Source organism: Billgrantia ethanolica (assembly GCF_021404305.1).
Lineage (GTDB): Bacteria > Pseudomonadota > Gammaproteobacteria > Pseudomonadales > Halomonadaceae > Halomonas > Halomonas ethanolica.
This window is the reverse complement of record NZ_JABFTX010000002.1, coordinates 1-110,762: the sequence shown is the minus strand read 5'-3', so window position 1 is coordinate 110,762 and position 110,762 is coordinate 1. Positions and strand designations below refer to the sequence as shown.

At 64.2% G+C, this 110,762-nt stretch carries 111 protein-coding genes, 5 tRNA genes and 2 rRNA genes; 33 read left to right on the top strand and 85 right to left on the bottom strand.

From position 1 onward, the window contains the following. Positions 1-175 precede the first annotated feature (175 nt). From HOP53_RS09350 to HOP53_RS09320, 7 genes are all read left to right on the top strand, one after another. Positions 176-3,037, top strand: coding sequence for a valine--tRNA ligase (locus HOP53_RS09350; protein ID WP_234269793.1), 2,862 nt, complete (start codon positions 176-178; stop codon positions 3,035-3,037). A gap of 80 nt (positions 3,038-3,117) precedes the next feature. Next, a complete protein-coding gene (locus HOP53_RS09345; RefSeq protein WP_234269792.1) occupies positions 3,118-4,530 on the top strand; it encodes a sigma-54 interaction domain-containing protein in 1,413 nt (470 codons plus the stop codon). 265 nt (positions 4,531-4,795) lie between these two features. After that, complete coding sequence (locus HOP53_RS09340) at positions 4,796-5,902, top strand: TRAP transporter substrate-binding protein (RefSeq protein WP_234269791.1); 1,107 nt, start codon at positions 4,796-4,798, stop codon at positions 5,900-5,902. Positions 5,903-6,032: 130 nt separating this feature from the next. After that, entirely contained in the window at positions 6,033-6,626 is a 594-nt protein-coding gene (locus HOP53_RS09335; RefSeq protein WP_234269790.1) for a TRAP transporter small permease subunit, read from the top strand. Positions 6,627-6,674: 48 nt separating this feature from the next. After that, complete coding sequence (locus HOP53_RS09330; protein WP_234269789.1) at positions 6,675-8,045, top strand: TRAP transporter large permease; 1,371 nt, start codon at positions 6,675-6,677, stop codon at positions 8,043-8,045. Between the two features lie 21 nt (positions 8,046-8,066). After that, positions 8,067-8,849: a 3-hydroxybutyrate dehydrogenase gene (locus HOP53_RS09325; protein ID WP_234269788.1), complete on the top strand. Its 783-nt coding sequence runs from the start codon at positions 8,067-8,069 to the stop codon at positions 8,847-8,849. Positions 8,850-9,096: 247 nt separating this feature from the next. Further along, positions 9,097-9,831, top strand: coding sequence for a phosphatase PAP2 family protein (locus tag HOP53_RS09320; RefSeq protein ID WP_234269787.1), 735 nt, complete (start codon positions 9,097-9,099; stop codon positions 9,829-9,831). 56 nt (positions 9,832-9,887) lie between these two features. Here HOP53_RS09320 and HOP53_RS09315 read toward each other — a convergent pair whose 3' ends face one another. From HOP53_RS09315 to HOP53_RS09305, 3 genes are all read right to left on the bottom strand, one after another. Beyond that, positions 9,888-10,343 (bottom strand): META domain-containing protein, encoded by a 456-nt coding sequence (locus tag HOP53_RS09315; protein WP_234269786.1) that lies wholly within the window; start codon positions 10,341-10,343, stop codon positions 9,888-9,890. A 194-nt stretch (positions 10,344-10,537) separates the two neighbouring features. Beyond that, complete coding sequence (gene gloA, locus HOP53_RS09310; protein WP_103969080.1) at positions 10,538-10,978, bottom strand: lactoylglutathione lyase; 441 nt, start codon at positions 10,976-10,978, stop codon at positions 10,538-10,540. Between the two features lie 207 nt (positions 10,979-11,185). After that, entirely contained in the window at positions 11,186-11,677 is a 492-nt protein-coding gene (locus HOP53_RS09305) for a DUF411 domain-containing protein (protein WP_234269785.1), read from the bottom strand. Between the two features lie 93 nt (positions 11,678-11,770). On the opposite strand from HOP53_RS09305, the gene HOP53_RS09300 reads away from it, so the two are divergent. Both HOP53_RS09300 and HOP53_RS09295 read left to right on the top strand, forming a co-directional pair. Next, positions 11,771-12,325 (top strand): DNA-3-methyladenine glycosylase I, encoded by a 555-nt coding sequence (locus HOP53_RS09300; RefSeq protein ID WP_234269784.1) that lies wholly within the window; start codon positions 11,771-11,773, stop codon positions 12,323-12,325. Between the two features lie 29 nt (positions 12,326-12,354). Further along, positions 12,355-13,422, top strand: coding sequence for a metal-dependent hydrolase (locus HOP53_RS09295; protein ID WP_234269783.1), 1,068 nt, complete (start codon positions 12,355-12,357; stop codon positions 13,420-13,422). Positions 13,423-13,425: 3 nt separating this feature from the next. Here the strand turns inward: HOP53_RS09295 and HOP53_RS09290 are convergent, their stop codons facing one another. Further along, positions 13,426-14,034, bottom strand: a complete 609-nt coding sequence (locus HOP53_RS09290) for an FMN-dependent NADH-azoreductase (protein WP_234269782.1) — start codon at positions 14,032-14,034, stop codon at positions 13,426-13,428. A 199-nt stretch (positions 14,035-14,233) separates the two neighbouring features. Then, a complete protein-coding gene (locus HOP53_RS09285) occupies positions 14,234-14,815 on the bottom strand; it encodes a superoxide dismutase (protein WP_086508049.1) in 582 nt (193 codons plus the stop codon). A gap of 133 nt (positions 14,816-14,948) precedes the next feature. Here HOP53_RS09285 and HOP53_RS09280 point away from each other — a divergent pair, with 133 nt between their 5' ends. Continuing rightward, positions 14,949-15,608 carry a helix-turn-helix transcriptional regulator gene (locus tag HOP53_RS09280; protein WP_234269781.1) on the top strand — a complete coding sequence of 220 codons (660 nt, stop codon included), beginning with the start codon at positions 14,949-14,951 and terminating at the stop codon, positions 15,606-15,608. On the opposite strand, the gene HOP53_RS09275 is transcribed toward HOP53_RS09280, so the two are convergent. Together HOP53_RS09275 and metE are read right to left on the bottom strand one after the other, a co-directional pair. Beyond that, the gene (locus HOP53_RS09275) at positions 15,605-16,333 is read right to left on the bottom strand and encodes an MliC family protein (protein WP_234269780.1); all 729 of its coding nucleotides are present in this window, start codon (positions 16,331-16,333) and stop codon (positions 15,605-15,607) included. The two genes, HOP53_RS09280 and HOP53_RS09275, sit on opposite strands and share 4 nt — an antisense overlap. Before the next feature lie 103 nt (positions 16,334-16,436). Beyond that, entirely contained in the window at positions 16,437-18,734 is a 2,298-nt protein-coding gene (gene metE / locus HOP53_RS09270) for a 5-methyltetrahydropteroyltriglutamate--homocysteine S-methyltransferase (RefSeq protein WP_234269779.1), read from the bottom strand. Between the two features lie 97 nt (positions 18,735-18,831). Here metE and HOP53_RS09265 point away from each other — a divergent pair, with 97 nt between their 5' ends. Further along, positions 18,832-19,746, top strand: coding sequence for a LysR family transcriptional regulator (locus tag HOP53_RS09265; protein ID WP_234269778.1), 915 nt, complete (start codon positions 18,832-18,834; stop codon positions 19,744-19,746). On the opposite strand, the gene HOP53_RS09260 is transcribed toward HOP53_RS09265, so the two are convergent. Both HOP53_RS09260 and HOP53_RS09255 read right to left on the bottom strand, forming a co-directional pair. Beyond that, positions 19,733-21,373, bottom strand: a complete 1,641-nt coding sequence (locus HOP53_RS09260) for an ATP-binding protein (RefSeq protein WP_234269777.1) — start codon at positions 21,371-21,373, stop codon at positions 19,733-19,735. The two genes, HOP53_RS09265 and HOP53_RS09260, sit on opposite strands and share 14 nt — an antisense overlap. A gap of 3 nt (positions 21,374-21,376) precedes the next feature. Continuing rightward, a complete protein-coding gene (locus HOP53_RS09255) occupies positions 21,377-22,090 on the bottom strand; it encodes a winged helix-turn-helix domain-containing protein (RefSeq protein ID WP_010626540.1) in 714 nt (237 codons plus the stop codon). A 346-nt stretch (positions 22,091-22,436) separates the two neighbouring features. On the opposite strand from HOP53_RS09255, the gene HOP53_RS09250 reads away from it, so the two are divergent. The 5 genes from HOP53_RS09250 to HOP53_RS09230 all read left to right on the top strand — a co-directional run bounded on the left by HOP53_RS09250 (position 22,437) and on the right by HOP53_RS09230 (position 30,176). Beyond that, the gene (locus tag HOP53_RS09250; RefSeq protein WP_234269776.1) at positions 22,437-25,346 is read left to right on the top strand and encodes a ribonucleoside-diphosphate reductase subunit alpha; all 2,910 of its coding nucleotides are present in this window, start codon (positions 22,437-22,439) and stop codon (positions 25,344-25,346) included. Between the two features lie 187 nt (positions 25,347-25,533). After that, positions 25,534-26,775 (top strand): ribonucleotide-diphosphate reductase subunit beta, encoded by a 1,242-nt coding sequence (locus HOP53_RS09245; RefSeq protein WP_234269775.1) that lies wholly within the window; start codon positions 25,534-25,536, stop codon positions 26,773-26,775. A gap of 117 nt (positions 26,776-26,892) precedes the next feature. Continuing rightward, positions 26,893-27,222, top strand: a complete 330-nt coding sequence (locus HOP53_RS09240; RefSeq protein WP_234269774.1) for a hypothetical protein — start codon at positions 26,893-26,895, stop codon at positions 27,220-27,222. A gap of 113 nt (positions 27,223-27,335) precedes the next feature. Beyond that, entirely contained in the window at positions 27,336-28,469 is a 1,134-nt protein-coding gene (locus HOP53_RS09235; protein WP_234269773.1) for a phospholipase D-like domain-containing protein, read from the top strand. A 57-nt stretch (positions 28,470-28,526) separates the two neighbouring features. Then, positions 28,527-30,176, top strand: a complete 1,650-nt coding sequence (locus HOP53_RS09230) for an alpha/beta hydrolase (protein WP_234269772.1) — start codon at positions 28,527-28,529, stop codon at positions 30,174-30,176. Here the strand turns inward: HOP53_RS09230 and HOP53_RS09225 are convergent. After that, positions 30,173-31,402, bottom strand: a complete 1,230-nt coding sequence (locus tag HOP53_RS09225; protein ID WP_234269771.1) for a cation:proton antiporter domain-containing protein — start codon at positions 31,400-31,402, stop codon at positions 30,173-30,175. The two genes, HOP53_RS09230 and HOP53_RS09225, sit on opposite strands and share 4 nt — an antisense overlap. Before the next feature lie 146 nt (positions 31,403-31,548). On the opposite strand from HOP53_RS09225, the gene HOP53_RS21570 reads away from it, so the two are divergent. Then, positions 31,549-31,671: a hypothetical protein gene (locus HOP53_RS21570; protein ID WP_267955317.1), complete on the top strand. Its 123-nt coding sequence runs from the start codon at positions 31,549-31,551 to the stop codon at positions 31,669-31,671. Between the two features lie 27 nt (positions 31,672-31,698). Here the strand turns inward: HOP53_RS21570 and HOP53_RS09220 are convergent, their stop codons facing one another. The 17 genes from HOP53_RS09220 to rplU all read right to left on the bottom strand — a co-directional run bounded on the left by HOP53_RS09220 (position 31,699) and on the right by rplU (position 47,900). Then, positions 31,699-32,862: a hypothetical protein gene (locus HOP53_RS09220; RefSeq protein ID WP_234269770.1), complete on the bottom strand. Its 1,164-nt coding sequence runs from the start codon at positions 32,860-32,862 to the stop codon at positions 31,699-31,701. A gap of 141 nt (positions 32,863-33,003) precedes the next feature. Beyond that, the gene (locus tag HOP53_RS09215; RefSeq protein WP_234269769.1) at positions 33,004-34,407 is read right to left on the bottom strand and encodes a pilus assembly PilX family protein; all 1,404 of its coding nucleotides are present in this window, start codon (positions 34,405-34,407) and stop codon (positions 33,004-33,006) included. Between the two features lie 29 nt (positions 34,408-34,436). Continuing rightward, the gene (locus tag HOP53_RS09210; RefSeq protein WP_234269768.1) at positions 34,437-35,015 is read right to left on the bottom strand and encodes a PilW family protein; all 579 of its coding nucleotides are present in this window, start codon (positions 35,013-35,015) and stop codon (positions 34,437-34,439) included. Between the two features lie 8 nt (positions 35,016-35,023). Beyond that, entirely contained in the window at positions 35,024-35,425 is a 402-nt protein-coding gene (locus HOP53_RS09205; RefSeq protein WP_234269767.1) for a type IV pilus modification PilV family protein, read from the bottom strand. A gap of 8 nt (positions 35,426-35,433) precedes the next feature. Next, positions 35,434-35,874: a GspH/FimT family pseudopilin gene (locus tag HOP53_RS09200; RefSeq protein WP_234269766.1), complete on the bottom strand. Its 441-nt coding sequence runs from the start codon at positions 35,872-35,874 to the stop codon at positions 35,434-35,436. Positions 35,875-35,879: 5 nt separating this feature from the next. Continuing rightward, positions 35,880-36,293: a type IV pilin protein gene (locus HOP53_RS09195; RefSeq protein ID WP_338073298.1), complete on the bottom strand. Its 414-nt coding sequence runs from the start codon at positions 36,291-36,293 to the stop codon at positions 35,880-35,882. 163 nt (positions 36,294-36,456) lie between these two features. Then, complete coding sequence (gene ispH / locus HOP53_RS09190) at positions 36,457-37,434, bottom strand: 4-hydroxy-3-methylbut-2-enyl diphosphate reductase (RefSeq protein WP_234269765.1); 978 nt, start codon at positions 37,432-37,434, stop codon at positions 36,457-36,459. 80 nt (positions 37,435-37,514) lie between these two features. Further along, on the bottom strand, positions 37,515-37,961 hold the full coding sequence (fkpB, locus tag HOP53_RS09185) for an FKBP-type peptidyl-prolyl cis-trans isomerase (RefSeq protein WP_086508028.1): 447 nt from the start codon (positions 37,959-37,961) through the stop codon (positions 37,515-37,517). 80 nt (positions 37,962-38,041) lie between these two features. After that, complete coding sequence (gene lspA / locus HOP53_RS09180; protein WP_234270417.1) at positions 38,042-38,572, bottom strand: signal peptidase II; 531 nt, start codon at positions 38,570-38,572, stop codon at positions 38,042-38,044. Beyond that, positions 38,565-41,408, bottom strand: a complete 2,844-nt coding sequence (ileS, locus tag HOP53_RS09175) for an isoleucine--tRNA ligase (protein ID WP_234269764.1) — start codon at positions 41,406-41,408, stop codon at positions 38,565-38,567. Before ileS ends, lspA begins: the two co-directional genes overlap by 8 nt. Positions 41,409-41,418: 10 nt before the next feature. Next, the gene (ribF, locus tag HOP53_RS09170) at positions 41,419-42,498 is read right to left on the bottom strand and encodes a bifunctional riboflavin kinase/FAD synthetase (RefSeq protein WP_234269763.1); all 1,080 of its coding nucleotides are present in this window, start codon (positions 42,496-42,498) and stop codon (positions 41,419-41,421) included. Between the two features lie 124 nt (positions 42,499-42,622). Then, positions 42,623-44,242 (bottom strand): murein biosynthesis integral membrane protein MurJ, encoded by a 1,620-nt coding sequence (murJ, locus tag HOP53_RS09165; RefSeq protein WP_234269762.1) that lies wholly within the window; start codon positions 44,240-44,242, stop codon positions 42,623-42,625. Between the two features lie 129 nt (positions 44,243-44,371). Continuing rightward, complete coding sequence (rpsT, locus tag HOP53_RS09160; protein WP_010626521.1) at positions 44,372-44,638, bottom strand: 30S ribosomal protein S20; 267 nt, start codon at positions 44,636-44,638, stop codon at positions 44,372-44,374. Positions 44,639-44,835: 197 nt separating this feature from the next. Beyond that, positions 44,836-45,990, bottom strand: coding sequence for a glutamate 5-kinase (proB, locus tag HOP53_RS09155; protein WP_234269761.1), 1,155 nt, complete (start codon positions 45,988-45,990; stop codon positions 44,836-44,838). 33 nt (positions 45,991-46,023) lie between these two features. Beyond that, entirely contained in the window at positions 46,024-47,214 is a 1,191-nt protein-coding gene (gene cgtA / locus HOP53_RS09150; protein ID WP_234269760.1) for an Obg family GTPase CgtA, read from the bottom strand. 84 nt (positions 47,215-47,298) lie between these two features. After that, positions 47,299-47,556 (bottom strand): 50S ribosomal protein L27, encoded by a 258-nt coding sequence (gene rpmA / locus HOP53_RS09145; RefSeq protein WP_104204424.1) that lies wholly within the window; start codon positions 47,554-47,556, stop codon positions 47,299-47,301. A gap of 32 nt (positions 47,557-47,588) precedes the next feature. Next, positions 47,589-47,900, bottom strand: coding sequence for a 50S ribosomal protein L21 (gene rplU / locus HOP53_RS09140; protein ID WP_086508020.1), 312 nt, complete (start codon positions 47,898-47,900; stop codon positions 47,589-47,591). 279 nt (positions 47,901-48,179) lie between these two features. On the opposite strand from rplU, the gene ispB reads away from it, so the two are divergent. From ispB to HOP53_RS09125, 3 genes are all read left to right on the top strand, one after another. Further along, the gene (gene ispB / locus HOP53_RS09135) at positions 48,180-49,190 is read left to right on the top strand and encodes an octaprenyl diphosphate synthase (protein WP_234269759.1); all 1,011 of its coding nucleotides are present in this window, start codon (positions 48,180-48,182) and stop codon (positions 49,188-49,190) included. Between the two features lie 121 nt (positions 49,191-49,311). After that, positions 49,312-49,388, top strand: a tRNA-Pro gene (locus HOP53_RS09130). A 246-nt stretch (positions 49,389-49,634) separates the two neighbouring features. Continuing rightward, positions 49,635-50,966: a sensor domain-containing diguanylate cyclase gene (locus HOP53_RS09125; RefSeq protein ID WP_234269758.1), complete on the top strand. Its 1,332-nt coding sequence runs from the start codon at positions 49,635-49,637 to the stop codon at positions 50,964-50,966. A gap of 9 nt (positions 50,967-50,975) precedes the next feature. On the opposite strand, the gene HOP53_RS09120 is transcribed toward HOP53_RS09125, so the two are convergent. The 4 genes from HOP53_RS09120 to HOP53_RS09105 form a co-directional block, all read right to left on the bottom strand. After that, positions 50,976-51,425 carry a universal stress protein gene (locus tag HOP53_RS09120; RefSeq protein ID WP_234269757.1) on the bottom strand — a complete coding sequence of 150 codons (450 nt, stop codon included), beginning with the start codon at positions 51,423-51,425 and terminating at the stop codon, positions 50,976-50,978. Positions 51,426-51,496: 71 nt separating this feature from the next. Beyond that, positions 51,497-51,727 (bottom strand): anion permease, encoded by a 231-nt coding sequence (locus HOP53_RS09115; protein ID WP_234269756.1) that lies wholly within the window; start codon positions 51,725-51,727, stop codon positions 51,497-51,499. Between the two features lie 44 nt (positions 51,728-51,771). After that, entirely contained in the window at positions 51,772-53,352 is a 1,581-nt protein-coding gene (locus HOP53_RS09110; RefSeq protein WP_234269755.1) for a phospholipase D family protein, read from the bottom strand. After that, positions 53,339-53,581, bottom strand: coding sequence for a hypothetical protein (locus tag HOP53_RS09105; RefSeq protein WP_234269754.1), 243 nt, complete (start codon positions 53,579-53,581; stop codon positions 53,339-53,341). The genes HOP53_RS09110 and HOP53_RS09105 overlap by 14 nt, the downstream gene beginning before the upstream one ends. A 131-nt stretch (positions 53,582-53,712) precedes the next feature. On the opposite strand from HOP53_RS09105, the gene HOP53_RS09100 reads away from it, so the two are divergent. Together HOP53_RS09100 and rapA are read left to right on the top strand one after the other, a co-directional pair. Then, entirely contained in the window at positions 53,713-54,513 is an 801-nt protein-coding gene (locus HOP53_RS09100; protein WP_234269753.1) for a TlpA family protein disulfide reductase, read from the top strand. 153 nt (positions 54,514-54,666) lie between these two features. Beyond that, positions 54,667-57,618 carry an RNA polymerase-associated protein RapA gene (gene rapA, locus HOP53_RS09095; protein WP_234269752.1) on the top strand — a complete coding sequence of 984 codons (2,952 nt, stop codon included), beginning with the start codon at positions 54,667-54,669 and terminating at the stop codon, positions 57,616-57,618. An 18-nt stretch (positions 57,619-57,636) separates the two neighbouring features. Here rapA and HOP53_RS09090 read toward each other — a convergent pair whose 3' ends face one another. Continuing rightward, positions 57,637-58,548, bottom strand: coding sequence for a TIGR01777 family oxidoreductase (locus HOP53_RS09090; RefSeq protein ID WP_234269751.1), 912 nt, complete (start codon positions 58,546-58,548; stop codon positions 57,637-57,639). Positions 58,549-58,682: 134 nt separating this feature from the next. Between HOP53_RS09090 and HOP53_RS09085 the strand changes: the two genes are divergently transcribed. From HOP53_RS09085 to HOP53_RS09050, 8 genes are all read left to right on the top strand, one after another. Further along, positions 58,683-59,063, top strand: a complete 381-nt coding sequence (locus HOP53_RS09085; protein ID WP_234269750.1) for a sirohydrochlorin chelatase — start codon at positions 58,683-58,685, stop codon at positions 59,061-59,063. Between the two features lie 132 nt (positions 59,064-59,195). Then, positions 59,196-60,110, top strand: coding sequence for a MerR family transcriptional regulator (locus tag HOP53_RS09080; RefSeq protein ID WP_267955316.1), 915 nt, complete (start codon positions 59,196-59,198; stop codon positions 60,108-60,110). 19 nt (positions 60,111-60,129) lie between these two features. Next, on the top strand, positions 60,130-61,545 hold the full coding sequence (gene phrB, locus HOP53_RS09075; RefSeq protein WP_234269749.1) for a deoxyribodipyrimidine photo-lyase: 1,416 nt from the start codon (positions 60,130-60,132) through the stop codon (positions 61,543-61,545). Positions 61,546-61,581: 36 nt separating this feature from the next. After that, positions 61,582-62,022, top strand: a complete 441-nt coding sequence (locus HOP53_RS09070; protein WP_234269748.1) for a nuclear transport factor 2 family protein — start codon at positions 61,582-61,584, stop codon at positions 62,020-62,022. A 27-nt stretch (positions 62,023-62,049) separates the two neighbouring features. Beyond that, a complete protein-coding gene (locus HOP53_RS09065; RefSeq protein WP_234269747.1) occupies positions 62,050-62,835 on the top strand; it encodes an SDR family NAD(P)-dependent oxidoreductase in 786 nt (261 codons plus the stop codon). Between the two features lie 4 nt (positions 62,836-62,839). Then, on the top strand, positions 62,840-64,186 hold the full coding sequence (locus HOP53_RS09060; protein WP_234269746.1) for an NAD(P)/FAD-dependent oxidoreductase: 1,347 nt from the start codon (positions 62,840-62,842) through the stop codon (positions 64,184-64,186). Beyond that, positions 64,183-64,956 (top strand): DUF1365 domain-containing protein, encoded by a 774-nt coding sequence (locus tag HOP53_RS09055; RefSeq protein WP_234269745.1) that lies wholly within the window; start codon positions 64,183-64,185, stop codon positions 64,954-64,956. The genes HOP53_RS09060 and HOP53_RS09055 overlap by 4 nt, the downstream gene beginning before the upstream one ends. Positions 64,957-64,958: 2 nt before the next feature. Continuing rightward, a complete protein-coding gene (locus tag HOP53_RS09050) occupies positions 64,959-66,212 on the top strand; it encodes an SAM-dependent methyltransferase (RefSeq protein WP_234270415.1) in 1,254 nt (417 codons plus the stop codon). A 5-nt stretch (positions 66,213-66,217) separates the two neighbouring features. Here HOP53_RS09050 and HOP53_RS09045 read toward each other — a convergent pair whose 3' ends face one another. After that, entirely contained in the window at positions 66,218-68,080 is a 1,863-nt protein-coding gene (locus tag HOP53_RS09045) for a putative bifunctional diguanylate cyclase/phosphodiesterase (protein ID WP_234269744.1), read from the bottom strand. 245 nt (positions 68,081-68,325) lie between these two features. Here HOP53_RS09045 and fabA point away from each other — a divergent pair, with 245 nt between their 5' ends. Together fabA and fabB are read left to right on the top strand one after the other, a co-directional pair. Beyond that, positions 68,326-68,841 (top strand): 3-hydroxyacyl-[acyl-carrier-protein] dehydratase FabA, encoded by a 516-nt coding sequence (gene fabA / locus HOP53_RS09040; protein ID WP_234269743.1) that lies wholly within the window; start codon positions 68,326-68,328, stop codon positions 68,839-68,841. A gap of 14 nt (positions 68,842-68,855) precedes the next feature. Next, positions 68,856-70,073 (top strand): beta-ketoacyl-ACP synthase I, encoded by a 1,218-nt coding sequence (fabB, locus tag HOP53_RS09035; RefSeq protein WP_234269742.1) that lies wholly within the window; start codon positions 68,856-68,858, stop codon positions 70,071-70,073. 70 nt (positions 70,074-70,143) lie between these two features. Here the strand turns inward: fabB and HOP53_RS09030 are convergent, their stop codons facing one another. From HOP53_RS09030 to HOP53_RS09015, 4 genes are all read right to left on the bottom strand, one after another. Next, a complete protein-coding gene (locus tag HOP53_RS09030) occupies positions 70,144-70,902 on the bottom strand; it encodes a lysophospholipid acyltransferase family protein (protein ID WP_234269741.1) in 759 nt (252 codons plus the stop codon). Further along, the gene (locus HOP53_RS09025) at positions 70,899-71,789 is read right to left on the bottom strand and encodes a sugar nucleotide-binding protein (RefSeq protein ID WP_234269740.1); all 891 of its coding nucleotides are present in this window, start codon (positions 71,787-71,789) and stop codon (positions 70,899-70,901) included. The genes HOP53_RS09030 and HOP53_RS09025 overlap by 4 nt, the downstream gene beginning before the upstream one ends. Before the next feature lie 31 nt (positions 71,790-71,820). Then, complete coding sequence (locus tag HOP53_RS09020) at positions 71,821-72,462, bottom strand: single-stranded DNA-binding protein (RefSeq protein ID WP_234269739.1); 642 nt, start codon at positions 72,460-72,462, stop codon at positions 71,821-71,823. A 74-nt stretch (positions 72,463-72,536) separates the two neighbouring features. Next, positions 72,537-73,925 carry an MFS transporter gene (locus tag HOP53_RS09015; protein ID WP_234269738.1) on the bottom strand — a complete coding sequence of 463 codons (1,389 nt, stop codon included), beginning with the start codon at positions 73,923-73,925 and terminating at the stop codon, positions 72,537-72,539. A 165-nt stretch (positions 73,926-74,090) separates the two neighbouring features. On the opposite strand from HOP53_RS09015, the gene uvrA reads away from it, so the two are divergent. Next, on the top strand, positions 74,091-76,952 hold the full coding sequence (gene uvrA, locus HOP53_RS09010) for an excinuclease ABC subunit UvrA (RefSeq protein ID WP_234269737.1): 2,862 nt from the start codon (positions 74,091-74,093) through the stop codon (positions 76,950-76,952). Between the two features lie 95 nt (positions 76,953-77,047). Here uvrA and rplQ read toward each other — a convergent pair whose 3' ends face one another. The 48 genes from rplQ to HOP53_RS08770 all read right to left on the bottom strand — a co-directional run. Then, positions 77,048-77,443: a 50S ribosomal protein L17 gene (gene rplQ, locus HOP53_RS09005; RefSeq protein ID WP_234269736.1), complete on the bottom strand. Its 396-nt coding sequence runs from the start codon at positions 77,441-77,443 to the stop codon at positions 77,048-77,050. Positions 77,444-77,482: 39 nt separating this feature from the next. Next, the gene (locus HOP53_RS09000) at positions 77,483-78,481 is read right to left on the bottom strand and encodes a DNA-directed RNA polymerase subunit alpha (RefSeq protein ID WP_010626490.1); all 999 of its coding nucleotides are present in this window, start codon (positions 78,479-78,481) and stop codon (positions 77,483-77,485) included. A gap of 82 nt (positions 78,482-78,563) precedes the next feature. Next, entirely contained in the window at positions 78,564-79,184 is a 621-nt protein-coding gene (gene rpsD, locus HOP53_RS08995; protein WP_010626489.1) for a 30S ribosomal protein S4, read from the bottom strand. A gap of 12 nt (positions 79,185-79,196) precedes the next feature. Continuing rightward, positions 79,197-79,583: a 30S ribosomal protein S11 gene (gene rpsK, locus HOP53_RS08990; protein WP_010626488.1), complete on the bottom strand. Its 387-nt coding sequence runs from the start codon at positions 79,581-79,583 to the stop codon at positions 79,197-79,199. 39 nt (positions 79,584-79,622) lie between these two features. After that, positions 79,623-79,979, bottom strand: a complete 357-nt coding sequence (gene rpsM / locus HOP53_RS08985; RefSeq protein WP_010626487.1) for a 30S ribosomal protein S13 — start codon at positions 79,977-79,979, stop codon at positions 79,623-79,625. Between the two features lie 122 nt (positions 79,980-80,101). Next, a complete protein-coding gene (gene rpmJ / locus HOP53_RS08980) occupies positions 80,102-80,215 on the bottom strand; it encodes a 50S ribosomal protein L36 (protein WP_009099023.1) in 114 nt (37 codons plus the stop codon). Between the two features lie 50 nt (positions 80,216-80,265). After that, positions 80,266-81,597, bottom strand: coding sequence for a preprotein translocase subunit SecY (secY, locus tag HOP53_RS08975; RefSeq protein ID WP_026037871.1), 1,332 nt, complete (start codon positions 81,595-81,597; stop codon positions 80,266-80,268). Continuing rightward, positions 81,598-82,032, bottom strand: coding sequence for a 50S ribosomal protein L15 (gene rplO, locus HOP53_RS08970; RefSeq protein WP_234269735.1), 435 nt, complete (start codon positions 82,030-82,032; stop codon positions 81,598-81,600). 3 nt (positions 82,033-82,035) lie between these two features. Further along, positions 82,036-82,218, bottom strand: coding sequence for a 50S ribosomal protein L30 (gene rpmD / locus HOP53_RS08965; RefSeq protein ID WP_010626484.1), 183 nt, complete (start codon positions 82,216-82,218; stop codon positions 82,036-82,038). Between the two features lie 5 nt (positions 82,219-82,223). Continuing rightward, on the bottom strand, positions 82,224-82,724 hold the full coding sequence (rpsE, locus tag HOP53_RS08960; protein WP_010626483.1) for a 30S ribosomal protein S5: 501 nt from the start codon (positions 82,722-82,724) through the stop codon (positions 82,224-82,226). Positions 82,725-82,735: 11 nt separating this feature from the next. Next, complete coding sequence (gene rplR / locus HOP53_RS08955) at positions 82,736-83,086, bottom strand: 50S ribosomal protein L18 (protein ID WP_086507998.1); 351 nt, start codon at positions 83,084-83,086, stop codon at positions 82,736-82,738. Positions 83,087-83,095: 9 nt separating this feature from the next. Continuing rightward, entirely contained in the window at positions 83,096-83,626 is a 531-nt protein-coding gene (rplF, locus tag HOP53_RS08950) for a 50S ribosomal protein L6 (RefSeq protein WP_010626481.1), read from the bottom strand. A 9-nt stretch (positions 83,627-83,635) separates the two neighbouring features. Next, positions 83,636-84,028: a 30S ribosomal protein S8 gene (rpsH, locus tag HOP53_RS08945; protein WP_010626480.1), complete on the bottom strand. Its 393-nt coding sequence runs from the start codon at positions 84,026-84,028 to the stop codon at positions 83,636-83,638. A 32-nt stretch (positions 84,029-84,060) separates the two neighbouring features. Next, positions 84,061-84,366, bottom strand: coding sequence for a 30S ribosomal protein S14 (gene rpsN, locus HOP53_RS08940; RefSeq protein WP_010626479.1), 306 nt, complete (start codon positions 84,364-84,366; stop codon positions 84,061-84,063). Positions 84,367-84,376: 10 nt separating this feature from the next. Then, positions 84,377-84,916, bottom strand: coding sequence for a 50S ribosomal protein L5 (gene rplE, locus HOP53_RS08935; RefSeq protein WP_010626478.1), 540 nt, complete (start codon positions 84,914-84,916; stop codon positions 84,377-84,379). A gap of 18 nt (positions 84,917-84,934) precedes the next feature. Next, complete coding sequence (gene rplX / locus HOP53_RS08930; RefSeq protein WP_086507996.1) at positions 84,935-85,252, bottom strand: 50S ribosomal protein L24; 318 nt, start codon at positions 85,250-85,252, stop codon at positions 84,935-84,937. A 14-nt stretch (positions 85,253-85,266) separates the two neighbouring features. Beyond that, the gene (rplN, locus tag HOP53_RS08925; protein ID WP_010626476.1) at positions 85,267-85,638 is read right to left on the bottom strand and encodes a 50S ribosomal protein L14; all 372 of its coding nucleotides are present in this window, start codon (positions 85,636-85,638) and stop codon (positions 85,267-85,269) included. A gap of 39 nt (positions 85,639-85,677) precedes the next feature. Further along, positions 85,678-85,938 carry a 30S ribosomal protein S17 gene (rpsQ, locus tag HOP53_RS08920; RefSeq protein ID WP_010626475.1) on the bottom strand — a complete coding sequence of 87 codons (261 nt, stop codon included), beginning with the start codon at positions 85,936-85,938 and terminating at the stop codon, positions 85,678-85,680. Position 85,939: 1 nt separating this feature from the next. Next, positions 85,940-86,131: a 50S ribosomal protein L29 gene (gene rpmC / locus HOP53_RS08915; protein WP_010626474.1), complete on the bottom strand. Its 192-nt coding sequence runs from the start codon at positions 86,129-86,131 to the stop codon at positions 85,940-85,942. Further along, the gene (gene rplP / locus HOP53_RS08910; protein ID WP_010626473.1) at positions 86,131-86,544 is read right to left on the bottom strand and encodes a 50S ribosomal protein L16; all 414 of its coding nucleotides are present in this window, start codon (positions 86,542-86,544) and stop codon (positions 86,131-86,133) included. The genes rpmC and rplP overlap by 1 nt, the downstream gene beginning before the upstream one ends. Positions 86,545-86,559: 15 nt before the next feature. Beyond that, positions 86,560-87,261 (bottom strand): 30S ribosomal protein S3, encoded by a 702-nt coding sequence (rpsC, locus tag HOP53_RS08905; protein WP_086507995.1) that lies wholly within the window; start codon positions 87,259-87,261, stop codon positions 86,560-86,562. A gap of 11 nt (positions 87,262-87,272) precedes the next feature. Further along, a complete protein-coding gene (rplV, locus tag HOP53_RS08900) occupies positions 87,273-87,605 on the bottom strand; it encodes a 50S ribosomal protein L22 (protein WP_010626471.1) in 333 nt (110 codons plus the stop codon). Positions 87,606-87,623: 18 nt separating this feature from the next. Then, the gene (gene rpsS / locus HOP53_RS08895) at positions 87,624-87,899 is read right to left on the bottom strand and encodes a 30S ribosomal protein S19 (RefSeq protein WP_009098993.1); all 276 of its coding nucleotides are present in this window, start codon (positions 87,897-87,899) and stop codon (positions 87,624-87,626) included. 22 nt (positions 87,900-87,921) lie between these two features. After that, positions 87,922-88,749 carry a 50S ribosomal protein L2 gene (gene rplB / locus HOP53_RS08890; RefSeq protein WP_234269734.1) on the bottom strand — a complete coding sequence of 276 codons (828 nt, stop codon included), beginning with the start codon at positions 88,747-88,749 and terminating at the stop codon, positions 87,922-87,924. A 17-nt stretch (positions 88,750-88,766) separates the two neighbouring features. After that, complete coding sequence (gene rplW, locus HOP53_RS08885) at positions 88,767-89,063, bottom strand: 50S ribosomal protein L23 (protein ID WP_010626469.1); 297 nt, start codon at positions 89,061-89,063, stop codon at positions 88,767-88,769. Further along, on the bottom strand, positions 89,060-89,665 hold the full coding sequence (gene rplD, locus HOP53_RS08880) for a 50S ribosomal protein L4 (protein WP_086507993.1): 606 nt from the start codon (positions 89,663-89,665) through the stop codon (positions 89,060-89,062). Before rplD ends, rplW begins: the two co-directional genes overlap by 4 nt. A 14-nt stretch (positions 89,666-89,679) precedes the next feature. Then, the gene (gene rplC, locus HOP53_RS08875) at positions 89,680-90,318 is read right to left on the bottom strand and encodes a 50S ribosomal protein L3 (protein WP_234269733.1); all 639 of its coding nucleotides are present in this window, start codon (positions 90,316-90,318) and stop codon (positions 89,680-89,682) included. 150 nt (positions 90,319-90,468) lie between these two features. Further along, positions 90,469-90,780, bottom strand: a complete 312-nt coding sequence (gene rpsJ / locus HOP53_RS08870) for a 30S ribosomal protein S10 (protein WP_010626466.1) — start codon at positions 90,778-90,780, stop codon at positions 90,469-90,471. 164 nt (positions 90,781-90,944) lie between these two features. Then, positions 90,945-92,138, bottom strand: coding sequence for an elongation factor Tu (gene tuf, locus HOP53_RS08865; RefSeq protein ID WP_234269732.1), 1,194 nt, complete (start codon positions 92,136-92,138; stop codon positions 90,945-90,947). 30 nt (positions 92,139-92,168) lie between these two features. Continuing rightward, a complete protein-coding gene (gene fusA / locus HOP53_RS08860; protein ID WP_234269731.1) occupies positions 92,169-94,289 on the bottom strand; it encodes an elongation factor G in 2,121 nt (706 codons plus the stop codon). A gap of 45 nt (positions 94,290-94,334) precedes the next feature. Continuing rightward, positions 94,335-94,805, bottom strand: coding sequence for a 30S ribosomal protein S7 (gene rpsG, locus HOP53_RS08855; RefSeq protein ID WP_234269730.1), 471 nt, complete (start codon positions 94,803-94,805; stop codon positions 94,335-94,337). Between the two features lie 125 nt (positions 94,806-94,930). Then, the gene (rpsL, locus tag HOP53_RS08850) at positions 94,931-95,305 is read right to left on the bottom strand and encodes a 30S ribosomal protein S12 (protein WP_010626462.1); all 375 of its coding nucleotides are present in this window, start codon (positions 95,303-95,305) and stop codon (positions 94,931-94,933) included. Positions 95,306-95,450: 145 nt separating this feature from the next. Further along, entirely contained in the window at positions 95,451-99,671 is a 4,221-nt protein-coding gene (gene rpoC, locus HOP53_RS08845) for a DNA-directed RNA polymerase subunit beta' (RefSeq protein WP_234269729.1), read from the bottom strand. An 11-nt stretch (positions 99,672-99,682) separates the two neighbouring features. Then, a complete protein-coding gene (gene rpoB, locus HOP53_RS08840; RefSeq protein WP_234269728.1) occupies positions 99,683-103,762 on the bottom strand; it encodes a DNA-directed RNA polymerase subunit beta in 4,080 nt (1,359 codons plus the stop codon). A 235-nt stretch (positions 103,763-103,997) separates the two neighbouring features. Beyond that, positions 103,998-104,369: a 50S ribosomal protein L7/L12 gene (gene rplL / locus HOP53_RS08835; RefSeq protein WP_010626459.1), complete on the bottom strand. Its 372-nt coding sequence runs from the start codon at positions 104,367-104,369 to the stop codon at positions 103,998-104,000. Positions 104,370-104,455: 86 nt separating this feature from the next. Next, a complete protein-coding gene (gene rplJ, locus HOP53_RS08830; protein ID WP_010626458.1) occupies positions 104,456-104,959 on the bottom strand; it encodes a 50S ribosomal protein L10 in 504 nt (167 codons plus the stop codon). A 265-nt stretch (positions 104,960-105,224) separates the two neighbouring features. Then, a complete protein-coding gene (gene rplA / locus HOP53_RS08825; RefSeq protein WP_234269727.1) occupies positions 105,225-105,917 on the bottom strand; it encodes a 50S ribosomal protein L1 in 693 nt (230 codons plus the stop codon). 2 nt (positions 105,918-105,919) lie between these two features. After that, positions 105,920-106,351 carry a 50S ribosomal protein L11 gene (gene rplK / locus HOP53_RS08820; RefSeq protein WP_043514686.1) on the bottom strand — a complete coding sequence of 144 codons (432 nt, stop codon included), beginning with the start codon at positions 106,349-106,351 and terminating at the stop codon, positions 105,920-105,922. 89 nt (positions 106,352-106,440) lie between these two features. Continuing rightward, the gene (gene nusG / locus HOP53_RS08815; RefSeq protein ID WP_010626455.1) at positions 106,441-106,974 is read right to left on the bottom strand and encodes a transcription termination/antitermination protein NusG; all 534 of its coding nucleotides are present in this window, start codon (positions 106,972-106,974) and stop codon (positions 106,441-106,443) included. Between the two features lie 8 nt (positions 106,975-106,982). Next, on the bottom strand, positions 106,983-107,351 hold the full coding sequence (gene secE, locus HOP53_RS08810) for a preprotein translocase subunit SecE (RefSeq protein ID WP_234269726.1): 369 nt from the start codon (positions 107,349-107,351) through the stop codon (positions 106,983-106,985). A gap of 67 nt (positions 107,352-107,418) precedes the next feature. Next, positions 107,419-107,494, bottom strand: a tRNA-Trp gene (locus HOP53_RS08805). Positions 107,495-107,636: 142 nt separating this feature from the next. Next, positions 107,637-107,711 (bottom strand) — tRNA-Thr (locus HOP53_RS08800). A gap of 37 nt (positions 107,712-107,748) precedes the next feature. Beyond that, positions 107,749-107,822, bottom strand: a tRNA-Gly gene (locus HOP53_RS08795). A gap of 44 nt (positions 107,823-107,866) precedes the next feature. Beyond that, positions 107,867-107,950: transfer RNA gene (locus HOP53_RS08790), tRNA-Tyr, on the bottom strand. A 116-nt stretch (positions 107,951-108,066) separates the two neighbouring features. After that, positions 108,067-108,906, bottom strand: coding sequence for a type III pantothenate kinase (locus HOP53_RS08785; RefSeq protein WP_234269725.1), 840 nt, complete (start codon positions 108,904-108,906; stop codon positions 108,067-108,069). Beyond that, positions 108,903-109,886, bottom strand: a complete 984-nt coding sequence (locus HOP53_RS08780) for a biotin--[acetyl-CoA-carboxylase] ligase (RefSeq protein ID WP_234269724.1) — start codon at positions 109,884-109,886, stop codon at positions 108,903-108,905. Before HOP53_RS08780 ends, HOP53_RS08785 begins: the two co-directional genes overlap by 4 nt. Before the next feature lie 419 nt (positions 109,887-110,305). After that, positions 110,306-110,421: ribosomal RNA gene (gene rrf / locus HOP53_RS08775) — 5S ribosomal RNA — on the bottom strand. 105 nt (positions 110,422-110,526) lie between these two features. Then, a 23S ribosomal RNA gene (locus HOP53_RS08770) occupies positions 110,527-110,762 on the bottom strand; the annotation flags it as partial.

Genomic DNA, 110,762 nt, shown 5'->3' with positions numbered 1-110,762 from the left:
CCCGTTGACACCCCCGGCGCCCCCTGCCCTATTGCCGGATCAGCCCCGAGCGGCAAGGCTGACGTCAAGCGCCCCATCGCGCTATAATCGAGCCCATTTTTCGCACGCTTTCGACGACTTCCCGCCGCCCGGCCCCACGACCCGGCGGCGATCATTTCTGGACCCGGAACGCCCCATGGACAAGACCTACCAACCCGAGCAGATCGAATCCCGCTGGTACGAGCGCTGGGAGGCCGACGGCCGCTTCGCCCCCTCGGGCGAGGGCGAACCCTACTCGATCATGATCCCGCCGCCCAACGTCACCGGCAGCCTGCACATGGGCCACGCGTTCCAGGACACCATCATGGACACGCTGATCCGCTGGCGCCGCATGCAGGGTAACAACACCCTGTGGCAGGTGGGCACCGACCACGCCGGCATCGCCACCCAGATGCTGGTCGAGCGCAAGGTCGCCGCCGAAGAGGGCAAGAGCCGACACGACCTGGGCCGCGAGGCGTTCATCGACAGGGTGTGGGAGTGGAAGCACGAATCCGGCGGCCACATCACTCGCCAACTGCGCCGTATGGGCGCCAGCGTCGACTGGAGCCGTGAGCGCTTCACCATGGACGATGGCTTCTACAAGGCGGTGCAGGAAGTCTTCGTGCGGCTCTATGAAGAGGACCTGATCTATCGCGGCAAGCGCCTGGTCAACTGGGACCCCACCCTGCATACCGCCATCTCCGACCTCGAGGTCGAGAACCGCGAGCAGCAGGGCCAGTTCTGGCACTTCCGCTATCCGCTGGCCGACGGCGTGACGACCGATGCCGGCCTCGGCTACCTGGTGGTCGCCACCACCCGCCCCGAGACCCTGCTCGGCGATACCGGCGTGGCGGTCAACCCCGAAGATCCGCGCTACGCCTCGCTGATCGGCAAGTTCGTCGAGCTGCCCTTGGTCGGCCGCCGCATTCCCATCGTCGCCGACGAACACGCCGACATGGAGAAGGGCTCCGGCTGCGTGAAGATCACCCCGGCCCACGACTTCAACGACTACGAAGTGGGTCGCCGCCACGGCCTGCCGCTGATCAACGTCTTCACCCAGGACGCGGCGATCCTGCCCCAGGCCGAGGCCTTCGACATCCAGGGCCGCCCACTACCCGAGATCGACCCCAGCCTGCCCCAGGCCTACGCCGGCCTCGACCGCTTCGAGGCGCGCAAGCGCATCGTCGCCGACATGGAAGCCGCCGGGCTGCTCGAGCAGATCGAGACGGTCAACAACACCCTGCCCTACGGCGACCGCTCCGGCGACGTCATCGAACCGCTGCTCACGGACCAGTGGTTCGTCGCCGTGGAGAGCCTGGCCAAGCCCGCCATTGCCGCGGTGGAGAACGGCGACATCCAGTTCGTGCCCAAGAACTACGAGAACATGTACTTCTCGTGGATGCGCGACCTGCAGGACTGGTGCATCTCGCGCCAGCTGTGGTGGGGCCACCGCATTCCCGCCTGGTACGACGCCGATGGCAACGTCTATGTCGCCCGCACCGAGGCCGAGGCGCGCGAGAAGCACGGCCTTCCTGCCGACGTCGCCCTGACCCAGGACGAAGACGTGCTCGACACCTGGTTCAGCTCGGGCCTGTGGACCTTCGGCACCCTGGGCTGGCCGGAGCAGACCCCGGAGCTCGAGACCTTCCACCCCTCCAGCGTGCTGGTCACCGGCTTCGACATCATCTTCTTCTGGGTCGCGCGGATGATCATGCTGACCCTCAAGTTCACCGGCGAGGTGCCGTTCAAGACCGTCTACGTGCACGGCCTGGTGCGCGACGGCCAGGGCCAGAAGATGTCCAAGTCGAAGGGGAATGTGCTCGACCCCATCGACCTGATCGACGGCATCACTCTGGACGAGCTGCTCGAGAAGCGTACCGGCAACATGATGCAGCCGCAGAAGGCCAAGGCCATCGCCAAGGCCACCCGCGACGAGTTCCCCGAGGGCATCGAGCCCCACGGTACCGACGCGCTGCGCTTCACCTTCCTCTCCCAGGCCACCACCGGACGCGACATCAAGTTCGACATGGGCCGCCTCGACGGCTACCGCAACTTCTGCAACAAGTTGTGGAACGCTTCGCGCTACGTGCTGATGAACGCCGAGGGCCAGGATTGCGGAGCCTCTCTCGAAGGTCAGGGCGGCGAGGTCGAGCTGTCGCTGGCCGATCGCTGGATCGTCTCGCGGCTGCAGCAGACTGAGGCCCAGGTGACCAAGGCGATGGAGGAGTTCCGCTTCGACCACGCCTCCCAGGCGCTTTACGAGTTCGTCTGGAACGAATACTGCGACTGGTACCTGGAGCTCTCCAAGCCGGTACTGTGGGACGATAACGCCAGCGAAGCGGCCAAGCGCGGCACCCGCCGCACCCTGGTGCGGGTGCTGGAGGCGATCCTGCGCCTGGCCCACCCGATGATGCCCTACATCTCCGAGGAGATCTGGCAGCGCGTGGCGCCGCTGGCAGGCAAGGTCACCGAAAACGGCAGCGAGTCGATCATGGCGCAGCCTTGGCCGATGGCCGAGCAGGAGAAGATCGACGAGCAGGCGACCCGCGACATCGAGTGGCTCAAGGGTGTGATCGTGGCGGTGCGCAACGTGCGCGCCGAGATGAACATCGCCCCGGGCAAGCCGCTCGAGGTACTGCTGACCAAGGGCTCGCAGGCGGATCGCGAGCGCCTCGAGGCCAACCGCCTGTTCCTTGCCAAACTGGCCAAGCTGGCCAGCGCCACCTGGCTCGACGACCCGAGCGAGGCGCCGCTTTCGGCCACGCAGCTGGTCGGCGACATGGAAGTGCTGGTACCCATGGCTGACCTGATCGACAAGGACGCCGAGCTCACCCGCCTGGCCAAGGAGATCGACAAGCAGGATGCGCTGATCGGCGGCATCGAGAAGAAGCTGGGCAACGAGAGCTTCGTCGCCAAGGCGCCGGAAGCGGTGGTCGAGAAGGAGCGCGGCAAGCTCAAGGAGTACCAGGCGGCCCGTGCCGTGCTGCTCGAACAGCGCGACAAGATCGCCGCGCTGTGACTTTTCAGCGGCCCGAAACCGCCGCGCGGTGACTTTTCAGCGGCCCGGAGATGACACGAATGCCTCGGGAGGACAACAGCATGGCCAGCCAGAGCCAAGGCTTGACCCTCGAGGCGATACGTCCGCTGTTTCCGCTGCTCGAGCGCAACAGCGCCGGGGCGATTCTGGTCGACGAGGCGAGCCGCCTCATCTGGATCAACGACTGCTACTGCAGGCTGCTGGGCATCGACGACCCGGCCAGCGTGATCGGCCGTCCCGTGGGCGAGGTGATCCCGCACACCCGCATGCCCGAGGTGGTACGCAGCGGTCGGCCCATCCTGCTCGATATCATGGAGTACCAGGCGCGTCAGTTGGTGGTCACTCGGTTGCCGCTGCACGACCCGGTCAGTGGCCGGGTCAACGGTGCGGTGGCCTTCATCGTGTTCGACGACCTGGAGCCGCTGACCCCACTGATCGGCAAGTACCGTCGCCTGCAGCATGACCTGGCGGTGGCACGCCGCGCCCTGGCACGCCGTGGTTCGCGCTATGCCCTGGCTGATTTCGTCGGCGCCAGCCCTGCGGTGCTCGAGGTCAAGCGTCGTGCCCGCCTGGCCGCCGCACGAGCCACACCGGTGCTGCTGCTGGGCGAGACCGGCACCGGCAAGGAGGTGCTTGCCCAAGCCATCCACGGCGATTCACCGCGGGGGGCCAGTCCCTTCGTTGCCGTCAATGTCGCCGCAGTGCCCGAGAACCTGCTCGAGGCAGAGTTCTTCGGCGTCGCGCCGGGCGCCTACACCGGCGCCGACAAACGCACCCGCCAGGGCAAGTTCCAGCTCGCCGACGGCGGGACCCTGTTCCTCGACGAAGTCGGCGACATGCCCTTGGCGCTGCAGGCCAAGCTGCTGCGCGCCCTGCAGGAGGGAGAAGTGGAGCCGCTGGGCTCCAACGAGATCAAGCGTGTCGACGTACGCGTGATTGCCGCCACCAGCCGCGACCTGGAAGCCATGGTCGAAGAGGGCAGCTTCCGCTCCGACCTTTATTATCGCCTCAACGTGCTGCGCATTCTGGTGCCGCCACTGCGCGAGCGCCTTGCCGATCTCGGCATCCTGTGCGAGACCCTGCTCGGCCGCATCGCCGCGGAAAGCGGCGAGCCGCGCGCCGAGATCACCTCGGAGGCGGTGGCACTGCTGCAGCGCCACATCTGGCCCGGCAACATTCGTGAGCTGCGCAACGTGCTGGAACAGACCCTGGCGCTGAACGAGGCCTGCAGCGTGATCGACGTGCCGGAGCTGCGCGCCGCCCTGCCCCACACCACCATGACAAACCCTCAGCTCCCGCCTATCTCCGCGGTACGCCCGCTTGCCGAAGTGGTGCTCGCCGCCGAGCGGGATGCCCTGCACAACGCCTTGGCCGCCTGCGCTGGCAACAAGTCACGGGCGGCGCGAATGCTGGGCATTCCACGCTCAGTGCTGTACGACAAGCTCTCGCGAATGTCCGAAAAAACGGACACCTGACCGGATTTCCAGACAGAATCACTTTGCACCAAGGTCTAATATTGTCCGGTCATCCGGACATCCTCGCCATTCCACCTCCTCCGGACAACACCTAATCCATTGAAATTAAATGTTTTATCCGAAGTGGCATGAAGCGTGCAATGACGTCGTCACGCGTCATACCTTGACGCGACGTCGCGGCCAGCCGCGACACATCGAGTCACATGGCTGCAACGACAGCGCCAATCTAAAGCGCTGCGCCGACAACAAAGCACAAGGAGCCAACATGTCGTTCACGTCTCTCGCCACTCGCCTTCGCCCGCTCACTCTCGGCGTTGCCACCGCCAGCCTGATGATCGGTGCCACCGCCGCCAGCACAGCCGAAGCCCAGGAGCGGGTGCGCTGGCAAGTCCCCCTTGCCTTCCCCTCGCACCTGGTTGGCCTTAGTACCCCGATGCGCTTCCTCAGCGAATCGCTGGAGCAGGCTTCCGGAGGCAACATCAACCTGCGTTACTACGAGCCGGGCGAGCTGATCCCGCCATTCGAGATCCTCGATGCCGTCTCCGAGGGCCGCTACGACGCCGGCTTCACCTGGGTAGGCTACGACCAGGGCAGCATACCCGCCCTGCCGCTGTTTGCCGGCGCTCCTTTCGGTATGGAGCCGCCCGCCTATCTGGCATGGCACTACTTCGGTGGCGGAGCCGAGCTGCTCGAGGAGATCTACGAGGAGTACAACGTCAAGCCGCTGCTGTGCAGCATGATCGGTCCGGAAGCGGCTGGCTGGTTCGCCGAGCCGCTGGAGGATCTCGATCAGATCGACGGTCTGCGTATCCGCTTCGCCGGTATCGGTGGACGCGTACTGGAACGCCTGGGCGCTTCCGTGACCATGATCCCAGGCGGCGAACTCTACCAGGCCATGGAGCGCGGCACTATCGACGCCATGGAGTTCTCCGCGCCGGCGGTGGACCGCATCCTGGGCATGCAGGAAATCGTGCAGAACTACGTGCTGCCGGGCTGGCACCAGACCTTCACCACCGCTCACCTGCTGGTCAACAATGACAGCTGGGACGCACTCGAGCCGCAGACCCAGGCACTGATCGACATGGGTTGCCGCGCCGCCACGCTCTACGGCTACTCCGAGAGCGAAATCGAAAACCCCAAGGCGCTGCGTGACTTCGAGGAAGAAGGCGTCAACGCCCAGGTGCTTCCCGACGAGATCCTTGGCGAACTTCGCCGCGTAACCAACGAGGTGCAGGCCGAGATTGCCGGGGAGAACGAGATGTTCGCTCGCGTGCTCGAGAGCCAGCAGGAGTTCATGAAGCTGCACGGCAACTGGCACGTCAAGGGCCACCTGCCGCGCTCCTACTACGCGCCGGAAAATATCGAGGACTGAGAGCAGACCAATCGAAGCGGTGAGCCTGCCGCTCACCGCTTCGGGCGGTTCTCGATGCCTCCTGGCACCCCAGCACCGGTCGCCGCCAGCAAGCGGCGGCCGTCTGACTTCCTGACCCCCGGAGTTACCCATGAGCATCCATGACTCGGCGACCCCGGCGCCGGAGGGCCACTCCACGCCGTCGGAGCTACCCACCAACCGTCTCAGCTATCGCCTTGACATGGCCATCCTGCTGTTCGGCCGGGCCATCTCCTGGCTGTGGCTGGCCACCCTGGCGGTGGTGCTGACCAACGTGGTCAACCGTTTCATCCTCGGCCGCGGCTCCATCGCCGTCGAAGAGCTCTCCTGGCACCTGTTCGGCGCCACCATGATCCTGACCCTGGCCTATGCCGTGGTCAGCGACGATCACGTGCGGGTCGACGTGATCCGTGAAAAATTCTCGCTGCGAACCCAGGCCTGGATCGAACTGCTGGCCATCGTGCTGCTGGCCCTGCCGGTCCTCTATCTGATGGTGGAGCAGCTGTACCAGTACGGTTACCGCTCCTGGCTGCGTGGAGAGCGCTCCCAGGCCCCCAGCGGCCTGCCCTATCGCTTCATCATCAAGACCCTGATTCCCATCGGCCTGACGCTGGTGGCGGTGGCGCTGTTCTCGCGCGTGTTGCGCTGCAGCACACTGCTGTTCGGCTTCCCCCGGCGCATCCACAAGACGACTCCGCGGCAATAGCCGCCGCGCCGAGCTGAAAGACGCCACGTTCACCAGAAGAGATCGACTATGGGACTGGAACAACTTCTCGTGCTGGCGATGTTCGCCAGCTTCATGAGCCTGCTGCTGCTGGGCTTCCCGGTGGCCTGGTCACTGGCCGGCGTGGGCTTCGCCTTTGCCGTGATCGGTCATGTGCTGGTGGAGCACGTGGCCGCCGACCTGTGGTTCTCCTGGGGCGGCACCATCGGTGTACTCGACCGTCGCATCTACGGCATCGTCGCCAACGAGCTGATGGTGGCACTACCGCTGTTCATCTTCATGGGCATCATGCTCGACCGCTCGGGCATTGCCGAGCGACTGATGAACTCGCTGGTGAGGGTCCTCGGCGGGCTGCGCGGCGGCTATGCCGTCACGGTGGTCATCGTCGGTGTATTGCTGGCCGCCTCCACCGGTATCGTCGGGGCCTCGGTAGTGCTGCTGGGCATGCTCTCACTGGGGCCGATGATGCGCGCCCAGTACAACAAGTCGTTGGCGGTAGGCACCGCCTGCTCGGTGGGCACCCTCGGTATCCTGGTGCCTCCCAGCATCATGCTGGTGCTGATGGCCGACCGCATGGGCACCTCCGACGCCTCAGTAGGGCGCCTGTTCATGGCCGCACTGGTTCCCGGCGTGATGCTGGGGGTGATGTACATCGCCTTCATCCTGATCGCCGCCTACCTGAAGAAGGACCTGGCGCCCGCGCCCAAGGATCGCCAGCCGCTCGATGCCCGGGCGTTCCTGCAGGTGTTCATCGCCGTGCTACCGCCACTGGGGCTGATACTCGCCGTACTCGGTTCGATCTTCACCGGCTTCGCCACCACCACCGAGGCCTCGGCGGTGGGCGCGCTGGGCGCCATGCTGCTGGCGCTGTTCAATCGCAGGCTGAATCTGGCAACCCTGCGTCATGCGCTCTACCAGACCAGCCGCACAACCGCCTTCATCTTCGCCATCTTCATCGGTGCCACGGTGTTTGCCGCCGTACTGCGGGGCCTGGGTGGCGACGACGTGGTGCGCCTGGCTCTCACCGGGCTGCCTTTCAGCGAAACCGGCATCGTGCTGACCATCCTGCTGGTGGTGTTCCTGCTGGGCTTCTTCCTCGACTGGGTGGAGATCACACTGATCATCCTGCCGCTGGTCGCTCCGGTGGTGTTCAGCCTGGGGGTCGACCCGCTGTGGTTCGCCATGCTGTTCGCCATCTGCCTACAGACCTCGTTCCTGACGCCGCCGGTGGGCTTCGCGCTGTTCTACATCAAGGGGGTCTGTCCGCCAGGCATCACCACCCGTGACATCTACCTGGGCGTGGCGCCTTTCGTGGCCATCCAGTTGATCGGGCTATTACTGGTGTTCTTCTTCGCCCCGCTGGCAACCTGGCTGCCCAACGAGATCTATGGCGGTCGCTGACATTTCGACAAGGAGAAAGACATGCAACTGACCGACAAGACGGCCCTGATCACCGGGGCGGCAGGCGGCATAGGACGCGCCATTGCCGAACGCTATGCCGGCGAAGGGGCGAGAGTGGCAGTGGCCGATCTCGACCTGGCCGCCGCCGAAGCCACGGTGGCAGAGATCCGCGCCAGCGGCGGTCAGGCAATGGCGCTGACCATGGACGTGACCGACGAGGCAGCGGTCAATGCCGGCGTCGAGCGAATCGTCGCCGAGTGGGGTGGCCTGGACATCGTCATTGCCAACGCCGGCATCCAGCATATCGCCCCGCTGCATAGCCTGACCTTCGCCGACTGGCGCAAGGTGCTGGCGGTGCATCTGGACGGCGCCTTCCTGGTCACCAGCGCGGCCCTGCGTCAGATGTACCGCCAGGAGCGCGGCGGCTGCCTGATCTACATGGGCTCGGTGCACAGCAAGCTCGCCTCGCCGCTGAAGGCGCCCTACGTGGCGGCCAAGCATGGCTTGCTGGGGCTTTGCCGCACCGTGGCCAAGGAAGGGGCGAAACATCGGGTACGGGCCAACATGATTTGCCCCGGCTTCGTGCGCACGCCCTTGGTGGAGCGACAGATTCCCGAGCAGGCGGAAGCACTGGGCATTTCCGAAGAGGCGGTGATACGCGACGTGATGCTCAAGGACACCGTCGACGGAGAATTCACCACCCTGGAGGATATCGCCGAGCTGGCGCTGCACCTGGCGGCCTTCCCCAGTGCGGCGCTGACCGGGCAGTCGGTGGTGGCCAGCCACGGCTGGTACATGCAATAGGGAAACACAGCACAAATACCTGCGCGAGCGAATCGCTGCGTTGCGCGGTGCCGAAGCGTCGGACCGTCGGAATCCTCACATATACCCCATATGCTCCGGTTCCTGTGCTCCGTGCGCCTTGCGCTTCATCTCGCTCGTCAATTTGTGCAGCATTTCCTCAAATACCGTGAGCATTAGGGAACGCTGTTCTGCAACGCAGCTTTCCCCTAGAATGGGGGCATCGACCATCAACCGTGCCGATGCCCTCATGCCTCATACCGAACCGACCTTCGCGCCTGGCCGCATTCTCGTCTTCAACTTGCTGGGCGCCCTGCTGGTGTGGTCCTGGCTGTCCCCCGGCCTGATGTTCTGGACCGAGCTGGACGATGCAGTATTCTTCGCTACCAACGCCTGGCTGACCGAGGACAACGAGACCTGGGTGCTGTTCGTGGCGGCGGTGAACAACCGTCTGTTCGACGTGGTCAGCTTGATGATCCTGCTGGCAATTTACCTGTGGGCCATCAGCCGCGACCCCGACCCCACCCATCGCATGCTGCGCTGGGGCGGCATCGGTATCACCATGCTGTTGACCGCGGTGTTCATCGCCCAGGGCTTCCGCATGGTGGTGCCCTACACGCACCCCAGCCCCACGGTGGTTTACGATAACGTGAACCTGATCACGGAGATGGTCGACTTCTCGACCAAGGACAGCTCGGGCAGCAGCTTTCCCGGCGACCATGGCGTGAACCTGTTCCTCTTCACCGCCTTCATGTGGCGCTTCGCCGGCCTCAGGGTGATGCTGGTCAGCGCCGTTTTTGCCGTGCTGCTCAGCGCCCCGCGCATTCTCAGCGGCGCCCACTGGTTCAGCGACGTCTTCTTCGCGGCGCTGATGATCAACCTGATCGTCGCGCCCTGGATACTGCTGACGCCGGTTGCACCTGGGCTTTCCCGTGCCATCACCGCCGGACTGGTGAAGGCCCGCAACGCTCTCCCAAGCCGTTAACCAATCTGTGTTCGACCCACGAAAAAGCGCGGCCTTGGCCGCGCTTTTTCATTGCCTCAGTTCGCCTTGCGCCAGCCACCCAGTACCCGCTGGTCGCGACCGAAGAACACCAGCCGGTCGTGGTCGATGAGGAAGCGGTAGGCGCTCTCCATCATCTCGGTGACGCGCTGGGCGTCGTCGAGCTGAGGGCAGCCGCGACGCGTCGTGCCCAGCTCAGCGAACTGGATGCGGTTGCCCCCGTCTAGATTCACCCGCCCATTGATCTGGTTGCAGCCATCGCTGCCGGTGACGCGGCCGTCGGGCGAAACGACGAAATAGGGCGTCTCGGGCATGGAGAGGCGTTCGTTGGTACCGATCAGCAGCAGGTTCCAGCGCTGCCCCACCACCGGATGGTCACTGGAGACGCGGGGCTGGTCTTGTCGAGCGGGCTCGGTGGGCTTGCCGCCGCACGCGGCCAGGGACATGGCCACGAGCGCCAGCAGCAGCGCTCGGCCAGGCAGAGTCTTGATCATCGAAAAATTCGTTCCTTATTGCTTTAACAATCTTGGGAAGCGCTGCACAAATAGACGAGCGAGATGAAGCGCAAGGCGCACGGAGCACAGGAACCGGAGCATATGGGGTATATGTGAGGATTCCGACGGTCCGACGCTTCGGCACCGAGCAACGCAGCGATTCGCTCGCGCAGGCATTTGGGGAGTGTTTCCCCTTACCAGGAGCCGGTATTCGGCATCGAGGCCCAGGGCTCCTTGGCCGGCAGCGCATCGCCCTTCTGCAGCAGCTCGATGGAGATGCCGTCGGGGCTGCGCACGAATGCCATGTGGCCGTCGCGGGGCGGACGATTGATGGTCACGCCGGCATTCTGCAACCGCTCGCACAGGGCGTAGATATCGTCGACCCGATAGGCCAGATGACCGAAGTTGCGCCCGCCGCCGTACTCTTCCGGGTCCCAGTTGTAGGTTAGCTCCAGCTCCGGCGCCTTGAGTTCGGCGGAGCGCGACTCGTCCTCGGGAGCCGCCAGGAACACTAGCGTGAAGCGCCCCTTCTCGTTCTCCTTGCGCCGCACCTCCTTCAACCCCAGCAGGTCGCAGTAGAAGCGTAACGACGCATCCAGGTCGCTGACTCGAACCATGGTGTGCAGGTACTGCATGAGCCCTCCTACGCTTTGCCTGAAAACTGTCTGCGCTCGGTCATACGGCGTTAAAACTCGGCTCAAAGTACTCATTTACACCGCGTAAACTCCGTCTTTTCGCCGATTTTTGCCTTGTCTGACCGTCGCTCGACGACTTTTCGGACAAAGCTTAGCCAACGTTCAGCAAAGAAATCAGGAAATACTGAACGAGTCGGTATTTCCTGCTCAGTGAGTATACTCGCTGAAGATGGCTGGCGTCCGGTCCTCGTGGCGCCAGGTCAGCACGGCATAGTCGTCGTAGCGGCCGGTTTCCATGCCGGGGGAGCCGTGGGGCATGCCGGGCACCGTCAGCCCTACTACGTCAGGGCGCTCCTCGAGCAGCCGCTTGATGTCGGCGGCCGGTACGTGGCCTTCGATCACGTAGCCGTCGATCAGCGCCGTGTGGCAGGAGGCCAGCTCAGGCGTGACGCCATGCTCTATCTTGATCGAGCGCATGTCGCGGGTCTTGTGCTGACGCACCTCGAAACCCTCTTCTCTGAGGTGATCGGCCCAGTCGGTGCAGCAGCCGCAGTTGGGATCCTGATACATCTCCACCACCGAGCCGGCCTGGGTGCTGGTGCCGGGAGTGAAGGCCAGGTAGAGGGCCAGGGCACCGCCGCCCAGCAGGGAGAGCGCGGTCACCTTTTTCGTCTTGCGGTTCATGGGTAGGCTTTTCATGCTGGGTGGCTCCTGAAGCGTTGACGCCGGATAATCGAATCGTGACAAGCCCCCGATGGCTTGCCAATACCCACTAAGGGAAAGAGAGCGGAAATGTCGCACTATTGTGATCTGGCACCGGGTCATCCATGGCATGGCCCCTACCACGAGAAGGAGTATGGCTTTCCCGTCAGCGACGACACGGCGCTGTTCGAACGCCTGGTACTGGAGATCAACCAGGCCGGCCTGTCGTGGCTGACGGTACTCAAGAAGCGCGAAGCGTTTCGTCATGCCTTCGACAACTTCGACATTGCCAAGGTTGCCGCCTACGGCAGCGGTGAACGCGAACGCCTGCTCGGCGACGCCGGCATCATTCGCAATCGACTCAAGGTGGAGGCGGCGATACACAACGCCGGCGTCATCCTGGCGCTGCGCGATGCCCACGGCAGCTTTGCGGCATGGCTCGACCATCACCATCCGCTGACGAAAGCGGAGTGGGTCAAGCTGTTCCGCCGCACCTTTCGCTTCACCGGCCCCGAGATCGTCGGCGAGTTCCTGATGAGCACCGGCTACCTGCCGGGAGCCCATCATGACGAGTGCCCGGTGCATCGCCGCATCCTGGCCTGCGGCCCGGCTTGGTACACGCGCCAACAGCCAGGCCTAGGCTAGATTCAAGGAAAGACGAGGAGTCCAAGCGGATGGATACCCTGACGCAGGCCGCACTGGGCGCGGCCGTAGGCGGCGCCGTACTGGGACGCCGGTTGGGTCGCAAGGCAGTACTGATCGGCGCGGCGCTGGGCACCCTGCCAGATTTCGATGTGTTCCTGGACTATGGCGATGCCGTGCTCAACGTCACCGAGCACCGTGGCTTCACCCACTCCCTGTTCGTGTTGACGGGCTTCGGCACCCTGTTGGCACTGCTTGCCCGGCGTTTCGCTCCGGCCCGCGACATCACGCTCGGACGCTGGTGGGCTTTCTTCGTGCTGTGCCTGGTCACCCATCCGCTGCTCGACGCGCTGACCACCTACGGCACGCAGCTGTGGTGGCCACTCGACATGCGCCCCAGCGCCTGGCCGGTGGTCTTCATCATCGACCCGCTCTACACCCTGCCGCTGCTGGTGGGCATCGGTTTCGCCATGGCCACCGGCAACGGTTTTCGGGGCCCCGCCTGGGGGTTGTCCCTTTCCTGTGCCTACCTGGCCTTTGCCATGCTCGCCAAGGGGGTCGTGGAGCACCGGCTCGAGCCGCTACTCGCCGAATACGGGATCGAGGATGCGCCGCGGCTGGTGCAGCCTACCCCGTTCAACACCCTGCTGTGGCGGGCAACGATCATCGACGGCGACGACCACTACGAAACCCTGGTGGGACTGTTCGACGGTACCGAGCCACCTCTACTTGAGGTCTTTCACCGGGGTGCCGAGCTGGAGGCGGACGCCCTGGCCCTGGAGAAGGGAGCGCGTCTGGACTGGTTCGCCGGCCCCTACCTGCGCTATGAGGTGCGCCGGCGCGACGGCCGGGAAACCCTGGTGGCTACCGACGTACGCCTGGGTTTCCCGGGATTCTATGCCTTCAGCTACGCCCTGGCGACGCGCGAGGGCGAGGCGTGGCAACCGCTGGAACCGACCGAGATGGTGACCCCCGATACCCGGGCTGACAGGGACGCGCTGGGTCAGCTGGCCGCGCGTGTTTTCTCTCCCGAGGCCAGGCTCTGCACCAGCGATTTCGTCACCGACCGCTGGGTGGCGGACGTGCCCGAGGCGTGCTGAGCGTTACAGTCTCTCGACCAGCGAGTCGATGGCCTGACGGGCCTCCTTGAGCGCGGCATTGCGCAGACCGTCGCCCATGGCGAGGCCTTCGGCATAGATCGTCGAGACGTCGGTGATACCGATCATGCCCAGCATCGCCTTGAGATGCGGTGTCTGGGTATCGTTCTCGGTGCCGGCGTACTGCCCGCCGCGGGCGGCCAGGATCACGGCGCGCTTGCCTTTCACCAGGCCCACCGGCCCCTGCTCGGTATAGCGGAAGGTGGTGCCGGCGCGCATCACCCGGTCGAACCAGGCCTTGAGCTGGGACGGAATGCCGAAGTTGTACATCGGCACGGCCAGCACCAGCACGTCGTGGGCCTGCAGCTCATCGATCAGGCCATCGGAACGCTGGGCCAGCACCTGCTGCTCGGCAGAGCGCTCGTCGGCCGCCACCTGCCAGCTGGAGAGTTCCTCGAACCCCAGATGAGGCAGCGAGTCGACGGCCAGATCGCGATGGGTGATGGCGAGTTCGTCGCGCCCAGCGGCGCGCTCACGAAGGTAGGCGGCCAAAGCATTGGACTGGCCGTGCTCACCGAGGATAGATGAAGTAACGAGAAGAATACGGGTAGCCATGACGATCTCCCAGGTTGGGGTGGTGTTGACCGTCATGTTACGTGCAATTTTTGCCATTAAAAGCGCATAGTTTTGCGCTTATCATTCGATAAAAACGAAAATTTATTGCAGCAAAAGGCCCTGCCTATCGGCAGGGCCATACTCAGCTCACACTCAGCCCAAATGAATCGTCGAGCGGGAGCTTATTCCGATTCCACGCTCAGGAGCTGAAGTTCTGGGCAACGAAGTCCCAATTCAGCACGTTCCACACGTTCTCGAGATACTTCGGACGCGCGTTGCGGTAATCGATGTAGTAGGCATGCTCCCACACGTCGATGGTCATCAGCGGGGTCTGACCGTGAGCGATGGGAGTGTCGGCATTGCTGGTGTTGACGATGTCGACGCCGCCGTCAGCGGTCTTGATCAGCCAGGTCCAGCCGGAGCCGAAGTTGGCCACGGCGTTGGCGTTGAAGGTTTCCTTGAACTTGGCGAAGGAGCCGAACTTGGCGTTGATCGCCTCGGCCAGCGCGCCGCTCGGCTCGCCGCCGCCGTTGGGCGAGAGGCAGTGCCAGTAGAAGGTGTGGTTCCACACCTGGGCTGCCTGGTTGAACAGACCGCCGGAAGAGGACTTGATGATCTCCTCGAGAGACTTGTTGGCGTCGTCGGTGCCGTCGGTCAGCTCGTTGAGCTTGGTGACGTAGGCCTGGTGGTGCTTGCCGTAGTGATACTCCAGGGTCTCGGCGGAGATGTGCGGCTCGAGGGCGTTCTTCTCGTAGGGCAGTGCCGGCAGTTCGAATGCCATTATTGTGGCTCCTTGCTTTTCACGGTGGGATGGCGAAGCGATGCCAAGACAGGTACCTCTGGCTCCCGACTTGCCTTGTGCGGGCTCCGCCGCTATTTTCCAAGAAAGTACTAGATTAATTCCAGCTGCCCTTATGTCAAGCAACCACGCAGGAAAAGCCGCAAGCACGGCGGCGGATACCGCCGAGCGACTGCTGCTGTTACTCAAGACCCGCGGCCCCCACTCCGCGGCGGCTCTGGGCGAGATGCTCGGTACCAGCGGCGAAAACGCCCGTCAGCAGCTCGGCAAGCTGGCCCGTCAGGGCCTGGTGGCCCAGCGTCCGCTGCCCGGCGGCGTCGGCCGGCCGACGATCGAGTGGCGGCTCAGCGAGGCCGGGCATGCGCGCTTTGCCGACGGCCATGCCGAGCTGGCCTCGCGACTGATCGTCAGCGTGCGCGACACCCTGGGCGATGCCGCGCTGACACGGCTGATCGAAGCGCGTCAGGCCGAAACCCTGGCGCAGTACCGTCAGGCCCTGGCCGACAGCGACAGCCTGGAAGCGCGGGTGCAGCGGCTGGCCGAGATTCGCTCACGGGAAGGCTACATGGCGGAGTGGCAGCGCGAAGCGGACGGCAGCCTGCTGTTGATCGAGAACCACTGTCCGATCTGCCAGGCCGCCAGCACCTGCCCGGACTTCTGCCGCTCCGAGCTGGCGGTGTTCCGCGCCGCGCTGGGGGAAGGCGCCAGCGTCGAGCGCACCGAACACGTGCTGGCCGGTGCGCGACGCTGCGTCTATCGCATTCAGGAGAGTTAAGGCGCTATTCCTTGCCCGCAGCCTTGGTAGGTCTGCCCTTCGAAGGTCAGCGTGACCCGGGCCGGAAACGGCTCGCCGCTCATGTCGTCGAAGCAGGCCCGCGCTTCCAGGCGCAGCTCGAAGGGCTGATCGGTCAGGCCGCTGGAGAGCAATACCCTGCCGCCGCCGTTGTCCATGGCGACGACCCGATAGGGCAGTGTCATTTCCCTTGTTCCATAGTCCATCGTCAGCGTCAGTTCAGGGACGTCGTGGGCCAGATTGACGTGCCAGCCCGGCTCGTTGCCGCGACCGTGGAACATAACCCCGGGTCGCTGCTCGCGGGTCAGCGCCGAACGCGCCATGGCGGCAGTGCAGTCGAGCCTGCCGTTGGCGCTCTCCACCACGGCTTCTCCCCCCTTGTTCCAGAAGCTCAGATCACCCTGCTGGTAGCGCGCTCCGCTGGCCACCACGGCCGGCGCCAGGCGATAGCCGCCGTGGGCCGACCACAGCCGCAGTTCGCGCTCGCCGAAAGCGGTCACCAGATCCTGCTGCGGCGTGCAGCGCCAGGCTTCGAAGTGCTCGGCGCCGCCGGGAAACAGCAGCGAGGGCAGCAACGGTGCCGTGCTGGCCACCTTTGCGCTAGCGGAGCGAGGCCCATCTACGGGAGCGGCGGCACAGCCGGCCAGCAGCAGCGAAGCGGCAGCCAGCAACGCGGGGCGGAAGGAGAGAGATAAACGAGAGATCATGACGATTCCTTGGGCATAGCGAACCGGCACAGCATAACAGGCACCGGGCCGTGACGGCCCGGTGCCGGTTTCACGCACTGCGAACGCAGCGCAGCGGCACCTTTCAGCCGTGGCGGCGGCGCAGCTCGCGAGCCGCCTCGACCATGTTGGCCAGGGCCGGCTCCACCTCGGCCCAGCCACGGGTCTTGAGGCCGCAGTCGGGATTGACCCACAGCCGCTCGACGGGAATCCGCTCGGCCGCCTTCTCCATCAACTGCACCATCCACGCCACGTCGGGAACGTTGGGCGAGTGGATGTCGTACACGCCTGGGCCGATCTCGTTGGGGTAGGCGAAGTCCTGGAAGGCGTCGAGCAGCTCCATGTTCGAGCGCGAGGTCTCGATGGTGATGACGTCGGCATCCAGCGCGGCAATGGCCGCGATGATGTCGTTGAACTCCGAATAGCACATGTGGGTGTGGATCTGGGTGGCGTCGCGTGCCACCGAGGCGGTCAGGCGAAAGCACTCCACAGCCCAGTCGAGGTAGTCCTGCCACTCGCTATGGCGCAGCGGCAGCCCCTCACGCAGCGCCGGCTCGTCGATCTGGATCGCCGGAATGCCGGCGGCTTCGAGATCGGCCACCTCGTCGCGCAGCGCCAGAGCGATCTGCCGGCAGGTCACCTCGCGCGGCTGGTCGTCACGCACGAAAGCCCACTGCAGCATGGTCACCGGACCGGTGAGCATGCCCTTCATCGGCCGTTTTGTGAGCGACTGGGCATAGCGGCTCCAGGCCACCGTCATCGCCGCCGGGCGGGTCACGTCACCGACGATGATCGGCGGTTTGACGCAGCGCGAGCCATAGCTCTGCACCCAGCCGTTGCGGGTGAAGGCGTAGCCGTCGAGCTGCTCGCCGAAGTACTCGACCATGTCGTTGCGCTCGGCTTCGCCGTGAACCAGCATGTCGATTCCATAGGCTTCCTGACGCCGTACGGCATCGGCGATCTCGTCGCGCATCTGCGCTTCGTAGGCGTCATGCCCCAGTTCGCCGTTCTTGAAGGCGCGCCGGGCGGCGCGGATCTCCGCGGTCTGCGGAAACGAGCCGATGGTGGTGGTGGGAAATAGCGGCAGGTCCAGCGCGCGACGCTGGGCTAGGGCCCTGACCGGATAGGGGTTGTCGCGGGAAAGCTCGGCATCACCGACGCCGGCCAGACGCTGGGCGACCTCGGGCCGGTGCAGCCTTGGCGAGGCGCGCCGGGCATCCAGTGCCGCCGTGGCAGCGGTAACCCGGGCACGATCCTCGTCAGTGCCACGGTTGCCGAGCAGGCGCGCCAGGGTCACGGTTTCGTCGAGCTTCTGGCGAGCGAAGGCGAGCCAGCTCTTGAGCTCCTCGTCGAGCGTCGCCTCTGCCGCCAGATCCACCGGCACGTGCAGCAGCGAACAGGAGGGCGCCAGCCACAGCCGCTCGCCGAGGCGCATGCGGGCATTGGCCAGACGCTCGTGCAGCATCGCCAGGTCGGCGCGCCAGACGTTGCGACCGTCGATGGCACCCACCGACAGCACCTTGTAGCCCGACAGGTTGTCGAGCACCGCCGTGAGCTGCTCGGGAGCACGCACCGTATCGATGTGCAGACCATCCACCGGCAGGCTCGCGGCCAGGCGCAGGTTGTCGCCGAGGCCACCGAAGTAGGTAGCCAACAGCAGCTTGACCGGGGCGGCGCGCAGGCTGCTGTAGGCGAATTCGTAGGCATTGCGCCACTCGAGCGGTAGGTCCTGCACCAGCGCCGGCTCGTCGAGCTGCACCCACTCCACGCCCTGTTCGGCCAGGCGCGCGAGGATCTCGCCGTAGACTGGCAGCAATGCTGGCAGCAGACTCAGGCGATCGAAGCCGGCATCACGCCCCTTGCCCAGCCACAGCCATGTCAGTGGCCCGGTGAGCGCCACCTTGACCGGGTGGCCCGCGCCACGCGCCTCGTCCACCTCGTCGAACAGTCGCGTGCTGGCAAGCCGGAACTGCTGACCGGCATGCAGCTCGGGGACCAGATAGTGGTAGTTGGTATCGAAGTACTTGGTCATCTCGCAGGCGGCGGCCGGCGCGCCGGTGGGCGCCCGGCCACGGGCCATGCGGAACTGGGTGTCGAGATCGACCTCGCCGCGTGGGTCCTCCTCCTCGGCGGCGAAGCGCGCCGGCACGGCCCCCACCATGGCGCTGACGTTGAGCACCTGGTCGTAGAAGGCGAAATCGCCCACCGTGACCAGATCGAGGCCGGCATCGCGCTGCGCCTGCCAGTGGCGCGCCCGCAGCTCCCAACCCACGGCCTCGAGAGCGTCCCGATCCAGCTCGCCATGCCAGTAGGCCTCGACGGCCCGCTTGAGCTCGCGATCGGCGCCGATTCGCGGATAGCCAAGTACATGAGCTAATGTCATGATGAATCCCTCTACGCATGAATGTTGCGGTAGAGTCTCGCTGGCACCACAAAGTGAATCAAACTAAATATATTAACTCATAACATGAAAGAAGCTCATGATTGAACTTCGTCATCTGCGCACGCTGATCGCGCTACGCGATGCCGGCTCACTGGTCGAGGCGGCCGAGCGGGTCCACCTGACCCAATCCGCCCTCTCCCACCAGATCAAGGACCTCGAAGAGCGACTGGGTACCGCCCTGTTCGTGCGCAAGACACGGCCCGTCGAGTTCACCCGCGCCGGGCAGCGGCTGCTGGTCCTGGCCGAGCAGGTGCTGCCGCTGGTACGTATGGCTGAGCGCGACGTGGCGCGCTTGATTGGCCATGAACCGGGCCGCCTGCACATGGCCATCGAGTGCCACAGCTGTTTCCAGTGGCTGATGCCGACCATCGACCGCTTCCGTGACCACTGGCCGGAAGTGGAGATCGACATTCCCGGCGGGCACCACTTCGATCCGCTGCCCGCCCTGGCCCGCGAGCAGCTCGATCTGGTGATCACCGCCGACCCGCAGCCGCTGACCGGGGTTTATTACGAGCCGCTGTTCCGCTACGAAGGGCTGCTGGCCGTGGCGCGTCAGCATCGTTTCGCCGAGCGCTCCTTCGTGACTCCTGCGAACCTGGCCGAGGAGACCCTGATCACCTATCCCGTGGAGCATGCCCGGCTGGATGTCTTCACCCAGTTCCTCGACCCCGCCGGCGTGCGCCCTCGCGAGATCCGCACCGCCGAACTCACGGTCATGATGATGCAGTTGGTGGCCAGCGGACGCGGTGTCTGTGCGCTGCCCAACTGGGCGCTGACCGAGTATCTGGAGCGGGACTATGTGAAGGCCGTGGGTCTCGGCGAGGCAGGCATGTGGAGCACGCTCTACGCCGCCATTCGCGACGAGAGCCGCGATCAGCCGTGGATGGAAGACTTCCTGCGCACGGCTCGCGAAACCTCCTTCGCCGTGCTCGAAGGCATCAAACCGGCTTGACCGGCGGCAGCCTGTCCTTGCCGGCCGGCACGCGCGGCAGCAGCAGCGAGAAGCGTGCGCCGCCCAACTCCTGGCTGTCGTCGACCACTACGCTGCCGCCGTGCCAGGCCATGATCTTCTGCACGATGGAGAGCCCCAGCCCATAGCCACCGCTGCGCCGGGTGCGGCTGTCGTCGAGGCGAGCGAAGGGTTTGAAGATCGACTGACGCTCACCGGGCGGCACGCCGGGGCCGTCGTCCTCGATGTCGAGCCGCACCAGACGCGACTCCAGCGAGAGCCGCACCAGCACCCGCGACTGGGCGTGACGACAGGCGTTGGCCACCAGGTTCTGCAGGGCCCGCTGCAGATAGCGCGGATCGGCCTGAACCTCCACCTCGGCCCCCGGGGCCAGCGCGAGACGCAGATGGGCATGCAGCGGCGCCAGGGTCTCGATCACCCGCTCGGCGACGGCCCGACAGTCGACCCGGGTACGCTCCAGCGCGGTGCCGTTGACCAGGCCGCTGTCGAGGCGGGCATAGGTGAGAATCTCATCGATCAGCTGATCGAGCTCCTCGATATCGCTGTCGATGCCATGCAGTTGGCGATGGATGGCCGGGTCGTCGGTCATGTCCTCGACCATCTGCATGGCGAAACGGATCCGCGCCACCGGCGTACGCAGCTCGTGGGAAACCGCCCGAATCATCTCCTGCTGCGAACGCAGCAGCGACTGCACCTGAGCCGCCATGGCGTTGAAGGCCATGCCGACCCGGCCGATGAAGCCGCCGCCATCGACCTTGACCCGGGTGTCGAGTCGGCCGCTGGCGATACGCCCCGCGGCCAGCTCGAGCCGTGCCAGGCGCGCCTCCACGCCGCGCACGATCAAGTAGATGATTGCCGCCAGCACGCCGAGCATGATCACCAGCACCAGCAGCAGCAGCGAAATAGGGGTGGGTTCCAGCGCCGAGACGGGACCGATCGACAGCCACTGCCGCGAGCCGTCGGCGGCAGGCACCGCCAGGTGCACCGTCAGCGCCCAGTGGCCGGGCAGCAGACGAATCACCAGTTCACCTTCGCGCAGGCGGCTAAGCTGGTGGCTATCGAGGCCTTCGGGCGCCAGATCGCGAAGCTGCACCGGCAAGGCATGGCTGGTCACGCCTTCGAGACGCCGCTGGCGCGCCTCGCCGTCGACCTCGGCAAGCCAGTCGCCGAGCAGCTGAGCCAGGCCGCGCAGTTGGCGCTCGTTGAGCCCCGACAGGCGAGCCTCGAGGATGCGCTCCTCATGCGGCAGCTGGCGGTAGAGCCGCCAGCTGTCCTCGTCGTATATCTTCACCAGCGCACGGCCCCGATCCAGCCGTCGCCGCTCGAACCAGCTCAGGTCGGTGTCGTCGGGCTCGCGCAGTGAGAGCCGCATGTTGAGGAGATCGGACTGCTGGGTCAGCCAGTTGCCGCGCTCGTGGGGTGGCAGCGCAGCCACGCGCCAGGAGAGAAGCTGCAGCGGAGCTTCGGCCAACTGCTCGCGGTATTGTTCGACTCGCACCCGCTCGACCAGGGCCAGGCCCATCAGGGCCAGGCCGAAGGTCAGCAGCAGCGCCAACGCCAAGGCCAGATAGACACGCAGGAAGGAGCCATCGGCCAGGAACCGCTGCATCGATCAGGCGTCCTTGACGAACAGGTAGCCCTTGCTGCGTACTGTCTTGATCCGGTGCGGATGGTTGGGGTCGTCGCCGATCTTGGGCCTTATCCGCGATACCCGCACGTCGATGGAACGATCCTGACCATCGTACTTGATGCCACGCAGATCGCTGAAGATCTCTTCCCGCGTGAGCACTCGCCCGGCGTTACTGGCCAGCAGCCACAGCAGGTCGAACTCGGCGCTGGTGAGGTCGATACGCTCGCCCTCGAGCCAGGCTTCGCGGGTGGCGCTGTCGACTTCGAGATTGCCGAAGGTGAGCCGCGCATCGCCGGACTGGTCGGTATTCTCGGCACGGCGCAGCAGCGCCCGCATACGTGCCAGCAACACACGCGGCTGCACCGGTTTGGGCACGTAATCGTCGGCCCCCATCTCCAGCCCCAGGACCTGATCCATGTCGTCGGTACGCGCGGTCAACATCAGAATCGGCCCGGCATAATCCGGCCTGGCCCGGCGACAGATCGACAATCCATCCTCACCGGGCAGCATCAGATCGAGAATCACCAGATCCGGCTGCAATGCCTGGATCTGTTCAACGCCTCGCGAGCCCTCGGCCTCCACCGTTACCTTGAAGCCATTCGACTCCAGATAGTCCCGGGTGAGCTCCGCCAGGCGCACGTCATCCTCGATAATCAGCACGTGTTCCATGTCGCTGCTTTCCAGGTTGTCATCCATCCTAGTCATCCCCGTGCTGGGCCTCGTTGTCATTGGGACACCCTGTCCCGCCAATCACTCATCAAGGATACCCGAAATAGGCGCTTTCGCCTGCCTTTGGCGACATTTCGCGTCCTTGCAGCTTGCCAGCGAAGCATAGCCCGGACTGGACAATATCCCAAAGGATGCCCCCTGAACAGTCACAGCTCACCCACAGGTTATCCACTTGAAGGTGGCGAAAAAGCACACTATCTTGTGCTCTCAAGATGGAACAACACAAGATGATGTGCATCTAGCAAGTCCACCCCTGACTGTCAATGCCTTCGTCGCCCCCTGTCTCATCCCCAGCAAAAGGGATCATCGGCTCATGGAACTTCAGACCCCCGACCCGACCGACCTGTCGCTCACGGCTCCGCACACCCTACGCGTGATCAAGCGCAACGGCGACGTGGTGCCCTTCGATGCCGGCAAGATCGCCGTGGCCATGCGCAAGGCCTTCATCGCCGTGGAGGGCGACAACGTCAGCGCCTCCTCGCGGGTACGCGACTTCGTCGACCAGGCCAGCCAGAGCATCGCCGGTGCCTTCCTGCGCCGCATGCCCGACGGCGGCACGGTGCACATCGAGGACATTCAGGACCAGGTCGAGCTGGCACTGATGCGGGCCGGTGAGCAGAAGGTGGCCCGCGCCTACGTGCTCTATCGCGAGGAGCACGCCCGCGCCCGCGCCGCTGCCGGCGGCGACATCGCAAAGCCGCACCCCACGCTCAATGTCACACTGGACGACGGCAGCCGCCGCCCGCTCGACCTCGGCCGCATCGAGACGCTGGTGTTCGATGCCTGCGCCGAACTCGAGAACGTCGATCCCAACCGCATCGTCGAGGCATCGCTGAAGAACCTCTACGACGGCGTTTCAGTGGACGGCGTATCCCAGGCGCTGATGATGACCGCGCGCACCCTGGTGGAAAAGGAGCCCAACTACACCTACGTCACCGCGCGGCTGCTGCAGGACAGCCTGCGCCGCGAGGCGCTCTCCTTCCTCGGCGTGGCCGAAGAAGCGACCTTCGGCGAGATGGCCGAGCTCTACAAGCCGGCATTCATCGAGTACGTGGCCCGCGGCATCGAGTACGAGCAGCTCGACCCCAAGCTCGCCGAGTTCGATCTCGAGCGGCTCGGCGACGCGCTGGACCACACCCGCGACAACGCCTTTACCTACCTGGGGCTGCAGACGCTTTACGATCGCTACTTCATTCATCGCGACGACGTGCGCTACGAACTGCCGCAGGTGATGTTCATGCGCGTGGCCATGGGCCTGGCGCTGAACGAGGATGACCGCGAAGCGCGCGCCATCGAGTTCTACGAGCTGCTCTCCAGCTTCGATTACATGGCCTCCACGCCAACCCTGTTCAACTCAGGCACCGTGCGCAGCCAGCTCTCCAGCTGCTACCTGACCACCGTGCCCGACGATCTCGACGGCATCTACAGCGCCATCCGCGACAACGCCCTGCTCTCCAAGTGGGCCGGCGGCCTGGGCAACGATTGGACCCCGGTACGCGCACTGGGCTCCTACATCAAAGGCACCAATGGCAAGAGTCAGGGCGTGGTGCCGTTCCTCAAGGTGGTCAACGACACCGCCGTGGCGGTAAACCAGGGTGGCAAGCGCAAGGGCGCAGTGTGCGCCTACCTGGAGACCTGGCACCTGGACGTCGAGGAGTTCCTCGAGCTGCGCAAGAACACCGGCGACGACCGCCGCCGTACCCACGACATGAACACCGCCAACTGGGTGCCCGACCTGTTCATGAAGCGGGTCTTCGACGACAAGGAGTGGACGCTGTTCTCGCCTGCCACCTGTCCCGACCTGCACGACCTCTACGGCGCCGCCTTCGAACAGCGCTACGAGGAGTACGAGGCGATGACCCGCTCCGGCCAGCTCAAGCTGTTCAAGCGCGTGCGCGCCAAGGACCTGTGGCGCAAGATGCTCTCGATGCTGTTCGAGACCGGCCACCCGTGGATTACCTTCAAGGACCCCTGCAACCTGCGTAGCCCGCAGCAGCACGCCGGCGTGGTGCACTCATCCAACCTGTGCACCGAGATCACCCTGAACACCAGCGTCGACGAGATTGCGGTGTGTAACCTGGGCTCGATCAACCTGGCCCGTCACGTGGTCGACGGCAAGCTCGACGACGCCAAGCTGAAGAAGAGCGTACGTACCGCCGTACGCATGCTCGATAACGTCATCGACATCAACTACTACGCGGTGCCCCAGGCGAGGGACTCCAACCTCAAGCATCGCCCGGTGGGGCTCGGCATCATGGGCTTCCAGGATGCCCTCTACGCCCAGGACATCGCCTACGCCTCGGAAGCAGCGGTAGAGTTCGCCGACCGCTCCATGGAGCTGGTCAGCTATCACGCCATCGAGGCGTCGAGCGACCTGGCCGCCGAGCGCGGCCACTACGAGAGCTTCGAGGGCTCGCTGTGGAGCCAGGGCATTCTGCCTATCGACTCCATCGACAAGCTGGTGGCGGAGCGCGGCGAAAAGTACATCGAGGTGGATACCGGCGCGACCCAGGACTGGGACCGCATTCGCAAGAAGATCGCCGAGCAGGGCATGCGCAACTCCAACGTGATGGCCATCGCCCCCACCGCGACGATCTCCAACATCTGCGGCGTGTCGCAGTCGATCGAGCCCACGTACCAGAACCTCTACGTGAAGTCGAACCTCTCCGGCGAGTTCACCGTGGTCAACGCCTACCTGGTGCACGACCTCAAGGCACGCGGCCTGTGGGACGAGGTGATGATCAACGACCTCAAGTACTACGACGGCTCGGCCCAGCCCATCGAGCGCATTCCGGACGACCTCAAGGCCAAGTACGCCACCGCTTTCGAGGTGGAGCCGAAGTGGCTGGTGGAGGCCGCCTCACGGCGCCAGAAGTGGATCGACCAGGCCCAGTCGCTGAACCTCTACATCAAAGGCGTTTCCGGCAAGAAGCTCGACGTGACCTACCGCATGGCGTGGTTCCGTGGCCTCAAGACCACCTACTACCTGCGCGCCCTGGGCGCCACCTCGGTGGAGAAGTCCACCGTGGACCGCGGCAACCTCAACGCCGTGAGCAACCAGGCACCTGCCGGCAGCGCTCCACAGGCACAGCCGACACGGGAGCCCTCGGTGCAGAAAGAGCCGCGCGGGGTGGAGGACTTCCTCACCGGCAAGGCGGGCAGTGGTTCGCGCGCGCCCAGCGCAGCAGAAATAGATGATCTGGGTTGCGAGGCCTGCCAGTAGATTAACAAGCTGGCTGCGCTCGGCCATACGGCGTTGGAAATTGGTTCGGAATGCTCATTTACAAACACGTAAACTCCGCTTCCTTACCAATTTCCGCCTTGTTTGGCCATCGCTCGCTCAGCTTCATCCGCAACGAGATTACTCCTGATCCGAACGATATCGGATCGAGCCAAATAAAGGTGAAGCCATGCTGAACTGGGACGAGTTCCACGAGGACGAAACCACCGTCGCCGAGCAGCCGGCCAAGGCCGCGCCGGCGCCTGCCGCCAAGCCACAGCCCGCACCGGCCGACGAGGTCAAGGAATCCGGCGGCAATTACCGGGTGGCCGACAGCGACCGCCTGGCGCGGGCGCGCAAGTCGCTGGAGGAGCTTGACGTAGCCGCCGGTCTCGAGGAGCTGGAGATGGGCGCGGCGCGCATTCAGGTCGACGACAAGCAGATGATCAACGCCCGCGCCGACCTCAACCAGCTCGTCCCCTTCAAGTACGAATGGGCCTGGCAGAAATACCTGGACGGCAGCGCCAACCACTGGATGCCCCAGGAAGTGAACATGAACGCCGATATCGCCCTGTGGAAGAGCCAGGATGGCCTGACCCCGGACGAGCGGCGCATCGTCGAGCGCAGCCTGGGCTACTTCTCCACCGCCGACTCGCTGGTGGCCAATAACCTGGTGCTGGCTCTCTATCGCCTGATCACAAACCCCGAGTGCCGCCAGTACCTGCTGCGCCAGGCCTTCGAGGAGGCGATCCACACCCACGCCTACCAGTACTGCGTGGAGTCGCTGGGGATGGACGAAGGCGAGGTCTTCAACATGTACCGCGAAGTGCCATCGGTGGCCGCCAAGTCGGCCTGGAGCCTCAAGCACACCCAGTCCCTGGCGCGCTCCGACTTCAATACCGGTACCCCCGAGACCGACCAGGAACTGCTGCGCAACCTGGTGGCCTTCTACTGCGTCACCGAAGGCATCTTCTTCTACTGCGGCTTCAGCCAGATCCTCTCAATGGGTCGGCGCAACAAGATGACCGGGGTGGCCGAGCAGTTCCAGTACATCCTGCGCGACGAGTCGATGCATCTGAACTTCGGGGTCGACATGATCAACCAGATCAAGATCGAGAACCCGCACCTGTGGACGCCTGCGTTCCAGGACGAAGTGACCCAGATGATCCTCGAGGGCACCGAGCTTGAGATCGCCTATGCCCGCGACACCATGCCCCGCGGCGTGCTGGGCATGAACGCGGCGATCATGGAGGAGTACCTGCACTTCATCTGCAACCGCCGCCTGGCCCAGATCGGCCTCAAGGAGCAGTTCCCCGGGGCGCAGAACCCCTTCCCGTGGATGAGCGAGATCATCGACCTGCGCAAGGAGAAGAACTTCTTCGAGACCCGGGTCACCGAGTACCAGGTCGGCGGCGCGCTGAGCTGGGATTGATCACATTTTCTCGCCCCACTCGTGACGAGTGGGGCGCTAACCAAGCAGGACCAAGGAGTCACCGGCCCTCATGTAGCCAACCTGGACCCACTATCGCTCCCAAGTGAGGTATACGTCATGGCAAGTCTCCCTTCGCAAGACCATGCACTGCCCACCGCAGCTCAACGCCCGCTCGACGCCACGGCCTGGCAATCGGCCCTCGACCAGGCACTGACCGCCCATGGCGGCCCCAACGCTCTGGCCCTCTATCCCCATGTGGCCTTCGCCTTTCCCTCGTCATCGCCCAATCCCTATACCCGTGAGTATCCGCTGCTCGACTATCGCGAGCTCAAGGAGTGGGCGAGCTCCAGGGGTTGGCGGGTGCGCCCGGCTCCCGAGCAGGCGCCCGCCGGGGAGAAGTACAGCCCACCGGTACGCTTCACGCGCCTGCCCAGTCGTTATCATTGAGGCGCCGCGGCCCATGGGCCAGGCTGGCGATCCGGCCTGGCCTCTGCTGCAAGACGCTCCTGCCGTTGTGATGACCGTCGTATCCCCCTACCCTCGGGGCAAGGAGATTGGCAATGGCAAGGAGTGCCGCAATGGAACCCAGTTGGAAACATGGCAACCGCATTACCCTGATACCCGACAGCGAGCGCTTCATCCCCGAGCTGCTCGAGGCCATCGACATGGCCGAGGAGTCGGTGTGGTTCGAGCAGTACCTGATCGAATCGGGGCGCATGACCCGCCGCTTCTTCGATGCCATGGAGCGCGCCGCGCAGCGTGGCGTTGCGGTGCACGTGGTGCTGGACAGTTTCGGTGCCGTGAGCCTCGGCCAGCGCGACCGTGAGCGGCTCTCCGCGGCGGGCGTGGCGCTGCGCCACTACAACCCGTTCATGATGCGGCGGCTGCGGCGCAATCTGAATCGTAACCACCGCAAGCTACTGCTGGTCGATCGCCGCGTGGCCTATACCGGCGGTTACTGCCTCACTGACGACTACCTGGGCGACTGGTTCGACGTGGTGGTGCGCGCCGAAGGGCCGGTGGTGGAAGATTGGATCCGGCTCTTCGCCGACCTCTGGGAATCCTCCCGCACCCGCGGTGACAGGGCGCCCATCGATAGGCAGCGCCACGCCGCATCCGCCACTTCTCGGGAATGGGAGATGCCGGCCCGCCTGGTGCACAACGAGGGGCCGAGCGACATGTCGATTCGGCATTCGCTGCATAAGCGCATGGCCACGGCCAGACAGCGCCTGTGGATGTACACGCCTTACTTTTTGCCTTCACGACAGCTGCGCAAGTTGATCGGCGACACCGCCCAGCGCGGCGTGGACGTGCGCCTGCTGGTGGCCGGCAAGGGCCACGATCATCCCAGCGTGCGCTATGCCGGTCAGCGCCACTTCGGTGAGCTACTGGACGCCGGCATTCACATCTACGAGTATCAACCTCGCTTCACCCACGCCAAGTTCTGCATCGTCGACGACTGGGTCACCGTGGGCTCGTGCAATTTCGATCACTGGAGTCTGCACTGGAATCTCGAAGCCAACGTGGAAGTGGAGCATACCGGCTTCGCCGCCGAACTGGCCGAACTGTTCGAGAGCCACATGGGCGACAGCAAGCCGGTACGCCTGGCAGAGTGGTCCCGGCGCTCCAGCGCGCAGCGCTATCGCGAACGATTCGCTGCCCTCGTCAGCACCTGGTTGGCCGGGATACGTTAACATTCGACAGCTCGCCCCAGGTGAGAGCCATTTTTCTCTCAGGTTCGATGACGTCACATGCACCGCAGAGTTCGTAGCGCCCTCAAACACTTTTCCACGGCTGGCCTTCTACTCGGCACGCTGCTGTTCGCCTTTTCGCTCACCCCCAGCCTGCTCCCACGGCCCACATACGCCCAGGGTATCGTCTCGGGGCTCTCCTTCTCCGCCGGCTATGCGCTGGGCTTCATCGCTCACTGGCTTTGGGACTACCTGCAGCTGCCGCGCCCCCGCACGCACATCGAGCGAATCATCAAATTGTCGGCGGCCGGCATCTGTACGCTTATCGCCGCGGTTTTCCTGTGGCAGGCCTCGGCCTGGCAGAACCGCATCCGCGACCTGATGGGGCTGGAGGAGGTCAGTGGCATACGCGCCATCAGCATCGGCCTGATCGCCCTGACACTGTTCGCCCTGCTGTGGTTGCTGGTCAAGCTGTTCCGGCTGACGTTTCGCTTTCTCGCCCGCAAGATGCGTCGCTTCGTGCCGCATCGAATCTCGAATCTGCTTGGCGTGATCGCTGCCGCGGCGCTGTTCTGGTCGGTCATCGACGGGGTCATCTTCACCCTGGCCTTGCGCGCCGCCGACAACTCCTTCCAGCAGATCGATGCACTGATACTGGATGACCTGCCGCCGCCCACCGATCCGATGAAGACCGGCAGCGAGCACTCGCTGATCAGTTGGGAAGCGCTCGGCGGTCGCGGCAGGCGTTTCGTCAGCCAAGGCCCCTCCGCCGCCGACATAGGCGCCTTCATGGATACAGAGGACGTGGCCATGGATCCGGTACGCGTCTATATAGGCCTGGGTGCGGCGGATACACCCGCGGAGCGCGCCCAGTTGGCTCTAGAGGAACTGCAGCGGGTCGGTGCCTTCGAGCGCTCGGTGATGGTGCTGGCCACGCCCACCGGAAGAGGCTGGGTCGACCCGGCGGCACTGAACACCGTGGAGTATCTGCACCGCGGTGACATCGCCACGGCCACCGTGCAGTACTCCTACTTGCCCAGCCATCTGGCGCTGCTCGTCGAAGGGGAATATGGCGCCGAGAACGCCCGCGCCCTGTTCACCACCGTCTATGAATACTGGAGCGGGCTGCCCGAGAACGAGCGTCCTCGGCTCTATTTGCATGGCCTCAGCCTCGGCTCGCTCAACTCGGACCTGTCGTTCGACTTCTACGATATCATCGACGATCCCTTCCACGGGGCTCTGTGGAGCGGCCCGCCCTTTCGCAGCGACACCTGGCGCACAGTCACCCAGGAGCGCGATGCCGGCTCGCCCTCGTGGCTGCCCACCTTCCGCGACGGTGCCGTGGTGCGCTTCATGAATCAGTACCAGGGGCTGGACGCCACGTATGGCGACTGGGGCGATTTCCGCATCGCCTACCTGCAGTACGGCAGCGATCCCATCACCTTCTTCGAGCCGCGTATTCTCTATCGCGAGCCGGAGTGGATGCGAGAGCCGCGTGCTCCCGACGTGCTGCCCGAGCTGCGCTGGTACCCGGTGGTGACCATGCTGCAGCTACTAGGCGATCTGGCCGTGGGTCGCGCGCCGCCCGGCTACGGACATACCATCGCCGCCGAGCACTACTTCGATGCCTGGGTGACGCTTACCGAACCGAACGGGTGGAGCGAAGAGGAGCTGGCGCGGCTGAGGGAGTACTTCCGCCAGGCACGTTAACCCTTATCCCGCCGCCAGCGCCCGTAGCGATAGGCCAACGGCGCCGCGGTCATGCCGTGGGCGAGCATGGATGCCACCACGATCAGGGTGCCCGCCGTCCAGGCTAGGTCGTAGCCGGTTCGGCTCGATATGAAGGTGGCGTAGTAGAGGGCCGATACCCCGATGGGGCCGAACCAGCCCATGACCAGCGTGATCGGCAGGTCACGCATCGCAGGCAGCCAGGGGCGGAGCAGCAGTATCGCCGGCAGGCGGCGCAGCAGCAGCACCAACAGCGCCAACAGCACCCCCTGCGGCCCAAGCGCCCGCCACTCGGCCCAGGGCGCGATCAAGCCGAACAGCACGAAGATCGGCATGGTCAGCAGGATATTGACCGCTTCCTGCACGTTGTCCTCTTCGCTGCGCTCCTTGCCCCCCACTTCCTGATCGAAGGCCAGGCCCGCGGCAAAGACCCCTAGAATGCTGTTGGTATTCAGCAGCGAACCCAAGCCCAGCACCAGCAGCGTCAAGGCCAGGGTGATCGAGAGAAAGGAAGGCTGATCGAGATAGCCACGCTCCTCGGACCACTGCAGTGCCCGCCCTGACGCCCAACCGAGAGCTACCCCGATCAACACTCCACCGCCGACCTCCCACAGCCAGATCGTGACGAGCCAGTCGAACCACGCATCGCCTGCGGGTAGGGTCAGCAGCAGCACCGGCAACAGTACCAGCGGATAAGCCAGGCCATCGTTGGCGCCGGATTCGCTGGAAAGCAGGTGTCGGAAGCCTTCGGGCAGGTTCTCCTTGGCCACGCTGCCGGTGACGATCGAAGATGCCACCACCGGATCCGTGGCGCAGATGGCGCCACCCACCAGCAGCGCCATGAGCAACGGCCAGCCCATGACCCAATGGGTGAGCAGCGAACTAATCAGAAACATGGCCGGCATGCCCACGGCCAGGAGCACCAGCAGCGAACGCCAGTGGACGAAGGGATAGCTGGGCGGCAGGCGCAGCGCGATGCCCATCAGGCTGATGCCAAGGGTCAGGCGAGCCGTCTGTTCGAGCATCTGCTTGCCATCGCCCCACGCCATCGGATCGAGCACGCTCAACCCACGGGGGCCCAGCGCCACACCGAACAGGAAGGCCAACAGCGGGGCGGAAAGCCAGGAGCGGTCCAGCGGGCTCGACAGCAGGCCCACGACCAGTACCAGCCCTCCCACTACGGCGAGAGCGACGTTCAGCTGCTCCATGCCAACTCCTTCGGCTCCTTGCCCTACTCTTAACCTAGGCAAGAGCGCCGCAGGCGTAAACCGAACGGCCCACATCCACGGTATTGCGCAGCGCCTCGACCTGCCCTAAAGTAGTTTCATATTCAACTAAGTTGGGAGGCAGCAGTATGGACGCCAAGTCACGCAAGAGCGTCATCAGACGTATCTACGTTCCTACTCACGTGCGTCGTCTTCCCAGCGGCGAAAAGGTGACCGTGCCGGGTCACTACCGCAAGCCCAGCGGGCAATGATCTCCAGGGCCGCTCGACGAGGCCCTCTCACTGCCAGGCGACGATCCGCGGCTCCGCCTCGATGAAGGCATCCCGGTTAGTGACATTGTTGATGCTGGTGAAGTCGATGCCGCCGCTGCTCTGAATGAAGCTCCCCGCCACGATAGAACCATAGAGCCGCGAAGTCCCGCTCTGGCGCACGTGACCACCGGCCCAGAAGACCCCGTAGTTGTCGGTCCGGCCCGAAAACTCGATATTGCCCCCCGCAACCACGAACAAGCCAATCTCCGCCCGGTCTGGCGGTGAAGTGGTGGTCGAACCGCTCATGGAAACGCTGCCGGTCGCCACCAGGGTAATCTGCCGGCCTTCCACGCTGCCGCTGCCCACGGAGAGGTTGCCCTGACAGAACACCGTGGTGCCACTGGCCAGCGCATTGAGATTGACGTTGCAGCTATGAATAGCGCCGGGGCGGTCGCGATAATCGTCAAATACGTTAGGATCATAACGCTTATAGCAGTAGGCTGGCGGCGTGGTCCGAGTGCACTGGGACATGTCCTCGCCATCGGGGCGCTGACCGGGCAGCGGCACCTCCACCATTCTGTCCGCTCCCGAGGTAATGTAAGCCCTCTGCTCATCGGGCACGCTGATACTGACGATACTGTTGGCATGCACCACGTTGGGGTCGATGCTGCCATCGGCGCGACGGGCCGGCGTGAGCGAGGAGTTGCCGGTCACCGTGATATATCCTGCACTCAGCAGGCCCCTTGTGAAGGCCGGGTCGGGAATTTCTCTGAACTCCACTCGCGCCACCACGGGCATGCTGCTGGCTACGGTGTGGTCGCCTTCACGTATTGCCCCCATGGCGACGATGAAGTACTGACCGCCGACTCGCACGAAGCGAAAGGGGCAGCGCAGGTTGCCACGGCAAGGCCCGGCGCGGCTGCCGGGGTAGAACGACGCCCAGTTCTGGGCCGTCAGCGGCTGCAGAGAGGTGGTGGGTACGAAATCGGCCGAGGTGAGGTGCTCGCCCCCCTCGCCCCAGGCGTAGGAAACGGCCTCCTCGGCGCCCATCTGAGCCAGACTGGCCGCACGATGGTTACCGGCAAGACGCTCGTTAACGAGGGCCGAGTGGTAGCCCGACAGTCCCAGCATCAAGGTGATGGAGAGTAACGACAGAACGATGATAAGCGCGGCACCTTGCTGATGGTGCATGCGTGCCTCCCTGGCAAGAACCTCATGCAAAACCGCCAAGTCAGCAGACGAGCCTCCTCAGGGCAGTGCTTCCATGTTCTTTCAGGGTAGAGCAAGCCAAGCGGCAATGCGAAGCAAGTGTGCCTGGGCCCGGCCCTTACACTACATGGTTATGTCACGCCAGCCGTGGGCAAGATAGGTAAAGATCCCACCAGGATTGTTTCCCTGAAGCCACTGCCTTGCCGCTTCAGGTGATATGCTTCCCAAAATATCCCAGGCTGCATCAAGGTAGGTCATATTATGTAGATAATCGTTACCGCCGCCCCCGGATATCTCGATGTTCATCTTGTCGAAATGGCAATCGCCTCCAGGCCGGCAACTGTAAGGAGCCGCGATGATGGCACCCTCCATATCGCCACCACCACCACCCTTGACCGTATAGCTTCCCAGCACGATGATCAGCCCTTTAAACTCCGGATTGCCGTTAAAGGTCACGTCCCCGTCTATTATCAACACACCATCCCCAGCAGCGTTCCCGCTGCCGGTAAACTCTTGACGAGTTGGGTAACACACATCGCTCTGACAGGTCCCGCCTCCGGGCAATTCTTCACCGTCCAGATACCTGGAGGGGCGGTAGTTATCATTTTGATCGAAATGCGCGCCAGTAGAGATGACATTGAAACCTGACATTCCATTGCTTAAAGCCCCGGAACCATTTGACCCATAAGCATCATCAAAAATAGCAGAAATGAAGTTATGGAAAAGGTTGGCATCCGTCAAAATGCTATCTTTAGGCCGGGTGGCGATCCCGCCCATGTAATTACAAAGGCGATTATTTCCACTATTGCAAGAGGAGTAGTTTCCTGTGTACTCACCATCGACTATGGTAGGCGCGGCATAAAACACCCCGTTCCCGGACCCATCACCATCTGGCACAAACACATATTTATCCGCACCATTGCTCCCAACAATGTCATTGACTATTTTTTGCGCCTCTTCTTTGCTGGCTGCCGTGATGGCAGGATTTCGCGTTCCATCTACGATATCCTCACCGGTGACGCCTGCTTGAGACTTTATCCCCTCATAATTATCCAAGGTCGCTGGCACATTGAGCGGCGAGAGGTTTCCGCCCCCCAATCCATTGAGACGAGCAAATATTTCCATCTCACGGAAAGAAATCAACACTGCTTGACTACCGCCCTCGTATACTTCACCGCGCACCCTGACAGGCGTATCTAGCCCCGGACTGGGATCGACATTGATACGGTAGTATACATTCGTCAGATTCGAATCCGGCAGGCCATGAAGTAACCCAAGACCAACCTCATCGTCCAGAGCATTGATAAAAGTACTTTCCGAGGCATTTCCTACTTCAATATCCAATATGGCAGCCCAGGCCGCCGATGCTCCATACTCTGCCGCCATCGCAGCCAAGGTGCCACTACGGTAATTCCCTGCCAGGCGCTCATCGATCTGCGACGACTGCATACCGGAAATTCCCAGCATGAGCGACATCGCCAGCAGCGAGAGAACTACCACCAGTGCCGCACCTCGTTGCTTCTTCATACTTTCCCCCGCGCCCGTGCAGGCATTTTTTATTCTATGGCCTGGTTTCGATTGACGGCGTTGAACGTGAACGAATCCGTCTCGCCATTCCGCCCCGCCATCAGTTGGAAGCTGATCTCCCAGACGCCATCATCGACCTCTTCGGCAAAGAAGCCGTCTTCGTTGAAGGCGGTCACCAACGGCTCGAATGCAGCATTGGACGGGGCGCTCTCGCAATCCTGCCCCATATTGAGAGACCAGCCTTCGTTGGCACTGATTGCCGCCTGACTGAGGCGGTAGACGCGAACCACCGTTCCCGAACAGCCGCTCATGTCACTGTTATTGGTGAATGCCACTGTCAGCGCTCCGTTGTCGAAGTCGACGTCGGTGGCGCGGCGAATGTCGCGAATCAGCGTTTCCGTGGCAAAGGTCAGCGCTGCCTGCTTGTTGCTCAGTAGCTCGATCTGACGAAAGGTCTGGAATCCCATGAGAAACAGCTGACCGGCGCCCAGGATGATGATCAGCCCGATTACCAGTGCCACCATCAGCTCGACCAAGGTGAAGCCCGCCTGACGACGCGACGCCCCTGGTCCGGGGACAGAGGGCAACCTGGAACGGATGTCGTTCATGTCTCTGGTCATAGCTCTGGCAACCGGAACTGGTAAACGAAGGCGTCCCCGGTTTCGCCGATGGAGAAGCGCGTCTCCTGCCATTCTATCGATACGGTGTATTCACAGTCGGAGGAAGCGAAGCTACTCCCGGCATTGGTCATCACCCTTCCCGTTCCGAACCACTGCCCCATCCAATCCCCCTGAATGTCGCCGGCTGCCGGACAGGCGCCGTTGCTTGCCAGTCCCGCCCATGCCTTCTCCTGGGCGTCGATGGCGGCCAGGCTCACCACCGCCCGCTGATAGCCCATATGGGCACTCTGCAATGCTCTTAGCTGCATGGCTGCAACGCCCAGCAGGCCGATGGAGAGCACCAGAACGGCAATCAATGCCTCCAGCAGAGTGAAACCCGATTGAGCGTGACGTTGCATGGCGCTCCTCAGCTCGTTGGTATGGGCTTGCCGATACGGCCGGTGGTGCTGACCTGCAGATCCCGGCTACCGGCGCCGGTGTGGTTGATCGTGATGTCGCAGCCCGAGGTACAGTTCGAACGCCGTCCCAGGGCGTTGAAAGTGATATTCGTGCTGGTGAGGCTGACCTGTCCGCCCCGCGCGGAGCGGATGGCGATGTCGCTGTTGTCCGCAGTAGTGATTCGGTATTCCCAGGGGCTTGCCTGAGTCACGCGAAAGGTTACCTCTTCTCTGCGCTTGATGGCCTCGCTGCGGGCCTGGTTGAGACCGGCCAACACCACGTTGTAGTCACCCGCCAGTTGGTTGCTGGCCATCATGCCTTGAAAGCCCGGCACGGCAATCGTTGCAATGATTGCCATCACCGCGATCGTCACCAACAGTTCGATCAACGTGAAGCCGGCGTTCTTCATGACATTCACCAGCAGCCTGTAGGGTTTCTCACCCCTTGATGGTTCAGCGTCAAGGCTCCAGTGCAGCCGTCGGGGCCGCGGCCACTGTTGAGCGTTGCCGTGAGGGTATAGGTCGAGGCCGTACTCGCCAGGGTGATACCGTAATTTCCGTCGGGGGAGTTCGTGATGACGCTGCAATTGGCATAGGAGTTGTTTACCGTGTAGCAGCGCTCCATCTGACCGGCCGCCTCCATCAACCCGGCATGGGCATCCGTGCGCGTCGCACGCTCCACATAGCCTCGATAGCTAGGCACCGCAATCGAGGCCAGGATGGCGATCACGGCCACCGCGATCATCAGCTCGATCAGGGTGAAGCCGCGCTGCGCGCTGGCCGGGGCGTGCCGGGGATACCGTCGAGCGTGGCTGGCGTAGCGGGTCACTCGGCGCTCCTCCGCATTCGGTTACACTTGGTTTCAGTATGTATCATGACAGCGCCACCTGCTAGACATGTCATGAAAAAAGCCGGGGCAGGCCCGGCCAGGTCGCCTCAAGCAGCATGAGCCAGCTCATGTGCCCGGGTTGAGATCCTTGCTTCGCGCCTGCTCAGGTCAGCGAGTCGCTGGCGATCACGCGCTCACGCAGCTCTCGCGGCATCGAGAAGGTGATGGTTTCCTCACGGCCGGCCAGTTCTTCCGGCGCTTGTGCCCCCATCCCCTGCAGCCGCTCGATCACGCCCTTGACCAGCACTTCCGGTGCGCTGGCCCCGGCGGTGATACCGACGGCGCTGACGCCCTGCAGCCAGGCCGGGTCGATCTGGCTGGCGTCGTCGATCAGATAGGCCGGCGTGCCGACCCGCTCGGCCAGCTCGCGCAGGCGGTTGGAGTTGGAGCTGTTGGGGCTGCCCACCACCAACAGCAGCTCGCAGCCGGCGGCAAGCTCGCGCACCGCATCCTGACGGTTCTGGGTGGCGTAGCAGATGTCATCCTTGCGCGGCCCCTCGATCTCGGGGAACTTGGCGCGCAGGGCGTCGATTACCCGCGCGGTGTCGTCCATGGAGAGGGTGGTCTGGGTGACGAAGGCAAGCCGCGCGGGATCCTTCACTTCCAGGCGTGCGACGTCTTCCTCGTCCTCCACCAGGTAGATGGCGCCACCGTGGGCGGCGTCGTAGCGCCCCATGGTGCCTTCGACTTCGGGATGCCCGGCATGGCCGATCAGGATGCACTCCTGACCGCGCTTGGCGTAGCGCAGCACTTCCATATGTACCTTGGTGACCAGCGGGCAGGTGGCGTCGAACACCTTGAGGCCGCGCCGCTCGGCATCCTCCTGCACCGCCCGGGAAACGCCGTGAGCCGAGAAGATCACGATCACATCGTCGGGAACCTCGTCGAGCTCCTCGACGAAGATGGCACCGCGGCTGCGCAGGGTGTCGACCACGAAGCGGTTGTGCACCACCTCGTGGCGCACGTAAATGGGCGGGCCGAAGACGTCCAGCGCACGATTGACGATCTCGATGGCGCGATCGACACCGGCACAGAAGCCGCGGGGATTGGCCAGCTTGATTCGCACGGGGTTAGCTTGCATGGTTACGTCGCCTTGATGCGTCGGAGCATCGGTAGAAACAGATAAAGCGTAGAAAGCGCTGAGTCTCGTCGTTAACAAACTCAGTGTGTCTGCGCGGGCCTGACGTCCAACACTTCCACCTCGAAAGTCAGGGTACGTCCGGCCAGCGGATGGTTGAAGTCCACTTCCACGTTACGCTCGTCGGCGGCGATGATTACGCCGGGCAATTCGCCGCCAGCAGGGTCGGCAAAGGACATCACCGTGCCCACCTCGGGCTCGATCTCCTCGAAGTCGTCGCGGCTGAGCATCTGCACGTTCTGCGGATTGCGCTGACCGAAGCCATGCTCGGGAGCAATCTCGAAGCTGCCGCTCTCGCCCCCTACCAGCCCTTTCAGCGGGCGTTCGAACCCCGGCGGCAGGTTGCCGTCGCCCACCTGGAAGGTGGCCGGCTGCTTGTCACGGGTGGAGTCGACCACGGTGCCGTCCTCCAGCTTGAGGGTGAAGTGCAGCGTCACTTCCATGCCCTCGTCGATGCGAAATTCGCTCATCGTTGCTCTCGCTCAGTCGGTCGTACGCGTTCGCTCATGCACGTTTGGTCGAGGCTTGCCAAGCAGCATAGCAGCTGGGCTCAGCCGCGCCGCCGCGCCTGCTTGCGGCCCTCGAAGACGGATTCCCAGATCAGGCCGATGGCCCCCAGGGTAATGCCGATGTCCGCCACGTTGAACGCCGGGTAGTACCAGCCAGCCACGTGGAAGGAGAGAAAATCGACCACGTAGCCGTGCACCAGACGGTCGTAGAGGTTGCCCAGGGCACCGCCGATGATCAGCGCCAGCGAGGCGCCGAGCAGCTTCTCGTCGGCCTTGAGCCGGCTCATCCAGATCGTCAGGCCGATGGTTGCGCCCACGGCGATGATGGCGAAGAACCAGCGCTGCCAGCCGGGATGGCCGGCCAGGAAGCTGAACGCCGCCCCGGTGTTGTGCAGCAGCGTGAGGTTGAAGAACGGCAGCACCTCCACCGGCTGGCCGTAGCTCAGCACGCTGGACATCAGTGCCTTGGTGCCGAGGTCCAGCACGACCACGGCGGCGGCCAGCCACAGCCAGCGCAGCGGTTGGCGCATGGGCGGCACCGAGGTGCCGCTGTCATCCTGCTTGTTACGCATAGTGGCGAGTCTCACCCGGCCCCTCCGGCAGGTTGCTGATACAGCGGCCGCACAGGTCTTCGTGCTCGACGTGGCTGCCCACGTCCTCGCGATGGTGCCAGCAGCGCTCGCACTTCTGGTGCGGGCTGGCGACCACCGCCACCTTCAGGCCCGCCAGTTCGGTGACCTCGGCATTATCGACGTTCTGGCCCTCGGCCATAGGCGCCAGCCGCACCTCGCTGGTCAGCATCACGAAGCGCAGCTCTTCGCCCAGCTTGGCCAGGGTCGAACCGAGCGTCTCGTCGACGAACAGGGTCACCTCGGCGGCCAGACTGCCCTTGATCACCTTGGCGTTACGCGCGTCCTCAAGACACTTGTTCACCGCCTGCTTGACCTCGAGTACCTGCTCCCAGAACTCGCGCCCCAGCTCGGCATCCGGCGCCAGGGTATCAAGCCCTTCGTAGTAGCTCTCGAGCAGCACGCTGTCGCCCCTGGCGCCGGGGATGTTCTCGTAGATCTCCTCGGCAGTGAAGCTGAGGATCGGCGCCACCCAGCGCGACAGCGCCTGGACCACGTGGTAGAGCGCCGTCTGACAGCTGCGCCGGGCCAGTGAGTCTGCCTGGGTGGTGTACTGGCGGTCCTTGATCACGTCGAGGTAGAAGCCACCGAGCTCCCGCGAACAGAAGGTATGAACCTGCTGGTAGACGTCGAGGAAGCGATACTCCTCATAGGCCTTCTCGATGCGCGCCTGGAGCTGGGCGGCACGGTCCACCACCCACTGGTCCAGTGCCAGCATGTCGTCGAAGGCCACGCTGTCGCGGGCCGGATCGAAGCCGTTGAGGTTGGCCAGCAGGAAGCGCGCGGTGTTGCGGATGCGCCGGTAGACGTCGGCAGTGCGCTTGAGGATCTCGTCGGAGACCGCCATCTCGCCCGAATAGTCGGTGGAGGCGACCCACAGGCGCAGGATATCGGCGCCCAGCTTGTCCATCACTTCCTGCGGCGCCACCACGTTGCCCATCGACTTGGACATCTTGCGGCCCTGGGCGTCCACGGTAAAACCATGCGTCAGCAGGCCACGATACGGCGGGTGGCCGTCGATGGCGCAGCCGGTCAGCAGCGAAGAGTGGAACCAGCCGCGGTGCTGGTCGGAGCCCTCCAGGTAGAGGTCGGCGCGGGGGCCGCTCTCGTGACCGTGGAGGTGCGAGCCGCGCAACACGTGGCGGTGGGTGGTGCCGGAGTCGAACCACACGTCGAGGGTGTCGGTGACCTTCTCGTACTGGGCCGCCTCGTCGCCCAGCAGCTCGACCGGATCGAGGCGGAACCAGGCGTCGATGCCCTCGCGCTCGACGCGCTTGGCGGCCTCTTCCATCAGCTCGACGGTGCGCGGGTGCAGCTCGCCGGTGGCCTTGTGCAGGAAGAACGGGATCGGCACGCCCCAGTTGCGCTGGCGCGAGATACACCAGTCCGGACGGTTGGCGATCATGGCGTGCAGCCGCGCCTGGCCCCAGGCCGGGGTGAACTGGGTTGCTTCGATACCTTCCAGGGCGCGCTCACGCAGGGTGCGCCCGTCCTTTCCTTTGAGATCCATGCCCACGAACCACTGCGCGGTGGCGCGGTAGATCACCGGAGTCTTGTGGCGCCAGCAGTGCATGTAGCTGTGGGTGATGACCTTGTGCGCCAGCAGTGCACCGACCTCGCGCAGCTTGTCGACGATCTGCGGATTGGCCTTCCAGATCAGCTGGCCGCCGAAGAACGGCAGGTCGTCGGCATAGACACCGTTGCCCTGCACCGGGCTCTTGATCTCTTCGAACGCCATACCATGGGCGCGGCAGGTGACGAAGTCGTCCACGCCATAGGCCGGTGCCGAGTGGACGATACCGGTACTGCCCACCTCGGACTCGACGTAGTCGGCCAGATAGACCGGCGAGAGGCGATCGTAGAACGGGTGGCGGAACTCGATCAGGTCGAGCGCCTGGCCCTTGGCGGTGGCAATCACTTCGCCCTGGAGCTCGTAGCGCTCGAGGCAGCTCTCGACCAGCTCCTCGGCCAGTACCAGCAGGCGTTCGCCGGTATCGACCAGGGCATAGGTGAACTCGGGATGCACGTTGAGCGCCTGGTTGGCCGGCACGGTCCAGGGCGTGGTGGTCCAGATCACGATAGCGGCGGGCTTGGGCAGCGATGCCAGGCCGAAGGCGGCAGCCAGCTTGGCCTCGTCGGCGGCCGGGAAGGCCACGTCGATGGCGTCGGACTTCTTGTCCTGGTACTCCACCTCGGCCTCGGCCAGCGCCGAGCCACAGTCGAAGCACCAGTTGACCGGCTTGAGCCCCTTGAACACGTAGCCGGCGGCGACCATGTCGGCCAGGGCGCGGATCTCGCCGGCCTCGTTGGCGTAATCCATGGTGCGGTAGGGGTGATCCCAGTCGCCGATCACGCCCAGACGCACGAAGTCGGTGAGCTGGGTCTGGATCTGCGAGGCGGCGTACTCGCGGCACAGGGCCCGCGCCTGCTCGGGCTCGAGGTGCTTGCCGTGGGTGGTCTCCACCTTGTGCTCGATGGGCAGGCCGTGGCAGTCCCAGCCGGGGACGTAGGGGGCGTCGAAGCCGGCCAGATTCTTCGACTTGACGATGATGTCCTTGAGGATCTTGTTGACGGCGTGACCGATGTGGATGCTGCCGTTGGCATAGGGAGGGCCGTCGTGCAGCACGAAGGTCTCGCGGCCGCGGCGCTCTTCACGCAGGCGCTGGTAGAGCTTCATGTCCTGCCACTGCGATACCCGACCGGGCTCGCGCTGAGGCAGGTTGCCGCGCATGGGGAAGTCGGTTTCGGGCAGGTTCAGTGTGTGCTTGTAGTCGCTCATATCCTGGGAGTCAGCCGTCGTCGTGGTCGGCGGAACGTCCCGCCGAGGATTCGAAATTCACGGTCTCGCGCGCCAGCGGCGCCGAAGCCAATGGAAGTGAGTCGTCTGTCAGGCCAAGCTCTCTGGCTTCCTGGTACTCATCGGTAAACTGACACTCATCGGCAAAATAGCGCCGGGCGCGCGCCTGGTCGGCCGCGATCTGCTGCTTGAGAGCGGCGAAGTCGTCGAACTTCACCTCGCCGCGCAGCCTGGCGCAGGGAAACACCACCAGACGCTCGCCATAGAGGTCGCCGTCGAAGTCGAACAGGTGCACCTCCAGCACCGGCCGGTCGCTGCCCACCGTGGGACGCCAGCCGATGTTGGCCACCCCGGGACAGCGGCGCCCGCCGGGCAGTTCGACCACCACCGCGTAGACGCCACGCAGCGCCAGAGGCAGCCGTGGCAGCGGCAGGTTGGCCGTGGGCACGCCGATGGTACGCCCCAACTGCTGGTCGGCGACCACCCGACCGCCGAGCCGATAGGGGCGGCCCAGCATCCGTGCCGCCTGGGCAAAGTTGCCGCTGGCCAGCAGCGTGCGCACCCGGGTACTGGAGACACGCTCGTCGTCGAGAGCGAAAGTGCGGGTGTGCTCGACGCCATAGCCTTGATGACCGCGCCGCTCGCCCTCTTCGGCCAGCAGGCTGAAATCGCCGCTGCGATCGCAGCCGAAGCGGAAGTCGTCGCCCACCACCAGATGGCGTACTCCCAACCCTTCGACCAGCACGCGGTCGATGAATTCCACCGCGGTGAGGCTGCGCAGGCGCTCGTTGAACGGCAGGCAGAGCACGTAATCGACCCCGCTTTCACCCAGCAGGCGCACCTTTTCGCGCAGACGGGTCAGGCGTGGCGGCGCTTGATCGCCGGCGAAGAACTCTCGCGGCTGGGGCTCGAACACCACCACCGTGACCGGCAGGCGCAGCTTCGAGGCCTGCTCGCGGCACTGGTCGAGAATCGCCTGGTGGCCGCGGTGTACGCCATCGAAATTGCCGATGGTGGCCACGCAGCCGCGATGCTCCTCGCGCAGATTGTGCAGTCCTCGAATGACTTCCATTCAGTCTTCACTAAGCCTTCTGGTTGAAAAACGTACAAAGGGGAAGATTATAGCGAACCCCAGTTCCCTTGACAGCCGGCGATCTGCTTCATAAGGCTTCCGGTTCCCCACACCGAGGGGCGCCCTACCCCCGCATACGAAAATGCCGCGGCCTGACCCCCAGCGCCCCCAGCCAGGCGAAGTAGATCGCCGCGCCGACCACTACCAACAAGGCCAGCCACTGCACCCGCGCCGATACACCCCACTCGAGCCACTGCTGCCACTCCGGTGCCAGCCAGGCCAGGCCCACGCTCATCACCACGCAGCCGCCCACCAGTTGCACGGCATAGCGCCCCCAGCCCGGCTGGAACACGAGCACGCCCTGCTTGTGCAGCAGCCAGCCCAGCAGGCCGGCGTTGAGGAAGGCCGACAGCGCCGTGGCCAGGGCCAGGCCGGCGTGGGCCAGCGGCCAGATCAGGATCAGGTTGAACACCATGTTGGCGACCATGGCGATGATGCCGACCTTGACCGGGGTCTTGGTGTTCTGGCGGGCGAAGAAACCCGGCGCCAGCACCTTGATCAGCATGAAGGCGACCAGGCCGAAGGCGTAGGCGCGCAGGCTCATGGCCGCCATGACGATGTCGTGCTCGGTCATGGCGCCGTAGTGGAACAGCGAGATCAGCAGCGGCTCGGCAAGGATCGCCAGGGCCAGCGCCGCCGGCAGACCCAGCAGCAGCACGGCACGCACCGCCCAGTCGAGCATGGCGGCGAAGTGCTCGCCCGATTGCTCGGCGTGACGCTTGGAGAGCGCCGGCAGGATCACCGTACCGATGGCGATGCCGAACACCCCCAGCGGCAGCTCCACCAGGCGGTCGGAGTAGTAGAGCCACGACACGCTGCCCGGAGTGAGCAGCGAGGCCAGCACGGTATCCAACAGCAGGTTGATCTGTGACACCGAGACACCGAACAGCGCCGGCGCCATCAATATCAGGATGCGCTTCACGCCGCTGTGGGCGAAGTTGGGCCAGGGTCGCGGCATCAGCCCCAGGCGCGCCAAAAACGGCACCTGGAAAGCGAGCTGGGCAAAGCCGGCAATCAGCACGCCCCAGGCCAGCGCCATGGCCGGCTCGCTCATCAAGGGCGTGAGCAGCACGGCGGCACCGATCAACGAGAGGTTGAGCAGCACCGGCGTGAAGGCCGGCACGGCGAAGCGGTTCCAGGTGTTGAGCACGCTGCCGGCAAAGGCAGTGAGCGAGACCAGCAGCAGATAGGGAAAGGTCAGCCGCAGCATGTCGGCGGTGAGCGCCAGCTTGGCCGGGTCGCGACCGAAGCCCGGGGCAAAGACCCACACCAGCCAGGGTGCGGCGAGCATGGCCAGGGCGGTGATCAGCGCCAGCACCGCGGTGAGGCTGCCGGCCACGGCGTCGAGCAGCTCGCGCACCTCGCGCTTGCTGCCGCGAGTGGCGTACTCGGAAAGCACCGGCACGAAGGCCTGGTTGAAGGCCCCTTCGGCGAACAGGCGGCGCATGAAGTTGGGAATCTTGAACGCCACGAAGAAGGCGTCGGCACCGTTGCCGGCACCGAACAGGGTCGCCACCACCACGTCACGCACCAGCCCCATGACCCGCGACAGCATGGTCATGACACCCACTACCAGGCCGGAACGCATCAGTCCGCCGGCCTTGGGCGCCACGGCACGGTCGTCATCGGCCACCAGGGGCACGCTCGACTTCGCTGAATCGGGCAACTTCTCGGGTTCCGTCACCGCTCCCATCCTCGACCATCAAGCCTTGGCTGGCATGCAGACACAAAAAAACCGGCCGCAGCCGGTTTTTCACGAGCGTTGCGAACGTGGCCCAAGGGCCGGGTTCGCGACGTCTCCAGGCGACCGGCTTTACGCAGCCAGCGCCTTAATTCGCTTGTTCAGGCGGCTCTTCAGGCGCGCAGCCTTCTTCTTGGAGAGCACGTCCTTGTCGGCGATGCGGTCGATGATCGGCTGCGCCTTCTGGAACTCGGTCATGGCGGTGGCGTGGTCGCCGCCGTTGATGGCCTTGATGACGCGCTTCACATAGGTACGCACCATGGCGCGCTGGCTCGCCTTCAGAACACGACGGCCTTCCGCCTGACGGGCACGCTTGCGGGCTTGCTTGCTGTTTGCCACTGACTATCTCCTGGAAAACTTTGACGCCGCCCGGTCTGGGGCGGCATCGATAACGATTTGTCCGGCTTGGAAATTTCGCTTTCCTGCCGGCCTGGCCATCTCGCCAACGCGAAGGTTGTCGACGGGCCGTGTCTGAGAGGATGGCGCATACTACCACAGGTGCGCGGCGTCATGCTACAGGCCGCGCAAACCCTGCTTCACAGCACCACCAGGTTGTCGCGGTGGATCAGCTCCGGCGCCTCCATGTAACCGAGGATCGCTTCTATCTGATGACTGGGCTGGCCGAGAATGCGTCGCGCCTCGTCGGCGCCGTAGTTCACTAGCCCCTTGGCGATGCGCTGCCCCTGCTCGTCGACGCACAGCACCATGTCGCCACGCACGAAGTCGCCCGACAGTGCCTTGACCCCCACCGCCAGCAGGCTCGAGCCGCTGCCGCGCAGCACCTTCACCGCCCCGGCGTCCAGCGTGAGGCTGCCGCGCACCTGCAGCTGACCGGCCAGCCAGCGCTTGCGTGCCGCCATGGGGGCCTCTTCCGGACGCAGCAGGGTGCCCAGCGACTCACCGGCGGCCAGTCGGGTCAGCACCTCGGGCTGACGCCCGCTGGCGATCACCGTGACGGCACCGGAACGGGCCGCCAGCCGAGCCGCCTGGATCTTGGTGGTCATACCGCCGCGCCCCAGCGCACCGCCGCCTCCGGCCATGGCGGCCAGCGCCGGGTCATCAGCACGCCCCTCGCTGATCAGAGAGGCTTCGGGATTGTGGCGCGGATCGGCGTCAAACAACCCCTCCTGGTCGGTGAGGATTACCAATGCCTCGGCCTCTAGCAGGTTGGCCACCAGCGCGCCCAGGGTGTCGTTGTCGCCGAAGCGGATCTCGTCGGTGACCACGGTGTCGTTCTCGTTGATCACCGGGATCACGCGCAGATCGACCAGGGTGCGCAGCGCCGAGCGCGCATTGAGGTAGCGCTTGCGGTTGGAGAGATCGTCATGGGTAAGCAGCACCTGGGCAGTAAGCAATCCATGGCGCGCAAAATGGTGCTCGTAGCACTGAGTCAGACCGTTCTGGCCCACTGCGGCGGCAGCCTGTAGCTCGTGTACCGCCGAAGGTCGGGCCTGCCAGCCCAGCCGCACCATGCCGGCCGCCACCGCGCCAGACGACACCAGCACCACTTCGAGCCCCTGACGATGCAGCGCGGCGATCTGGTCCACCCAGCCGCCAATGGCTGCCTCGTCGAGCCCACGCCCATCGTTGGTCAGCAGCGCACTGCCGATCTTCACCACCACCCGGCGAGCGCCACGCAGCGCATCGCGACCCGGAACCCGCTCGTTGCTCACCTGTTCACTCTCCAACAAGGCTGAACCTCAAACCCAGAGAAACTGAGCGCCTCACTCTACATACTCGACCTCGACGTCGTAATCATCATCGTCGAAGTCATCGTCGTCGTCCTGATCGCGACGCTTACGCCGACGACCCAGACGCGCCTCGGTGCGCGCCACCGCTTCCGCCTCCATGCGTTCACGCATCTCGCGCTCGCGCTCGGCGGCCTCCTCGTCCTCATGCTCCAGCCGGCGCTGCTCGGTGAGCCAGCGGTGGGCCGCCTGTACCAGAGCGTCAGTACCCTCGCCACTGATCGCCGAGATGCGGAATACGGGGCCAGTCCAACCCAGCCCCTCGACGATGGCGGATACCCGCGCCTCTCGTTCCTCCTCGGGCACCAGGTCGAGCTTGTTTAGCACCAGCCAGCGCGGCCGCTCGGCCAGGGTCGGCGAGAACTGCTCGAGCTCGTGGGCGATGGCCCGCGCCACCTCGACCGGATCGGACTCGTCGAAAGGTGCCACGTCGACCACGTGAAAGAGCAGGCGGGTGCGGGTCAGGTGCTTGAGGAAGCGCAGCCCCAGTCCGGCGCCGTCGGAAGCGCCTTCGATCAGCCCCGGCACGTCGGCCATCACGAAGTGCTCGTGCATGCCCAGCTTCACCACCCCGAGGTTGGGCACCAGGGTGGTGAAGGGGTAGTCGGCCACCTTGGGCTTGGCCGCGGACACCGAACGGATCAGGGTCGACTTGCCGGCATTGGGCATGCCCAGCAGGCCGACGTCGGCCATCACCTTCATCTCCAGACGCAGGTTGCGCCGCTCGCCGTCGGTGCCGGGCGTGGTCTTGCGCGGCGCCCGGTTGGTCGACGACTTGAAGTGAATGTTGCCGAGCCCGCGGCGACCGCCCTGGGCTACCAGCACCTGCTGGCCGAGCTCGGTGATGTCGGCGATCACCTCGAGGGTATCCTCGTCGATCACCGTGGTGCCCACCGGCACCTTGACCACCAGGTCGCTACCGGCGCGGCCGCTCATCTGGCGCCCCTGGCCGGGACGGCCGCTCTCGGCCTGATAGAAGCGCTGGAACTTGAAGTCGATCAGCGTGTTGAGAGCGTCGTCGCCCACCAGGTAGACGCTGCCGCCGTGCCCGCCGTCGCCGCCATCGGGACCACCCTTGGGCACGTATTTCTCGCGGCGGAAGCTCAGGCAGCCATTACCCCCTCTGCCCGCCTCCACGATGATCGAGGCTTCGTCGACGAACTGCATTGTGACTCTCCCGGCGGATGCTACCGCCATGATACAAGAAGGCCCCGCCTGAGCGGGGCCTTCCAGTTACCGGTTCGTGCGTTCTCAGGCAGAGACGACGCTGACGAACTTGCGGTTCTTCGGACCCTTGGTCTCGAACTTGATCACACCGTCGCTCAGAGCGAACAGAGTGTGGTCGCGGCCGATGCCGACGCCGGTACCGGCGTGGAAGCGGGTGCCGCGCTGACGCACGATGATGTTGCCAGCGGTGACGGCCTGGCCGCCGAACAGCTTGACACCAAGGCGTTTGGATTCTGAATCGCGGCCGTTACGCGTAGAGCCGGCTGCCTTCTTATGAGCCATTGCAAAGTCCTCGCTCGTTAAGGGGAAGCCGCTTAGGCGGAAATCCCGGTGATCTTGACTTCAGTGAACCACTGACGGTGGCCCTGACGCTTCATGTGATGCTTGCGACGACGGAACTTGATGATGCGGATCTTCTCGCCACGGCCGTGGGAAACGATCTCGGCAGCCACCTTGGCGCCCGCGACCAGCGGAGCGCCGACGGTCACGTCGTCGCCGTTGGCAACCAGCAGCACCTCATCGAACTCGATGGTTTCGCCGGTGGGGATTTCCAGCTTCTCGAGCTTGAGAGTCTGGCCTTCCTGAACGCGGTACTGCTTGCCACCGCTCTTGATAACAGCGTACATGTGTCTCTCTCCAGAACTCATCGGGGTTGGCTCTTCATCGGCCTGCTTCGAGTGGCGCCTCTTTCGGCAGCCATCTGACAGGGAGCATGATGAGTGGGCCGCGCATTATAACCGCGCGCCGCGGGCCTATCAAGCACTGCCCACACTGGTTGAGACGTCGCCGCAGACACCCGCCGCGGCGTAGCTTGACGCCCACATGGGCGGGCCATAGCATGAGCCGCAGCCCAAGGCCACTGCCATGTCCGGCATGCCGGCCCAACAGCCCGATGACACTGCCTCATGCCAGCCAACGCCTCTTCCCGTTCGACTGACAGCAACACCACCGCCTCTTCGTCGCTGCACGCGGCGGTCGCCGACGATTTTGCCGCGGTCAACCGCACCATCAAGGAGCAGTTGGCCTCGCGGGTGCCGCTGGTCGAGACCATCGGTCAGTACATCATCGCCAGCGGCGGCAAGCGACTGCGCCCGCTGTTGGTACTGCTGGCCGCCCGCGCCTTGGGCTATCAGGGCGACAAGCACATCTCGCTGGCCACGCTGATCGAGTTCATGCACACCTCGACCCTGCTGCACGATGACGTGGTCGACGAATCCCGCATGCGCCGCGGCCGCGCCACCGCCAACGACGCCTGGGGCAACGCCCCCTCCGTGCTGGTGGGCGACTACCTCTACTCGCGCTCCTTCCAGATGATGGTGGAGATCGGCTCGCTGAAGATCATGGGCATACTTTCCGGCGCCACCTGCATCATTGCCGAGGGCGAGGTGCAGCAGTTGACCAACGTGGGCAACCCCGACGTCGACGAGACCGTCTACTTCGAGACCATCCAGGGCAAGACCGCCATGCTGTTCGAGGCCGCCACCCACAGCGGCGCGGTGCTGGCCGAGGCCGACCCGCAGCAGGAAGCGGCGCTGCAGCTTTATGGCCGCTACCTGGGGCTGGCGTTCCAGCTCGTCGACGACCTGCTCGACTACCAGGGCGACGCCAAGGCGATGGGCAAGAACGTGGGCGACGATCTGGCCGAGGGCAAGCCGACCCTGCCACTGATCCAGGCCATGGCTGCCGGCACCCCGGACCAGGCCAGGACGATCCGCCAGGCCATTCGTCAGGGCGGGCTCGAACGGCTCGACGAGGTGCTGGCCATCGTGCGCGATACCGGCGCGCTGGACTACACCCGGGCACGGGCCGAAGAGATGTCGGCCAAGGCGCTGGAGCAGCTCGACTTCCTGCCGCCCAGCCGCTACCGCGACAGCATGGCCGACCTGGCTCGACTCGCGGTGGAGCGCCAGCACTGAAGGCGCCGCATCAGGGCCGCGGTGGGACTTGCAAGGCCAGGGGTTTTGCGTATAATGCCCATCCGTCGGCTCCCGGAGCCGACAGCGAGCGTCGCCCAAAAGCGGCTCGAAAAAGAAGTAACGGAGTATAGCTCAGCTTGGTAGAGCGCTGCCTTCGGGAGGCAGAGGTCGTAGGTTCGAATCCTGCTACTCCGACCAAAGAATTCAAGGGCCTCGCAAGCAATTGCGAGGCCCTTTTCGTCCCCCCCTGACATCGCTTCTTCGACTCATTGCTCGTTTAACATCTCTGAGTAGGCCAACGTCGACGTGAATGCGCCGAAAAAAGGCGCTATGCTGCGCCACCGGCGCAGCATAGCGCTGACGTCATATTTTCAAAGACAATCATTTCAAACATATCCATAAGAGACTTGCGTCAGAACAAGTCCGACTCGTACGGAGGTGCTCGTGAAGAACGGCGAGCATGAAGCAGCGCATGGCGACAGCGATGGCGCCCGCGCCATGTTCCACCCTTATTGGCCCGACGCCGATCTCGATACGCTACGGGCCAAGTTCTATCAGCTCTACATCGCCGTGGAGCAGAGCCCGGCGGCCACGGCGATCACCGATACCGAAGGGCGCATCGAGTACGTCAACCGGCGCTTTCTCGAGGTGACAGGCTACTCGCGCGAGGAGCTGATCGGCAAGACGCCGGCCATGATCCAGTCGGGCATGACACCAGACGACGTCTACCGCGAGCTGTGGCAGACCCTGCGCAGCGGCCGTGTGTGGCGCGGAGAGCTTCTTAACCGCAAGAAGAACGGCGGGCTCTATTGGGAAGCCGAGACCATCACCCCGGTACGCGACGACAGCGGCCGGATCGTACGTTTCGTGGCGGTGAAGGAAGACATCACCGAGCGCAAGCGTCAGGAGGAGGAGCTGCGGCTGCTCGCCAGCGTGTTCCAGACCGGCCAGGCCACGCTGATCACCGATCCGGAAATGCGCATCGAGCGGGTCAATCAGGCCTTCACCGACATTACCGGCTATCTGCCGGAAGAGGTGATTGGCGAGACTCCCCGACTGTTCAAGTCGGGCCGTCACGACAAGCACTTCTACGCTCAACTGTGGCAGGCGGTACTGGAAACCGGCCACTGGCAGGGCGAGATCTGGAATCGCAACAAGTACGGCGACATCTATCCGCTGTGGCAGTCGATCACGGCTGTCTACGACGACAATGGCAGGATCCGCCACTTCATTGCCGTCTTCCACAACATTACCGAGCGCAAGCGCCTGGAAGAGGAGCTGGAGCAGCAGGCCACCCGCGACCACCTGACCGGCACCCACAACCGCCGCGCCTTCGATGTCGCCATGCGCAAGGCGGTGCGTCAGGCCGAGCGCAGCGACAACACCTTCTCACTGCTGCTGTTCGATATCGACCACTTCAAGTCGATCAACGACCAGCACGGTCACGACACGGGCGACATCATCCTCAAACGTCTGGCCGCCCTGGTCAGCCAGACCCTGCGCAGCACCGACCTGCTGGCCCGCTGGGGCGGCGAGGAGTTCGCCATCCTGCTGCAGGACACCATGGCGCAAGGAGCCTCGATCTTCGCCGAGCGGCTGCGCCAGCAGGTGGCAGAGACCCGCCTGCACGGTCTGGCCGTGACCATCAGCCTGGGAATCGCGGAATATCACCGGGGCGACAACCCAGAGGCGATCCTGGCACGCGCCGACAGCGCCCTGTATCGCGCCAAGCGCTCGGGTCGCAACCGGGTGGGCATCGCCGACGCCCCAGCATGAAAACCATTATCAAGTCACGCTGATCACGGTGCACTCCGCGGCATGCGTGATCTTGTGGGAAACGCTTCCCACCAGCATTCCCTTGAGCTCGCTCATCCCACGACTACCCATGACAATGGCATCCACGCCGATGTCGACGGCCTGGCTCAGTATGGTATCGGCCGGCCGGCCCTCCCGAATCAGCACCTTCACTTCCAGGCCGGAGAGGTCGACGGCCTCTCGGGCGCTGTCGATCGCCGCCCTGGCCCGCTGTTCACTCTGCCGGGCCAGCTCCTGACGGCGCTCCTCGGTGAAAGGCTGACCGGTGGATCCGGCCAGGATGCCGATATCGTCGGGCAGCTCGGTGACATGCAACAGATAAAGTGCAGCAGAAGATGCACGCGCCAGCTGCGCGGCAATGGTCAACGCTTTCACGGCATGGCTCGAGCCATCCAGCGGAACCAGAATCGTTTGATACATGGCGTTCCCCCCCCTTTTCACGGCGTCGCTTCGGCACCCTTGATTAAGCCTAGCCGCTACTTGAGTGGGAGTCAGCCGGCCCAGCCGAAGCCGAGCACCGGCATGGCCAGGGCATGCAAAAAGAGCAGGATTGTCAGGGTCGCCACCAGGCTGATGATGGCACCGGCACGCATCATGTCGATAACGGTGAGCTTGCCGCTGGCGAAGACGACGGCATTGGGCGGTGTGGCCACCGGCAGCATGAAGGCGCAGCTCGCCGGGCGCGGGGTGTCGGTAGGGATCTCCTCGGCGGGTTGCGTCATGCCCTGCTCCTTTCAAGCCGCTCTGGTACAGGCAGAGGGAGAGCCTAGAGGAGCGACTCCAGCCAGGCAATGCGGCCCAGCACGGCCCCCCAATGGCGCCAGAAGCCGGCGGGCTCCTGCATCAGCCTTACCAGCTCGCCCTGGGCCATGGTCTGCCAGACGAGCTGCCCGGTATCGTCATATTCGACCCGATAGCTGAGTGCCGGCGACTTGCCGATCTCGGTCAGGCGCTGAAACTCGTTGGCAAGGCCCTGGCTGGTCACCAGCACGCCCACCTCGGTATTCCACCATACCGAGCGCGGGTCGGCGTTGGCCGACCCCACGAAGACACGATCGGCGTCGATACCCAGCGCCTTGATGTGCAGGGCGGAAGCCGAAGACCCCACACCAAAGCCGATCTCGGCATCCGGCTCGTGCTCGGTGCGCATCTCGTACAGCGCGACCCCACTGTCGAGCAATGTCGCCCGCCTGGCCTGGTAGGCACCGTGCACCACTGGCACATCGGTCGCTTCCAGGGCATTGGTGAATATCTCGACCTTCACGCCGGCATCGGCCAGCTCCGTCAGTAGCCGGGTTCCCTGCCTGCCGGGTACGAAGTAGGCGGACACGAGGGTCAGCCGCTCGTTCGGCTCCCCCACCTGTTCGAGCAGAGCGCCGGCCATGGTGCGCCCGAAGGCCGGACGACCCCGCCAGGCGGGCTTGCCCGGCGGGTCCCACAGCGCCACTCCCGCCCCCCAGTGCAGCTTGCCCACCAGCGGCCCCTGCTCGATGTCGGCATAGCGCTGGCGCAGATCGGCGAAATAGGGTGAGTCGACACTGCTCTCGAGCCACTCGGCGAGCGATGCCAACAACGCTTGCCAGGCGTCCTCATCAACACGGTGATAGCGACCGATGGGTTGTGCCAGGCCATGGTTCCAGTAGAGATGGAAACTCTGTGCCAGAGGCTCCACCACCGGCCCCAGGACCAGCAGATCGAGATCGGTGAAGTTGCGTGGTTCGCTGGCGCTGTAGTACTCGTCGCCCAGGTTGCGACCGCCGACGATGGCCAGGGCATCGTCGGCGATCCACAGCTTGTTGTGCATTCGTCGATGCTGACGTGCCGCCTGGGGCGCCGAGGCCAGCACGCGTCCCGTCAGCGTGCCCCGCCCGACGCTCAGGGCGTTGTAGACGCGCACCTGCACGTTGGGGTGGCTGTCGAGCGCGGCCAGCTGCCGCCCCTGACCCACCGCACCGATGTCGTCGATCAGCAGGCGCACCTCGACGCCGCGCTCGGCGGCCGCCAGCAGCCGATGCAGCAGCGCCCGAGTGGTCTGCCCGTCGCCCATCAGATAGGTCTGGATATCAAGCCTGCGGTCAGCCTGCTCGCTGAGCAGCGCGCGCAGGCTGAAGGCATCCTGGCCGCTGGAGAGCAGCGCAAAGCCACTCTTGCCCGGATGCGCTGAGCCGCTCAGAAGCGCCCACTGGCCTAGCCAGGTGGCCTCGCGTTCGCCCGGCGTCAATGGCGCTCCATGTTCGCGCACCGCCGCGCTGCCGGCACAGCCTTGCAGCAACAGGAGCAGTACCCCGCAAAGCGTCAGCAGCCTGCCGCGGGAGCGGCGCGTGGCGTCCGAATCAGGGTTCGTCATCGAGGTCTGCCAGTCGACGGGCCATGGCCTTGCGCTCTTTGTTGCGCCGATAGAGCCGCGCCACGGCCAGCGCCAGGGCAAAGGCCACCATGGCGCCCAGGGTCACCCCCTGCCAGGGCCGTGCGGCCTCGCCCCCCATGACCGTTTCCAACGTGATGATCAGAATGAAACCCAGCGCCTGGCTAGCGATGGCCAGGGCGCGCAGAGTATCGAAGGTCTTGTGTGCCATGAAGGCTCCCGCCGGTGACAGCGCCGTCCTGGGGCAGTAGGCTTGCTCTGCCTGACGCGTTACTTTATGCAAGTAAGTGATTTTACCCGGTCACGGCGCTTGCGCCGACCCTAAATGCTGGAGCCGAGCCAATGGACGCCTTTGCCCTGGGCCCCGTACTGATATCCGTACCGCGCCTCTATGCCATTGGCTGTGCCCTGCTGTTGCTGCTCGCCGCCTGGTTGCTGCTGGGGCTCTCGCCCTCGGCGCGGTCGCGCTGGTTCAACGGCCTGCTGCTGGCCTGGCTGGTGGGCGCCCGCCTGGGGCACGTGGCACTGAACTTCGACGCCTATGCCGCCGCCCCGCTGGACGTGTTGAGGCTCTGGCAGCCCGGCTATCACGGCCTGTGGGGGCTGCTCGCCGCGCTGATCTGGACCGGTTGGGCACTGCGCGACCGGCTGCTGTCGATGATAGGCGCCATGGGTCTCACCGTCGGCGCCTCGGCGCTGTGGCTGGTGCTGGTCACCCTGGCCCCCTTCGGCGGCGACATGCCGCTGCGCGAGCTGCCCGACATCACTCTGGACAACCTCGACGGCGAGCCGGTCAACCTGCAACAGCTTCAGGGCGAGCTGGTGGTGGTCAACCTGTGGGCAACCTGGTGCCCGCCCTGCCTGCGCGAGATGCCGCTGTTAGCCGAGGCCGACACTCGCGATGGCGTTACCGCGGTGGTGATCAACCAGGGTGAGGAGCTGCTCCAGGTGGCCCGCTACCTGGACGAGCAGGAGCTCGCGTTCCGCTACCCGCTGCTCGATCCGAACCAGCAGATGATCCGCACCATGGAATCGCCGGGGCTCCCCACCACGGTGCTGTTCGACCGTGAAGGCCGCGCAGTGGAGCGCCATGTGGGCGAACTCTCGCGAGCGCAGCTCGACACCTGGCTGGGACGCCACTGATTACCACCGGTAACAGCCGCTCCCTACCATTTCCCGCCTTTCTCCACCAGCCTTAAGCCAACGCGGCCTTTGCGTTAGAATCGCCCGCCCTGCCAGCCGAAGCCAGGCTTCGGCGGCAGCGTGCGCACCGTGTTCAGCATCGACCGAGGCATCATGAGCGACTTTTCACCCGGCCAGCGCTGGATCAGCGATGGCGAGGCCGATCTTGGCCTGGGCACCATCCTGAGTTGCGACCACCGAAGCGTTACCGTGCTGTTCGGCGCCAGCCAGGAAACCCGTACCTACAGCAGCCGCCAGGCGCCGCTGACCCGTGTGGCCTTCGGCAGCGGCGACCGCATCCAGTCCGCCGAAGGCTGGAACCTGACCGTCGACGACAGCAAGGAAGTCGACGGCCTGATCGTCTACATCGGCGAGGACGACCAGGGCGAGCTGCGCGAACTGCCCGAGGCGCGCCTGGCCGACAGCATGCAGTTCGACCAGGCCCGCGACCGCCTGCTCACCGGACAGGTCGACCGCAACGACTGGTTCGATCTGCGCTTCCGCACCCTGCACCACCATCATCGCATCGAGCAGAATCCGGCGCTGGGCCTGGCCGGCCCGCGCATCGACCTGATTCCCCATCAGCTCTACATTGCCGACGAGGTGGCCCGGCGCCACGCACCGCGCGTGCTGCTGGCCGACGAGGTGGGGCTGGGCAAGACCATCGAGGCAGGGCTGATCCTGCACCGCATGCTGCTCACCGGCCGCGCCGAGCGCGCCCTGATCCTGGTGCCGCCGAGCCTCATGCACCAATGGCTGGTGGAGCTGCTGCGCCGCTTCGCCCTCGAGGTGACCCTGCTCGACGAGCAACAGAGCCTGGCCCAGGCCGAAGCCAACCCCTTCGAGTCCGGCCAGCTCATCCTCGCCAGCCAGGAATGGCTGTTCGCCAACCCGCAGCGTCAGGAGCAGGCGGCCGCCTGCGACTGGGACCTGCTGATCGTCGACGAGGCGCATCATCTCGACTGGAGCGCCGAGCAGGTCGGCGCCGGCTACGCCTGCGTCGAGCGTCTGGCCAAGCGCGTGCCGGGCGTGCTGCTGCTCACCGCCACCCCGGAGCAGATGGGCCTGGAGAGCCACTTCGCCCGCCTGCGCCTGCTCGACCCGGATCGCTACCACAGCCTGGAGGCGTTTCGCGAAGAGGAGCTGCACTACGTGGAGGTGGCCCAGGCCATCGATGCCCTGGAACGCCTGCCGGCCGGCGGCGAGAACGATCGCGCCGCCGTGGCCGCGGTGATCGGGGAGCATGATAGCCTGGCCCTGCTCGATACCCTGGCCAATCCCGAGAGCAGCCCGCAGCAACAGGCAAGTGCCCGAGACCAGTTGCGCGAGCAACTGCTCGACCGCCACGGCACCGGCCGGGTGATGTTCCGTAACAGCCGCCGCCATGTGGGCGGCTTTCCCGAGCGTCACCTGCACCTGGCCGAGCTGCCTCTGCCCTCGGCCTACCGCCGCGTACTGCGCAAGCTCGAGCGCGACGAGGACCATCTCGACGAACTGCTGATCGAGACCGGGCTCGACCATCCCGACGTGCTGATCTACCCCGACGCCACCTATCGCGCACTTTTGGACGATCCGCTCAACGCCGAGCCCTGGTGGCAGATCGACACGCGGGTGAACTGGCTGCTGGAGCGCCTCGCCGATGACGGCGAACAGGGCTTCGCCAACGACAAGGTGCTGGTGATCGCGCACAGTCGCGAAACCGCTCAGGGCCTGGCCGAAGCGCTGCGGGTACTGGGCGGCATTCATGCGCCGGTGTTCCACGAGGGGCTGACGCTGGTGGAACGCGACCGTGCGGCGGCCGCCTTCGCCGACGAGGAGGAGGGCAGCCAGGTACTGGTCTGCTCCGAGATCGGCTCGGAGGGACGTAACTTTCAGTTCTGTCGCCATCTGGTGATGTTCGACCTGCCCCAGCACCCGGACCAGCTCGAGCAGCGCATCGGCCGGCTCGACCGCATCGGGCAGCGCCATGCCATCGAGATCCACGTGCCGCTGTTCGAAGCCAGCCCCGGGGCGCGTCTGTTGCGCTGGTTCCGCGAGGGGATGGATGCCTTCGACGCTCCCCACGGGGTCGGCAGCGAACTGTTCGACGCCTTCGGCGATGCCCTGGCCGAGGCGCTGCTCGACGACGAGGCGCTCGACGACCTCATCGCCGAGACCCGCGCCCTGTTCGAGAACCGCCTGGCCCAGCGCGACGCCGGGCGCAACCGTCTGCTTGAACTCAACGCCTGCCGCCCGGCGCGGGCCGAAGCGGTCGCCACGGCGATCCGCGAGCTCGATCACGATCCGGCCCTGTCGCGCTACCTCGACCAGGCACTGGACATCTTCGGCGTCGACAGCCAGGAGCTAGGCGGCGGCCTGCTGCACCTGCAGCCCAGCCCGCATATGCTCGACGGCCTGCCCGGCCTCGCCAAGGGTGAGGAGGGCTTCACCGCCACCCTGTCGCGTGAGCGCGCGCTGGCCCGCGACGACGTGCAGCGGCTCTCCTGGGAGCACCCGCTGCTGCGCGAAATGATGGCGCGCATCCTCGGCGGCACCATGGGCAATACTGCGCTAGCGTTGCTCAAGCATCCGGCGATTCCCGCCGGCCGGCTGATGGCGGAGCTAGTGTTCCGTACCTACTGTCCGGCGCCGAAGCGGCTGCACGTCAATCGTTTCCTGCCGCCTACCGCGGTACGCGTGCTGCTCGACGAGTCCGGTGCCGTGCTCAGCGACAAGGTCTCCTTCACCGGGCTTTCCAAGAACCTGAAGAAGGTCAAGAAGGCCATGGCCAGGGACCTGATTCGCAGCCGCCACGACCAGTTGCGCGAGCTGCTCACCCAGGGCGAGCAGGAGGCCGAGCGCGAGCTGCCGAGCATCGTCGAAGCGGCTCAGGTACGCATGCGCCGAGAACTGGACGGAGAGCTGGCCCGCCTGGAGGCACTGGCGCGACTCAACCCGGCGGTGCGCGAGGCGGAACTCGAGGCGCTGCGCCGCGAGCGTGGCGAACTCGACGGCGCCATCGAAGGCACACGGCTGCGACTGGACGCCGTGCGGGTGATCGTCACGGTGGGTGACGAGAGCCGCTGAGCCTCGCAGCGGTAGGCGTCAGGACTTGCCGAGGATGTCGGCAAGTGCCTGCTCGAGGGTTGGGAAGTGGAACGTGAACCCGGCCTCGAGCAGGCGTGCGGGACGCATGTCGGCGCCGGTCAACAGCAGCCGTGCCATCTCACCGAAAGCGGTCTCCAGCACCATGGCCGGCACCGGCATGACGGCCGGCCGATTCAGCTGCCTGGCCAGGGTACGGGTGAACTCGGCGTTGGTGACGGGATGCGGCGCACTGCCGTTGAACGGCCCGTCGAGATCGTCGCGCTCGAGCAAGAACAGGATGCTGCGCACCAGATCTTCTCGATGAATCCAGGGCATGAACTGGCGGCCGTTGCCGAAGCGGCCGCCCAAGCCCAGCTTGAAGGGCGGCAGCATCTTCTCCAGGCTGCCCCCGCCGGTATCCAGTACCAGGCCCGTACGCAGCAGCGCGACCCGCGTCCCGAAATCCGCCGCTTCCCTGGCGGTATCCTCCCAGCGCTTGCACAGGCGGTGAGCGAACTCATCGTGCGGTGGGGTCTGTTCGGTGACCTCGGCCTCGCCCTGATCGCCGTAATAGCCCATGGCCGACCCCGAGATCATGACGCCGGGCGCCTTGCCGTTGGCCTGCTTGAGCTGCTCGCAAAGGATCACCAGGTCGCGGGTGACGTTGACCCGTGAGTCGATCAGCCGGTTCTTCTGCTCGTCGCTCCAGCGCCGGGCGGCGATCGGCTCGCCGGCCAGGTTGACGATGGCATCCGGGGGCGACTCGACGAAGTCGAGCACCGAGCGCCTTATGTCGGCACCTTGGGGCAGCTTGCTCCTGGCCGCGTCCGGATCGCGCGACACCACCTGCAGGCGATGCCCGGCCTGCTTCAAGCGCAGGCACAGACGCTGCCCGACGAAACCGCTGCCACCCGTAATCAGTACCCGCATCGCAATCCCTCCGCACCGCTGCCTTTCGTTATACAGCCGTTGTACACCTCTGCTATGCTGGCGACAATTGCAAGAGCCCTGGTAGCGCCGGGGCGCCGACCTGCCAGCATCCTGCCTGCTTTCGGGAGACAGTCATGTCCTACAGCCTGATCCTTCTCGCCCACGGCTCCAGCGACGCCAAGTGGCGAGCCCCGTTCGAGCACCTTCATGAGGCGCTGGCCGCCCGCATGTCGGCAGATCTGAAGCTCGCCTACATGGAGCTTAGCGAACCCTCACTGGAAAGTACCGTTGCCGAACTTGCCGCTTCGGGCACTCGGCGGGCCGAGATCCTGCCACTATTCTTCGCTGCCGGGCGTCACTTGCGCAAGGACGTGCCGGCCCAGGTCGAGGCGCTACGCGCCGCGCACCCCGGCGTCGACCTGCGGCTCCTGCCCCCGGTGGGCGAACATCCGGCCTTCGTCGAGGCCCTGGCCGCCGTGATCGCTGAACAGGCGGGAGAAGCACTGCCGACTTGACCATGACCTCCATCAGTTGTACACCATTCGAGTAGTGTACAATATTCTCTGCTGCCAACCGCAACGACGGCCAGCCAGGCAGACGAATCCAGGTGATGGCAAGGTCCACACAACGAACGAGCAGAGGCGCGCATGACCGCAAAGGGGGGCCACCCGGCCGACACACCGCTCTACCCGATCCGCGAGGTGTCCCGCATCACCGGCGTCAACTCGGTGACCCTGCGCGCCTGGGAGCGCCGCTACGGCCTGATTCGCCCTCAGCGCACGCCCAAGGGCCATCGTCTTTACGCTCGTGAGGACATCGAAAGGGTCGAGCGTATCCTGCAGTGGCTGAGTCGTGGGGTTCCGGTCAGCCAGGTCAAGGAGCTCATCGACCAGCCCGCCGCCGCACCACCTCCCGAGCCGGCCTCCGGCGACTGGCCCAGCCAGCAGCGTCAGCTGGTCGCCGCCGTCGAGGCGCTCGACCGCAACCAGATGGAAGCCCTGTTCACCCAGAGTCTGGCGCTCTATCCCGTGACCACCTGTCTGACCGAGCTCTGGCAGCCGGTCACACGCGAGCTCGAGGAGCACTGGCGCGACCAGCTCGGCGCCACCCTGCAGCGACGCTGCCTGGAATCCTTTCTGCGTACACGCATCGGCATACGCCTCTACCATGCCAACCAGCTCGCCCGGGGGCCGTTACTGCTGCTCGCCCCGTTGCCCGATGACCCGGGCACGCTATGGTTGCTATTGGCCGCTCTGGCGGCCAGCGATGCCGGCTACCGCATCCAGTTGCTCGACAGTGCCTTGCCTTTCAGCGAACTTCCTCTGGCCGTCGAGCGCCTGCAGGCAGCGGCGGTGCTGCTGGTGAGCGGCCGCGCCGAACGCGCCGACGTGATCCGCCGCCAGCTGCCACGCCTGGCCGAACAGCTCGACGCCCCGCTGGGACTATGCGGGCCTGTGGCACGTATCCGTGACGGCGACCTGGCAGACAGCCTGGTAGAGCTACTGGGCGACGACCTGCCCCAGGCCATGGCGCGCCTGCGGTCGTTGATCCACGAAGCCTGACCCAGGGCGAGGCAACCGCATGACCCGCTCACTGGTGTGGTTTCGCAGCGACCTGCGCATTCATGACAACACGGCGCTGGCAGCCGCGGCCCGCCGAGGCCCGGTGGTGGCCGTGTTTCTGCGCAGCCAGCCGCACTGGCTGCGCCATGGGCACGGCGCCAACAAGCTCGACTTCTGGCATCGTGGCGTCATAGCCCTGAAGGAGTCGTTGACCGGCCTCGGTATTCCGCTGCTGCACCGAGACATCGACGACTTCGACGAAGCCCCCGGTGCACTGCTGCAGATCGCCCGCGAAATCGATGCCACCGAGCTGCACTTCAATCATGAGTACCCGCTGGATGAGCAGCGTCGTGACCAGGCCGTGGCAAAGGCCTTTGCCGACGCCGGCCTCACCGCCAGAGGCCACCACGACAGCGTGGCCTTCGCCCCAGGCGAACTGCTTACCGGCAAGGGCGATTTCTATGGCGTGTTCACTCCCTTCGCCCGGGCCTGGCAGCGCCAGCTGACGGCAGAACGTGTGGCTCTGAGGGAGACACCGGCGCCACAGCCATCCCCGCCCATCGCCAGCGAGCGCGTCGAAGAACCCACGCTGCCCGCCCCTGCCGTCGAGGCCAGTCGCTGGCCCGCAGGCGAGGCGGCAGCGGCCGACCGGCTGGAGCGCTTCCTGCGCTTTCGCGCGCGCCACTACGCCGGGCAGCGCGACTTCCCGGCTCTCGCCGGCACCAGTGAACTCTCGCCCTATCTGGCTCTGGGCATGATTTCCCATCGCCAGTGCCTACAAGCAGCGCTGAATGAAAACGACGGCAGCCTGACGGATGGCGATGCCGGCATCGCCAGTTGGGTCAACGAGCTGGTGTGGCGCGAGTTCTACCACCACGTGGCGGCGGGCTTTCCCCGCGTCTGTCGCCATCGGGCGTTCCAGCGCCACACAGAGGCGCTGGCCTGGCGTGACGACAAAGCCGGCTTTAACGCCTGGTGCGAGGGACGCACCGGCTACCCCCTCGTCGACGCCGCCATGCGCCAGCTGATAAGCACCGGCTGGATGCACAACCGCCTGCGCATGGTCACGGCAATGTTCCTGAGCAAGCATCTGCTGATCGACTGGCGACGAGGCGAAGCGTTCTTCCTGCAGCACCTGGTGGACGGCGAGTTCTGCGCCAACAACGGCGGCTGGCAGTGGGCCGCCTCCACCGGCACGGATGCGGCACCCTACTTCCGCATCTTCAACCCCACCACCCAATCGCGCCGCTTCGATGCGGACGCTCGCTTCATCGCCGACTACGTGCCCGAACTGGCGGAACTGGCGCCGCGGGATCGCCACGCCCCCAGCGCCGCGCAGTGCAGCCAGGTGGGATACCCCCGCCCCGTCGTCGATCACAAGGCGGCCCGCGCCCGCGCGCTGGATGCCTTCAAGGCACTGCCGCCCAGCGCCTGACCTCAGGCCACCCCTGCCTCAACAGGAGACACCAGCATGCACCAGGACGACACCCTGGCGACCTTTTGCGCCGCCTTCAACAAACTAGACAAAAGCTGTACAGAATTATTATACGAGTTATATACTCGAGATGTGACGTTCATTGATCCATTCCACCGAATCGAGGGACTGAAGGCGCTCGAAGCACACTTCTTGAAGCTGTACGAGAACGTGACGGAGTGCCATTTCGCCTTTCACGACAGCTTGAGGGTGGAGCAGCGGGCCTACGTCACCTGGACGATGCAGTTGAGGCATCCGCGCCTGGCCGGCGGCAACTTGATTGCCGTGGAAGGTTGCTCGCAGCTGACCTTCTCGCCCGCGGAGCCTCAGCGCGTCTGTCTGCATCGCGACTACTTCGACGCCGGCGCGATGCTTTATGAACAGCTGCCCGCCATCGGCGGCATGGTGCGCTGGCTGAAGCGACGGGTAGCGAGCTAGGCACAGGTTCCTCAGCAAGGAGCAGGCATGACATCTCCCAACGAAACACGGCGGATCTGGCTGACCGGCGCCACCTCGGGCATCGGGCGTGCCTTGGCGCTTCGCCTGCTCGACCAGGGCCACCTGGTAGCACTGAGCGGGCGCAGCGAGCCGGCGCTGATGACCCTGTGCGAGGGCCGGAGCAATGCCCTGCCACTGCCGCTCGACGTCACCGACCGCGATGCCGTCGAAGCCGCCGGTCGACACTTGAGCGACCTCTTCGGCCACCTCGACTTGGTGCTGCTCAATGCCGGTACCTGCGAGTACCTCGACGCGCCCTATATGGACAGCGCCCTGGTCGAGCGAGTCTTTGCGGTCAACTTCTTCGGCGCGGTGTATTGCATCAGCGCCGCGCTGCCACTGCTGCGCCGAGCCCGTGATGCCGGCGGGCGCCCGCAGCTGGCGGCGACCTCGAGCGCCGCGGCCTACCTAGCGCTGCCGCGGGCTGAAGCCTACGGTGCCTCGAAGGCCGCCCTGAGCCATTATCTCGAGTCGCTGAGGCTGGACCTGGCTCACGAGAGGATCGAGGTCAGCCTGATACATCCCGGTTTCGTCGCCACGCCGCTGACCGAGCGCAACGACTTCGCCATGCCCATGCGAATCTCGGCGGAAGCAGCGGCCCAGGCCATCGTCGCCGGCATTGAGAAGCGCCGATTCGACATTCACTTCCCGCGGCGCTTCACCTGCGGCATCCGCCTGCTCGGCTTGCTGCCGCCATCGCTGCGCTACCGCCTGGGCAAACGGCTGGCACGCCATCCCGCCATGGAGACCTGACGCCATGACCGCCTGTTTTCCTGCACGCTCCGAGCGCACCGCTCCCGCCCAGCGCATCGCCGTGGTGGGCAGCGGCATCAGCGGCATGGCCGCTGCCTGGTACCTCAGCGCTCGCCACCAGGTCACGTTGTTCGAAGCGGCGGGGCGGCTGGGCGGACATACCGCCACCGTGGACGTCGAACTCGACCGGCGCCACTACGCCATCGATACCGGTTTCATCGTCTTCAACGACCGTACCTACCCGCACTTCCAGCGCCTGCTCACACAGCTCGACGTGGCCGTGCAGCCCACCGAGATGAGCTTTTCCGTGCACGAGACGCAGCGGGACTTCGAATACAACGGCCATACCCTCGGTTCGCTGTTCGCGCAGCGTCGCCACCTCACCAGCCCGCGCTTTTACCGCCTGCTGGCCGACATTTTGCGCTTCAATCGCCAGGCCAGCGACGACCTCAGGTACGAGCGGCTGCCGGCGGCGCTGACCCTGGCCGAGTATCTCGACACCTGGAGCTTCGGCAGCGACTTCCAGCATCGCTACCTGCTGCCCATGGGCGCGGCCATCTGGTCGGCCAGCCTGGGGGAGATGCGCCGCATGCCGGCGCTGTTCTTCGTGCGTTTCTTCCATCATCACGGCCTGCTGTCGCTGTATCACCGCCCTCAGTGGTACACCCTGGCCGGCGGCTCGCGCGCCTACATCCCCGGCCTGACGGCGCCATACGCCGAGCGGATACGACTCGCCACGCCGGTGCGAGGTATTCGCCGCGACGTCGACGGCGTCATGCTGACCACCCCGCGCGGCCGGGAAGTATTTGACCAGGTGGTGCTGGCCTGCCACGCCGACGAGGCGCTGCGGCTGCTGGAGGATGCCAGCCCGGCCGAGCGCGAGGTGCTGGGCGCACTGCCTTATGCCGACAACGAAGTGGTACTGCATACCGACACCCGCCTGCTGCCGCGGCGCCGGCGCGCCTGGGCCAGTTGGAACTATCGCCTGGACGGTCGCGGCGACGATGCCCGGACTTCGGTGACCTACAATATGAACTTGCTGCAGCGACTCGAGGCGCCGCACACCTTCTGCGTCACCCTCAACGACGCCGATGCCATCGACCCCAGCCGGGTGCTGGGACGCTTTCGCTACGCCCACCCTCAGTTCAGCCTGGCCGGCCTGCAAGCCCAGGCCAGACATGGCGAGATCTCGGGCGGCCCCCTGCGCACCCACTACTGCGGCGCCTACTGGCGCAACGGCTTCCACGAAGACGGGGTATGGAGCGCGCTGCGAGTGGCTCACGCGCTGGGCTGCGACGAAAGCGGCACGCACGCAGTCGGCACAACGGCCTGGTCGGCGGTCAGCTCATGAAGACGTTACCGCGCTCGCGTGTCTGTCATGGCACGCTGCTGCATCGCCGCCACCTGCCCCGCAGCCACCGATTCGACTATCGGGTGTGGATGATGTGGCTCGATCTCGACGAGCTGCCCGAACTGTTCGACGGCGTGCCGGGCTTCAGCGCTCGACGCTCGGCCCTGGCCCGCTTTCGTCGCGAGGACTATCTGGCGCCCTGCTCATCGCCCTTGGCCGCCGCGGCCCGCGACGAGGTCACCCGCCAACTCGGCCGGGCACCCCAGGGGCGGGTCTGCCTACTCACCCAACTGCGTACCCTGGGCTCGGGCTTCAACCCAATCTCGCTGTATTACCTCTATCACCGCGAGGAAGAGGGTGGCGCCCTGGGCGCGGTGCTGGGGGAAGTGACCAATACGCCATGGCGAGAGCGAGCACGCTACGCCTGTGCCGTGAAGCCGGGGCGCCACGCTCACACCGCCGAATTCAGCAAAGCCCTGCATGTCTCGCCCTTTCTGCCGCTGGACATGACCTACCGCTGGCGCTTCAACACCCCGGGCGAAACGCTGGCCCTGCACATGGAGACCTGGCGCCAGGAGCAGCGCCACTTCGACGCCAGCTTAACCCTGGCGATGCGACCCGCGACACGTCCGGCGCTGCTTGCGGCCCTGGCCCGCCAGCCCTGGATGAACCTCAAGACCCTCGCCGCCATTCACTACGAGGCGCTCAAACTCTGGGCCAAGGGGATTCCCGTCCACGATCACCCTCAGCGCAAGGAGACCACGCCGTGAACATGCTCCGCACTCACCCCGAGCGGCCGTTGCCCGAATCCGCATCCACCCTGACACGCTGGCTGAGGCCGAAAATGCTGGCTCAGCTCGGCAGTCTCGCGGGGGGTACCATCACGCTGATCGAAGGCAACCAGTGTCACCGGCTCGGACAGGGTGGGCCGCTGCAGGTCACCCTGGTGGTGCGGAGGGCGAGGACATGGCGCCGGCTGGCTCTGGGCGGCAGCCTCGGCGCGGCCGAAGCCTATGTCGACGGCGATTGGGACGTCGACGATCTGGTCGGCCTGATTCGGCTGTGCGCCATCAACATGGAGCGGCTCGACGGCGATGTGGGATCCCGAGTGGCGCGGGCAGGCATCTGGCTGGGTAGCCTGGGCCAGCGGCTGCTGGGCAACACGCTCAAGCGCGCCCGGCGCAACATTGCCGCGCACTACGACATCGGCAACGAGCTCTTTGCTCTCTTCCTCGATCAGCGTCATCGGATGTATTCGAGCGCCGTCTTTCCGCATCCGGAAGCCAGCCTGGAGGAGGCCTCGACCCATAAGCTCGACCTGCTGCTGACCCAGCTCGACGTGCAGCCGCAGCATCACCTGCTGGAGATCGGCACCGGCTGGGGCGGCCTGGCCATCCATGCCGCCCTCACCCGCGGGTGTCGGGTCACCACCACGACCATATCCAGCGAGCAGTTTGAGTATACGCGGCAACGTGTGCGCGAGGCGGGGCTGGAGTCGCGGGTCGAGGTGCTGCAACGGGACTACCGCGAACTCGAAGGCCGCTACGACCGCCTGGTCTCGGTGGAGATGATCGAGGCCGTCGGCCACCAGTACCTCGACACCTATCTGGCCACCCTGGATCGACTGCTCGAGGACGACGGGCTGGCCATGCTGCAGGCCATCACCATTCGCGACCAGCGCTACGAGGCGGCCAGGCGCGAAGTGGATTTCATCAAGCGCCACGTCTTCCCAGGCGGCTTCCTGCCTTCGCACCGCGCCATCCTCGACGGCCTGACCCGGTGCACTTCCCTCAACCTGGTGGCCCTGCAGGAGATCGGCCCTCACTACGCCAGCACGCTGCGCGAGTGGCGACACCGCTTCGAGGCCAACCTGGATACCGTGCAGCGGCTGGGTTACGACGATCGCTTCATTCGCCTGTGGCGTTACTATCTGTGCTACTGCGAAGCGGGGTTCACGGAGCGCTCCATCGGTACCAGCCAGCTCCTGCTGGCCAAGCCCGGGGCCCGACCTGCCCCCCGGTTCTGACGGCGCTACGCAGTGGGCTCGGCGCGCAGCATCAGCCCTGCCGAGTCGGTCTTGAGCGCTTGCCACTGGGCCTCGATCACCTCTGCCGGCCCCGGTCGGGCGTAGAGATACCCCTGCACCAGGCGGCAGCCGGCCTGCTGCAGGAAGTCGAGCTGGCCGTGGGTTTCCACCCCCTCGGCCACCACGTCGAGCCCCAGGCCTCGCGCCATGGCCAGCACCGCGCTGACGATGGCGGCATCGGCGGGGTCGTCGGGCAGCGAGCGGATGAAGGCACGATCGAGCTTGAGCTTGTCCAGCGGCAGGTTTTTCAGATAGCTCAGCGACGAGTAGCCCATGCCGAAGTCGTCGATGGCAATGCGGTGTCCCTTGGCGCGCAGCGCTTCCAGCCGCGGCACGATGTCGCCGGCGCGTTCGTCGAGCAGCACCGACTCCGTGAGTTCCAGCCCCAACTGGGCAGGTTCGATACCATGCCGGGCCAGGCTGGAGGCGAGCGCCGCCTCCAGCTCGCCCTGGAACATCTGAATCGCCGAGATATTGATCCATACCGGCAGTTGCGGGAGCCCCATCTCGCGCCAGCGCGCCATTTGCGCCAGCGCCTCGTCGATCACCCAGTTGCCCAGCGGCCCCATCAGCCCGTGGCGTTCGGCCAGCGGAATGAAGTCGCCGGGCGAGACCATGCCGTGCTCCGGGTGACGCCAGCGCAGCAGCGCCTCCATGCCGACCACGGCGCCGTCCATCACGCGATGCTGGGTCTGGTAGTGGAGCTCGAGCTGTTCGCCGTTGGCCAGCGCGTCGCGCAGGCCGTAGACCAGCGCCATCTGCGGCGAGTCCTGCACGTCGAGGGCCGGACGAAAACGCCGACTGACGTTGCGCCCATGGCGCTTGGCCGAATAGAGCGCCGACTCCAGACGCTGAAACAGCACGCCGGACTCCTTGCCATCCTCCGGCGCCCGGCAGCTACCGATGGAGAGCCCCAGGCGCAGCGTCTTGCTGCCCACTTCGAACGGCTCGCCCAGGTGCTCGCGCAGGCCGGCGACCCACTTGTCATGATCATCGAAGGTAGTGGTACGAATGGCCAGGAATTCATCACCGCCCAGGCGCCCCACCACACCGCCCGCCATATGGTGCGCCAGGCGCTGACCGAAGCGGGCCAGCAGGCGGTCGCCCTGCTCCACGCCCAGACTGTCGTTGACCGACTTGAAACCATCGATGTCGATGATCGCCATGTCGAGACTTTCGCCGGCACGCAGATGGCGCAGGCGCGAGGTCATCAGATCGTGCAAACGCCGACGGTTGGGCAGCCCGGTGAGCGGATCCTCGAAGCCGATGCGCCGCAGGTCCTGCTCGCGCGCCTTGTGCACCGAGATGTCGGTGAAAGTGCCCACATAGTGAGTGATGCGGCCGCGACCATCGGTCACCGCCTTGACCCGCAGCCACTCCGGAAATTCATCACCCTGCTTGCGCCGATTCCAGATTTCGCCTTCCCAGCGTCCCTTGCTGTGCAGGGTTTGCCAGAAACGCTTGAAGAAGTCCGAGTCATGGCGAGACGCCGCCAGGGTGGCGGCATTGAGCCCGCGCACTTCCTGTTCGGTGAAACCGGTGATGCGGGTGAAGGCGGGGTTGACGGCGAGAATGCGATTGTCGGCATCGGTGATCTGCACGCCCTCTTCGGAGAGCATCAACGCCTGCTGCATGAGATCCGCGTGCTGACGATCGCGCTTGATCTGACGCCAGGCCATCCAGAGCCCGGTTGCCACGATGCCGACCGCCACCATCCGCAAGCCGGGATCGGGCAGCCAGATGCAGGCCGGCAGCGCTACCATGGCAGCCCAGAGCAGCGGTCGGTTGAAGGCGGAGGATGGCCGCATGTGAGATCCCGCAATGACGGTGGAGGGTGTAAAGTGCGCCCATGCTATGCATCGACTCTTCATTGAATATCGACAGTCGACGCCGACACTTTAATCCGCAGTTAAGGTCGCGTCATGCCTGACGTGCAATCGAGGGCCACGGCCAGTAGACTAGGCAGGGCCGCCCGGGCGGGTCGGCTCTGCGCCAAGCCGCCGCTGCACTGCATGCGGAAAGGCCCATTACAACTGTGACTCGGAACGACTCAGTGACCAAGCAACACTCTTTCGAACGCGAAGAACTGCTGGCATGTAGCCGCGGCGAGCTTTTCGGCCCCGGCAACGCCCAGTTGCCGGCGCCCAACATGTTGATGCTCGATCGCATCACCCGCATCTACGAGGACGGTGGTGACTTCGGCAAGGGCGAGCTGATCGCCGAGCTGGATATCCATCCGGACCTGTGGTTCTTCGACTGCCACTTCCCCGGCGACCCGGTCATGCCCGGCTGCCTGGGGCTCGATGCCATGTGGCAACTGGTCGGCTTCTACCTCGGCTGGTTGGGCCATCCCGGCCGCGGCCGCGCCTTGGGCTGTGGCGAGGTGAAGTTCACCGGCCAGATCCTGCCCGACGCCAAGAAGGTCACCTACAAGATCGACATCAAGCGCATCATCACTCGACGTCTGATTCTCGGCATCGCCGATGGCACCGTATCGGTCGATGGCCGCGATATCTACCAGGCCACCGATCTGCGCGTCGGCCTGTTCACCTCTACCGCGAATTTCTGATACAGGAGGCTTCCATGCGACGAGTGGTAGTCACCGGCCTGGGCATCGTATCCTGCCTTGGCAACGACCCGCAGGCGGTCGTCGAGGCGCTCCGGAATGGGCGCTCGGGCATTCGCTTCAAGGAGGAGTACGCTGAACTTGGCTTTCGCAGCCATGTCGCCGGGGTCGTGGACATCGATCTCGACGCCTTGATCGACCGCAAGCTGCGCCGCTTCATGGGCGATGCCGCGGCCTACGCCTATGTCAGCATGGCACAGGCCATCGAGGACGCCGGACTCACCCCCGAGCAGGTATCGAACGAGCGCACCGGTCTCATCGCCGGCTCAGGCGGCGCGTCGAGCGCCAACCAGGTCGAGGCGGCCGACGTCATGCGCGAGAAGGGCCTGCGCCGGGTCGGCCCCTACCGGGTCACCCGCACCATGGGCAGCACCGTCTCGGCGTGTCTTGCCACGCCGTTCAAGATCAAGGGGGTCAACTACTCGATCTCCTCCGCCTGCGCAACCTCGGCTCACTGCATCGGCAACGCCATGGAGCAGATCCAACTGGGCAAGCAGGACATCGTCTTCGCCGGCGGCGGGGAAGAAGAGCACTGGACCCTGTCGTGCCTGTTCGATGCCATGGGCGCGCTCTCCACCCATTACAACGAGACGCCCGAGAAGGCCTCACGCCCCTATGACAAGGCCCGCGACGGCTTCGTCATCGCCGGTGGCGGTGGCATGCTGGTGCTCGAGGAGCTCGAACACGCCAAGGCACGCGGGGCCAAGATCTATGCCGAACTGGTCGGCTACGGTGCCACCTCCGACGGTCACGACATGGTCGCCCCCTCCGGCGAGGGCGCGGTGCGCTGCATGCGTCAGGCCATGGCCACCGTCGACGGCCCCATCGACTACATCAACACCCACGGCACCTCCACGCCGGTGGGCGATGTGGCCGAACTCAAGGCCATCCGTGAGGTGTTCGGCGACTCCACGCCGCCCATGAGCTCCACCAAGTCGTTGACCGGCCACTCGCTGGGCGCCACCGGCGTGCAGGAGACCATCTACTCCCTGCTGATGATGGAGCGTGATTTCATCGCTGCCTCGGCAAACGTGGAGGAGCTCGACGACCAGGCGGCCGGCTTCGACATCGTGACCAGCCTGCGCGACGGAGTCAGCGTGGATCGCGTGCTCTCCAACAGCTTTGGCTTCGGCGGCACCAACGCCTGCCTGGTGCTGCAACGCTACCGCGACTGACCCAGACCGACGGCCAGGTCAACGCAAAAGGCGCCTCAAGGGGCGCCTTTTGCATGAATCAGGACAGCACTTAGTCGACGCTGACCCCCACGGCGGGCTTGGCATCGGCCGGGCGCGGCACTTCGGAAATCTCGGCCAGACGCGCCTCGATCCAGGCTTCGACTTCTTTCAGCACTTCGTCGGGCGTACGCCCTTCGGTCGCGATGGGCTCACCCACCACCACGTTGAGCAACCCCGGATTCTTCACCCACTGACGCCCCGGCCAGCGCTCGCCGGCATTGTGCGCCACCGGCACCACCGGCACACCGGCACGACAGGCGATGACGGCACCGCTTTTGTTGTAACGCCGACGCTGGCCCGGATCCACACGAGTGCCCTCGGGAAAGATCAACACCGACAGCCCCTCCTGCAGGCGCGCCACCCCCTGGCTCAGCACCTGGCGCATGGCCCGCGCCGGCTTCGAGCGGTCGAGCGCGATGGGATGCAACAGCCTGAGCCCCCAGCCGAATAGCGGTATACGCAGCAGCTCCTGCTTGAGTACCGTGCATACCGGGGGTTTGAGAATCTGCAGGAAAATGGTCTCCCACTCGCACTGATGATTGGCCAGGATCACGCAGGGTCCGTCGGGAAGATGTTCACGGCCGCGAACTCGATAGCGCACACCGCAGGTCCAGCGAAACCAGGCGGTCAGAAAATGGTTGTAGAGATTGAGCAGGCGATAGCGTGCCGGCAGCGCCAGCAGCGGGGCCACAGGCAGCAACAGCGCACCGAAGACCAGGATGGCGAAAAAGTAGCCAAAGTAGAACAGCAGGCTGCGCAGCACATTCATGAGGTCGTGCCGCCCTCTTCGATCCGGCTGGCACGGCGCGCCTGGCACCACTCGTCGAGCAGGCGCCCCACCTCCAGACGCCAGGGTTTCTGATGCACGCCGAACGCCTCCAGCACCCGTCGACAGTTGAGCACTCGCCGCAGCGGCTGGTCATGATGATGCTTGAGCGCCTTCACCTCACCCAGCGCGATCTGCTCCCCCAATCCCTCGAGACGGGTAGACAGCTGGGTGCGCACCATGGTGGTGAAGGTATAGGCGCTGACCGGCTCCGTGCCTGCCAGGTGGTAGGCGCCCCAGGCGTTCGAGCCACAGGCCAGCTGATGCAGCATGCCGACCAGCGCCATGGCCACGGCGTCGGCGGCAGTGGGACAAAAGATCACGTCCTGCGCAGCGCGCACCTCTTCTCCGCTGACCAGACTGTCGATCACCCCGCTGAGCCAGGCATGCCCGCCCTCCAGGGCGAACAATGGCCCCAGCCGCACGATCAGATGGCGCGGATGGCCGGCACGGATGCGATCGCCGATGGCGATCAGGCGGCGCAGGCTCTCGTCCCGTGGCGCCGGTATCACATGCTCGTCGATGGGCGTTTCGAAGCCGTCCTGATAGAGCTGGTCGGAAACGCACCAGACCAGCGGCGTATCGGTCTCGCGGCACGCTGCCAGGCAGGCGTCCACCCCCTCGCCATGCGCCACGACGGCGGCCGGCTCGATTTCCATCGGTGCCGAGAGCGGCGGAATGATCACCGCCGCCGGGGCCACCTCGCGCAGCAGGGCGGCATCGATGTTCAAACCGGGCTCGATGACGAGCTCGGTGTCGCTACGCCGATGCGCCAGCCTGGCCAGCGCCAGGTTGAGGCAGTGACCGGCATCCAATACCAACAGCTTCACGATAGCCTCCGGCAGCCTGCGACGGGCAGCGTCAGAACGGGATCTCGTCGTCGAAATCGTCGAAGCTGCCCGGGTCGGGGGCACCGTAGTTGTTCTGCTTTTGACCGCCCTGCTGAGGCTGACCACCCTGCGGAGGCTGGCCGCCCTGTGCCGGGCGCTGCTGGGGCTGGCCACCGCCGTAGCCGCCCTGCTGGGGCGCATTGTTGCCGAAGCCGCCACCTTGGGCCGGCGGGGCGCCATAGCCGCCCTGCTGCTGCATGGGCGCGCCCTGAGGCGCCCCGTAGCCGCCCTGCTGCTGTGGCATGCCGGCGCCCGGCTGACCGCCGAAGTCGCCGCTACGGGTATCGAGCATCTGCATGTCGTTACAGACGATCTCGGTGGTATAGCGGTCCTGACCGTCCTGACCCTGCCACTTGCGCGTCTGCAGGCGTCCTTCGAGATAGACCCGAGAGCCCTTCTTCAGATACTGCTGGGCAATCTCGGCCAGGCGGTTGAACAGCACCACCGAATGCCACTCGGTACGCTCCTGGCGCTGGCCGCTTTGCTTGTCGGTCCAGGTGTCGGTAGTGGCGACACGCAGGTTGGCGACGGGACTGCCGGACGGCATGAAGCGCACCTCGGGATCCTGCCCCAGGTTGCCGATGAGTATGACCTTGTTGACACCACGGGCCATGCTGGACTCCCTCTATCAAATGAATATGTGCATTGTAATGGAACGGCCTACCGGAGCTGCGCTCGAGCGACAGACTAGCCGCCCCGGTCGCGACCCGAGCGGATCAGGCGCGCCAGGGCATCCTCGTCGAGGCGGCGCCGATCCACCTTAAGATACGCCACTCGCTCCTCGGGAACGACCATGACGTCCTCAACGCCGGCCACCTCGGCAAAGCTGGCCATCAGCGTGTCGAGGGCATCTCCGTGCTCGTCGTCGTCGAGCGCCACCACCTCGCTGGACAGATGCGGCACTGCGGGCATGCCCAGCATCAGCAGCCACCAGACGCCGACCAGCGTGGCGCTACCGGCGAACACCGCCGACAGCCCCCACTGCTGAGCCAGAAAGCCCCCCAGCACGCCACCGAAGAAGGCACCCAGGAACTGACTGGTGGAGTAGACACCCATTGCCGTGCCCTTGGCCCCGGCCGGCGCCAGCTTGCTCAACATCGAAGGCAGCATCGCCTCCAGCAGGTTGAACGCGACGAAGAATAGCAGCAGCCAGGCGAACAGCGCCCAGCCACCACCGAAGACGGCCAGCCCGAGCAGGCTTGCACCGATCGCCGCGATCGCCGTCAGACTCATGCCGCGCATGCGCTGGCGCTTCTCGGCGATGACCACCAGCGGCACCATGCCGACAAAGGCCAGCGCCATGATGCCGAGATAGGTCAGACCATGACGCTCGGCCTCGATGCCTGCCTCGACCAGGCTAAACGGTACGGCAACGAATATCGCCATCAGCACCAGGTGCAGGGCGAAGATCGACAGGTCCAGCCGCCACAGATCAGCGCGGGTAAGAATGGCGCTCAGCTGGCGGCGGTCCATGCCGACGTCGCGATGGCGCAGCCGACGTGGCGCCGGCGGTACCAGCTTCCACAATACCACCAGCCCCAGCGCGGCAAGCAGGGCGGTGAACCAGAATACCGAAGACAGACCGAACGTCGCGGCCAGCCAGGGGCCCAGCACCATGGCCACGGCGAAGGCCACGCCGATGGAAAGACCGATGGTGGCCATGGCCGCGGTGCGCACCTGTTCACGGGTCTGATCGGCCAGCAGCGCCATGATTGCCGCCGCCACCGCCCCGCTGCCCTGCAGGCAGCGCCCCAGGATCACTCCGCCGATGGTATCGGCATTGGCCGCCACCACACTGCCGATCACGAACAGCAGCAGCCCGGCAGCGATCACCGGCTTGCGTCCCAGGCGGTCGGAGAGCAGGCCGAAGGGGATCTGCAACAGCGCCTGGGTCAGGCCGTACACGCCCAGTGCCAACCCCACCAGCAGGGGCGTGGCGCCGGCCAGTTCGTCGGCGTACAGCGCCAGTACCGGCAGCACCATGAACAGCCCCAGCATGCGCGTGGCATACAGACCGGCCAGGCCGGTAATGGCTCGCCGTTCGGAGGCTAGCAGCAGTCCAGAGAGCTTGCGCATAGGGAGTCAGACGATTCCATGGGTAGGCGGGCCGAGGCCCTCAAGATGAACCGACTATTCTAACGATTCCGGCCCGCACAGGAAACGTTCCGACCAGCGGCGCTTTGGCGCGTATTGCGTCGCAGGCGTATAATCGAGGTTTTGCCAGCGCGCCATGAGGTGGGAATGGACAGGATCGTGGTCAGGGGTGCACGCACCCACAACCTCAAGCAGATCGACGTCGAGCTGCCCCGCGACAGCCTGATCGTGGTCACCGGGCTATCCGGCTCGGGCAAGTCGTCGCTGGCCTTCGACACGCTTTACGCCGAGGGCCAGCGGCGCTACGTGGAGTCGCTCTCCACCTATGCTCGCCAGTTCCTGTCGATGATGGAGAAGCCTGACGTCGACCACATCGAGGGACTGTCGCCGGCGATCTCCATCGAGCAGAAGTCCACTTCCCATAATCCGCGCTCCACGGTCGGCACCATCACCGAGATCTATGACTACCTGCGCCTGCTGTTCGCCCGCGCCGGCACCCCGCGCTGCCCCGAACACGGCGAGGAGCTCGAGGCCAGCACCATCTCGCAGATGGTCGATCAGGTGCTGGCTTTGCCCGAGGGCAGCAAGCTGATGCTGCTGGCGCCGGTGGTCAAGGGCCGCAAGGGCGAGCACCTGCAGCTGCTCGCCGAGCTGCGCGCCCAGGGCTTCGTGCGCGTGATGGTCGACGGCCAGGCGCTGGAGCTCGATGACATCGCCCCGCTGGACAAGAACAAAAAGCACGACATCAGCGTGGTGGTGGATCGCATCAAGGTGCGCGAGGGGCTCCAGCAGCGCCTGGCGGAGTCGTTCGAGACGGCGCTCAACCTGGCCGACGGCATCGCCGTTGTGCACTTCATGGACGGCGAGGCCGAGGACATCACCTTCTCGGCGCGCTTCGCCTGCCCGGTGTGCGGCTATGCCATCGCCGAGCTCGAACCGCGCATGTTCTCGTTCAACAACCCGGCCGGCGCCTGCCCCACCTGCGACGGCCTGGGCGTACAGCAAGTGTTCGACCCCGACAAGCTGATCAGCCACCCGGAGCTGTCCCTGGCCGAGGGGGTAATCAAGGGCTGGGACCGGCGCAGCGTCTACTACTTCAGCCAGCTGCAGGCGGTGGCCGATCACTATCGCTTCACCCTCGAGACGCCGTGGCAGGATCTGGCCCGCCACGAGAAGGACCTGATTCTCTACGGCAGCGGCGACGACGAGATCGCCTTCAGCTACGTCAACGACCGCGGCCGCCGCGTGACCCGTGAGCACCCCTTCGAGGGCGTGCTGCCCAACATGCAGCGGCGCTACCGCGAGACCGAATCGAGCATGGTCCGCGAGGAGCTGGCGCGCTACATCGCCGACCGCCCCTGCCCCAGCTGTCAAGGCTCACGCCTGCGCAAGGAGTCCCGCCACGTCTTCATCGACGAGCACACCCTGCCGCAGATCGTGCAGCTGCCGATCGGCGAGGCCTGGGACTACTTCCAGCGCCTGACCCTGCCGGGGCGCAAGGGCGAGATTGCCCAGAAGGTGATCAACGAGATCCACGCCCGATTGGAGTTCCTGGTCAACGTTGGCCTCGACTATCTCAACCTGGAGCGCAGCGCCGAGACCCTCTCCGGCGGCGAGGCCCAGCGCATTCGCCTGGCCAGCCAGATCGGCGCCGGCCTGGTGGGCGTGATGTACATCCTCGACGAGCCCTCCATCGGCCTGCACCAGCGCGACAACGACCGCTTGCTCAAGACGCTGATTCACCTGCGCGACCTGGGCAACACGGTGATCGTGGTGGAGCACGACGAAGATGCCATCCGTGCCGCCGACCACGTGCTCGACATCGGCCCCGGCGCCGGCGTACACGGCGGACGTATCGTCGCCCAGGGCACGCCGGAAGCGGTGATGGCCAGCGACCACTCGCTCACCGGCCAATACCTGTCGGGCAAGCGCCGTATCGAGGTGCCCAAGTGGCGCATCCCCGGCAACCCGGAGAAGCAGCTGCGCCTGACCGGCGCCCACGGCAATAATCTGCGCAATGTCAGCCTGACCCTGCCGCTGGGGCTGTTCATCTGCGTCACCGGGGTCTCCGGCTCGGGCAAGTCGACGCTGATCAACTCGACCCTGATGCCGATTGCCGCCCGTGAGCTCAATCACGCCACCACCCTGACCGCTGCGCCTTATGAAGACATCGAAGGCCTCGACCAGCTCGACAAGGTGATCGACATCGATCAGAGCCCCATCGGGCGTACGCCGCGCTCCAACCCGGCCACCTATACCGGCATCTTCACGCCGATCCGCGAACTCTTCGCCGGCACCCAGGAGGCACGCTCGCGCGGCTACAAGCCGGGGCGCTTCTCGTTCAACGTCAAGGGCGGACGCTGCGAGGCGTGCCAGGGCGAAGGCATGATCAAGGTCGAGATGCACTTCCTGCCCGACATCTACGTGCCCTGCGACGTGTGCAAGGGCAAGCGCTACAACCGCGAGACGCTGGAGATCGAATACAAGGGCAAGAGCATCGACGAGGTGCTCGAGATGACCGTGGAGGAAGCGCTGGAGTTCTTCAGCCCGGTGCCGGCCATCGCCCGTCGCCTGCAGACCCTGCTCGACGTCGGGCTCTCCTACATCCGCCTGGGCCAGAGCGCCACCACGCTCTCCGGCGGCGAGGCCCAGCGCGTCAAGCTAGCCCGCGAACTGGCCAAGCGCGACACCGGCAAGACGCTCTACATCCTCGACGAGCCCACCACCGGGCTGCACTTCGAGGACATTCGCCAGTTGCTCGCCGTGCTCCACCGCCTGCGCGACCACGGCAACACCATCGTGGTGATCGAGCACAACCTCGACGTGATCAAGACCGCCGACTGGATCGTCGATCTCGGCCCCGAAGGCGGCTCCGGCGGCGGGCGCATCATCGCCGAGGGCACCCCGGAGCAGGTCGCCGAGATGGAAGTCTCCCACACCGGGCGCTTCCTCAAGCCATTGCTGGAGCGCGCCAGGAGCCAACCGGCCGAGCTGGCGACGTCCAAATAGCACCGCTGCGGCCAAAAAAAAACCCGGCTTCGTGAGAAGCCGGGTTTTTCGTTGCTAGCGCTACAGCATTGCCGGGCCAGGCCCGCCGCCGGGGATCACTCCTCGGTAGCGGCTTCCTCGACCTCCTCGACGACCGGACGGTCAACGAGTTCGACGAAGGCCATGGGGGCGTTGTCGCCGGTGCGGAAACCGCACTTGAGAATACGGACGTAACCGCCCGGACGCTCGACGTAACGCGGACCCAGCTCGTTGAAGAGCTTGCCGACCGCCTCCTTGGAGCGGGTACGGCTGAAGGCCAGACGACGGTTGGCGACGCTGTCCTGCTTGGCCAGGGTGATCAGCGGCTCGATGACGCGACGCAGCTCCTTGGCCTTGGGCAGGGTTGTCTTGATCACTTCGTGCTCGATCAGCGACACGCTCATGTTCTTGAACATGGCCTGACGATGCGAGCTGGTGCGATTCAGGTGACGACCACTCTTACGATGACGCATGGTTGCAATTCCTTACCAAACTGGGACTCGAGTCGACGCTCACGCAGAGGCCTTGTCGTCCTTCAGGCTCGCCGGCGGCCAGTTCTCCAGCCGCATGCCGAGGGAAAGACCGCGAGCAGCCAACACGTCCTTGATTTCGTTCAAAGACTTCTTGCCGAGATTCGGCGTCTTGAGCAGCTCGACTTCGGTGCGCTGAATCAAGTCGCCGATATAGTAGATGTTCTCGGCCTTCAGGCAGTTGGCACTGCGGACGGTCAACTCGAGATCGTCTACGGGGCGCAGCAGGATCGGATCGACGTGATCCTCTTCCTCCTCGATCTCCTGCTCCTTGTCGGCTTCCAGGTCGACGAACGCTGCCAGCTGCTCCTGCAGGATGGTGGCGCTGCGACGGATGGCCTCTTCCGGATCCAGGGTGCCGTCGGTTTCCAGGTCGATGATCAGCTTGTCCAGGTCGGTACGCTGCTCGACACGTGCGGCATCGACGGCGTACGAGACGCGACGCACGGGGCTGAAGGTGGCATCCAGCTGCAGGCGACCGATGGCACGCGACTCATCGTCGGCGCCGACACGAGCATCAGCCGGCTCATAGCCACGACCACGAGCGATCTTGAGCTGCATCTTGAGCTCGGCACCCTCGTTGACGTGAGCGATGACGTGCTCCGGATTGACGATCTCGACGTCGTGATCGAGGACGATGTCGCCCGCGGTCACCACGGCCGGGCCCTGCTTGTTCAGCGAGAGCACTGCCTCGTCGCGACTGTGCATGCGGATGGCCACGTCCTTGAGGTTCAGGAGAATCTCGATGACGTCTTCCTGAACACCCTCGATCGCGCTGTACTCATGCTCGACACCCGCAATCTCGACTTCTACCACGGCACAGCCGGGCATGGACGAGAGCAGAATGCGACGCAGCGCATTGCCCAGGGTATGGCCAAAGCCACGCTCGAACGGCTCGAGCACGATCTTCGCGTGATGCGCGCTGATCTCTTCGACCTTGATATCGCGCGGACGGAGAAACTCTGTCACTGAACGCTGCATAACTACACCTTTGAGGCTGCCTAACGGTTACTCGGTACTCGCTGCCGGCCCCGAAGGGCCGGCGCGACGCGGTCAGCGACGCTTACTTCGAGTACAGCTCGACGATCAGGTTTTCGTTGATGTCGGCCGACAGATCGCCGCGCTCCGGGATAGCCTTGAAGGTGCCTTCCATCTTCTTCGCGTCGACCTCGATCCAGGCGACGTCGCCACGGTTGGCAGCGATGGAGAGAGCACTCTGGATGCGCGCCTGGTTCTTCGCCTTCTCGCGAACGGAAACCACGTCACCGGGCTTGACCTGATAGGAAGCCACGTTGACGGTGCGGCCGTTGACCGCGATCGCCTTGTGGCTCACCAGCTGGCGTGCCTCGGAACGAGTGGAGCCGAAGCCCATGCGGTAGACGACGTTGTCCAGTCGGGATTCGAGCAGCTGCAGCAGGACTTCGCCGGTGGCGCCGGAGCGACGGGCGGCCTCCTTGTAGTAGCTGCGGAACTGCTTTTCGAGTACGCCGTAGATACGACGCACTTTCTGCTTCTCGCGAAGCTGCAAGCCGTAGTCGGAAAGACGCTGACGGCGCTGGCCGTGCACACCCGGAATCTGCTCGGATTTGCACTTCTTCTCGAAGGGAGTCACACCACTCTTGAGGAAGAGGTCGGTGCCTTCACGACGAGACAGTTTGCACTTCGGTCCAATATAACGAGCCATGAATCTGTCTCCTTAAACGCGGCGTTTCTTCGGCGGACGGCAGCCATTGTGGGGAATGGGCGTCGCGTCAGTGATGCTCTGCACGCGGAAGCCAGCGGCGCTCAGGGCGCGCACGGCGGATTCACGGCCAGGACCGGGGCCCTTGACCAGCACGTCGACGTTTTTCACACCATACTCGGCTGCAGCGGTCGCTGCACGTTCGCTTGCCACTTGAGCAGCGAACGGGGTGCTCTTGCGAGAACCACGAAAACCCGAACCACCGGCAGTTGCCCAGGAGAGAGCATTGCCCTGGCGGTCTGTGATCGTCACGATCGTGTTGTTAAAAGAGGCGTGGATGTGCGCAACGGCGTCCACTACCTGCTTTTTAACCTTTTTACGGTTGCTACGCGGGTTAGCCATGTTGATGTCTATTCCTGTCTTTACGCCAGAACGTGCGTGTTACTTGCGGATCGGCTTACGCGGGCCCTTACGGGTACGCGCGTTAGTCTTGGTCCGCTGACCACGCAGCGGAAGACTACGACGATGACGCAGACCACGATAGCAACCCAGGTCCATGAGACGCTTGATGTTCAGCGTCACATCACGACGAAGGTCGCCTTCCACGGTGTACTTGCCAACCTCGGCACGCAGGGCATCAACCTCCTCAGAGGAGAGCTCCTGAATCTTGGTGGTCGGCGCGATGCCGGTAGCGGCACAGATTTCCTGTGCACGCGTGCGGCCAATCCCGAAGATATAGGTCAGCGAGATCGCCGCATGCTTGTTGTCCGGGATATTGACGCCTGCAATACGGGCCATCAGCTTTCTCCGAAATTTGAGCGGCTTGCTCGATTAGTTACTACAAAAGGCGCAACAGCATACCCCTTTACCCTCCTCAGGGCAAGGGGTATGCCGGCACCACTTATTCACAAACGCCAGAATCAACCCTGGCGCTGCTTGTGCCGCGGCTCGATGCAGATGACGCGAACCGCGCCATTGCGCCGAATGATCTTGCAGTTACGGCACATCTTCTTGACGGAAGCTCGAACTTTCATCGTTCCTTCTCCAAAATCGGCGCGGCGCGCCTTGTCACCGGCAGCGCCATTCAGCGCATGATGCCGCCGCTGCCATAGCCTTTCAGGTTGGACTTCTTCATCACCGACTCGTACTGGTGCGACATGAGATGCGACTGCACCTGGGCCATGAAGTCCATGATGACCACCACGATGATCAGCAGTGCGGTACCGCCAAAGAAGAACGGCACGTTCCACGCCACGATCAGGAACTGGGGCATCAGGGAAACCGCAGTGATGTACAGGGCGCCGCACAGGGTCAGACGGGTCATGACCTTGTCGACATAGCGAGCGGTCTGCTCACCAGGACGAATCCCCGGGAGGAAGGCCCCTGACTTCTTGAGGTTGTCAGCGACATCCTTGGGATTGAAGACCAGTGCTGTGTAAAAGAAGCAGAAGAATATCACCGCCGCGCCGAAAAGCAAGATGTACAGCGGCTGTCCCGGGCCCAGGGCCTGGGAGGCACGCTGCAACCACTCCATGCCGTCGCCCGCCCCGACCCACTGGCCGATGGAGGCAGGGAACAGCAGGATACTGGAAGCGAAGATCGGCGGAATCACGCCCGCCATGTTCACCTTCAGCGGCAGATAACTGCTCTGCCCGGCATACATCTTGTTGCCGACCTGACGCCGCGGATAGTTCACCGTGATACGGCGCTGGCCGCGCTCGATGAAGACCACGAAAGCCACGGTCGCCACGCCCAGCACGGAGAGAGCCAGCAGCGGCAGCACGTTCCACGCGCCTTCGTTGCGGGCCAGCTCGAACGCCTGCCCCACCGCACCCGGCAAGCCAGCGACGATACCGGCAAAGATCAGCAGCGAAATACCGTTGCCGATACCCTTCTCGGTGATCTGCTCGCCCAGCCACATCAGGAACACTGCACCCGACACGAAGGTGACGATGGCAGTGAAATAGAAGCTGAAGTCAGCGCTGTAGGCGATGCCCTGGCTGGCCAGACCCACCGACATGCCGGTGGCCTGGACGAAGGCCAGCAGCACGGTACCGTAGCGGGTGTACTGGCTGATCTTGCGGCGACCGGCCTCGCCCTCCTTCTTCAACTGCTCGAGGTGGGGCGAGACGGCGGTCAGCAGCTGCATGATGATCGACGCGGAGATGTAGGGCATGATACCCAGCGCCATGATACTCATGCGCTCCAGGGCACCACCCGAGAACATGTTGAACATGCCCAGGATGGTGCCCTGCTGCTCCCTGAACAAGGCAGCAAGCTGGTCAGGATTGATACCGGGAACGGGAATATGGGCACCGATACGGTACACCACGATGGCGAGGAGCACGAAGCGCAGACGCGCCCACAGTTCACTCAGACCGCTGCCCATCGCCGGCATGTTTCCTGACTTGGCCATTTAGTCCTCTACCTTGCCGCCGGCAGCTTCGATCGCGGCACGGGCACCCTTGGTGACCTTGACGCCGCGAACCGTGACCGCCTTGTTGACGTCGCCGGAAAGAATGATCTTCGCGTGCAGAGTCGCGTCCTTGAGCACGTTGGCCTGCTTCAGGGTCTCCAGAGTGACTTCATCACCCTCGACCTTGGCCAGCTCGCTCAGGCGCACCTCTTCGGAGACCAGCGACTTCATGGAAGTGAAGCCGAACTTGGGCAGGCGCCGCTGCAACGGCATCTGACCGCCCTCGAAACCGGGCTTCACGGTGCCGCCGCTGCGCGACTTCTGACCCTTGTGGCCACGGCCGCCGGTCTTGCCCAGACCGGAACCGATACCACGGCCGACGCGCTTCTCGGCGGGCTTGGAGCCCGGTGCCGGGCTCAGCGTGTTGAGTTTCATGGATTACTCTCCCTCTACCCGCACAAGGTAGTTGACCTTGTGGATCATGCCGCGCACGGCAGGGGTGTCTTCCAGCTCGACCGTATGACCGATGCGGCGCAGACCCAGGCCCTTCATGGTGGCCTTGTGCTTGGGCAGCGTGCCGATGGTGCTACGGATCTGGGTTACCTTGAGTGTGGCTGCCATGGTAGTTACCCCGTGATCGCTTCGACAGACAGACCGCGCTTGGCGGCGATGTCTTCCGGCGACTGCATGGAGGCGAGACCCTTGACGGTTGCGCGCACCACGTTGACCGGATTGGTGGAGCCGTAGCACTTGGCCAGGACGTCATGGACGCCGGCCAGCTCGAGCACGGAGCGCATGGCGCCGCCGGCGATGATCCCGGTACCTTCGGAGGCCGGCTGCATGTACACCTTGGAGGCGCCGTGACGCGCCTTGACCGGGTACTGCAGGGTGTGGCCCTTGAGGCTCACCTTGACCATGTTACGGCGCGCCTGGTCCATGGCCTTCTGGATCGCGACCGGCACTTCACGCGCCTTGCCACGACCGAAGCCGACACGACCATTGCCGTCGCCAACGACGGTCAGCGCGGTGAAGCCGAAAATACGACCACCCTTGACCACCTTGGCGACACGGTTGACCTGCACGAGCTTTTCCTGCAGGTCGCCGGTGTTCTGTTCGTTCTTCGCCATCGTAAAACCCTTTAGAATTCCAGGCCGCCTTCACGTGCGGCGTCGGCCAGGGCCTTGACGCGGCCGTGGTACTTGTAACCGGCACGATCGAAGGCCACCTGGGTGATGCCAGCCTGCTTGGCGCGTTCGGCAATCAGCGCACCCACCTTGGCGGCGGCGTCGGCATTGCCGGTCGCACCCGCACGCAGGTCCTTGTCCAGCGTGGAAGCGCTGGCCAGCACCTTGCCACCATCCGGCGAGATGATCTGCGCGTAGATGTGACGCGGGGTACGGTTGACGCACAGGCGATACACGCCCAGCTCGCGCATCTTGGCACGAGCGCGGCGGGCACGACGGAGACGAGATTCTTTCTTCGCGTTCATAACCCTGCCTTACTTCTTCTTGGCTTCTTTGCGACGCACCTGCTCGTCGGCGTAGCGCACACCCTTGCCCTTGTACGGCTCGGGCGGACGGAAGGCGCGGATCTCCGCAGCCACCTGACCGAGCATCTGCTTGTCCGCGCTTTTCAGCACGATCACGGTGTTCTTCGGCGTTTCCGCCGTAACACCCTTGGGCAGGGAGTACTCGACCGGGTGAGAGAAGCCCAGTGACAGATTCAGCGTCTGGCCACTTGCCTGGGCACGATAGCCGACGCCAACGATTTCGAGGGTCTTGGTAAAGCCCTCAGAGACGCCGGTGACCAGGTTCTGGACCAGAGCTCGTGTGGTACCGACCATGGCCCAGGACTTGGCGCTCTCGCTCGGTTTGAAGGTCAGCTGACCCTCTTCCTGAGCGATGACCACGTCCGGGTGAACGGTCAGCGACAGCGTGCCCTGACCGCCCTTGGCGGTCAGCTGGTCGCCGTCGAGTTTGACGTCGACGCCGGCGGGCACTTTAACCGGATATTTGGCTACGCGGGACATTCCAGACTCCTAGAATACGGTGCAGATGACTTCGCCACCGACGCCCGCCTGACGAGCGGCACGGTCGGTCATCACGCCCTTGGAGGTGGTGACGATCGCCACACCCATGCCATCCGCCACTTTGGGCAGTTCACTCTTGCCCTTGTACTGGCGCAGGGACGGCTTGGACACCCGCTGCAGGTGCTCGATGACCGGCTTGCCCTCGAAATACTTGAGGGTCACGGTCAGCTCGGGCTTGGTACCTTCAGCGACCGCGAAGTCGTTGATGTAACCCTCTTCCTTCAATACGCGGGCCACCTCGACCTTGAGCTTGGAGGACGGCATGGTGACCGTCTCCTTGGTGGCCATCTGCGCATTGCGGATACGGGTGAACATATCCGCCAGAGTATCTTGCATGCTCATTTACGTTGCGCTCCTGATGTTTCCGTGGCGGCTTACCAGCTGGACTTCTTCAGTCCAGGGACCTCGCCACGCATGGCGGCTTCACGCAGCTTGTTACGGCCGAGGCCGAACTTGTTGTAGTAGCCGTGCGGGCGACCAGTGATACGGCAGCGGTTACGCTGACGCACCGGGCTGGAGTCGCGCGGCAACTGCTGCAGCTTCAGCGTCGCCTCGAAGCGCTCTTCGTCGGAAGAATTCACGCTCTGGATGATCGCCTTGAGCTCGGCACGGCGGGCCGCATACTTCTCGACCAGCTTGGTGCGCTTGAGCTCGCGTTCAATCATGCTCTTCTTTGCCATGATCCCACCCTTATTTCTTGAACGGGAAGTTCAGCGCGCTCAGCAGCGCACGACCTTCCTCGTCGGTGTTGGCAGTAGTGGTGATGGTGACATCCAGACCACGAATCCGGTCGATCTTATCATATTCGATCTCCGGGAAGATGATCTGCTCACGCACACCCATGGAGTAGTTGCCGCGACCGTCGAAGGACTTCGGGTTGAGACCACGGAAGTCACGTACGCGGGGGATCGCGATGTTGACCAGACGATCGAGGAATTCCCACATGCGCTCGGAGCGCAGGGTCACCTTGATGCCGATCGGCCAACCTTCGCGCACCTTGAAGCCCGCGATGGACTTGCGTGCCTTGGTCACCAGCGGCTTTTGACCGGAGAGCTTCTCCAGGTCGCCGATGGCATTCTCGATCAGCTTCTTGTCGCTGGTCGCGTCACCGATGCCCATGTTGAGGGTCACCTTGGTGATCCGCGGCACCTGCATCACGTTGGCGTAGCTGAACTGCTCTTTGAGCTGAGCCACCACCTCGTTCTGATAACGTTCTTTCAAGTTCGCCATTTTGCTACCCGACTCGCGTTAGGCGTCGATCTGCGTCTGCGTCGACTTGTAGATACGTACCTTGGTACCGTCTTCCTTAACCTGGAAGCCGACGCGATCCGCCTTACCGGTCTCCGAGTTGAAGATCGCCACGTTGGACGCGTGAATCGGAGCCTCGCGCTCGACGATACCGCCCTGATTGCCCGCCATAGGATTGGGCTTGGTGTGACGCTTGATCATGTTCACACCGGACACGACGAAGCGTTCGTCCTTGAGGACGCGCTTGACGGTGCCGCGCTTGCCCTTGTCCTTGCCGGCGATGACGATCACTTCATCGTCACGTTTGATCTTTTGCATGTCCGCTTCGCTCCTTACAGCACTTCAGGCGCCAGGGAAATGATCTTCATGAACTTCTCGGTACGAAGCTCACGAGTCACCGGCCCGAAGATACGGGTGCCGATCGGCTGTTCGTTGGTGTTGTTCAACAGAACTGCCGCATTTCCATCGAAGCGGATCAGCGAGCCGTCGGAACGACGAACACCGCTGCGGGTGCGAACCACCACCGCCTTGAGGACCTGGCCTTTCTTGACCTTGCCACGCGGAATGGCTTCCTTCACCGTGACCTTGATGATGTCACCGACCCGCGCGTAGCGGCGGTGCGAACCGCCCAGCACCTTGATGCACTGCACCCGGCGCGCTCCGCTGTTGTCGGCGACATCCAGCATTGTCTGAGTCTGAATCATCGGTTTTCTCCAAACCTAATCTGACTGCTCTCGCCGAGCTCAGCCCCTGGCCTGCTCGATCACCTCGACCAGCGTCCAGGCCTTCTTCTTGGACAGCGGACGGCATTCCTGGATGGATACCGTATCACCGGCCTTGGCCTGGTTCGCCTCGTCATGGGCGTGCAGCTTGGTGGAGCGCTTGACGTACTTGCCATAGATCGGATGCCGCTCGCGGCGCTCGATCATGACGACGATGGACTTGTCCATCTTGTCGCTCACCACCTTGCCGGTGAGCGTACGGGCTTTCTTTTCTTCGGCCATCTCAGTCACCTGCCTTCTCGTTGAGCACAGTCTTCACCCGGGCGATGTCCCGACGAACCTGCTTGAGCAGATGAGTCTGGCTGAGCTGGCCGGTGGCCTTCTGCATGCGCAGGTTGAACTGCTCGCGGAGGAGTTCGAAGAGCTGCTCCTGGAGCTGCTCGACTGACTTTTCACGAATTTCCTGGGCTTTCATCACATCACCGTCCGTTTCACAAAGGTGGTGGACACGGGCATCTTCTGAGCGGCCAGGGTGAAGGCCTCGCGGGCCAGCTCCTCGGACACGCCTTCGATTTCATACAGGACCCGACCCGGCTGGATCTGTGCGACCCAGTACTCGACGGAGCCCTTACCCTTACCCATACGGACTTCGAGTGGCTTCTTGGAAATCGGCTTGTCAGGGAAGACGCGGATCCAGATCTTGCCGCCACGCTTGACGTGACGGGTGATCGCACGACGGCCGGCTTCGATCTGGCGCGCCGTGATGCGGCCGCGACCGGTTGCCTTCAGGCCGTATTCCCCGAAGCTGATCTTGCTTCCGCGATGCGCCAGGCCACGGTTGCGGCCTTTCATCATCTTGCGGAATTTCATGCGCTTGGGCTGTAACATCGATTCGCTCTCCCCTTACCTGGAACCTTTCTTCTTGGAGGGCGCGGCCTGCGGCTGTTGCTTGGCCTTGGCGCGGACCTCTTCGATGCCCCCGAGGATTTCACCCTTGAAGACCCAAACCTTGACACCGATGATGCCGTAGGTGGTTTTTGCTTCGTAGGTGGCGTAATCGATGTCCGCACGCAGGGTGTGAAGCGGTACGCGACCTTCGCGGTACCACTCGGTACGCGCGATCTCGGCACCACCCAGGCGACCTGACAGCATCACCTTGATACCACCCGCACCCAGGCGCATGGCGTTCTGTACGGAACGCTTCATGGCGCGACGGAACATGACGCGACGCTCGAGCTGGCCGGCGATGTTCTGCGCGACGAGCTTGGCGTCCAGCTCCGGCTTGCGGACCTCTTCGATGTTGACGTGCACGGGCACGCCCATCATCGCGGTGACGTCGCGACGCAGCTTGTCGACGTCCTCACCCTTCTTGCCAATCACGATGCCCGGACGGGCAGTGTGAATGGTGATACGGGCATTGTTGGCCGGACGCTCGATAGTGATCTTGCTCACGGAAGCGTTCTTCAGACGCTCCTCGAGGAAGCGACGCACTTCGAGGTCGTTGTTCAGCTTGTCGGCATAAGCACCGCGCTCGGCATACCACACCGAGGTGTGGTCCTTGACGATACCCAGCCGAATACCTGTCGGATTGACTTTCTGACCCATCTGGTCGACTCCTACTTCTCGGCTACCTTGACGGTGATGTGGCACGTGCGCTTCAGGATGCGATCCGCGCGACCCTTGGCCCGCGGCTTGATGCGCTTGAGCGTCATGCCCTCATCGACGCAGATGGTCGAGACACGCAGCTCGTCGATATCCATGCCGTTGTTTTCTTCCGCATTCGCGATGGCGGACTGCAGCACTTTCTTGACCAGCTTGGCAGCCTTCTTCGGTGAGAAGGTCAGCAGGTCGAGCGCCTCGGCGACAGGCTTACCGCGCACCTGGTCAGCCACCAAACGGGCCTTCTGGGCGGATAAACGAGCGCCACGCAGCTTAGCTGTGACTTCCATCTCTCAATCCTCTCTGGCTTACCGTTTGGCTTTCTTGTCCGCCGCATGACCGCGATAGGTGCGGGTGGCAGCGAATTCGCCCAGCTTGTGGCCAACCATTTCCTCGGAGACGTGCACCGGGACGTGTTGGCGACCGTTATGGACAGCAATGGTGAGCCCGACCATGTTCGGCAGGATCATGGAACGACGCGACCAGGTCTTGATCGGTTTGCGGTCGTTCTTCTCCACTGCAGCCTCAACCTTCTTCAGCAGATGAAGGTCGATAAAAGGACCTTTCTTCAGTGAACGTGGCACAGCCGTTACCTCTTAGTGTCTGTTACTTGGCCTTGCGGCGGCGAACGATCAGCGCATCAGTGCGCTTGTTCTTGCGGGTCTTGTGGCCCTTGGTGGGCACACCCCACGGCGTAACCGGATGACGACCACCGCTGGTGCGGCCTTCACCGCCACCGTGCGGGTGATCCACCGGGTTCATCGCGACACCGCGAACGGTCGGACGCACGCCTCTCCAGCGCTTTGCACCGGCCTTGCCAAGTTGACGCAGGCTGTGCTCAGAATTGCTCACTTCACCCAGGGTCGCACGGCAGTCGGCCAGCACCTTGCGCATCTCGCCGGAGCGCAGACGCAGGGTGGCATAGCTGCCTTCACGAGCGACCAACTGGGCGCTGGTACCGGCACTGCGAGCGATCTGGGCGCCCTTGCCGGGCTTGAGCTCGATGCAGTGAACGGTGGAACCCAGCGGGATGTTGCGCAGCGGAAGGGTGTTGCCCTTCTTGATTGCTGCATTCACGCCGGACTCGAGCTTGTCGCCAGCACTCACGCCCTTGGGCGCGATGATGTAACGACGCTCGCCGTCCAGGTACTTCAGCAGCGCGATGTGGGCGCTACGGTTGGGATCGTACTCGAGGCGCTCGACGATGGCAGGAATGCCATCCTTGGTGCGCTTGAAGTCGACGATCCGGTAATGCTGACGGTGACCACCGCCCACGTGGCGGGTGGTGATGCGACCGTTGTTGTTACGTCCACCGCTGCGCGACTGCTTTTCCAGCAGCGGCGCGTAGGGCTTGCCCTTGTGCAGGTCTTCGCTGACGACCTTGACGACGTGGCGACGACCGGCGGATGTGGGTTTTGTCTTGACGATTGCCATGATCCGTACTCCTGCCCTTATTCGGCGCCAGTGAAGTCTTCGAGCGTTTCACCAGCTGCCAGGGTCACGTACGCCTTGCGGTAACCCTGACGGCGGCCCAGACCGTGCGCGCTGCGCTTGGTCTTGCCCTTCATGTTCAGCACCTGGACGCGGTCGACCTTCTTGCCAAACAGCACCTGAACGGCCTGCTTGATTTCGGGCTTGGTCGCGTCGCTGGCCACCTTGAACACATACTGGTTGCGCTCGGCGGCGAAAGCGGCCTTCTCGGTCACGTGCGGACCAAGCAGAACCTTGAATACGCGCTCCTGGTTCATGCCAGCTTCTCCTCGAATTTACGCAGAGCAGAGACGGTGACCAGCACCTTGTCGAAGGCGATCAGGCTCACCGGATCGGCAGCAGCCACGTCCACCACATCCACGTTGGGGATGTTGCGGGCGGCCAGATAGAGCTTCTCGTCGACTTCCTCGGTGACGATCAGCGCCTTCTCCAGACCCAGCTCGTTGAGCTTGGCCACCAGCTGCTTGGTCTTCGGTGCATCGACGGTAAACTCGTCGATGGCGATCAGACGCTCCTGGCGCACCAGCTCGGACAGGATGGAACGCATCGCGGCGCGATACATCTTGCGGTTGACCTTCTGCGAGTGATCCTGCGGACGGGCCGCGAAGGTCACACCACCGCTGCGCCACAGCGGCGAACGGATGGTACCGGCGCGAGCGCGACCGGTGCCCTTCTGACGCCACGGCTTCTTGCCACCGCCGCGAACGTCGGAACGGGTCTTCTGAGCACGGGTGCCCTGGCGACCACCGGCCAGATAGGCGGTGACGACCTGGTGAACCAGCGCCTCGTTGAATTCTTTGCCAAAGGTGGCGTCGGCGACTTCGACAGTACCCGCGCCTGCAGCAAGATTCAGATTCATCGGATCTCTCCCCTTCAGCCAGCTTTGACGGCGCTGCGAACGATGACGTCGCTGCCGGTAGCACCGGGCACGGCACCCTTGATCAACAGCAGGTTGCGCTCGGCATCGACCCGCACGACTTCGAGGCTCTGGACGGTACAGCGGACGTTGCCCATCTGACCGGCCATCTTCTTGCCCTTGAAGACGCGACCCGGAGTCTGACACATACCGATGGAACCCGGCGCACGATGCGACAGGGAGTTGCCGTGGGTGGCATCCTGGGTACGGAAATTCCAGCGCTTGACGGCGCCCTGGAAGCCCTTGCCCTTGGAGGTGCCGGTCACGTCGACCTTCTGACCAGCTTCGAAGAGGGATACGGTGAGTTCGCCGCCCACATCCGGAGCTTCCTCACCTTCAGCGAGGCGGAACTCCATCAGCGAACGACCGGCCTCGATACCTGCCTTGGCGTACTGACCTGCCTGAGCCTTGGTGAGGTGCTTGGCCTTGCGGGAGCCGGTTGTGACCTGAATCGCCGCATAGCCGTCGGACTCGATGGTCCGCACGCTGGCGACACGATTCGGCTCAACCTCGATCACGGTTACGGGCACGGAAGCGCCATCTTCGGTAAAGACACGGGTCATGCCGGCCTTTCTACCGAGCAAACCGATAGTCATTCTCAGTCTCCTTTAGTGTACGGGGCTATCACCCGCTATGGCTGCCCTTTCCAGAGCATTCCACTAGCACGTTGTATGACGCCATCACGGCGTGGCGGCTGCTGCTCTCACTCACTTGAAAGAGCGCTGGGCCGCGGGTGTCTAGTGTGGTTAGTCGAGCTTGATCTGAACGTCCACGCCGGCGGCGAGGTCGAGCTTCATCAGGGCGTCGACGGTCTTTTCGGTCGGCTCGACGATATCGAGCACACGCTTGTGAGTGCGAATCTCGTACTGGTCACGCGCGTCTTTGTTGACGTGCGGCGAGATCAGCACGGTATAGCGCTCACGATTGGTCGGCAGCGGGATCGGACCGCGCACCTGAGCACCAGTACGCTTGGCGGTATCAACGATCTCCGCGGCGGACTGGTCGATCAGGCGATGGTCGAATGCCTTCAACCGAATGCGAATCTTCTGGTTCTGCATTTGCCCTAAACTCCAATGGATGTCGACGGCGCCAGCCGCCTACCCACGCATTCAAAGGATGCGCATTATATGCACGCCGGATGCGAGAGTCAAACACTCTGCATCAGGTGCGCAGAAAGGGGGCTCCTCGCGGAGCCCCCTTCGATCAGTCAGTAGCCCAGGGCTTACTGAACGATCTTGGCCACGACGCCGGCGCCGACGGTACGGCCGCCTTCACGGATGGCGAAACGCAGACCTTCGTCCATGGCGATCGGAGCGATCAGGGTGATAACCATCTTGACGTTGTCGCCCGGCATGACCATCTCGACGCCTTCCGGCAGCTCACAGGTACCGGTGACGTCAGTGGTACGGAAGTAGAACTGCGGACGATAGCCCTTGAAGAACGGGGTGTGACGACCACCTTCTTCCTTGGACAGTACGTAGACTTCGGCTTCGAAGACGGTGTGCGGGTTGATGGAACCCGGCTTGGCCAGCACCTGACCACGCTCGACTTCGTCACGCTTGGTGCCGCGCAGCAGGGCGCCGACGTTCTCACCGGCACGACCTTCGTCGAGCAGCTTGCGGAACATCTCGACACCGGTAACGGTAGTCTTGGTGGTGTCCTTGATACCGACGATCTCGACTTCTTCGCCAGCCTTGACGATGCCGCGCTCGATACGACCGGTCACCACGGTGCCGCGACCGGAGATGGAGAACACGTCTTCGATCGGCATCAGGAACGGCTGATCGATGGCACGCTCCGGCTCCGGAATGTAGTCGTCCAGCGCCTTGATCAGGTTGGCAACGGCGGTGGTGCCCATGCCGTTCTCGTCTTCGCCGTTCAGCGCCATCAGCGCAGACCCGGTGATGATCGGAGTGTCGTCACCCGGGAAGTCGTACTCGTTCAGGAGCTCACGAACTTCCATCTCGACCAGCTCGAGCAGCTCTTCGTCGTCGACCATGTCGGCCTTGTTCAGGAACACGACGATGTACGGAACGCCAACCTGACGAGACAGCAGGATGTGCTCGCGAGTCTGCGGCATGGGGCCGTCGGCAGCGGAACAGACCAGGATGGCGCCGTCCATCTGAGCAGCACCGGTGATCATGTTCTTGACGTAGTCGGCGTGCCCCGGGCAGTCGACGTGAGCGTAGTGACGCTTCTCGGACTGGTACTCGACGTGCGAGGTAGCGATGGTGATACCACGCTCACGCTCTTCCGGAGCGTTGTCGATGGAGTCGAACTGACGCCATTCACCGCCGAAAACCTCAGCAGAAACGCGAGTCAGGGCCGCAGTCAGAGTGGTCTTGCCGTGGTCGACGTGACCGATGGTGCCGACGTTGACGTGCGGTTTGGAACGTTCGAATTTTTCCTTAGCCACTTCGATAACCTCTTTAACGTTTGCTAGCGGTTAGCCTTTCTGGTTGATGACGGCTTCAACGATGCTGGAGGGCGCCTCTTCGTACTTCGCGAACTCCATAACGTAGCTCGCACGACCCTGGGTCTGAGAACGCAGATCGGTTGCATAACCGAACATCTCGCCCAGAGGCACCATCGCGCGGATGATCTTGCCGGAGGAAGAGTCATCCATGCCTTGCACCAGACCGCGGCGACGGTTCAGGTCGCCCATGACGTCACCCATGAAATCCTCGGGGGTCACGACTTCGACCTTCATCACCGGTTCCAGCAGCACGGCCTTGGCCTTGCGGGCCCCTTCCTTGACAGCCATGGAAGAGGCGACCTTGAACGCGTTCTCGTTCGAGTCCACGTCATGGTAGGAGCCATCGTACAGCGTGACCTTGACGTCGATCATCGGGTAACCCGCGATGACACCGTTCTGCAGCTGCTCGTAGGCCCCTTTCTCGACGGCACCCACGTACTCCTTGGGTACCACACCGCCGACGATCTCGGAAGCGAACTTGAAGTGCATCTCTTCGTCTTCGCCCTTGTCCGCCTCGGTGAGCGGCTCGATGCGCAGCCAGACATGACCGTACTGGCCACGACCGCCTGACTGACGCACGAACTTGCCTTCCTGCTCGACCTTACCGCGAATGGTTTCGCGGTAAGCCACCTGCGGCTTGCCGATGTTGGCCTCGACCTTGAACTCGCGACGCATGCGGTCGACGATGATGTCGAGGTGCAGCTCGCCCATACCAGAGATGATGGTCTGACCGGTCTCTTCGTCGGTCTTGACGCGGAATGACGGATCTTCCTGGGCCAGTTTGCCCAGCGCCACGCCCATCTTCTCCTGGTCGGCCTTGGACTTCGGCTCTACGGCCACCGAGATGACCGGCTCCGGGAATTCCATGCGCTCGAGAATGATCTTGTTCTCCAGGTCGCACAGGGTGTCACCGGTGGTGACGTCCTTCAAGCCGATGCAGGCGGCGATGTCGCCGGCCAGAATTTCCTTGATCTCTTCGCGGGAGTTGGCATGCATCTGCACGATACGACCAACGCGCTCTTTCTTCTGCTTGACCGAGTTATAGACGCTGTCGCCCGACTTCAGCACGCCCGAGTAGACGCGAATGAAGGTCAGGGTACCGACGAAGGGATCGGTGGCGATCTTGAATGCCAGGGCGGCAAAAGGAGCACTGTCGTCCGCTTCACGCGTGGCGACGGTGCCATCCTTGTCGTCCAGCTCACCCTCGATGGCCTTGACCTCGGCTGGAGACGGCATGTACTCGATCACGGCGTCGAGCACCGCCTGCACGCCCTTGTTCTTGAACGCGGAGCCGCAGGTGACCAGCACGATTTCGTTGTCCAGAGTGCGACGACGCAGACCGGCCTTGATCTCCTCCTTGGTGAGCTCACCCTCTTCGAGGTACTTGTCCATCAGCTCTTCGGAGGCTTCGGCAGCGGCTTCGACCATCTGCTCGCGATACTCCTCGGCCGTCTCCTGGAGCTCGGCGGGAATGTCGACGAGCTCGTAGCTCATGCCCTGGTCGGCTTCGTTCCAAAGGATCGCCTTCATCTCGATCAGATCGATGACGCCCTTGAACTCGTCCTCGGTGCCCCAGTTGATCTGGATCGGCACGGCGTTGGCGTTCAGGCGCTCCTTGAGCTGCTTCACGACCATGAAGAAGTCGGCGCCGGTACGGTCCATCTTGTTGACGAACACCATGCGCGGCACTTCGTACTTGTTGGCCTGGCGCCAGACGGTCTCGGTCTGGGGCTGAACGCCGGAGCTGCCGCACAGCACCACGACGGCGCCATCGAGCACGCGCAGGGAGCGCTCGACTTCGATGGTGAAGTCGACGTGCCCAGGGGTGTCGATGATGTTGATGCGATGCTCGTCGAACTGCTGGTTCATGCCCTTCCAGAAGGTCGTCACAGCAGCGGAGGTAATGGTGATACCGCGCTCCTGCTCCTGCTCCATCCAGTCGGTGGTCGCCGCACCGTCATGCACCTCACCCAGCTTGTGAGACAAGCCGGTGTAGAACAGTACACGCTCGGTGGTTGTGGTCTTGCCCGCGTCGACGTGGGCACAGATCCCGATGTTGCGATAGCGGTTGAGAGGTGTCTTGCGTGCCACGGTGAAACTCCCCGTTGGTTGGCGATGCGTTGAGAGGCGCTGCGCTTAGAAACGGTAGTGCGAGAACGCCTTGTTGGCCTCGGCCATGCGATGCACGTCTTCACGCTTCTTGACCGCGGAGCCCTTGCCTTCGGCGGCATCGAGCATTTCGCCGGCAAGGCGCTGCACCATGGTCTTTTCACCGCGCTTGCGCGCCGCATCCACCAACCAGCGCATGGCCAGCGCCTGGCGACGCGAGGGACGAACTTCCACGGGCACCTGATAGGTCGCACCGCCAACGCGGCGGGACTTGACCTCGACCATCGGCTGAATGGCTTCCAGCGCGCGATCGAAGACCTCCAGCGGCTCTTCCTTACTACGCTCGGCAACCGTGTCCAGCGCACCGTAGACGATACGCTCAGCTGTGGACTTCTTGCCGCTGACCATCAGGTGGTTCATGAACTTGGCCAGGCGCTCGCTTCCGAACTTGGGATCCGGCAGGATCTCGCGCTTGGCAACAACTCTTCTTCTAGGCATGACAAGCCCTCTATCGAAGGGTCTTTCAGGCAAACCCGGAACTCCCGCACGCTCATCTCGAACCCGCGACGCCCGACCTTACTCTTATCAGACCGAAATTGATTCTGGTAACGTCTCGAGGCCGATCAGGACTTCGGACGCTTGGTGCCGTACTTGGAACGGCCCTGCTTACGGTTCTGCACGCCGGAGGTGTCGAGGGCGCCGCGCACGGTGTGGTAACGCACACCCGGCAAGTCCTTGACACGGCCGCCGCGGATCAGCACGACAGAGTGTTCCTGAAGGTTGTGACCTTCACCGCCGATGTAGGACGAAACTTCGAACCCGTTGGTCAGGCGCACACGGCAGACCTTACGCAGGGCCGAGTTCGGCTTCTTCGGGGTAGTGGTATAGACGCGGGTGCAGACACCGCGCTTCTGCGGACAGGCCTGCAGCGCCGGCACGTCGCTCTTGGCGGCGGGGCGCTTGCGCGGCTTGCGCACGAGCTGGTTGATCGTTGCCATGTTGTGTAGCTGACTCCAATGGTTGCCTTGCCTTTCAGCGGACGCGGGCGCACCCACCCCACTGTTAAAGGCTGCGCATTCTAAGGTCTAACGGGGTCAGGCGTCAAGCGACGGGGAGCTTCCCGGCACCTGACGCCCACCTCGCTTACAGCTCGTCGTCGTCCGAGTCGAGGGCGGTGAGCTGGGCACCCAGCTCCTGCTCGACGTCGAAAGCCGACGGGTGGAGCAGACGCTCGGTATCTTCCCGCTTGCGGCGACGCTCCTGATGGTGGGCCAGCCCCGTACCTGCCGGGATCAGACGACCGACCACCACGTTCTCCTTGAGGCCGCGCAGGTAGTCGCGCTTGCCGGTAACCGCCGCCTCGGTCAGCACCCGCGTGGTCTCCTGGAAGGAGGCCGCGGAGATGAACGATTCGGTGGCCAGGCTGGCCTTGGTGATACCCAGCAGCACGCGCTGGTAGCGAGCCGGGAATTTCTCGGCATGTTCAAGCAGCGTATTCTGCTCGAGCACCTTGACCAGTTCGACTTGGTCGCCCGGGATGAAATCCGAGTCGCCCGAGTCGGTGATCTCAACCTTGCGCAGCATCTGACGCACGATCACTTCGATGTGCTTGTCGTTGATGCCCACGCCCTGGAGGCGATAGACCTCCTGGATCTCAGCGGTGATGTACTTGGCCAGCTCCGCCACACCCAGCAGGCGCAGGATGTCGTGGGGGTTGCTCGGGCCATCGGAGATCACCTCGCCCTTCTCCACGGTCTCGCCTTCGAAGACCGCGATCTGGCGCCATTTCGGGATCAGCATCTCGAACGGATCGCCACCGTCGTCCGGCGTGATGGTCAGACGACGCTTGCCCTTGGTCTCCTTGCCGAAGCTGATCGTACCGCTGATCTCGGCGAGGATGGCCGGCTCCTTCGGCTTACGCGCTTCGAACAGATCGGCCACACGGGGCAGACCACCGGTGATGTCCTTGTTGCCGGACGCTTCCACCGGAATACGGGCGACGATTTCACCAATACCGATCTTGGCACCATGGTCGACCGAGACGATGGCCTTGCCGGGCAGCAAGTATTGCACCGGGGTGTTCGAGCCCGTCACGCTGATGGGCTCGCCGCTCTCGTCGGTGAGCAGGATCATCGGGCGGCTGTCGCGGCCGGCCTGCGGACGCGCCGCCGACTCGATCACCTCGATCGACGACAGGCCGGTCATCTCGTCCACGCTGCGGTGGATGGTGACGCCCTCGACCATGTCGACGTACTGCACCTTGCCCTCGACCTCGGCGATGATCGGGTGGGTGTGCGGATCCCACTTGGCGACCATCTGGCCGGCATCCACCGCGTCGCCGTCCTTGATCGACAGCTCGGCGCCGTAGGGCAGCTTGTAGTATTCGCGCTCTCGGCCGTGCTCGTCGGCCACCGCCAGGGCGCTGGAACGGGACACCACCACCAGCTTGCCGTCGGTGCGCTCGACGAACTTCATGTTGTGCAGACGGACCTTGCCGCCGTGCTTGACCTGCACGCTGTCCACCGCGGAGGCACGCGATGCCGCACCGCCGATGTGGAAGGTACGCATGGTCAACTGGGTACCCGGCTCACCGATCGACTGGGCGGCGATGACGCCGACGGCCTCACCGATATTGACCTGATGCCCGCGGGCCAGATCGCGGCCGTAGCACGACGAGCAGACCCCGTGAGTCGATTCGCAGGTGATGGCACTGCGCACCACGATCTCGTCGACGCCCATGGTGTCGAGACGCTCGCACCAGGCTTCGTCGAGCAGGGTGCCCTTCTCGATCAGCACTTCTTCGGTGCTGGGGTCGATGACGTCCTGGGCCACCACGCGACCCAGCACGCGCTGGGCCAGGGAGACGATGATGTCGCCGCCTTCGATGACCGGGTGCAGGGTCAGGCCCTGCTCGGTGCCGCAATCGGTCTCGGTGATCACCATGTCCTGCGCCACGTCGACCAGACGACGGGTCAGGTAACCGGAGTTGGCGGTCTTGAGGGCGGTATCCGCCAGACCCTTACGCGCGCCGTGGGTCGAGATGAAGTACTGCAGTACGTTCAGACCCTCGCGGAAGTTGGCCACGATGGGTGTCTCGATGATCGAGCCGTCCGGCTTGGCCATCAGACCACGCATACCCGCCAGCTGACGGATCTGAGCCGCGCTACCCCGGGCACCGGAGTCGGCCATGATGAACACGCTGTTGAACGAGTCCTGTTCCACCTCGTTGCCGTCGCGGTCGATCACGGTCTCCTTGGAGATACCCGCCATCATCGCCTTGGCCACCTTGTCGTTGGCCTTGGACCAGATATCGATGACCTTGTTGTACTTCTCACCGGCGGTGACGAGACCGGAGGAGAACTGGTCCTCGATCTCCTTGACCTCGGCCTCGGCGGCTTCGACGATCTCGCTCTTGGCGTCGGGAATGACGAAGTCGTTGACGCCGATGGAAGCGCCGGACCAGGTCGCCATACGGAAACCGGTGTACATCAACTGGTCGGCAAAGATCACCGTCGGCTTGAGGCCGGCACGACGATACACCTCGTTGAGCAGCTTGGAGATCGCCTTCTTCTTCATCGGCTGATCGACCAGCTCGAACGGCACGCCGTCGGGCAGGATACGGAACAGCAGCGCACGACCCACAGTGGTGTCGTAGAGGGTGCGGGCGGTGCTGTGCTCACCGCTCTCCTCGTCGATGATCACCTCGGTGAGACGCACCTTGACCCGGGCATGCAGCGACACGCTCTGGGTACCGAAGGCACGCTCCACCTCCTTGAGGTCGGAGAACACCATGCCCTCGCCCTTGGCGTTGATCTTCTCGCGGGTCATGTAGTACAGACCCAGCACCACGTCCTGAGACGGCACGATGATCGGGTCACCGTTGGCCGGCGACAGCACGTTGTTGGTGGCCATCATCAGCGCCCGCGCCTCGAGCTGGGCTTCCAGCGTCAGCGGCACGTGTACCGCCATCTGGTCACCGTCGAAGTCGGCGTTGTAGGCGGCACATACCAGCGGGTGCAGCTGGATCGCCTTGCCCTCGATCAGCAGCGGCTCGAAGGCCTGGATGCCGAGACGGTGCAGGGTCGGCGCACGGTTGAGCAGCACCGGGTGTTCGCGGATGACGTCGGCGAGGATGTCCCACACCTCGGGCAGCTCGCGCTCGACCATCTTCTTGGCTGCCTTGATGGTGGAAGCATGACCCAAGGTCTGCAGCTTGGAATAGATGAACGGCTTGAACAGCTCGAGCGCCATCTTCTTCGGCAGACCGCACTGGTGCAGACGCAGGGTCGGCCCCACGGTGATCACCGAACGGCCGGAGTAGTCGACGCGCTTGCCCAGCAGGTTCTGACGGAAGCGCCCCTGCTTGCCCTTGATCATGTCGGCCAGCGACTTCAGCGGACGCTTGTTGGAGCCGGTGATGGCCCGGCCACGACGACCGTTGTCGAGCAGCGCATCGACCGCTTCCTGCAGCATGCGCTTCTCGTTGCGCACGATGATGTCCGGCGCGTTAAGGTCGAGCAGCCGCTTCAAGCGGTTGTTGCGGTTGATCACCCGACGATACAGGTCGTTGAGGTCGGAGGTGGCGAAGCGACCGCCGTCCAGCGGCACCAGCGGACGCAGGTCCGGCGGCAGCACCGGCAGCACTTCCATGACCATCCACGCCGGATCGTTGCCGGAGTTGAGGAAGGCCTCCAGCAGCTTGAGCCGCTTGGAGAGCTTCTTGATCTTGGTCTCGGAGTTGGTCTGCGGGATCTCCTCGCGCAGGCGGTCGACCTCCTCGGCGAGGTCGATGTCCTTGAGCAGCGCCTGGATGGCCTCGGCGCCCATGCGGGCATCGAAGTCGTCACCGAACTCCTCGAGGGCCTCGAAGTACTGCTCGTCGTTGAGCAGTTGGCCGCGCTCCAGGGTGGTCATGCCCGGATCGATGACCACGAAGCTCTCGAAATAGAGCACCCGCTCGATGTCGCGCAGGGTCATGTCGAGGAACATGCCGATACGCGACGGCAGCGACTTGAGGAACCAGATGTGCGCCACCGGCGAGGCCAGCTCGATGTGGCCCATGCGCTCGCGGCGCACGGCGGCCTTGGTCACCTCGACGCCGCACTTCTCGCAGATGATGCCGCGGTGCTTCATGCGCTTGTACTTGCCGCACAGGCACTCGTAGTCCTTCACCGGACCGAAGATCTTGGCGCAGAACAGCCCGTCCCGCTCCGGCTTGAAGGTGCGGTAGTTGATGGTCTCGGGCTTCTTGACCTCGCCATAGGACCAGGAGCGAATCATGTCCGGCGAGGCGAGCGAGATCTTGATCGCGTCGAACTCTTCGGACTGTGATTGCGATTTGAGGACTTTCACCAAATCTTTCATGGAGTCGGCTCCTAGCTCTCTAACTCGATATCGATGCCCAGCGAACGGATTTCCTTCACCAGTACGTTGAAGGATTCCGGCATGCCGGCATGCATGGTGTGGTCGCCGTCGACGATGCTCTTGTACATCTTGGTGCGACCTTCCACGTCGTCGGACTTCACCGTGAGCATCTCCTGGAGGGTATAGGCGGCGCCGTAAGCTTCCAGCGCCCACACCTCCATCTCACCGAAACGCTGACCGCCGAACTGCGCCTTACCGCCCAGCGGCTGCTGGGTGACGAGCGAGTAGGAGCCAGTGGAACGGGCGTGCATCTTGTCGTCCACCAGGTGGTTGAGCTTGAGCATGTACATATAGCCCACCGTCACCGGGCGGTCGAAGGCGTCACCGGTACGCCCGTCGTACAGCGCCATCTGGCCGGAATCCGGCAGACCCGCCAGGCGCAGCAGGTGCTTGATCTCGCTTTCCGCCGCGCCATCGAAGACCGGCGAGGCCATCGGCACACCGCCGCGCAGGTTCTTGGCCAGGGCGATCACCTCGTCGTCGGAGAGCGACTCGATGTCCTCGATCCGGGTACCTTCGGTGGAGTTGTACACCTTGCCCAGGAACTCGCGTATCTCGCTCACCTGCTGGGTGCGTGCATCGCGCAGCAGAGCGTCGATCTTGACGCCCAGGCCCTGGGCCGCCAGGCCCAGGTGGGTCTCGAGGATCTGACCGACGTTCATCCGCGACGGTACGCCCAGCGGGTTGAGGACGATGTCCACCGGCACGCCGTTGTCGTCGAAAGGCATGTCTTCTACCGGCATGATCGCCGAGATGACACCCTTGTTACCGTGACGGCCGGCCATCTTGTCACCCGGCTGGATGCGACGCTTGACCGCCATGTAGACCTTGACGATCTTGAGCACGCCCGGCGCCAGGTCGTCGCCCTGGGTCAGCTTGCGCTTCTTGTCCTCGAAGCGCTCCTCCATCTCCTTGCGACGGTTCTCCAACTGCTCGTCGGCCTGGGCCAACAGCTCGTTGAGCGACTCGTCCTGCAGACGCAGCTTGAACCACTGCTGACGCGGCAGTTCGTCGAGGTAGCTGTCGGAGAGCACGTCGCCCTTCTTCAGCTTGGGTCCGCCATTGACCGGCTGGCCGGAGAGCGTGCGCTTGAGACGCTCGAAGGTGGCGTCCTCGGCGATGCGGTAGGTCTCCTGCAGGTCCTTGCGCACCTCGTCGAGCTGCATCTGCTCGATGGCCAGCGCCCGGGAGTCCTTCTCCACGCCGTCGCGGGTGAAGACCTGCACGTCGATCACGGTCCCGCGCATGCCGGTGGGGGCACGCAGCGAGGTGTCCTTCACGTCGGAAGCCTTCTCACCGAAGATCGCCCGCAGCAGCTTTTCTTCCGGGGTCAGCTGGGTCTCGCCCTTGGGCGTGACCTTGCCCACCAGGATGTCGCCCGGGCCGACTTCGGCACCGATGTAGACCACGCCGGCCTCATCCAGCTTGGAGAGTGCCGACTCGCCCACGTTGGGGATGTCCGAGGTGATCTCCTCCGGTCCCAGCTTGGTATCGCGGGAAACGCAGGTCAGCTCCTGGATATGGATGGTGGTGAAGCGATCCTCCTGCACCACGCGCTCCGAGAGCAGAATCGAGTCCTCGAAGTTGTAGCCGTTCCAGGGCATGAAGGCGATGCGCATGTTCTGGCCCAGCGCCAGGTCGCCCATGTCGACGGAGGGACCGTCGGCCAGGATGTCGCCACGCTCGACCACGTCGCCCGGACGCACGATGGGGCGTTGGTTCATGCAGGTGTTCTGGTTGGAACGCACGTACTTGGTGAGGTTGTAGATGTCGACGCCGGCTTCACCGCCGATGATCTCGTCCTCGTTGATACGTACCACGATGCGCTTGGCGTCGACCGAGTCGATCACCCCGCCGCGACGCGCCACGGCACATACGCCGGAGTCACGGGCGACGAAGCGCTCCATGCCGGTACCCACCAGCGGCTTTTCGGCGCGCAGGGTCGGCACCGCCTGACGCTGCATGTTCGAGCCCATCAGAGCTCGGTTGGCGTCGTCGTGCTCGAGGAACGGAATCAGCGCCGCGGCCACGGAGACCACCTGACGCGGAGACACGTCCATCAGGGTGACCTGCTCGGGGCGCATGAAGGTGGTCTCGCCCTTGTGGCGCACCTGCACCAGGTCGTCGACCAGCTTGCCGCTCTCATCGACAGTGGCCGAAGCCTGGGCGATGATGAAGTCGCCTTCCTCGATGGCCGAGAGGTGCACCACCTCGTCGGTGACCTGGCGATCCACCACCTTGCGATACGGCGTCTCGAGGAAGCCGTAGCTGTTGGTGTGGCTATAGGTGGCCAGCGAGTTGATCAGACCGATGTTCGGGCCTTCCGGGGTCTCGATCGGACACAGACGGCCATAGTGGGTGGCGTGAACGTCGCGCACCTCGAAGCCGGCCCGCTCGCGGGTCAGGCCGCCCGGACCAAGCGCGGAGACGCGGCGCTTGTGGGTGACCTCGGAGAGCGGATTGTTCTGGTCCATGAACTGCGAGAGCTGGCTGGAACCGAAGAACTCCTTGACCGCCGCCGCCACCGGCTTGGCATTGATCAGGTCCTGCGGCATCAGGCCTTCGCTCTCGGCCATGGAGAGACGTTCCTTGACCGCACGCTCGACGCGCACCAGGCCCACGCGGAACTGGTTCTCGGCCATCTCGCCGACGCAGCGGATACGACGGTTGCCCAGGTGATCGATATCGTCGACTTCGCCGAAGCCGTTACGGATGTAGATCAGCTCCTTGAGCACGTCGAGGATGTCACGATTGTCGAGCACGCCGGAGCCGACGTCGGAATCACGACGCAGGCGACGGTTGAACTTCATGCGACCGACGCCGGAAAGGTCGTAGCGGTCTTCGGTGAAGAACAGGTTGTGGAACAGCGTCTCGGCGGCTTCCTTGGTGGGCGGCTCGCCGGGGCGCATCATGCGGTAGATCTCGACCAGCGCCTCGAGCTGCGAGCTGGTGGTATCCAGACGCAGGGTCTCGGAGACGAACGGGCCGCAGTCGAGATCGTTGGTGTACAGCGTCTCGAGCTTGGTGATGCCGGCCTGGCCCAGCTTCTCGAGCAGTTCCGGGGTGATCACGCTGTTGCAGGGGCAGATCAGCTCGCCGGTATTGGCATCGACCTGATCCTTGGCCAGGGTCTTGCCGAACAGGTAGTCCATCGGCACTTCGAGGCGCTCGAGGCCTGCCTTCTCCAACTGACGGATGTGCTTCTGGGTGATACGGCGACCTTCCTCGACGATCAGGTTGCCATCCGCATCCTTGATGTCGAAGGTGGCGGTTTCGCCACGCAGGCGCGACGGCACCAGCTCCACCGAGAAACCGCTCTTCTCGATGTGGAAGACGCTGGTGTCGAAGAACTCGTCGAGGATCTCCTCGGCGCTCATACCCAGCGCGCGCAGCAGCACCGTGGCCGGCAGCTTGCGGCGACGGTCGATGCGCACGAAGACGTTGTCCTTGGGATCGAACTCGAAGTCGAGCCAGGAGCCGCGGTAAGGAATCACACGAGCGGAATAGAGCAGCTTGCCCGAGGAGTGGCTCTTGCCCTTGTCATGATCGAAGAACACGCCCGGCGAGCGATGCAGCTGGGAGACGATGACCCGCTCGGTGCCGTTGACCACGAAGGTGCCGTTCTCGGTCATCAGGGGGATCTCCCCCATGTAGACTTCCTGCTCCTTGATGTCCTTGATGGCCTTGTTGGAAGAGTCGCGATCGTAGATGATCAAGCGAACCTTGACCCGCAAGGGAGCGGAGTAGGTGACGCCACGCAGCTGGCACTCCTTGACGTCGAAGGCCGGGGTACCGAAGCGATAGCTGACGTACTCGAGCGCCGCGTTGCCGGAGAAGCTCTCGATCGGGAACACGGACTTGAACGCCGCATGCAGTCCGGTCTCGAGGCGCTCATCGGGCGCGCGGTCCTGCTGGAGGAAGTCGTAGTAGGAATCAAGCTGGATCGCCAGCAGGTAGGGCACATCCATCACTTGGGGCAGTTTGCCGAAATCCTTGCGGATGCGTTTTTTCTCAGTGTATGAGTAAGCCATCTGTATTCCCCAGCTTGTTCACCATGGGTGACCGATGCGTGGTCGGCGCCGCCCGACGAGACCGCCCCCGTCAGGCGCTGACGGCAAGCTCCACAGGGGGTAGCTCGCCGTCGGGATTCTGCTAGCGACGCTGCGTCAGCAAGGCGCTAGTGCAACAGAAAAAGGCCGGCAGCGGGAGGGCCCGCCACCAGCCGTGGAAGCTTACGCAGCGCGTGAAGCCATGGAAACCAAGGGGTTACTTGAGTTCCACGGTGGCGCCGGCTTCTTCCAGCTTCTTCTTGGCCTCATCGGCCTCTGCCTTGGGCATGGCTTCCTTGATGGTAGCCGGGGCGCCGTCGACGGCAGCCTTGGCTTCCTTCAGGCCCAGACCGGTGATCTCGCGCACAGCCTTGATCACGTTGACCTTCTTGTCGCCGGCGCTGGCCAGCACCAGGTCGAACTCGGTCTGCTCTTCGGCAGCGGCTTCACCACCAGCAGCCGGACCGGCCACAACGGCGGCAGCGGCAGAGACGCCGAACTTCTCTTCCATCGCTTCGATCAGCTCGACGACTTCCATCACGGACATGTCGGCGACGGCGTTGATGATGTCTTCTTTGGTCAGTGCCATTTCGGTATTCCTAACTTTGCGGGAGCCTCGGCGCACCGAGCGCTCTATTCAGTGTTCGATTCAGGCTACAGCAACGAGTTCGCCGATTAGGCGGCCTGTTCCTGCTTCTGGTCGCGCAGGGCGGCCAGAGTACGAACCAGCTTGCCGGCAGATGCTTCCTTCATGACGGACATCAGCTTGGCGATTGCCTCGTCATAAGTCGGCAGGGTTGCCAGACGGTCAATGTCGCTTGCCGCAATCAGCTCGCCTTCGTAGGCCAGCGCCTTGACTTCGAAGTTCTTCTCATCCTTGGCGAAATCCTTGAACAGACGGGCGGCAGCGCCCGGATGCTCGGTGGAAAACGCCAGCAGAGTCGGACCGACGAAGCTCTCGTTCAGACACTCCCACTGAGTGCCGGAAAGGGCGCGGCGTGCCAGGGTGTTGCGAACAACACGCAGCTGGACGCCATTCTCGCGGGCCTGCTTGCGCAGACCGGTCATCTTCTCGACCGTGACGCCACGAGAATCGGCAACTACGACGGAGAGTGCGCTCTTGGCAGCTTCACTGACCTCGGCAACGATCGCCTTCTTGCCTTCGAGTGCTAGTGGCACAGTGATCACTCCTTCGTGCCGGAACCGCATAAGCGGACTCCGGTGGTTACCATCTCTCCCCTCAGCGCAAGCGCCGATGGGAGTCCTGGGTGATGGTGCTCACCAGCGTTCTGGCGGCCACACCATCTGCGCAGGCACCCCTAGGGGAGATTAAGCCGCCCACTCGAAAGAGGGCGGCACCTGCGGTCTTTGACGGTGCCCCTCGCCCCTGCCAGGCAGGACCTCGGGGACCGCAAAGTTCTTGCAACTCTTCTCTACCGCGTCCTTAGACGAGGGCAGAGTGGTCGAGGGTCAGGCCCGGGCCCATGGTAGTGGACAGGGTGACCTTCTTGAAATAGATACCCTTGGACGTGCTCGGCTTGAGACGCTTGAGGTCCGCGACCAGCGCTTCCAGGTTGCCGCGGATGGCGTCGGCATCGAAGTCGACCTTGCCCAGAGTGGTGTGAATGATGCCGTTCTTGTCGGTACGGAAACGCACCTGACCGGCCTTGGCATTCTTCACCGCGGTGGCCACGTCGGGCGTCACGGTGCCGACCTTGGGGTTTGGCATCAGGCCGCGCGGACCGAGGATCTGGCCCAGCTGACCGACCACGCGCATGGCGTCCGGCGAAGCGATGACCACGTCGAAGTCGAGCTGACCTTTCTTGACCTGCTCGGCCAGGTCGTCCATGCCGACGATATCGGCACCGGCTTCCTTGGCGGCGTCTGCATTGGCACCCTGAGCGAACACGGCAACGCGCACGTCCTTGCCGGTACCGTTGGGCATGACGGTAGCGCCACGCACCACCTGGTCGGATTTACGCGGATCGACGCCCAGATTGATGGCGACGTCCAGCGACTCCTTGAATTTCACGGTAGAGAGCTCGGCAAGCAGAGCCACGGCCTCTTCCAGACTGTAAGCCTTGGAGGCGTCAACCCTCTCGCGAATCATCTGAGCGCGCTTGGAAAGCTTGGCCATGATCAGAGACCCTCCACGTTGAGGCCCATGCTGCGGGCACTACCGGCAATGGTACGCACCGCGGCGTCGAGATCGGCAGCCGTCAGATCCGGCTCCTTGGTCTTGGCAATCTCTTCGAGCTGTTCACGGGTCACGGTGCCGACCTTCTTCTTGTTCGGCTCACCGGAGCCGGACTTGATGCCAGCCGCCTTCTTCAGCAGGACGGCCGCCGGCGGCGTCTTGGTGATGAAGGTGAAGCTGCGGTCGGAATAGACGGTGATCACCACGGGAGTTGGCAGACCCGGCTCGATCTCCTGCGTCGCGGCGTTGAACGCCTTGCAGAACTCCATGATGTTCACGCCGTGCTGACCCAGCGCGGGGCCCACGGGGGGACTCGGATTGGCCTTACCAGCTGCAACCTGCAGCTTGATGTAAGCCTGTACTTTCTTGGCCATGAGTAGACTCCAGTTGGGTAGTAGCGCCTTGCGGCTCCCCGGGTTAAACGGCCGCCTAAGCGGCCACAAAGCAAATCAGAGGTCGAGAATCATTCCTTCTCGACCTGCGAGAACTCGAGTTCGACAGGCGTCGCCCGACCGAAGATCAGCACGCTGACCTGCAGGCGACTCTTGTCGTAGTTGACCTCTTCGACCACGCCATTGAAGTCGGCAAAGGGACCATCAATGACCCGCACGGACTGACCCGGCTCGAACATGGTCTTGGGCCGCGGCTTGTCGCTGCCGTCCTTCACGCGACGCAGGATGGCGTCAGCCTCTTTCTGGGTGATCGGCGCCGGCTTCTCCTTGGTACCACCGATGAACCCCATCACGCGCGGGGTCTCGTTGACCAGGTGCCAGGTCCCGTCGTCCATCTCCATCTCGACCAGCACGTAGCCGGGATAGAACTTGCGCTCGCTCTTGCGACGCTTGCCGTCACGCACCTCGACGACCTCTTCGGTCGGCACCAGGATCTCGCCAAAGCGATCCTCCATGCCATACATCTTCACGCGCTCCTTGAGGGAGCGCATGACATGCTTCTCGAAGCCGGAGTAGGCGTGAACGACGTACCAACGCTTGGACATGAAGACTCCTAACCGATGACGCCGGACATCGCCCAGCTAAGAAGGGTGTCGATCAGCCACAGCATCAGCCCGACGATCAGCACTGCGACCAGCACGATGGCGGTCGTCTGCACCGTTTCGGGACGGGTCGGCCACACCACACGCTGAATCTCTTTCTTGGCGCTCTTGGCCAGTTCGGCGAGATCGCGCCCCCTGGCGGTCGTCAGGGCAAGTCCGGCAGCACCCAGACAGAGCACCACGACACCAAGCACACGATAGAGAAGCGCCTGATCGGCGAAGTAGGTATTGCCCACCACAGCAAGCGTCACCAGCGTGACGACAACCGCCCACTTGAGCCCGTCGTGGCGCGACTCCTGCACCTCGGCGTTGTGTTTCATGAAAACGAGACTCCTCAGGGTGCGGCAATCGAGCATGTTCGTATGAAGAAGCCAACCTGGGGAAGGTTGGCAGGCCAGGAGGGAATCGAACCCCCAACCTGCGGTTTTGGAGACCGCTGCTCTGCCAATTGAGCTACTGGCCTGTACCTGTTACGCAGCACCTCTTGCAGACGCAGACGCAACAGCGGGCGCCATGATAGCGGATGCTCCGCCTCGTGGCAACCCTTCCCGACGCAACTGCGCCGTGAAGAAAAGAAAGGCGAGCCCAGGCCCGCCTTTCTGTATTGGAGCTCATGGACGGATTTGAACCGTCGACCTCACCCTTACCAAGGGTGTGCTCTACCCCTGAGCTACATGAGCAAAACCTTTCGCACCCAAGCTATCACAGCTGAACACCTGGAGCGGGCAGCGGGAATCGAACCCGCACCATCAGCTTGGAAGGCTGAGGTTCTACCATTGAACTATGCCCGCCTACCCACTCTTCCCATCCAGACTCACACCTCGATGGGACAATCTGGTGGAGGGGGAAGGATTCGAACCTTCGAAGCTTTCGCGGCAGATTTACAGTCTGCTCCCTTTGGCCACTCGGGAACCCCTCCAGATGGCGGCTCATTCTACCGCCTACCGAAGCCATGTCAAGCGCTTACTTATCAGCCACTTGCCGAAAAGCCCGCCAGTGCGGCGACCCCTTGGCCTCGGAACGCGCTGCATTGTGTCAAAGCAGCATGGAGAATGCAAGGCCTGCCCTGATTTTTTCGAGGCCTGCAGGTTCAGGCACGCGTGGCGCACCCGACATGCGCCCGGCTCGCTCGGCGGCGGTCAGCGGAAAACACGCCTCGAGCCCGCCATAGACCATGTCAGGCCATATCGCATGGGGCGAATGTACCCCTCGCGCCACCACGCGCGCATCACCGCCCGTCAGCAGCAGCGGCAAGGCGATCCCTTCACGGTCGCAGACCTCGGCATAGATTCGATTGACGGCACTGACAGCGGCCAGATAGATGCCATGATTCACGGCCTCGACGGTACGCCGCCCCGGCAGCAGCAGCTCCTCTGCCTCGCTATCGGGATCGATGGCCACATTGCGCGTGCCGAGCTGCAGGCTCTCCTTCATCAGACGCAGCCCCGGCAGGATATAGCCCCCCAGGTGACGCCCGCCCGGCAGCACGAAATCGATGGTAATGGCACTGCCGCAATCCACGGCGCAGCACCCACCGGCCAGCTGGTAGCCGGCCAGCACGCCCATCCAGCGATCGACGCCCAGACGATGAGGCTCCTGGTAGCCGTTGACCACGCCCAAGGCTTCGGGTACCGAGCGCGCCACATGGACGCTGCGCACCCGGCTCTGCAGCAGCGTGACCGTCTGCTCCAGCACCGCCTGGCGCGCAACGCTCGAGATTCGCACCGCCTCCACCACGTCAAGATCGGGAATATCGGAGCCGGGCTTCCACTCCTCGCGGGTCCAGACGGCTCCCCGTGAGCGAATCTCGCTGCTGTCGGCATCCTTCAGCCGCCACTTGGAAAGCGTATTGCCGATGTCCAGGTCAAGGATCATGTACGCCCACGCACGCTGATCTCACCACCTCCCAGGCGCTCTCGCCCACGCTCATGGCAAACCCAGAGGTTGCCAGAGGCATCGACGGTTTCGGCCGTTGCCGTGAACCGCTGCTGCCCTCTCTGCACTTCGACCTGACAACCCTGAAAGGCATGCCGTGCATTCCACTCCTCTTGCCAGGCGACAAAACCGGATGCCTCATACTCGGCCAGCAGCGGCATGAGCTCATCCAACAGCTCAGCTGCCAGGCGATTGCGTGAGAGCGACGCGGCCTGATCATGTACGGCAGCCACCCTCTGCTCGATCGTCTCTCGGAAGCTCGCCGGAAGGTCGAAGTTGATGCCCATGCCCACCACGACCTCACACGGACCCGCTGCGTCCCCGCTGATTTCGACCAAGATGCCTGCCAGCTTGCCCAGATGCCCCGCCTCATCCTCGAGTAGCACATCATTCGGCCACTTGAGCCTGGAAGATACACCGTGGCGCTCCAGTACGCGAGACAGCGCGACCCCCACCGCGAGGCTCAACCCCTCCAGCGCCACCACGCCGGTTTCGAAGCGCCACCCGACCGACAGCATCAGCGCACGCCCCCAGGGCGTCGTCCAGACCCGCCCACGCCGTCCGCGCCCCGCACTCTGCTGCTCCACCAGGCACACTTCGCCATGCCCGGCACCTTGAGCGAAGCGCTGGCGAATGAATTCGTTGCTCGAGGGAAGCGTCTCCTCGACGAAGAGCCTGGCCAGATGCTGCCGCCCCTTGCGCGACAGTTCGGCCACGATTCGCGACCCATCCAGCAGCTCCAGCGGCGCAGAGAGGCGGTACCCCTGCCCCTTGACCGCCTCGAGCGGGATCTCCATTGCCTCGAGCTTCTTGAGCTGCTTCCACACCGCGGTGCGCGATACACCCAGCCGTTCCCCCAACTGCTCGCCGGAATGGAACTCTCCGTCGCTCAGCAGCCGAATGAGATCACCGATGGTCATGCTCTATTGCCCTGGTCGGGAAAAAAGTCATTCTAGCGAACTGCCGCTGCGGCGGAAACGCATTGATCGGATAAAGAAAAACCCCGAGCTCGGCTAAGCTCGGGGTTTGGGAGAGATAAGGGCCTAAACGGCGAAACCCCGACCAGTTGGCCGGGGTTTCTGAATAAGTGCCTGACGATGTCCCGGGCGGCGCTCCGCTACTCTCGCATGGGGGGGTGAGAGCGCCCCGCCCTTCGCGGACCGGCCCCACGAAACAGAGAGCGGGCCGACCCATGCCCATGAAAAAATCCTGAGCACTTTCGTACTCGGGATTTTTGGAATAAATGCCTGACGATGTCCAGGGCGGCTCCCCGCTACTCTCCATGGGAGGCCCCTAAACGACGAAACCCCGACCAGTTGGCCGGGGTTTCTGAAGAAGTGCCTGACGATGACCTACTCTCGCATGGGGAGGCCCCACACTACCATCGGCGCTGAGCGGTTTCACTGCTGAGTTCGGCATGGGATCAGGTGGTTCCCACTCGCTATGGTCGTCAGGCGAAAACGGTTGGAATCATGCTGACGCGATCGTCTCGTCCGTGCCTTGCGGTCACGGGGCGTATCCGTCAATTGCGCGCGCAATGCGCAGACCCCTTGGGGTTATATGGTCAAGCCTCACGGGCCATTAGTACCGGTTAGCTCAACGCCTTGCAGCGCTTCCACACCCGGCCTATCAACCAGCTGGTCTCGCTGGGCCCTTCAGGAGGCTCGAGGCCTCGGGGATGTCTCATCTTGAAGGGGGCTTCCCGCTTAGATGCTTTCAGCGGTTATCCCGTCCGCACGTAGCTACCCGGCAATGCCACTGGCGTGACAACCGGAACACCAGAGGTGCGTCCACTC

What these genes read in the sequence shown, in the direction of transcription:
- HOP53_RS09350 (WP_234269793.1), top strand. Translation starts at nt 176, where the DNA reads ATGGACAAGACCTACCAACCCGAGCAGATCGAATCCCGCTGGTACGAG.
- HOP53_RS09345 (WP_234269792.1), top strand. Translation starts at nt 3,118, where the DNA reads ATGGCCAGCCAGAGCCAAGGCTTGACCCTCGAGGCGATACGTCCGCTG.
- HOP53_RS09340 (WP_234269791.1), top strand. Translation starts at nt 4,796, where the DNA reads ATGTCGTTCACGTCTCTCGCCACTCGCCTTCGCCCGCTCACTCTCGGC.
- HOP53_RS09335 (WP_234269790.1), top strand. Translation starts at nt 6,033, where the DNA reads ATGAGCATCCATGACTCGGCGACCCCGGCGCCGGAGGGCCACTCCACG.
- HOP53_RS09330 (WP_234269789.1), top strand. Translation starts at nt 6,675, where the DNA reads ATGGGACTGGAACAACTTCTCGTGCTGGCGATGTTCGCCAGCTTCATG.
- HOP53_RS09325 (WP_234269788.1), top strand. Translation starts at nt 8,067, where the DNA reads ATGCAACTGACCGACAAGACGGCCCTGATCACCGGGGCGGCAGGCGGC.
- HOP53_RS09320 (WP_234269787.1), top strand. Translation starts at nt 9,097, where the DNA reads ATGCCTCATACCGAACCGACCTTCGCGCCTGGCCGCATTCTCGTCTTC.
- HOP53_RS09315 (WP_234269786.1), bottom strand. Translation starts at nt 10,343, where the DNA reads ATGATCAAGACTCTGCCTGGCCGAGCGCTGCTGCTGGCGCTCGTGGCC.
- gloA (WP_103969080.1), bottom strand. Translation starts at nt 10,978, where the DNA reads ATGCAGTACCTGCACACCATGGTTCGAGTCAGCGACCTGGATGCGTCG.
- HOP53_RS09305 (WP_234269785.1), bottom strand. Translation starts at nt 11,677, where the DNA reads ATGAAAAGCCTACCCATGAACCGCAAGACGAAAAAGGTGACCGCGCTC.
- HOP53_RS09300 (WP_234269784.1), top strand. Translation starts at nt 11,771, where the DNA reads ATGTCGCACTATTGTGATCTGGCACCGGGTCATCCATGGCATGGCCCC.
- HOP53_RS09295 (WP_234269783.1), top strand. Translation starts at nt 12,355, where the DNA reads ATGGATACCCTGACGCAGGCCGCACTGGGCGCGGCCGTAGGCGGCGCC.
- HOP53_RS09290 (WP_234269782.1), bottom strand. Translation starts at nt 14,034, where the DNA reads ATGGCTACCCGTATTCTTCTCGTTACTTCATCTATCCTCGGTGAGCAC.
- HOP53_RS09285 (WP_086508049.1), bottom strand. Translation starts at nt 14,815, where the DNA reads ATGGCATTCGAACTGCCGGCACTGCCCTACGAGAAGAACGCCCTCGAG.
- HOP53_RS09280 (WP_234269781.1), top strand. Translation starts at nt 14,949, where the DNA reads ATGTCAAGCAACCACGCAGGAAAAGCCGCAAGCACGGCGGCGGATACC.
- HOP53_RS09275 (WP_234269780.1), bottom strand. Translation starts at nt 16,333, where the DNA reads ATGATCTCTCGTTTATCTCTCTCCTTCCGCCCCGCGTTGCTGGCTGCC.
- metE (WP_234269779.1), bottom strand. Translation starts at nt 18,734, where the DNA reads ATGACATTAGCTCATGTACTTGGCTATCCGCGAATCGGCGCCGATCGC.
- HOP53_RS09265 (WP_234269778.1), top strand. Translation starts at nt 18,832, where the DNA reads ATGATTGAACTTCGTCATCTGCGCACGCTGATCGCGCTACGCGATGCC.
- HOP53_RS09260 (WP_234269777.1), bottom strand. Translation starts at nt 21,373, where the DNA reads ATGCAGCGGTTCCTGGCCGATGGCTCCTTCCTGCGTGTCTATCTGGCC.
- HOP53_RS09255 (WP_010626540.1), bottom strand. Translation starts at nt 22,090, where the DNA reads ATGGATGACAACCTGGAAAGCAGCGACATGGAACACGTGCTGATTATC.
- HOP53_RS09250 (WP_234269776.1), top strand. Translation starts at nt 22,437, where the DNA reads ATGGAACTTCAGACCCCCGACCCGACCGACCTGTCGCTCACGGCTCCG.
- HOP53_RS09245 (WP_234269775.1), top strand. Translation starts at nt 25,534, where the DNA reads ATGCTGAACTGGGACGAGTTCCACGAGGACGAAACCACCGTCGCCGAG.
- HOP53_RS09240 (WP_234269774.1), top strand. Translation starts at nt 26,893, where the DNA reads ATGGCAAGTCTCCCTTCGCAAGACCATGCACTGCCCACCGCAGCTCAA.
- HOP53_RS09235 (WP_234269773.1), top strand. Translation starts at nt 27,336, where the DNA reads ATGGCAAGGAGTGCCGCAATGGAACCCAGTTGGAAACATGGCAACCGC.
- HOP53_RS09230 (WP_234269772.1), top strand. Translation starts at nt 28,527, where the DNA reads ATGCACCGCAGAGTTCGTAGCGCCCTCAAACACTTTTCCACGGCTGGC.
- HOP53_RS09225 (WP_234269771.1), bottom strand. Translation starts at nt 31,402, where the DNA reads ATGGAGCAGCTGAACGTCGCTCTCGCCGTAGTGGGAGGGCTGGTACTG.
- HOP53_RS21570 (WP_267955317.1), top strand. Translation starts at nt 31,549, where the DNA reads ATGGACGCCAAGTCACGCAAGAGCGTCATCAGACGTATCTACGTTCCT.
- HOP53_RS09220 (WP_234269770.1), bottom strand. Translation starts at nt 32,862, where the DNA reads ATGCACCATCAGCAAGGTGCCGCGCTTATCATCGTTCTGTCGTTACTC.
- HOP53_RS09215 (WP_234269769.1), bottom strand. Translation starts at nt 34,407, where the DNA reads ATGAAGAAGCAACGAGGTGCGGCACTGGTGGTAGTTCTCTCGCTGCTG.
- HOP53_RS09210 (WP_234269768.1), bottom strand. Translation starts at nt 35,015, where the DNA reads ATGAACGACATCCGTTCCAGGTTGCCCTCTGTCCCCGGACCAGGGGCG.
- HOP53_RS09205 (WP_234269767.1), bottom strand. Translation starts at nt 35,425, where the DNA reads ATGCAACGTCACGCTCAATCGGGTTTCACTCTGCTGGAGGCATTGATT.
- HOP53_RS09200 (WP_234269766.1), bottom strand. Translation starts at nt 35,874, where the DNA reads ATGAAGAACGCCGGCTTCACGTTGATCGAACTGTTGGTGACGATCGCG.
- ispH (WP_234269765.1), bottom strand. Translation starts at nt 37,434, where the DNA reads ATGCAAGCTAACCCCGTGCGAATCAAGCTGGCCAATCCCCGCGGCTTC.
- fkpB (WP_086508028.1), bottom strand. Translation starts at nt 37,961, where the DNA reads ATGAGCGAATTTCGCATCGACGAGGGCATGGAAGTGACGCTGCACTTC.
- lspA (WP_234270417.1), bottom strand. Translation starts at nt 38,572, where the DNA reads ATGCGTAACAAGCAGGATGACAGCGGCACCTCGGTGCCGCCCATGCGC.
- ileS (WP_234269764.1), bottom strand. Translation starts at nt 41,408, where the DNA reads ATGAGCGACTACAAGCACACACTGAACCTGCCCGAAACCGACTTCCCC.
- ribF (WP_234269763.1), bottom strand. Translation starts at nt 42,498, where the DNA reads ATGGAAGTCATTCGAGGACTGCACAATCTGCGCGAGGAGCATCGCGGC.
- cgtA (WP_234269760.1), bottom strand. Translation starts at nt 47,214, where the DNA reads ATGCAGTTCGTCGACGAAGCCTCGATCATCGTGGAGGCGGGCAGAGGG.
- rpmA (WP_104204424.1), bottom strand. Translation starts at nt 47,556, where the DNA reads ATGGCTCATAAGAAGGCAGCCGGCTCTACGCGTAACGGCCGCGATTCA.
- rplU (WP_086508020.1), bottom strand. Translation starts at nt 47,900, where the DNA reads ATGTACGCTGTTATCAAGAGCGGTGGCAAGCAGTACCGCGTTCAGGAA.
- ispB (WP_234269759.1), top strand. Translation starts at nt 48,180, where the DNA reads ATGCCAGCCAACGCCTCTTCCCGTTCGACTGACAGCAACACCACCGCC.
- HOP53_RS09120 (WP_234269757.1), bottom strand. Translation starts at nt 51,425, where the DNA reads ATGTATCAAACGATTCTGGTTCCGCTGGATGGCTCGAGCCATGCCGTG.
- HOP53_RS09115 (WP_234269756.1), bottom strand. Translation starts at nt 51,727, where the DNA reads ATGACGCAACCCGCCGAGGAGATCCCTACCGACACCCCGCGCCCGGCG.
- HOP53_RS09110 (WP_234269755.1), bottom strand. Translation starts at nt 53,352, where the DNA reads ATGACGAACCCTGATTCGGACGCCACGCGCCGCTCCCGCGGCAGGCTG.
- HOP53_RS09105 (WP_234269754.1), bottom strand. Translation starts at nt 53,581, where the DNA reads ATGGCACACAAGACCTTCGATACTCTGCGCGCCCTGGCCATCGCTAGC.
- HOP53_RS09100 (WP_234269753.1), top strand. Translation starts at nt 53,713, where the DNA reads ATGGACGCCTTTGCCCTGGGCCCCGTACTGATATCCGTACCGCGCCTC.
- rapA (WP_234269752.1), top strand. Translation starts at nt 54,667, where the DNA reads ATGAGCGACTTTTCACCCGGCCAGCGCTGGATCAGCGATGGCGAGGCC.
- HOP53_RS09090 (WP_234269751.1), bottom strand. Translation starts at nt 58,548, where the DNA reads ATGCGGGTACTGATTACGGGTGGCAGCGGTTTCGTCGGGCAGCGTCTG.
- HOP53_RS09085 (WP_234269750.1), top strand. Translation starts at nt 58,683, where the DNA reads ATGTCCTACAGCCTGATCCTTCTCGCCCACGGCTCCAGCGACGCCAAG.
- HOP53_RS09080 (WP_267955316.1), top strand. Translation starts at nt 59,196, where the DNA reads ATGACCGCAAAGGGGGGCCACCCGGCCGACACACCGCTCTACCCGATC.
- phrB (WP_234269749.1), top strand. Translation starts at nt 60,130, where the DNA reads ATGACCCGCTCACTGGTGTGGTTTCGCAGCGACCTGCGCATTCATGAC.
- HOP53_RS09070 (WP_234269748.1), top strand. Translation starts at nt 61,582, where the DNA reads ATGCACCAGGACGACACCCTGGCGACCTTTTGCGCCGCCTTCAACAAA.
- HOP53_RS09065 (WP_234269747.1), top strand. Translation starts at nt 62,050, where the DNA reads ATGACATCTCCCAACGAAACACGGCGGATCTGGCTGACCGGCGCCACC.
- HOP53_RS09060 (WP_234269746.1), top strand. Translation starts at nt 62,840, where the DNA reads ATGACCGCCTGTTTTCCTGCACGCTCCGAGCGCACCGCTCCCGCCCAG.
- HOP53_RS09055 (WP_234269745.1), top strand. Translation starts at nt 64,183, where the DNA reads ATGAAGACGTTACCGCGCTCGCGTGTCTGTCATGGCACGCTGCTGCAT.
- HOP53_RS09050 (WP_234270415.1), top strand. Translation starts at nt 64,959, where the DNA reads ATGCTCCGCACTCACCCCGAGCGGCCGTTGCCCGAATCCGCATCCACC.
- HOP53_RS09045 (WP_234269744.1), bottom strand. Translation starts at nt 68,080, where the DNA reads ATGCGGCCATCCTCCGCCTTCAACCGACCGCTGCTCTGGGCTGCCATG.
- fabB (WP_234269742.1), top strand. Translation starts at nt 68,856, where the DNA reads ATGCGACGAGTGGTAGTCACCGGCCTGGGCATCGTATCCTGCCTTGGC.
- HOP53_RS09030 (WP_234269741.1), bottom strand. Translation starts at nt 70,902, where the DNA reads ATGAATGTGCTGCGCAGCCTGCTGTTCTACTTTGGCTACTTTTTCGCC.
- HOP53_RS09020 (WP_234269739.1), bottom strand. Translation starts at nt 72,462, where the DNA reads ATGGCCCGTGGTGTCAACAAGGTCATACTCATCGGCAACCTGGGGCAG.
- HOP53_RS09015 (WP_234269738.1), bottom strand. Translation starts at nt 73,925, where the DNA reads ATGCGCAAGCTCTCTGGACTGCTGCTAGCCTCCGAACGGCGAGCCATT.
- uvrA (WP_234269737.1), top strand. Translation starts at nt 74,091, where the DNA reads ATGGACAGGATCGTGGTCAGGGGTGCACGCACCCACAACCTCAAGCAG.
- rplQ (WP_234269736.1), bottom strand. Translation starts at nt 77,443, where the DNA reads ATGCGTCATCGTAAGAGTGGTCGTCACCTGAATCGCACCAGCTCGCAT.
- HOP53_RS09000 (WP_010626490.1), bottom strand. Translation starts at nt 78,481, where the DNA reads ATGCAGCGTTCAGTGACAGAGTTTCTCCGTCCGCGCGATATCAAGGTC.
- rpsD (WP_010626489.1), bottom strand. Translation starts at nt 79,184, where the DNA reads ATGGCTCGTTATATTGGACCGAAGTGCAAACTGTCTCGTCGTGAAGGC.
- rpsK (WP_010626488.1), bottom strand. Translation starts at nt 79,583, where the DNA reads ATGGCTAACCCGCGTAGCAACCGTAAAAAGGTTAAAAAGCAGGTAGTG.
- rpsM (WP_010626487.1), bottom strand. Translation starts at nt 79,979, where the DNA reads ATGGCCCGTATTGCAGGCGTCAATATCCCGGACAACAAGCATGCGGCG.
- rpmJ (WP_009099023.1), bottom strand. Translation starts at nt 80,215, where the DNA reads ATGAAAGTTCGAGCTTCCGTCAAGAAGATGTGCCGTAACTGCAAGATC.
- secY (WP_026037871.1), bottom strand. Translation starts at nt 81,597, where the DNA reads ATGGCCAAGTCAGGAAACATGCCGGCGATGGGCAGCGGTCTGAGTGAA.
- rplO (WP_234269735.1), bottom strand. Translation starts at nt 82,032, where the DNA reads ATGAAACTCAACACGCTGAGCCCGGCACCGGGCTCCAAGCCCGCCGAG.
- rpmD (WP_010626484.1), bottom strand. Translation starts at nt 82,218, where the DNA reads ATGGCAGCCACACTCAAGGTAACCCAGATCCGTAGCACCATCGGCACG.
- rpsE (WP_010626483.1), bottom strand. Translation starts at nt 82,724, where the DNA reads ATGGCGAAGAACGAACAGAACACCGGCGACCTGCAGGAAAAGCTCGTG.
- rplR (WP_086507998.1), bottom strand. Translation starts at nt 83,086, where the DNA reads ATGAACGCGAAGAAAGAATCTCGTCTCCGTCGTGCCCGCCGCGCTCGT.
- rplF (WP_010626481.1), bottom strand. Translation starts at nt 83,626, where the DNA reads ATGTCCCGCGTAGCCAAATATCCGGTTAAAGTGCCCGCCGGCGTCGAC.
- rpsH (WP_010626480.1), bottom strand. Translation starts at nt 84,028, where the DNA reads ATGAGCATGCAAGATACTCTGGCGGATATGTTCACCCGTATCCGCAAT.
- rpsN (WP_010626479.1), bottom strand. Translation starts at nt 84,366, where the DNA reads ATGGCAAAGAAGAGCATGATTGAACGCGAGCTCAAGCGCACCAAGCTG.
- rplE (WP_010626478.1), bottom strand. Translation starts at nt 84,916, where the DNA reads ATGGCGAACTTGAAAGAACGTTATCAGAACGAGGTGGTGGCTCAGCTC.
- rplX (WP_086507996.1), bottom strand. Translation starts at nt 85,252, where the DNA reads ATGCAAAAGATCAAACGTGACGATGAAGTGATCGTCATCGCCGGCAAG.
- rplN (WP_010626476.1), bottom strand. Translation starts at nt 85,638, where the DNA reads ATGATTCAGACTCAGACAATGCTGGATGTCGCCGACAACAGCGGAGCG.
- rpsQ (WP_010626475.1), bottom strand. Translation starts at nt 85,938, where the DNA reads ATGGCCGAAGAAAAGAAAGCCCGTACGCTCACCGGCAAGGTGGTGAGC.
- rpmC (WP_010626474.1), bottom strand. Translation starts at nt 86,131, where the DNA reads ATGAAAGCCCAGGAAATTCGTGAAAAGTCAGTCGAGCAGCTCCAGGAG.
- rplP (WP_010626473.1), bottom strand. Translation starts at nt 86,544, where the DNA reads ATGTTACAGCCCAAGCGCATGAAATTCCGCAAGATGATGAAAGGCCGC.
- rpsC (WP_086507995.1), bottom strand. Translation starts at nt 87,261, where the DNA reads ATGGGTCAGAAAGTCAATCCGACAGGTATTCGGCTGGGTATCGTCAAG.
- rplV (WP_010626471.1), bottom strand. Translation starts at nt 87,605, where the DNA reads ATGGAAGTCACAGCTAAGCTGCGTGGCGCTCGTTTATCCGCCCAGAAG.
- rplB (WP_234269734.1), bottom strand. Translation starts at nt 88,749, where the DNA reads ATGGCAATCGTCAAGACAAAACCCACATCCGCCGGTCGTCGCCACGTC.
- rplW (WP_010626469.1), bottom strand. Translation starts at nt 89,063, where the DNA reads ATGAACCAGGAGCGCGTATTCAAGGTTCTGCTTGGTCCGCACGTGACC.
- rplD (WP_086507993.1), bottom strand. Translation starts at nt 89,665, where the DNA reads ATGAATCTGAATCTTGCTGCAGGCGCGGGTACTGTCGAAGTCGCCGAC.
- rplC (WP_234269733.1), bottom strand. Translation starts at nt 90,318, where the DNA reads ATGACTATCGGTTTGCTCGGTAGAAAGGCCGGCATGACCCGTGTCTTT.
- rpsJ (WP_010626466.1), bottom strand. Translation starts at nt 90,780, where the DNA reads ATGCAGAACCAGAAGATTCGCATTCGGTTGAAGGCATTCGACCATCGC.
- rpsG (WP_234269730.1), bottom strand. Translation starts at nt 94,805, where the DNA reads ATGCCTAGAAGAAGAGTTGTTGCCAAGCGCGAGATCCTGCCGGATCCC.
- rpsL (WP_010626462.1), bottom strand. Translation starts at nt 95,305, where the DNA reads ATGGCAACGATCAACCAGCTCGTGCGCAAGCCGCGCAAGCGCCCCGCC.
- rpoC (WP_234269729.1), bottom strand. Translation starts at nt 99,671, where the DNA reads ATGAAAGATTTGGTGAAAGTCCTCAAATCGCAATCACAGTCCGAAGAG.
- rpoB (WP_234269728.1), bottom strand. Translation starts at nt 103,762, where the DNA reads ATGGCTTACTCATACACTGAGAAAAAACGCATCCGCAAGGATTTCGGC.
- rplL (WP_010626459.1), bottom strand. Translation starts at nt 104,369, where the DNA reads ATGGCACTGACCAAAGAAGACATCATCAACGCCGTCGCCGACATGTCC.
- rplA (WP_234269727.1), bottom strand. Translation starts at nt 105,917, where the DNA reads ATGGCCAAGCTTTCCAAGCGCGCTCAGATGATTCGCGAGAGGGTTGAC.
- rplK (WP_043514686.1), bottom strand. Translation starts at nt 106,351, where the DNA reads ATGGCCAAGAAAGTACAGGCTTACATCAAGCTGCAGGTTGCAGCTGGT.
- nusG (WP_010626455.1), bottom strand. Translation starts at nt 106,974, where the DNA reads ATGTCCAAGCGTTGGTACGTCGTTCACGCCTACTCCGGCTTCGAGAAG.
- secE (WP_234269726.1), bottom strand. Translation starts at nt 107,351, where the DNA reads ATGAAACACAACGCCGAGGTGCAGGAGTCGCGCCACGACGGGCTCAAG.
- HOP53_RS08785 (WP_234269725.1), bottom strand. Translation starts at nt 108,906, where the DNA reads ATGATCCTTGACCTGGACATCGGCAATACGCTTTCCAAGTGGCGGCTG.
- HOP53_RS08780 (WP_234269724.1), bottom strand. Translation starts at nt 109,886, where the DNA reads ATGACCATCGGTGATCTCATTCGGCTGCTGAGCGACGGAGAGTTCCAT.